General features: G+C 61.3%; 107 protein-coding genes, 6 tRNA genes and 1 pseudogene (2 of these 114 only partly in view). 56 read left to right on the top strand and 58 right to left on the bottom strand.

What is annotated here, in order from left to right:
* Window positions 1-553: the 3' portion of a creatininase family protein gene (locus HFX_RS02330; protein ID WP_004057866.1), read on the top strand. 170 nt of this gene lie to the left of the window's left edge; 553 of the gene's 723 nt are visible here — the last part of the coding sequence; its start codon lies beyond the left edge, outside the window; the stop codon is at window positions 551-553.
* Between the two features lie 10 nt (window positions 554-563).
* Here HFX_RS02330 and HFX_RS02335 read toward each other — a convergent pair whose 3' ends face one another.
* The 3 genes from HFX_RS02335 to HFX_RS02345 form a co-directional block, all read right to left on the bottom strand.
* Window positions 564-1,013 carry a DUF5790 family protein gene (locus HFX_RS02335; RefSeq protein WP_004057864.1) on the bottom strand — a complete coding sequence of 150 codons (450 nt, stop codon included), beginning with the start codon at window positions 1,011-1,013 and terminating at the stop codon, window positions 564-566.
* 88 nt (window positions 1,014-1,101) lie between these two features.
* Entirely contained in the window at window positions 1,102-1,572 is a 471-nt protein-coding gene (locus HFX_RS02340) for an NUDIX domain-containing protein (protein WP_179955371.1), read from the bottom strand.
* A complete protein-coding gene (locus HFX_RS02345; RefSeq protein ID WP_004057860.1) occupies window positions 1,569-1,910 on the bottom strand; it encodes a dihydroneopterin aldolase family protein in 342 nt (113 codons plus the stop codon). The genes HFX_RS02340 and HFX_RS02345 overlap by 4 nt, the downstream gene beginning before the upstream one ends.
* Before the next feature lie 102 nt (window positions 1,911-2,012).
* Here HFX_RS02345 and azf point away from each other — a divergent pair, with 102 nt between their 5' ends.
* Window positions 2,013-2,801, top strand: a complete 789-nt coding sequence (gene azf, locus HFX_RS02350) for an NAD-dependent glucose-6-phosphate dehydrogenase (protein ID WP_004057858.1) — start codon at window positions 2,013-2,015, stop codon at window positions 2,799-2,801.
* Between the two features lie 13 nt (window positions 2,802-2,814).
* Here the strand turns inward: azf and HFX_RS02355 are convergent, their stop codons facing one another.
* Window positions 2,815-3,471 carry a DUF309 domain-containing protein gene (locus HFX_RS02355; protein ID WP_004057856.1) on the bottom strand — a complete coding sequence of 219 codons (657 nt, stop codon included), beginning with the start codon at window positions 3,469-3,471 and terminating at the stop codon, window positions 2,815-2,817.
* 144 nt (window positions 3,472-3,615) lie between these two features.
* Here HFX_RS02355 and HFX_RS19055 point away from each other — a divergent pair, with 144 nt between their 5' ends.
* Entirely contained in the window at window positions 3,616-3,837 is a 222-nt protein-coding gene (locus HFX_RS19055) for a DUF7564 family protein (RefSeq protein WP_081603713.1), read from the top strand.
* Between the two features lie 94 nt (window positions 3,838-3,931).
* On the opposite strand, the gene HFX_RS02360 is transcribed toward HFX_RS19055, so the two are convergent.
* A complete protein-coding gene (locus HFX_RS02360; protein ID WP_004057855.1) occupies window positions 3,932-5,131 on the bottom strand; it encodes an outer membrane protein assembly factor BamB family protein in 1,200 nt (399 codons plus the stop codon).
* Window positions 5,132-5,473: 342 nt separating this feature from the next.
* Window positions 5,474-5,546: transfer RNA gene (locus HFX_RS02365), tRNA-Arg, on the bottom strand.
* Window positions 5,547-5,757: 211 nt separating this feature from the next.
* Here HFX_RS02365 and HFX_RS02370 point away from each other — a divergent pair.
* The 4 genes from HFX_RS02370 (at window position 5,758) to HFX_RS02385 (ending at window position 9,555) form a co-directional block, all read left to right on the top strand.
* Window positions 5,758-6,252, top strand: a complete 495-nt coding sequence (locus tag HFX_RS02370; RefSeq protein ID WP_004057854.1) for a hypothetical protein — start codon at window positions 5,758-5,760, stop codon at window positions 6,250-6,252.
* Between the two features lie 234 nt (window positions 6,253-6,486).
* On the top strand, window positions 6,487-7,950 hold the full coding sequence (locus HFX_RS02375) for a single-stranded DNA binding protein (protein ID WP_004057853.1): 1,464 nt from the start codon (window positions 6,487-6,489) through the stop codon (window positions 7,948-7,950).
* Window positions 7,951-8,110: 160 nt separating this feature from the next.
* Window positions 8,111-8,542: a histone gene (locus HFX_RS02380; RefSeq protein ID WP_004057852.1), complete on the top strand. Its 432-nt coding sequence runs from the start codon at window positions 8,111-8,113 to the stop codon at window positions 8,540-8,542.
* Window positions 8,542-9,555, top strand: coding sequence for a histone deacetylase family protein (locus HFX_RS02385; RefSeq protein ID WP_004057851.1), 1,014 nt, complete (start codon window positions 8,542-8,544; stop codon window positions 9,553-9,555). Before HFX_RS02380 ends, HFX_RS02385 begins: the two co-directional genes overlap by 1 nt.
* Here HFX_RS02385 and cca read toward each other — a convergent pair.
* Entirely contained in the window at window positions 9,534-10,898 is a 1,365-nt protein-coding gene (gene cca, locus HFX_RS02390) for a CCA tRNA nucleotidyltransferase (protein ID WP_004057850.1), read from the bottom strand. The two genes, HFX_RS02385 and cca, sit on opposite strands and share 22 nt — an antisense overlap.
* A 136-nt stretch (window positions 10,899-11,034) precedes the next feature.
* On the opposite strand from cca, the gene HFX_RS02395 reads away from it, so the two are divergent.
* The 3 genes from HFX_RS02395 to HFX_RS02405 all read left to right on the top strand — a co-directional run bounded on the left by HFX_RS02395 (window position 11,035) and on the right by HFX_RS02405 (window position 11,543).
* A tRNA-Asn gene (locus HFX_RS02395) sits at window positions 11,035-11,138 on the top strand.
* Between the two features lie 127 nt (window positions 11,139-11,265).
* Window positions 11,266-11,369: transfer RNA gene (locus HFX_RS02400), tRNA-Asn, on the top strand.
* Window positions 11,370-11,468: 99 nt separating this feature from the next.
* A tRNA-Ile gene (locus HFX_RS02405) sits at window positions 11,469-11,543 on the top strand.
* A 369-nt stretch (window positions 11,544-11,912) separates the two neighbouring features.
* Here the strand turns inward: HFX_RS02405 and HFX_RS02410 are convergent.
* The 7 genes from HFX_RS02410 to HFX_RS02440 form a co-directional block, all read right to left on the bottom strand.
* Window positions 11,913-13,679: a YndJ family protein gene (locus HFX_RS02410; protein WP_004057849.1), complete on the bottom strand. Its 1,767-nt coding sequence runs from the start codon at window positions 13,677-13,679 to the stop codon at window positions 11,913-11,915.
* Window positions 13,676-14,341, bottom strand: coding sequence for a DUF4166 domain-containing protein (locus HFX_RS02415; RefSeq protein ID WP_004057847.1), 666 nt, complete (start codon window positions 14,339-14,341; stop codon window positions 13,676-13,678). The genes HFX_RS02410 and HFX_RS02415 overlap by 4 nt, the downstream gene beginning before the upstream one ends.
* The gene (locus tag HFX_RS02420; protein WP_004057845.1) at window positions 14,338-15,240 is read right to left on the bottom strand and encodes a DoxX-like family protein; all 903 of its coding nucleotides are present in this window, start codon (window positions 15,238-15,240) and stop codon (window positions 14,338-14,340) included. Before HFX_RS02420 ends, HFX_RS02415 begins: the two co-directional genes overlap by 4 nt.
* Before the next feature lie 267 nt (window positions 15,241-15,507).
* Window positions 15,508-16,173, bottom strand: a complete 666-nt coding sequence (locus HFX_RS02425; protein ID WP_004057843.1) for a cytochrome c biogenesis protein CcdA — start codon at window positions 16,171-16,173, stop codon at window positions 15,508-15,510.
* Window positions 16,170-16,712 carry a TlpA family protein disulfide reductase gene (locus HFX_RS02430; RefSeq protein ID WP_004057841.1) on the bottom strand — a complete coding sequence of 181 codons (543 nt, stop codon included), beginning with the start codon at window positions 16,710-16,712 and terminating at the stop codon, window positions 16,170-16,172. The genes HFX_RS02425 and HFX_RS02430 overlap by 4 nt, the downstream gene beginning before the upstream one ends.
* Before the next feature lie 3 nt (window positions 16,713-16,715).
* Window positions 16,716-17,405 carry an SCO family protein gene (locus HFX_RS02435; RefSeq protein ID WP_231512926.1) on the bottom strand — a complete coding sequence of 230 codons (690 nt, stop codon included), beginning with the start codon at window positions 17,403-17,405 and terminating at the stop codon, window positions 16,716-16,718.
* Window positions 17,402-17,992 carry a plastocyanin/azurin family copper-binding protein gene (locus tag HFX_RS02440; RefSeq protein WP_004057838.1) on the bottom strand — a complete coding sequence of 197 codons (591 nt, stop codon included), beginning with the start codon at window positions 17,990-17,992 and terminating at the stop codon, window positions 17,402-17,404. The genes HFX_RS02435 and HFX_RS02440 overlap by 4 nt, the downstream gene beginning before the upstream one ends.
* Window positions 17,993-18,366: 374 nt before the next feature.
* Between HFX_RS02440 and HFX_RS02445 the strand changes: the two genes are divergently transcribed.
* The 3 genes from HFX_RS02445 to HFX_RS02455 are packed head-to-tail and all read left to right on the top strand — an operon-like array spanning window position 18,367 to window position 21,330.
* The gene (locus HFX_RS02445) at window positions 18,367-19,632 is read left to right on the top strand and encodes a multicopper oxidase domain-containing protein (protein WP_004057837.1); all 1,266 of its coding nucleotides are present in this window, start codon (window positions 18,367-18,369) and stop codon (window positions 19,630-19,632) included.
* A complete protein-coding gene (locus HFX_RS02450) occupies window positions 19,633-20,901 on the top strand; it encodes a ZIP family metal transporter (RefSeq protein WP_004057836.1) in 1,269 nt (422 codons plus the stop codon).
* 18 nt (window positions 20,902-20,919) lie between these two features.
* Window positions 20,920-21,330: a plastocyanin/azurin family copper-binding protein gene (locus HFX_RS02455; protein WP_004057835.1), complete on the top strand. Its 411-nt coding sequence runs from the start codon at window positions 20,920-20,922 to the stop codon at window positions 21,328-21,330.
* A gap of 56 nt (window positions 21,331-21,386) precedes the next feature.
* Here HFX_RS02455 and HFX_RS02460 read toward each other — a convergent pair whose 3' ends face one another.
* The 6 genes from HFX_RS02460 to HFX_RS02485 all read right to left on the bottom strand — a co-directional run bounded on the left by HFX_RS02460 (window position 21,387) and on the right by HFX_RS02485 (window position 27,917).
* The gene (locus HFX_RS02460) at window positions 21,387-22,088 is read right to left on the bottom strand and encodes a glycosyltransferase (protein ID WP_004057834.1); all 702 of its coding nucleotides are present in this window, start codon (window positions 22,086-22,088) and stop codon (window positions 21,387-21,389) included.
* Window positions 22,089-22,175: 87 nt separating this feature from the next.
* Window positions 22,176-24,956, bottom strand: a complete 2,781-nt coding sequence (gene acnA / locus HFX_RS02465) for an aconitate hydratase AcnA (protein WP_004057833.1) — start codon at window positions 24,954-24,956, stop codon at window positions 22,176-22,178.
* Window positions 24,957-25,123: 167 nt separating this feature from the next.
* Complete coding sequence (locus HFX_RS02470) at window positions 25,124-25,543, bottom strand: DUF7539 family protein (protein WP_004057830.1); 420 nt, start codon at window positions 25,541-25,543, stop codon at window positions 25,124-25,126.
* A gap of 79 nt (window positions 25,544-25,622) precedes the next feature.
* Window positions 25,623-27,059 (bottom strand): RtcB family protein, encoded by a 1,437-nt coding sequence (locus HFX_RS02475; protein ID WP_004057829.1) that lies wholly within the window; start codon window positions 27,057-27,059, stop codon window positions 25,623-25,625.
* Between the two features lie 133 nt (window positions 27,060-27,192).
* Complete coding sequence (locus HFX_RS02480; protein ID WP_004057827.1) at window positions 27,193-27,570, bottom strand: hypothetical protein; 378 nt, start codon at window positions 27,568-27,570, stop codon at window positions 27,193-27,195.
* An 86-nt stretch (window positions 27,571-27,656) separates the two neighbouring features.
* On the bottom strand, window positions 27,657-27,917 hold the full coding sequence (locus HFX_RS02485) for a glutaredoxin family protein (RefSeq protein WP_004057824.1): 261 nt from the start codon (window positions 27,915-27,917) through the stop codon (window positions 27,657-27,659).
* A 255-nt stretch (window positions 27,918-28,172) separates the two neighbouring features.
* Between HFX_RS02485 and HFX_RS02490 the strand changes: the two genes are divergently transcribed.
* Entirely contained in the window at window positions 28,173-29,594 is a 1,422-nt protein-coding gene (locus HFX_RS02490; RefSeq protein ID WP_004057822.1) for a sugar porter family MFS transporter, read from the top strand.
* A gap of 132 nt (window positions 29,595-29,726) precedes the next feature.
* Here HFX_RS02490 and HFX_RS02495 read toward each other — a convergent pair whose 3' ends face one another.
* A complete protein-coding gene (locus tag HFX_RS02495) occupies window positions 29,727-30,152 on the bottom strand; it encodes a CopG family ribbon-helix-helix protein (protein ID WP_004057819.1) in 426 nt (141 codons plus the stop codon).
* Window positions 30,153-30,410: 258 nt separating this feature from the next.
* Between HFX_RS02495 and HFX_RS02500 the strand changes: the two genes are divergently transcribed.
* A complete protein-coding gene (locus HFX_RS02500) occupies window positions 30,411-30,908 on the top strand; it encodes a winged helix-turn-helix domain-containing protein (protein ID WP_004057818.1) in 498 nt (165 codons plus the stop codon).
* Window positions 30,909-31,138: 230 nt separating this feature from the next.
* Window positions 31,139-32,107, top strand: a complete 969-nt coding sequence (locus HFX_RS02505) for a C-terminal binding protein (RefSeq protein WP_049917439.1) — start codon at window positions 31,139-31,141, stop codon at window positions 32,105-32,107.
* 24 nt (window positions 32,108-32,131) lie between these two features.
* On the opposite strand, the gene HFX_RS02510 is transcribed toward HFX_RS02505, so the two are convergent.
* The 7 genes from HFX_RS02510 to mutS all read right to left on the bottom strand — a co-directional run bounded on the left by HFX_RS02510 (window position 32,132) and on the right by mutS (window position 41,380).
* Complete coding sequence (locus HFX_RS02510; RefSeq protein WP_004057815.1) at window positions 32,132-32,815, bottom strand: DUF6663 family protein; 684 nt, start codon at window positions 32,813-32,815, stop codon at window positions 32,132-32,134.
* A 74-nt stretch (window positions 32,816-32,889) separates the two neighbouring features.
* Complete coding sequence (arcD, locus tag HFX_RS02515) at window positions 32,890-34,374, bottom strand: arginine/ornithine antiporter ArcD (protein ID WP_004057813.1); 1,485 nt, start codon at window positions 34,372-34,374, stop codon at window positions 32,890-32,892.
* Window positions 34,375-34,480: 106 nt separating this feature from the next.
* Window positions 34,481-35,437, bottom strand: a complete 957-nt coding sequence (gene kdgK1, locus HFX_RS02520) for a bifunctional 2-dehydro-3-deoxygluconokinase/2-dehydro-3-deoxygalactonokinase (RefSeq protein ID WP_004057811.1) — start codon at window positions 35,435-35,437, stop codon at window positions 34,481-34,483.
* 95 nt (window positions 35,438-35,532) lie between these two features.
* Window positions 35,533-35,892, bottom strand: a complete 360-nt coding sequence (locus HFX_RS02525; protein ID WP_231512924.1) for a hypothetical protein — start codon at window positions 35,890-35,892, stop codon at window positions 35,533-35,535.
* Between the two features lie 156 nt (window positions 35,893-36,048).
* Window positions 36,049-36,351 carry a hypothetical protein gene (locus HFX_RS02530; RefSeq protein ID WP_004057809.1) on the bottom strand — a complete coding sequence of 101 codons (303 nt, stop codon included), beginning with the start codon at window positions 36,349-36,351 and terminating at the stop codon, window positions 36,049-36,051.
* 95 nt (window positions 36,352-36,446) lie between these two features.
* The gene (gene mutL / locus HFX_RS02535; RefSeq protein WP_004057808.1) at window positions 36,447-38,654 is read right to left on the bottom strand and encodes a DNA mismatch repair endonuclease MutL; all 2,208 of its coding nucleotides are present in this window, start codon (window positions 38,652-38,654) and stop codon (window positions 36,447-36,449) included.
* Window positions 38,651-41,380 (bottom strand): DNA mismatch repair protein MutS, encoded by a 2,730-nt coding sequence (mutS, locus tag HFX_RS02540; protein ID WP_004057807.1) that lies wholly within the window; start codon window positions 41,378-41,380, stop codon window positions 38,651-38,653. Before mutS ends, mutL begins: the two co-directional genes overlap by 4 nt.
* Window positions 41,381-41,856: 476 nt before the next feature.
* On the opposite strand from mutS, the gene HFX_RS02545 reads away from it, so the two are divergent.
* From HFX_RS02545 to HFX_RS02555, 3 genes are all read left to right on the top strand, one after another.
* Complete coding sequence (locus HFX_RS02545; RefSeq protein ID WP_238547491.1) at window positions 41,857-42,975, top strand: ABC transporter substrate-binding protein; 1,119 nt, start codon at window positions 41,857-41,859, stop codon at window positions 42,973-42,975.
* Window positions 42,972-45,431, top strand: a complete 2,460-nt coding sequence (locus HFX_RS02550; protein ID WP_004057805.1) for a methyl-accepting chemotaxis protein — start codon at window positions 42,972-42,974, stop codon at window positions 45,429-45,431. The genes HFX_RS02545 and HFX_RS02550 overlap by 4 nt, the downstream gene beginning before the upstream one ends.
* A 203-nt stretch (window positions 45,432-45,634) precedes the next feature.
* Window positions 45,635-47,332: a methyl-accepting chemotaxis protein gene (locus HFX_RS02555; RefSeq protein ID WP_004057804.1), complete on the top strand. Its 1,698-nt coding sequence runs from the start codon at window positions 45,635-45,637 to the stop codon at window positions 47,330-47,332.
* 66 nt (window positions 47,333-47,398) lie between these two features.
* Here HFX_RS02555 and ubaA read toward each other — a convergent pair whose 3' ends face one another.
* Complete coding sequence (gene ubaA / locus HFX_RS02560) at window positions 47,399-48,211, bottom strand: SAMP-activating enzyme E1 (protein ID WP_004057803.1); 813 nt, start codon at window positions 48,209-48,211, stop codon at window positions 47,399-47,401.
* 127 nt (window positions 48,212-48,338) lie between these two features.
* On the opposite strand from ubaA, the gene HFX_RS02565 reads away from it, so the two are divergent.
* Both HFX_RS02565 and HFX_RS02570 read left to right on the top strand, forming a co-directional pair.
* Window positions 48,339-48,689: a rhodanese-like domain-containing protein gene (locus tag HFX_RS02565; RefSeq protein WP_004057802.1), complete on the top strand. Its 351-nt coding sequence runs from the start codon at window positions 48,339-48,341 to the stop codon at window positions 48,687-48,689.
* A gap of 40 nt (window positions 48,690-48,729) precedes the next feature.
* Complete coding sequence (locus tag HFX_RS02570) at window positions 48,730-49,305, top strand: hypothetical protein (RefSeq protein WP_004057801.1); 576 nt, start codon at window positions 48,730-48,732, stop codon at window positions 49,303-49,305.
* Between the two features lie 29 nt (window positions 49,306-49,334).
* Here HFX_RS02570 and HFX_RS02575 read toward each other — a convergent pair whose 3' ends face one another.
* On the bottom strand, window positions 49,335-49,925 hold the full coding sequence (locus tag HFX_RS02575; RefSeq protein WP_004057799.1) for a 50S ribosomal protein L15e: 591 nt from the start codon (window positions 49,923-49,925) through the stop codon (window positions 49,335-49,337).
* 285 nt (window positions 49,926-50,210) lie between these two features.
* Between HFX_RS02575 and HFX_RS02580 the strand changes: the two genes are divergently transcribed.
* Window positions 50,211-51,026, top strand: coding sequence for an alpha/beta hydrolase (locus HFX_RS02580; protein WP_004057798.1), 816 nt, complete (start codon window positions 50,211-50,213; stop codon window positions 51,024-51,026).
* 35 nt (window positions 51,027-51,061) lie between these two features.
* Here HFX_RS02580 and HFX_RS02585 read toward each other — a convergent pair whose 3' ends face one another.
* Window positions 51,062-53,167 (bottom strand): alpha-amylase family glycosyl hydrolase, encoded by a 2,106-nt coding sequence (locus HFX_RS02585; RefSeq protein ID WP_004057797.1) that lies wholly within the window; start codon window positions 53,165-53,167, stop codon window positions 51,062-51,064.
* Window positions 53,168-53,428: 261 nt separating this feature from the next.
* On the opposite strand from HFX_RS02585, the gene HFX_RS02590 reads away from it, so the two are divergent.
* Window positions 53,429-54,301, top strand: coding sequence for a DUF7351 domain-containing protein (locus HFX_RS02590; protein WP_004057796.1), 873 nt, complete (start codon window positions 53,429-53,431; stop codon window positions 54,299-54,301).
* Window positions 54,302-54,331: 30 nt separating this feature from the next.
* Here the strand turns inward: HFX_RS02590 and HFX_RS02595 are convergent, their stop codons facing one another.
* The 4 genes from HFX_RS02595 to HFX_RS02610 form a co-directional block, all read right to left on the bottom strand.
* Entirely contained in the window at window positions 54,332-56,473 is a 2,142-nt protein-coding gene (locus tag HFX_RS02595) for an alpha-amylase family glycosyl hydrolase (RefSeq protein ID WP_004057795.1), read from the bottom strand.
* Between the two features lie 130 nt (window positions 56,474-56,603).
* On the bottom strand, window positions 56,604-57,752 hold the full coding sequence (locus tag HFX_RS02600; protein ID WP_004057794.1) for a sugar ABC transporter permease: 1,149 nt from the start codon (window positions 57,750-57,752) through the stop codon (window positions 56,604-56,606).
* On the bottom strand, window positions 57,749-58,768 hold the full coding sequence (locus HFX_RS02605) for a carbohydrate ABC transporter permease (RefSeq protein ID WP_004057793.1): 1,020 nt from the start codon (window positions 58,766-58,768) through the stop codon (window positions 57,749-57,751). The genes HFX_RS02600 and HFX_RS02605 overlap by 4 nt, the downstream gene beginning before the upstream one ends.
* A gap of 12 nt (window positions 58,769-58,780) precedes the next feature.
* Complete coding sequence (locus tag HFX_RS02610; RefSeq protein ID WP_004057790.1) at window positions 58,781-60,073, bottom strand: substrate-binding domain-containing protein; 1,293 nt, start codon at window positions 60,071-60,073, stop codon at window positions 58,781-58,783.
* A gap of 292 nt (window positions 60,074-60,365) precedes the next feature.
* Between HFX_RS02610 and HFX_RS02615 the strand changes: the two genes are divergently transcribed.
* Window positions 60,366-61,502 (top strand): ABC transporter ATP-binding protein, encoded by a 1,137-nt coding sequence (locus tag HFX_RS02615; protein ID WP_004057788.1) that lies wholly within the window; start codon window positions 60,366-60,368, stop codon window positions 61,500-61,502.
* A gap of 182 nt (window positions 61,503-61,684) precedes the next feature.
* On the opposite strand, the gene HFX_RS02620 is transcribed toward HFX_RS02615, so the two are convergent.
* Window positions 61,685-63,706 (bottom strand): hypothetical protein, encoded by a 2,022-nt coding sequence (locus HFX_RS02620; protein ID WP_004057786.1) that lies wholly within the window; start codon window positions 63,704-63,706, stop codon window positions 61,685-61,687.
* A gap of 233 nt (window positions 63,707-63,939) precedes the next feature.
* Between HFX_RS02620 and HFX_RS02625 the strand changes: the two genes are divergently transcribed.
* Window positions 63,940-64,989, top strand: a complete 1,050-nt coding sequence (locus HFX_RS02625) for a TrmB family transcriptional regulator (protein ID WP_004057784.1) — start codon at window positions 63,940-63,942, stop codon at window positions 64,987-64,989.
* A gap of 37 nt (window positions 64,990-65,026) precedes the next feature.
* On the opposite strand, the gene HFX_RS02630 is transcribed toward HFX_RS02625, so the two are convergent.
* The 5 genes from HFX_RS02630 to HFX_RS02650 form a co-directional block, all read right to left on the bottom strand.
* Entirely contained in the window at window positions 65,027-65,788 is a 762-nt protein-coding gene (locus HFX_RS02630; protein WP_004057782.1) for a geranylgeranylglyceryl/heptaprenylglyceryl phosphate synthase, read from the bottom strand.
* A 118-nt stretch (window positions 65,789-65,906) separates the two neighbouring features.
* Window positions 65,907-66,848, bottom strand: coding sequence for an NADP-dependent oxidoreductase (locus tag HFX_RS02635; RefSeq protein WP_004057780.1), 942 nt, complete (start codon window positions 66,846-66,848; stop codon window positions 65,907-65,909).
* Between the two features lie 40 nt (window positions 66,849-66,888).
* Window positions 66,889-67,488: an NADPH-dependent FMN reductase gene (locus HFX_RS02640; RefSeq protein ID WP_004057778.1), complete on the bottom strand. Its 600-nt coding sequence runs from the start codon at window positions 67,486-67,488 to the stop codon at window positions 66,889-66,891.
* A 434-nt stretch (window positions 67,489-67,922) separates the two neighbouring features.
* Window positions 67,923-68,897, bottom strand: coding sequence for a hypothetical protein (locus tag HFX_RS02645; RefSeq protein ID WP_179955354.1), 975 nt, complete (start codon window positions 68,895-68,897; stop codon window positions 67,923-67,925).
* A 258-nt stretch (window positions 68,898-69,155) separates the two neighbouring features.
* Complete coding sequence (locus HFX_RS02650; RefSeq protein WP_004057774.1) at window positions 69,156-70,067, bottom strand: serine/threonine-protein kinase RIO2; 912 nt, start codon at window positions 70,065-70,067, stop codon at window positions 69,156-69,158.
* Between the two features lie 220 nt (window positions 70,068-70,287).
* Between HFX_RS02650 and HFX_RS02655 the strand changes: the two genes are divergently transcribed.
* Window positions 70,288-70,731, top strand: a complete 444-nt coding sequence (locus tag HFX_RS02655) for an NUDIX domain-containing protein (protein WP_004057772.1) — start codon at window positions 70,288-70,290, stop codon at window positions 70,729-70,731.
* Window positions 70,732-70,743: 12 nt separating this feature from the next.
* On the opposite strand, the gene HFX_RS02660 is transcribed toward HFX_RS02655, so the two are convergent.
* On the bottom strand, window positions 70,744-71,391 hold the full coding sequence (locus HFX_RS02660) for a VOC family protein (protein WP_004057770.1): 648 nt from the start codon (window positions 71,389-71,391) through the stop codon (window positions 70,744-70,746).
* A 135-nt stretch (window positions 71,392-71,526) separates the two neighbouring features.
* Between HFX_RS02660 and HFX_RS02665 the strand changes: the two genes are divergently transcribed.
* From HFX_RS02665 to HFX_RS02680, 4 genes are all read left to right on the top strand, one after another.
* Window positions 71,527-72,348, top strand: a complete 822-nt coding sequence (locus tag HFX_RS02665; RefSeq protein WP_004057769.1) for a lipoate--protein ligase family protein — start codon at window positions 71,527-71,529, stop codon at window positions 72,346-72,348.
* Between the two features lie 98 nt (window positions 72,349-72,446).
* The gene (locus tag HFX_RS02670; RefSeq protein ID WP_004057767.1) at window positions 72,447-73,289 is read left to right on the top strand and encodes a deoxyribonuclease IV; all 843 of its coding nucleotides are present in this window, start codon (window positions 72,447-72,449) and stop codon (window positions 73,287-73,289) included.
* Window positions 73,290-73,346: 57 nt separating this feature from the next.
* Window positions 73,347-74,561, top strand: a complete 1,215-nt coding sequence (locus HFX_RS02675; protein ID WP_004057765.1) for an endonuclease/exonuclease/phosphatase family protein — start codon at window positions 73,347-73,349, stop codon at window positions 74,559-74,561.
* 107 nt (window positions 74,562-74,668) lie between these two features.
* On the top strand, window positions 74,669-75,424 hold the full coding sequence (locus HFX_RS02680; protein ID WP_004057763.1) for a class I SAM-dependent methyltransferase: 756 nt from the start codon (window positions 74,669-74,671) through the stop codon (window positions 75,422-75,424).
* A gap of 151 nt (window positions 75,425-75,575) precedes the next feature.
* Here HFX_RS02680 and HFX_RS02685 read toward each other — a convergent pair whose 3' ends face one another.
* A complete protein-coding gene (locus HFX_RS02685; protein ID WP_004057761.1) occupies window positions 75,576-76,211 on the bottom strand; it encodes an NAD(P)-dependent oxidoreductase in 636 nt (211 codons plus the stop codon).
* 174 nt (window positions 76,212-76,385) lie between these two features.
* On the opposite strand from HFX_RS02685, the gene HFX_RS02690 reads away from it, so the two are divergent.
* Window positions 76,386-76,718 carry a winged helix-turn-helix transcriptional regulator gene (locus tag HFX_RS02690; protein WP_004057760.1) on the top strand — a complete coding sequence of 111 codons (333 nt, stop codon included), beginning with the start codon at window positions 76,386-76,388 and terminating at the stop codon, window positions 76,716-76,718.
* Between the two features lie 108 nt (window positions 76,719-76,826).
* On the opposite strand, the gene HFX_RS02695 is transcribed toward HFX_RS02690, so the two are convergent.
* Window positions 76,827-77,042 (bottom strand): zinc ribbon domain-containing protein, encoded by a 216-nt coding sequence (locus tag HFX_RS02695; RefSeq protein WP_049917438.1) that lies wholly within the window; start codon window positions 77,040-77,042, stop codon window positions 76,827-76,829.
* Between the two features lie 87 nt (window positions 77,043-77,129).
* On the opposite strand from HFX_RS02695, the gene HFX_RS19940 reads away from it, so the two are divergent.
* Window positions 77,130-77,294 (top strand): hypothetical protein, encoded by a 165-nt coding sequence (locus HFX_RS19940; protein WP_004057756.1) that lies wholly within the window; start codon window positions 77,130-77,132, stop codon window positions 77,292-77,294.
* Between the two features lie 38 nt (window positions 77,295-77,332).
* Window positions 77,333-77,407, top strand: a tRNA-Met gene (locus HFX_RS02700).
* A gap of 195 nt (window positions 77,408-77,602) precedes the next feature.
* Here the strand turns inward: HFX_RS02700 and HFX_RS02705 are convergent.
* Window positions 77,603-78,250 (bottom strand): DUF7095 family protein, encoded by a 648-nt coding sequence (locus HFX_RS02705; protein WP_004057754.1) that lies wholly within the window; start codon window positions 78,248-78,250, stop codon window positions 77,603-77,605.
* Between the two features lie 113 nt (window positions 78,251-78,363).
* Between HFX_RS02705 and ncsA the strand changes: the two genes are divergently transcribed.
* Together ncsA and HFX_RS02715 are read left to right on the top strand one after the other, a co-directional pair.
* Window positions 78,364-79,329, top strand: a complete 966-nt coding sequence (gene ncsA / locus HFX_RS02710) for a tRNA 2-thiolation protein NcsA (RefSeq protein ID WP_004057752.1) — start codon at window positions 78,364-78,366, stop codon at window positions 79,327-79,329.
* A 256-nt stretch (window positions 79,330-79,585) separates the two neighbouring features.
* The gene (locus HFX_RS02715) at window positions 79,586-81,709 is read left to right on the top strand and encodes a plastocyanin/azurin family copper-binding protein (RefSeq protein ID WP_004057746.1); all 2,124 of its coding nucleotides are present in this window, start codon (window positions 79,586-79,588) and stop codon (window positions 81,707-81,709) included.
* A gap of 76 nt (window positions 81,710-81,785) precedes the next feature.
* Here HFX_RS02715 and ftsZ read toward each other — a convergent pair whose 3' ends face one another.
* The 3 genes from ftsZ to HFX_RS02730 form a co-directional block, all read right to left on the bottom strand.
* The gene (ftsZ, locus tag HFX_RS02720; protein ID WP_004057744.1) at window positions 81,786-82,997 is read right to left on the bottom strand and encodes a cell division protein FtsZ; all 1,212 of its coding nucleotides are present in this window, start codon (window positions 82,995-82,997) and stop codon (window positions 81,786-81,788) included.
* Window positions 82,998-82,999: 2 nt separating this feature from the next.
* Window positions 83,000-83,185: a ribbon-helix-helix domain-containing protein gene (locus HFX_RS02725; protein ID WP_004057742.1), complete on the bottom strand. Its 186-nt coding sequence runs from the start codon at window positions 83,183-83,185 to the stop codon at window positions 83,000-83,002.
* A gap of 212 nt (window positions 83,186-83,397) precedes the next feature.
* On the bottom strand, window positions 83,398-84,003 hold the full coding sequence (locus HFX_RS02730; RefSeq protein ID WP_004057740.1) for a ribbon-helix-helix protein, CopG family: 606 nt from the start codon (window positions 84,001-84,003) through the stop codon (window positions 83,398-83,400).
* Window positions 84,004-84,116: 113 nt separating this feature from the next.
* Between HFX_RS02730 and HFX_RS02735 the strand changes: the two genes are divergently transcribed.
* Window positions 84,117-84,190 (top strand) — tRNA-Tyr (locus tag HFX_RS02735).
* Between the two features lie 288 nt (window positions 84,191-84,478).
* Here HFX_RS02735 and HFX_RS02740 read toward each other — a convergent pair.
* Window positions 84,479-85,225 carry a sugar phosphate isomerase/epimerase family protein gene (locus HFX_RS02740; protein ID WP_004057738.1) on the bottom strand — a complete coding sequence of 249 codons (747 nt, stop codon included), beginning with the start codon at window positions 85,223-85,225 and terminating at the stop codon, window positions 84,479-84,481.
* 20 nt (window positions 85,226-85,245) lie between these two features.
* The gene (locus HFX_RS02745; RefSeq protein ID WP_004057736.1) at window positions 85,246-85,971 is read right to left on the bottom strand and encodes a 2-phosphosulfolactate phosphatase; all 726 of its coding nucleotides are present in this window, start codon (window positions 85,969-85,971) and stop codon (window positions 85,246-85,248) included.
* 168 nt (window positions 85,972-86,139) lie between these two features.
* Between HFX_RS02745 and HFX_RS02750 the strand changes: the two genes are divergently transcribed.
* From HFX_RS02750 to HFX_RS02760, 3 genes are read left to right on the top strand one after another with little or no spacing between them, the layout of a single operon-like run.
* A complete protein-coding gene (locus tag HFX_RS02750) occupies window positions 86,140-87,048 on the top strand; it encodes a hypothetical protein (protein WP_137685657.1) in 909 nt (302 codons plus the stop codon).
* 12 nt (window positions 87,049-87,060) lie between these two features.
* Complete coding sequence (locus HFX_RS02755) at window positions 87,061-88,770, top strand: ABC transporter ATP-binding protein (RefSeq protein WP_004057731.1); 1,710 nt, start codon at window positions 87,061-87,063, stop codon at window positions 88,768-88,770.
* Complete coding sequence (locus HFX_RS02760) at window positions 88,767-89,597, top strand: energy-coupling factor transporter transmembrane component T family protein (RefSeq protein WP_004057729.1); 831 nt, start codon at window positions 88,767-88,769, stop codon at window positions 89,595-89,597. Before HFX_RS02755 ends, HFX_RS02760 begins: the two co-directional genes overlap by 4 nt.
* A 125-nt stretch (window positions 89,598-89,722) precedes the next feature.
* Here the strand turns inward: HFX_RS02760 and HFX_RS02765 are convergent, their stop codons facing one another.
* Together HFX_RS02765 and HFX_RS02770 are read right to left on the bottom strand one after the other, a co-directional pair.
* Entirely contained in the window at window positions 89,723-90,727 is a 1,005-nt protein-coding gene (locus HFX_RS02765; protein WP_004057727.1) for a hypothetical protein, read from the bottom strand.
* A gap of 77 nt (window positions 90,728-90,804) precedes the next feature.
* Window positions 90,805-91,284, bottom strand: a complete 480-nt coding sequence (locus HFX_RS02770; RefSeq protein WP_004057726.1) for a peroxiredoxin family protein — start codon at window positions 91,282-91,284, stop codon at window positions 90,805-90,807.
* A 119-nt stretch (window positions 91,285-91,403) separates the two neighbouring features.
* Here HFX_RS02770 and HFX_RS02775 point away from each other — a divergent pair, with 119 nt between their 5' ends.
* The 16 genes and pseudogenes from HFX_RS02775 (at window position 91,404) to HFX_RS19575 (ending at window position 106,086) form a co-directional block, all read left to right on the top strand.
* The gene (locus HFX_RS02775) at window positions 91,404-92,039 is read left to right on the top strand and encodes an HAD family hydrolase (RefSeq protein WP_004057724.1); all 636 of its coding nucleotides are present in this window, start codon (window positions 91,404-91,406) and stop codon (window positions 92,037-92,039) included.
* On the top strand, window positions 92,030-92,938 hold the full coding sequence (locus HFX_RS02780) for a CobD/CbiB family cobalamin biosynthesis protein (protein WP_004057722.1): 909 nt from the start codon (window positions 92,030-92,032) through the stop codon (window positions 92,936-92,938). The genes HFX_RS02775 and HFX_RS02780 overlap by 10 nt, the downstream gene beginning before the upstream one ends.
* On the top strand, window positions 92,929-93,693 hold the full coding sequence (cobS, locus tag HFX_RS02785; RefSeq protein WP_004057719.1) for an adenosylcobinamide-GDP ribazoletransferase: 765 nt from the start codon (window positions 92,929-92,931) through the stop codon (window positions 93,691-93,693). Before HFX_RS02780 ends, cobS begins: the two co-directional genes overlap by 10 nt.
* On the top strand, window positions 93,678-94,277 hold the full coding sequence (locus HFX_RS02790; protein WP_014732142.1) for an NTP transferase domain-containing protein: 600 nt from the start codon (window positions 93,678-93,680) through the stop codon (window positions 94,275-94,277). The genes cobS and HFX_RS02790 overlap by 16 nt, the downstream gene beginning before the upstream one ends.
* Window positions 94,268-95,278, top strand: a complete 1,011-nt coding sequence (locus HFX_RS02795; RefSeq protein ID WP_004057708.1) for a nicotinate-nucleotide--dimethylbenzimidazole phosphoribosyltransferase — start codon at window positions 94,268-94,270, stop codon at window positions 95,276-95,278. The genes HFX_RS02790 and HFX_RS02795 overlap by 10 nt, the downstream gene beginning before the upstream one ends.
* Window positions 95,268-96,278 carry a threonine-phosphate decarboxylase CobD gene (gene cobD / locus HFX_RS02800; protein WP_004057706.1) on the top strand — a complete coding sequence of 337 codons (1,011 nt, stop codon included), beginning with the start codon at window positions 95,268-95,270 and terminating at the stop codon, window positions 96,276-96,278. Before HFX_RS02795 ends, cobD begins: the two co-directional genes overlap by 11 nt.
* Window positions 96,271-96,993 carry an adenosylcobinamide amidohydrolase gene (locus tag HFX_RS02805; RefSeq protein ID WP_004057704.1) on the top strand — a complete coding sequence of 241 codons (723 nt, stop codon included), beginning with the start codon at window positions 96,271-96,273 and terminating at the stop codon, window positions 96,991-96,993. The genes cobD and HFX_RS02805 overlap by 8 nt, the downstream gene beginning before the upstream one ends.
* Window positions 96,994-97,092: 99 nt before the next feature.
* On the top strand, window positions 97,093-98,106 hold the full coding sequence (locus HFX_RS02810; protein ID WP_014732143.1) for an aminotransferase class I/II-fold pyridoxal phosphate-dependent enzyme: 1,014 nt from the start codon (window positions 97,093-97,095) through the stop codon (window positions 98,104-98,106).
* A 268-nt stretch (window positions 98,107-98,374) separates the two neighbouring features.
* Window positions 98,375-99,148: a nucleotide-binding protein gene (locus HFX_RS02815; protein WP_004057701.1), complete on the top strand. Its 774-nt coding sequence runs from the start codon at window positions 98,375-98,377 to the stop codon at window positions 99,146-99,148.
* Window positions 99,145-99,702, top strand: coding sequence for a hypothetical protein (locus tag HFX_RS02820; RefSeq protein ID WP_004057699.1), 558 nt, complete (start codon window positions 99,145-99,147; stop codon window positions 99,700-99,702). Before HFX_RS02815 ends, HFX_RS02820 begins: the two co-directional genes overlap by 4 nt.
* A gap of 283 nt (window positions 99,703-99,985) precedes the next feature.
* Window positions 99,986-100,452 (top strand): annotated as a pseudogene (locus HFX_RS20595) (transposase); the annotation flags it as partial.
* Window positions 100,453-100,578: 126 nt separating this feature from the next.
* Window positions 100,579-101,298 carry a hypothetical protein gene (locus HFX_RS02830; RefSeq protein ID WP_049917463.1) on the top strand — a complete coding sequence of 240 codons (720 nt, stop codon included), beginning with the start codon at window positions 100,579-100,581 and terminating at the stop codon, window positions 101,296-101,298.
* Between the two features lie 523 nt (window positions 101,299-101,821).
* On the top strand, window positions 101,822-102,601 hold the full coding sequence (locus HFX_RS02835; protein WP_231512922.1) for a UbiA family prenyltransferase: 780 nt from the start codon (window positions 101,822-101,824) through the stop codon (window positions 102,599-102,601).
* Window positions 102,602-102,684: 83 nt separating this feature from the next.
* The gene (locus HFX_RS02840; RefSeq protein WP_004057692.1) at window positions 102,685-104,370 is read left to right on the top strand and encodes a histidine kinase N-terminal 7TM domain-containing protein; all 1,686 of its coding nucleotides are present in this window, start codon (window positions 102,685-102,687) and stop codon (window positions 104,368-104,370) included.
* A 148-nt stretch (window positions 104,371-104,518) separates the two neighbouring features.
* Window positions 104,519-105,553 carry a DUF4352 domain-containing protein gene (locus HFX_RS02845; RefSeq protein ID WP_004057690.1) on the top strand — a complete coding sequence of 345 codons (1,035 nt, stop codon included), beginning with the start codon at window positions 104,519-104,521 and terminating at the stop codon, window positions 105,551-105,553.
* A gap of 113 nt (window positions 105,554-105,666) precedes the next feature.
* On the top strand, window positions 105,667-106,086 hold the full coding sequence (locus HFX_RS19575) for a hypothetical protein (protein WP_014732146.1): 420 nt from the start codon (window positions 105,667-105,669) through the stop codon (window positions 106,084-106,086).
* Window positions 106,087-106,114: 28 nt separating this feature from the next.
* Here the strand turns inward: HFX_RS19575 and HFX_RS02850 are convergent, their stop codons facing one another.
* Window positions 106,115-107,440 carry a deoxyguanosinetriphosphate triphosphohydrolase family protein gene (locus HFX_RS02850; RefSeq protein WP_014732147.1) on the bottom strand — a complete coding sequence of 442 codons (1,326 nt, stop codon included), beginning with the start codon at window positions 107,438-107,440 and terminating at the stop codon, window positions 106,115-106,117.
* 929 nt (window positions 107,441-108,369) lie between these two features.
* Here HFX_RS02850 and HFX_RS02855 point away from each other — a divergent pair.
* Window positions 108,370-109,614: a phage NrS-1 polymerase family protein gene (locus tag HFX_RS02855; protein ID WP_004057685.1), complete on the top strand. Its 1,245-nt coding sequence runs from the start codon at window positions 108,370-108,372 to the stop codon at window positions 109,612-109,614.
* Window positions 109,615-109,824: 210 nt separating this feature from the next.
* On the opposite strand, the gene HFX_RS02860 is transcribed toward HFX_RS02855, so the two are convergent.
* The 5 genes from HFX_RS02860 to HFX_RS02880 all read right to left on the bottom strand — a co-directional run.
* Window positions 109,825-110,046 carry a hypothetical protein gene (locus tag HFX_RS02860; protein ID WP_004057683.1) on the bottom strand — a complete coding sequence of 74 codons (222 nt, stop codon included), beginning with the start codon at window positions 110,044-110,046 and terminating at the stop codon, window positions 109,825-109,827.
* Between the two features lie 962 nt (window positions 110,047-111,008).
* A complete protein-coding gene (locus HFX_RS02865) occupies window positions 111,009-111,548 on the bottom strand; it encodes a DUF7261 family protein (RefSeq protein WP_004057681.1) in 540 nt (179 codons plus the stop codon).
* A complete protein-coding gene (locus tag HFX_RS02870) occupies window positions 111,545-112,003 on the bottom strand; it encodes a DUF7262 family protein (protein ID WP_004057679.1) in 459 nt (152 codons plus the stop codon). The genes HFX_RS02865 and HFX_RS02870 overlap by 4 nt, the downstream gene beginning before the upstream one ends.
* The gene (locus HFX_RS02875) at window positions 111,996-112,679 is read right to left on the bottom strand and encodes a DUF7263 family protein (RefSeq protein WP_004057677.1); all 684 of its coding nucleotides are present in this window, start codon (window positions 112,677-112,679) and stop codon (window positions 111,996-111,998) included. The genes HFX_RS02870 and HFX_RS02875 overlap by 8 nt, the downstream gene beginning before the upstream one ends.
* On the bottom strand, window positions 112,676-112,961 hold the 3' portion of the coding sequence (locus HFX_RS02880) for a DUF7266 family protein (RefSeq protein WP_004057675.1). It continues 242 nt past the right edge of the window; only the last 286 of its 528 coding nucleotides appear in the window; its start codon lies beyond the right edge, outside the window — the gene reads right to left on this strand; its stop codon occupies window positions 112,676-112,678. The genes HFX_RS02875 and HFX_RS02880 overlap by 4 nt, the downstream gene beginning before the upstream one ends.

Below are 112,961 nucleotides of genomic sequence, written 5' to 3' on the forward strand. Positions count from 1 at the left end.
GCTCGTCGGCCCGACGATTCCGGTCGGTGTCGCCGAAGAACACCGCGCCTTCGACGGGACGCTGTGGGTCTCACCTAATACCTTCCGCGCGTACGTCCGCGAGACCATCGAATCGCTCGCCCACCACGGATTCGACCGTGTCGTCGTCGTCAACGGCCACGGCGGCAACATCGAAGCCCTTGCAGAACTGTGTCGACGCGTCTCCCGCGCGGGCGATGCCTACACCGTCTCATTCACGTGGTTCAACGCCGTCGGCGAGCACTCGTCGGACATGGGCCACGGCGGCCCTCTCGAAACCGCACTGCTCCGACACACGCACCCCGAACTGGTTCGAGAAGACCGAATCGAGGAGGCGCAGAAAGGCGGCTCAGACCGCTGGGGAGAGTGGGTTTCCGGCGTCAACCTCGCTCACGACTCGGCTGAATTCACAGACAACGGCGTCGTCGGCGACCCCGCCGACGGTGATGCGGACCGCGGAGAAGAATTAGAATCGCTCGTGGCCGACGCGCTCGCGTCGCTGCTTGCCGCAGTCGAGAAACGAAATCTCAACTAAGGGCGGGTGGCTACTCTTCCTCTTCTTCCTCTTCTTCCTCCGCTTCCTCGTCGTCCTCACTTTCGGCGGCTTCCGCGGCCTCGGTGAGTGCGCCGCGCAGTTGCGGCATCGTGTTGGTGAGTTCGCCGACGAGTTCGTGGGCGTCTTCGACCATCTCGATGAGTTCTTCGAGTTCTTCGATGGCGTCTTCGAGGTCGTCGGGGTCGTCGAACGCTTCGGCGCGTTGGCCGATGACGAACCACTTCTTGGCCTGTCGGACGTGTTCGGCCGCGCCTTCGATGTCCAGCGAGGAGCGGAGTCCGTTGAGGACGCCGAGAACGTTGTTCGCGTCTGCGTCCCACACGTCGTCCGCGTCGGGCAGCGCCGACCGGGCCTCGTTGAGGTGTTCCTCAACGTCGGCGCGCATCTCTTCTGCTGCCTCTCCGAACAGGTCGTCGTCGCCGAGCGTGCTTTGACTCATGACAGCACATTCGGCACGTGGGGGTTTAAAAACGACCCCGAAAGTGAAAGTGAAATCGGGTGACTCGGTTGCGGTCGCGGCCGATTTCTCAGTCCACGTCGCCGAGGTAGCACGCACCGCGAGCGTCGTTTGTGCCCTCGCGAACGCCGTCCCGAAGGAGGTCACCGAGCGGGCCGGGGAAGAACCGAACGTCGCCGAGCGAATCGAGCGGGAGCCACGTCACGCCGACTTGGACCGAGTCTCGCTCCGTCGGGTCGTCCGGTTCGTCGGTCATCTGTTCGCACCAGAAGAAGTGCTCGACCTGGTGACCATCGTCGCTTCTGTCCTCGTAGTGCGTCGAGGGGACGAAGTCCCTGACGAACGCGAGTGACCCGACGGCGACCTCGTAGCCGGTCTCCTCGTAGACCTCGCGGCGGACTGTCTCCGCGAGCGATTCGCCGCGTTTCTGCCCGCCGCCAGGCGCGGCGTACCAGTCCTCGCCGTCGGTTCGGTACCGAATCACGAGGAGTTCGCCGTCGCGGACGAGAAGCCCGCGAGCGGCGATTCGCGGACTCATTATTCGACCGACACGAGTTTCATCAGCGGATAGCCGTCTTCCATCTCCATTCTCGTCTTGACGGTCACGCCTTCGTACCCGATACGCATCTCGACTTCCATGAACCGACCCGTAAGCTCGGTGTAATCGGCCGTCGAATCGGCGAGTTCGGCTTCGAGCGCGTCGCCGAGGATGTCGACCGAAACCGACTCGCAGTAGGGTTGGTTCTCGATAGATTCCTCCATTGCTCGTTCGAGACTCCGGGCGCTTTCAGGCGAAACCGGCGTCCCGGCGAACTGGTGATAGAGCGTCCCGAACTTGATGCCCGCCTCGAAGCAGGCCGTTTGCGGGTCTGTAACCATAGCGAGAGATGTGTCGCTCGGGGTTAAAGTTCGCCGGTCGTGAGGCTTCCAACGGGCACGAACCGGACCTTACTTAATCTCCCTTATCGGACCTAGAATCGAATGGACCAGCCGGTTTTGCTGACGGGGGCTGGCGGGCGCGTCGGCCAGGCGATATTAGGGCACATCGGCGAAGCCTACGACTGGCGGCTGCTGGACCGCGAGCCACTGTCTGACGAAAAGATTCCTGCGTCAGTTGACTCTACGGACGTGTACGTTGCAGATGTCACCGACGAAACTGCCGTGCGAAACGCGATGGACGGCGTACACGCGGTCATCCACCTTGCTGGTGACCCGCGTCCCGAGGCACCGTGGGATAGCGTTCTCCGAAACAACATCGACGGCACACAGAAGATGTTCGACGCGGCTGTCGACGCGGGCGTCGAGAAGTTCGTGTTCGCCTCTTCTAACCACGCCGTCGGCGCGTACGAAACCGACGAACGTACTCCGGAGATGTACCGTACTAACCACGAGTTCCGACTCGACGGGACCGAACTCCCGCGTCCGAGCAACCTCTACGGTGTGAGTAAGGCCACCGGCGAGACGCTCGGCCGATACTACCACGACCACCACGACCTCTCGGTCGTGAACGTCCGAATCGGAAACCTGACCCAACACCACCCGCCGAAAGAGTACGAACGCGGGCAGGCGATGTGGCTCTCGTACCGCGATTGTGGGCACCTCTTCGAGTGCTGCATCGAGGCCGACTACGACTACGAAATCGTCTACGGCATCTCCGACAACGACCGTAAATACTACTCCATCGACCGCGCCCGTGAAGTCCTCGGCTACGACCCCACCGACAACTCCGCCGAGTTCACCTTCGAGGGCGAACCGCTGGACGAAGCCTGATTCGGGCGTCAGGCTAGTCGAAGAGACCGGCCACGTCGTCTTTGCGTCGGCGTTTCCGTCTGACGTGTTCTTTCATCCGCTGAAAGACGAGTCCACGCTGTGTCTCGTTCTGTACGAAGTCGAACACCATCGCGGTGAACTGCGTCTGTGTCCCGTCTTCGACCTCCTTGCGGGCGTACTCGACTGCATCGGACACGACGGTCTCGTCGTACTCATCTAACTCTTCTGCGAGCGTTTCGGCGGCGACGACGACGGCCTCGAAATCGAGGTCATCGTAGGTGACGACTCGACCGTCGAACCGAAGTTCGGGTGGGTCCTCACGAATTGCGTCCCTGTCGCCGTCAGCACCTCCGTTGCTCTCAGCATCTGCACCCGAGTCGGCTTCGAGACGGGCGAGATACGACCGAACACCCCCGAGGCTCACGCTGCGGTAGTCGTCGTCGAGACCGTCGAGATACCGCTGTGCGCTCCGTGCGAGTCCCACCGCTCCGGAGTCGTTTCCGTCGTGGACGTGGTGGACCGCCGCGGTGAACTGGATGAGTCCGTGGAGAAACCGCTCGTCGTCGCTTCCGTTTTCGAGGGTCAACCACGTTGACTCCCACGCACCGTGTGCTGCTCGATACGCGCCCGCGTTGTAGATAGCGATGCCGGCGCGAAGCGAATCGTCCATGTTCGTGGTTTATCGTCGACGAGTAAAGATTCCGCGCACGACGGTTCTCCCCTGCGTAGAGCGGACATACTTATCCGTGTTCAGAACATATGTGGTATGATAGCACATGAACGACCTCGAATTCCTCGACCGAGGTGTCGAACAATGACCCAATCCCCAGTCTGTATTCGGTGCGGTGAACAGTATCTGTTCTCCGGGACGTACAAAGGCAACTACTGCCAGGACTGCCATGGTGATTGGTCTGCGGGACCACGGACCGAGGACGCTCCTCGTGTCCACTCTCAGAGCACCCGTACGTCGCCTGCCCGTCGACGTGATGCTGACGAGGGGACCGAAGAACCCGAACCGCCATACGACGAGGAGTGAGTTCCCTACTTTTGTGCGTGTGACTGTCCGGTAGTGGGTGCTCCGTCTTTTGCGCGAGAATCGGCGTTAGGATTGCACTAACTGGGGTCGTGAATCACTTCGGTTCGAGGCAGAGCAGCCCCGCCTGATTCTTTTCGTGCGCCTCACAGGCGACGAACAGCGCACCGTCAGCGACAGCGAGTCCCTGGATACCGCTGTTCTCGACGGGATACGACCACCGCTTCGCATCGAAGGTAAACCGCCCTCCGCCAGTCCCTCCCGAAAGATCGAACGCATGGACCTTGTCGTCCCCCGGTACGTAGAGTGTGTCTCCCGCGGCGACGGGCCCGACGTTCCCGAAGTTTCCGCCGACGCGCCAGTGGAGGTTTTTGTCGTACACGCGAAGTGAGGAAAGTGACTCCCACCCGGTGCTGTAGATCCACGACCCGGCATGCACCGGCGGTGAGCGGGCGTGTTCCCTTTCTGCGGTCCAGTCAGTGGTCCCGGCATGAGTTCCATCCCGGAGGTTTCTAAGCGGACCGTCAAACGTGCCGACGACGATGCCGTTGTCCGTCGGGACTATCGACTCAACTCGACTGCCTACCTTTCGACGCCAGAGCTCTTGCGGTGTGTCAGTTCCGCCTTGCGAGTAGTACGCGTAGAGTTCCCCGCCGCTGGTGCCGATAAGCAGCGTGTGAAAGCGGTACGCCATTGTTCTGATCGAACCAAAGAGATCTATTTGCCATCGCTCCTCGCCGTTCGCGGGGTCGAGCGCATGGGTGACTCCCCTCTCATCGCCGATGAGGACGAGCGGATTCTCTACGAGCCTACCAGCCAACAGATGTGGTCTACAGCGGCCAATATCCTCGGTGAGCGACCACTGTTCTTCCCCCGTCTTCGCGTCGATGGCGTAGAGACCGTCAGTAGGTATTGTGACGTAGACGGTGCCATCGTGGACGATGGGCGCTCTTGCCCACGGCAGTTCTGTTGGCGCGAATCGCCACAGTTCGTCTCCCGACGCTCCGTCGAGGGCGACCAGTCCTTCGGGAGCGGGGGCGAAGACTGTGCCGTCGACGACGGCGGGGGTTCGGACATCGGAGTCGGGCATGCCGGACCATCGTTCTTTTACACCCGTCCGCGGCGCTTCGGCATCGCGTGCGAACGCCGTGTTTTCGGGGTCGTGTCGGGGCATCGGCCAGTCGGTCGTCGCATCGGACCCGGGCGAGAACCGCGATTCGCCGAAATCGAGGCAGCCAGCGGTTCCGGTGAGTGCCACCCCGCCGAGGCCGCAGAGAAGTTCGCGTCTGGAGGGCATCGTTCGAGACTACACATCCGATGTCATGATTGTTTTGAAATCAAACACTTCAGCGGCTCTGTGTCTCGCCGGGTGGTGAATGTAAACGCCGATGTAGGGGTTTTCCACGACCCGTCGAGAGCTACAGCGGACTTCAGAAAGCAGATTTTAGAGAAGTAACGTCCCGACGGAGATTTGAACACCGTGAGACGCTTCGCGCCTCACGAGCCCCCGCTCGTGGTACTCGCGGGGACCCGGTCACTCACCGCGTTCGCTCCCTGTTTAAATCTCTTCAGTGCTGTTTAGTACCGAACAGACCGAGAGACGCAGAGGTCTCTCGGAGGTGTTGTTTCGGAAGGAAAACGTCCTGACGGAGATTTGAACTCCGGTCCCTGGCTCCGCAAGCCAGGAGGATAGTCCACTACCCTATCAGGACTGTCTTGCTGCATCCTTCGGTACTCGACGGTTACTTAAGACGGTTACGATGTGAACTGCCAGTGAACCGCGGGACCACGGCACGGGGCTGGTTCAAACGACGCAATGAAACAGCCTATTTTCACCGGCTCACCGGTACCTACCGGCCAACACGGCACCGAGTGAGCCAACGGTGCGCAAGCTCTTTTTTGTGAGATATCGTACTATTAATCGTGAAACGACGTACCCTCCTCGTCGGAACCGCCGGGTTGTGTGCCGCGCTCGCAGGGTGTACGGGCGACGGCAACGGGGGCGAGTCGCCGACAGAAACCGAGACGACTACCTCACCGACGGAGACGCCGAAGCATCCGCGACTCGTCGAGCGGTCGTTCTCCCCGCAGACGGCCGACGACTGCCCGGACGACGGAAAAGCACAGGTTACGTACACCAAAACGGGTGCCACGGTTTCGGGCTGCCTCTGGGGACGGAACGGGTGTGCGGTTGCTCGTCTCGCCCGCGCTGACTACGATGTGGAGTCGGATGTCGCGACTGTCGTGGTCAAGACGGTCGTAGACGCCGAACCGGACGAGGTGTGTACGCAGGCGCTCGTCACGCGCGGCTACGAGCTTACACTCAGCTTCGAGGCCGGACTGCCGGGACGTGTCGTCGTCATCCACGACGACGTGAACGGACGGCGGGAAGTTGCCCGCCGTGACCGGAGTGACTGAGATGGACTACTGTCGGCACCGACAGCCCCGACACTCCTCGCCCCGCAGTCACCGAAGGTTCATATCAGAAACCGGAGCCACCACCGCCATGTCGCTCGATTCACGCCATCTATCTCGGTCGTCAACCAGACGGAAAACAACGCTTAAGCGCGGGCCTTCCCTGTTCGTCCATAGTATGAGTACGACGTGTGGTCTGCCGCGACGTGCGCGCTTTGTGCAGGGAGGTGACGCCTGATGGGCGTCATCGAGGATGTCTACGACGACCTCGACACCGATGTCGAGTTCGAGAAGTTCGAAGCGGCGGTCAAAGATAAGGTCGAACAGATGGGAGGCCTCGCCGACGAGGAGACGGCGGCGATGCTCATCGCCCACGAGCTCCGCGACGAGGAGGTAAACGGTATCGCCGACATCGAACCCGGGATGGAGGACGTGAAGTTCCTCGCTAAGGTCGTAAGTATCGGCGAACTCCGTACCTTCGAACGCGACGACGAGGACGAAGACGGACAGGTCATCAACATCGAAGTCGCCGACGAGACCGGCCGAATCCGCGTCTCGCTGTGGGACGGAATGGCCGCCGGGGCCAAGGAGAATCTCGAAGTTGGAACCGTACTCCGCGTCGGCGGTCGGCCCAAAGAGGGCTACAACGGCGTCGAAGTGAGCGCGAGCAAGGTCGAAGAGGACATCGACGCCGAAGTCGACGTGCAGGTGCTCGACACCTACCGCGTCGAAGACCTCGCACTCGGTCTTTCGGACGTGAATCTCGAAGGCACGATTCTCGACACCGGAACCGTCCGAACCTTCGACCGCGACGACGGCACCGAAGGCCGTGTCTCGAACCTCTCCATCGGCGACCCGACCGGTCGCATCCGCGTCACGCTCTGGGACGAGCGTGCAGACCTCGTGGAAGAACTCGAAACCGGCGAGTCGGTCGAAGTCGTTGACGGCTACGTTCGCGAACGCGACGGCTCGCTCGAACTCCACGTCGGCTCGCGCGGTGCGGTCGAGGTCATCGACGAGGATATCGAGTACGTTCCCGAGACAACCGATATCGAAGCGCTCGAACTCGGCCAGACGGTCGATATCGCGGGCGGCGTCATCGAATCCGACGGCAAGCGCACCTTCGACCGCGACGATGGCTCGCAGGGACAGGTTCGAAACATCCGCGTGAAAGACGACACCGGCGACATCCGCGTCGCCCTCTGGGGCGAGAAAGCTGACACCGACGTCGACCTCGCCGACTACGTCGTCATCACGGACGTGCAAATCAAGGAGGGCTGGCAGGACGACCTCGAAGCCTCCGCCGGCTGGCGTTCTTCCGTCACGGTCATGGACGACGCCCCTGACGGCACGGGTGGAAGCAACGACGCCGACGCGACGGCGACGAGCGACCAAGGTCTCGGTGCTTTCTCCGACGACGGAAGCGCGTCGGGGTCGTCCGCGGGCGACAAATCAGAAAACGTCGCGTCGTCGGGCGCATCCGCGACCGGAACGTCTGATGAGTCCGGTGAACCAGTCGAGTTCACCGGCACAGTCGTCCAGGCGGGCAACCCCGTCATCCTCGACGATGGCTCGCAGACGAAGACCGTCGAGACCGACGCCGACCTCGGACTCGGCGACGAGGTGACGGTCAACGGGACGGAGACCGACGACCGCATCGACGCGGAGACGGTCGAAGTTCACACGGGCGCACAGCGGTAACGCGGGACACGCGCCGCTGACACGCGTCCAGGGCGCGTTTGACGCCTCCCTTACAGGTCGAAACCGCACCGTTACGCCGCCAGCGAGCGGTGCGTGAGCTAAAATCCAGAAGGCACCGCTACGGAAAGGATTATACGCCACACGAACCCGATATGTGGGTATGAGTGTCGAGCTACCGTTCGCCCCGGTAGACGCGATTATCCGGCAGAACGCAGGTGAGTTGCGAGTCAGCGCAGGCGCTGCGGAAGCACTCGCCCGCCGGATTCAGGACCACGGTGCTGAGTTGGCGATAGACGCCGCCGAACGGGCGACGGCGGACGGTCGTAAGACGTTGATGGCCGCGGACTTCGGCGTCCAGCAGGTCGTCGACCGCGACGACCTGTATCTCCCCATCGCGCCTATCGACCGCATCGCCCGCCTCCGAATCGACGACCGCTACCGCGTCGCGATGGACGCTCGAATCGCACTGGCCGATATCCTCGAAGACTACGCCAACAACGTGGCGGGTGCCGCCGTCAAACTCGCACACCACGCCGACCGGCGAACGGTCCAAGCCGAGGACATCGAGACCTACTTCTCCCTCTTCGAATAATGCGCTTCGGCTACAACGAAACGTGTCTCGAACACGATACCGGGGCGCGACACCCGGAGACCGCCGACCGACTCCGTGCGATTCGCCGTGGACTGGCGAAGCGCCACGGCGTCGAGTATATCGAAGCGGCACCAGCCGATAAATCGACCGTCGCGGCTGTCCACGAGGACGCGTACGTCGACGAATTCCACGACTTCTGTCAGCGCGGCGGTGGGAATTGGGACCCGGACACCGTTGCTGTCGAGGAGTCGTGGGTCGCCGCACTCGCCTCCGCGGGACTCGCCGAGTGGGCCGCACGGTCTGCTCTTGCGGGCGACGACGGGCGCGACACTCCGTTTTCAATCGGCCGTCCTCCGGGCCACCATGCCGTCGAAGACGACGCAATGGGATTTTGTTTCTTCAACAACGCCGCCGTCGCCGCGCAAGCCGTCATCGACGACGGTCTCGCCGAGCGCGTCGCCATCTTCGACTGGGACGTTCACCACGGAAACGGCACACAGGACATCTTCTACGACCGCGACGACGTGTTCTACGCCTCGATTCACGAAGAAGGACTCTACCCCGGCACTGGCGAAATCGAAGAGACCGGCGAGGACGGTGCCGAAGGGTCGACGCTCAACATTCCACTCCGCGCCGGTGCGGGCGACGCTGACTACGTCTACTCGTTCGAGGAGGCCATCGCACCCGCAGTTGAGCAGTTCGACCCCGACCTCTTTATCGTGAGTGCAGGCTTCGACGCACACCGGCACGACCCAATCTCGCGGATGCGCGTCTCAACTGAGGGCTACGCGATGCTCACAAAGCGCGTCCAGGAACTCTGTGACGATATCGACACCGCCATCGCGTTCGTCCTCGAAGGAGGATACGGGCTCGACACGCTCTCAGAAGGCGTCGCAATCGTCCACGAGACGTTCGACGGGCGACTCGCAATGGACCCCGACGAAGACCCGGCCGAGGAGAACGTCGACCTCATCGACGAGGTTCGAGACGCTCACGGTCTCGGGTCGAAGTAACGACCTAACTCCGCACCGAACGTCGCGGCGAGGGTGGCTACCTCGTCGCCGACGAGCACGTCGTATCCGTCCTCTCGAAGCGTCGATTCCACGTGTTTTCCGAGCGCAACGTCGAACAGCGCGTCGCTCGTAAGGAACTTCGTCGCGGAGGTGAACTCACGCTCTCGCTCGACGACGTAGCGGTCACCATCGAGGAACGGGCCGTAGTAGCCGTTGCCGTTTTCGTACGCTCCGTAGAAACCCTCTGCGTGCTGTCGGACGTGGACCGGTGGCCCGACGTGGCGTTCGACTGCGGGCCGCTCGGCGACCGACAGTTCGACAAATAGTACCGCGTCGTCGTCGGCGGCGAACAACTCGGTTCGGAACACGTCGAATCCTCGCCTATCGAGTTCGTCCGCGATGCCGTCGAGCGACTTCCGAAGTTGCGGGTAGAGTTGGTCGTCCACGAGGTCCGGTGCATCGAAGACGACCGCTGCTGGCGTCGTCCCGCGGCGGTCGAGATGCGAACGGATTGCTTCCGCATCGAGCGCCGGCGGGCCAGCTTGGAAGAATAGATCCTCGCGCGGGTCTGCCAGCAGGTCTCGGGCGTAGTGTTGAAGTCGCGCGACGTTTGCTGCCGAGCAGACGGCCGCGACGTTTCGCTCCGGGTCCGTCGGGTCGATAACGACGAGTGGGTCCGAAAACGTCCGCGTTCCGTGGTCTTCCGGGTCGAATTCGACCTGCGGGTGCCAATCGGTGGCTGCCTGTAGTAGGGGTTCGAAGCCGTCGTGTTCGAGCACGAGCAATTCGGCGAGGTAGCCCGAGAACCCTTCCGTTCGGAGGTCGCTCCCGTATGCGCCGATGCCCTTCAGGAAGCGCTTGAACACGCGTACGTCGGCCGCGAGGTCGTCGTCCAGTCGTTCCACGAGGTACTCGTTGTGGAACGGCGTGCGGTCGACGGCCGAGCGAATATCAGAGGCCGTGGGAACGTCGTAACAAGGAACGAGGTCGACGTCGAAGCCGTCGTAGTCGCCTTTCACGTACGGATGTTCGGCGTACTCCTCGTGGCCGTCGGGGAGGACGGCGTGGCCGACTTCGAGACCGTACTCCGCCAACTGCTCGCGGTCGAGGTCGTCAGGAAACCGAACGAAGAGGTCGATGTCGCGGTCACCCGAGAGCCACGTTCCGCGGGCGGTGCTGCCGACTTGGAGCACGTCAGCCTCCACCGGCAGCTCCGCCAGCGCGTCGTGGACGCGGGATTCGAGTTCCGCCGCCGCCTCGGCGAGCGCCCGACGTTCTTCCTCGTCGGGGTCGATGCGCTCGCGGACTGCGGCGACGACCGCGGCGAGGTCCGAGTTCGTCATGCCAGTTGCTTCCGCGTCGGTGGGCGAAAGCGTGACGGTGCTCCCGGAGCCTCGTCAGTCGGTGTCATCCGTCAGCCGTCGTGCGAAAACGAAAGCCCTATGAAGAAACGTCGAATACGAAGGAGTGCAGACGAAAGCCGCCGTAGCTCAGTTGGTAGAGCACCTCGCTGTTAGGGAATTCAGTTCCGGCTGTTTTCCGCAGCCACGAGGTGGTCCCAGGTTCGAGTCCTGGCGGCGGCGCTTCTCTCACTTTCAACGTTTTCGAGTGGCGACTGTCTCTGTTATTTCCGACGCTCGAATTTTGGGTTCCTGATACACTTCGAAAACGAAACCCACTTCAAACTGCTCCCGAGACATTGGAGTGCGAGCCGCCGTAGCTCAGTTGGTAGAGCACCTCGCTGTTATGGATTGCAGTTTCGGCTGCGGTCCGCAGACACGAGGTGGTCCCAGGTTCGAGTCCTGGCGGCGGCGCTTCTGTTGTGGTTTCTCGGTGAGCGGTTGGTCTTCGGTCGCCCGCCGACGGCGACTTCTGATAAGACATAAGAGGGACCACAGAAAAGAATCGACTGCGGGCCCCTAGCTCAGTCTGGTCAGAGCGCTCGGCTCATAACCGGGTGGTCATGGGTTCGAACCCCATGGGGCCCATGTTAGTGCCCGAGCGATAGCGAGGGACGAACATTCCTTCATGGGGTGCGAATCAGGGAGCAGCTCCGCTGCGACCGTGGTTCGAACCCCATGGGGCCCATCCAAATTCTACTGTTCGCCAATCTGTGTAGCTTCTACTGTTCGCCAATCTGTGTAGCGAAGGCGATGCCGGTGAATAGAATCACCAAAAGAGCGACCGCGTACCGTGCTTTTCGAAACCAATGTATCGGTCTGTTGTCGGGGAGCCGGTGATATTAGACTTCGGCCTCCAGTTGTCCGTACAATTGTGACACGCTCCCGTTACTATACCTGAGGCGTCGGCGATTCCGGATGCTAATCAAATACTGCTCCTCAAGCACTACTAGAAAATCACCTTCCAACGGCGAGACGAATATCGTACCGAAGCGTAAACACTCGCACTCCAAGCAACTCAACGCGGTGAACTGCGTGGACGCTCCCACTCTCATCATCAGGTTCGACGACGAGTGTCTCGTTCAGTGGCAGTCGCACGCTACCCCCGCCGACCAGTAGATAGAGCCCAGCATCGTCACCGTTGCCACCTTCGGGAAAGGAGGATAAAACGAGCGCTTCACCGTCAGCGCCGCCATTTTCGACACGCAGGATACCAGTCAGGTTGCTCCCCGAGAGCGGAAACGTGACCCGCAAGTACGACCGGCCGGTACTAACGTATCGGTCGTAGATGCCGACGTAGGTCATACTATCGGCGCCGGTGGCTCGACCGGCGTTCGATCGGACCCAAGCCCGATCACCGGTCTGGGCATCCACCCCGTTCACAGCAACGACACGGCCGGACAGCGCCAGTTCACCGGTGGCGGAAACGAGCGGCACCGACAGTTGTCCTATCCAGGTCGCGACCGGCCGATACAGGATTGCGAGCTGACGCCACGGCGTCTTCCAATCCGGTGAGACGGCCAGTTCGTAGTCGCCAGACCGCTCGAAGAATCGCCGGACTGAGGGGGCGACCGCGGACGGATCGAACCGATCGGACTGATACGCATCGACCTCGTCCATCATCCCCGAGACGGTGGCGTCGCCGGTCAGCTCCCGGCGCTCGAGGAAGTCCTCGCCGATCGACCAGCCACCAGTCAGGCGACTGATTGGGATTCCGGGCGATCGAGCCCGGGATTCCGGGATTGCGAGCCGCCATCCGACGAGCGCGGGCACGGCGAACCCGTACGCGTTAAGTTGTCCGTGGTAGGTGACCATCGTCCCGAATGACTGTGGGCCAATACCGAAGTACGTCCCGCCTGTCGCCCGTGCGAACCCGTATACGACGGCAAATCCCATCGAGACAGTTACCGCGAGGGATGCACCGCCGAGGAGTAGCCGCTGTGGCCAGCTCGAAAGCAGTGGAAGGACGCCAGCGATAACCGCCACCGAGAACAGCGCGACGGCCGTCGTGAAAAACGCGACCGCGATGAACTCGATCGTCGCGGCCAGCGGGAAATCCAAGGCGACGGCAGTGATACCGGTTCCGATGATCCCTGGCCCGACCACGATAATCGCTGTCGTCACCCGGAAGAGAGAATCAAACTGCCCGCCAGGGTCGTGTCGGCCGGCCATCCCCGCGAGGATGGGAAGGGCGGACCCAGCGTAGTGGAAATGGACGATGGTGAGCGTGACGATAATCGGCTCGAAGACGAGAGACACGCCAGCGCGGTCGAACAGCAACGCCGCGCCGCCGACCACGATGTAGAGCAGGCCAGCGTCTACCGACAGTTCTTCGATCGGCCACGGTCCTCGTTGCAGCAGTCGCCACGCCCCGAAGCCGGCGACGGCACCCGTCGTGGCCGCCCAGGGAAGCGCCGTCAGAACTGCCGCGGCCCCGGGCGGCATCGTCAGCGAGAACACGCCGAGAAGAGCCATCATCGGCTGTCCAACGACGGCGATCCGGTACCACCCCGACCGCGTTCCGTCTCGTCGAGGAGTGTCCGCGAGGCGCACCGCCAGCGGAACTAACACGAGCATCGCCAATGCGATGATGTCCTGAATCGGACCGAACACCCCCGAAACGACGAGGATGAGCCATCCCACGGCACCCAGCACGGCGCTCGCATCGGCGAACGTGGGGAGCAGCTCCGATGAGATGTGCCTGTCACGGGCATCAACGGTCACCGGAGATCACCCACGTTCGCGGGGGCGTCTTCGGAACGGAGCCCCGGAGACTCCTCATACTCGACGGTGAACCACCCGTCATACCCGAACACGAATCCGACGAGTGGGTTCGAAATCGCCACCGCGATCTCGAAACGGTCGCGGTCATCGTCGTAACGTTCAGTCACGTTCACGTCTGCACGGAGTGGTTTCGGGATTGCGATGGACCGGTGTCCGTAGACGAACCACTGGTCGCCCGTCTCGATGTGAAGCGCCCCTGTCGACGTCGCTGTCAGTCGGAGTTCCGTATGGAGTGTCCGGTAGGTTCCCAGTACGTCGACGATACAGTCGCGCTCCTCATCGTACTGCATATACGCGTCGAACCGACGGCCTGGCCCCACGTCGAACCACCTAATGTACGCGACCGATTCGACGCCATTCTCGTCGAACGGGACTGTCCGCACCTGGAAGGGAACGTCCGTGCCAGTCTCGGGGAACAGCAGGTTTCGATTAGTCCCGGCCCACAGCACCGGAAGCGCGAGTCGGTTCCGTTTGATCGAGCGCATCTGGCCATGGCCCACGCACCGTCGGTTATCGGTACTCGTCAGCGCGTACCGTTCCTGAATCGCCGGATGCAAGTCCGCGTACGCTGGCCCAAGCGCGCGCTCGAACACGCTGTTCATCCGTCTGGAGGAGTCCGCAGACAGTTCGCGGCCGTCGGGACCCGACCCGCCAGGCGGCCGGCGGCCACACCGAGCGCAACCATCCCGATGGTCGTGACGACCGGATTGTACGGTCCGAGCGCAAGCGAGGGGTCCGAGAGCACTGCCCCTGCGGTGAGCGCGACCGGTGCTAACCCCCCGAGATACGCAAGCCAGGCCGAACGCCACCGCCAAAGCAAGGTGATCCCGAATGCGACCTCAAGGAGACCGAGCACGACCACCGCTTCGGCCGCGATCGCCTCCAACCCGAGTCCGACGAAGGGCGCACGCTCTGCGGGGTGTAAGACGAGCAGCTTGGGAATCAATCCTTGATACATCCAGATGAGCGCCAGTCCAATCCTCGTGACAGCGTGGGTGAGCAGCATCCGATAACTCGTCTCCGGGGGTGTTCCCTCCTCGACCCAGCGGGCCAGCACGTCGAAGCTGACTGCGGTCGCCCAGCCGAGTAGCGGGCGAAAAGCAACTCGGTCGATCACCCGCCCCAGTCGTCCCCACCGCGTGTCGTAGTTGTACTCGGTGAGAAAGCGCAGGCCGTCATCCGTCTCGACGTATCGCCAGAACCCACGGCCCTCGCTGATGAGGGAGATCGGTTCACCGCTCTCGAAGGAGAGGACTGACGTCGTCTCCTCACCATCTTCGTTGGTAGCGACTGACGTACCTGTTCCCTCGATGTCAACGCCAAACCCAATTCGTGTCGCGTACGTGAACCGCTGCGGTTCATCCTCCTCACGAGGGAGATACTCGATGGTCGAGAAACGGAGGTCCCATCGTTCGTGTTCCGTTGGATCCTGGGTTCGGTCCCAGACGCTCTCGAGCGGGCCGTCGACAAGTCGCTCGACGTAGATTGCGTCGTCACTCATTTCTCAGCCCCGAACTTGCGGTGGGGCCATACAACATCGGGGACCATACGCTTTCTTAGTGTAACGCTTACATAATCCTGAGGAATTAGTGTACCGTATCTCAAAAGATGTCTCTACAGCAATCCAGTTCTTCAGACACGAAATGAGCTGAAACAGCTGGTCGCTGCAAAGTGTGGACTGAGCGCTGGGTTATATGCCAGGTATATTGAACTCCGAGACCAATCTGCTGAACAGAGCGCGCGAATGCAGTATGGGTTCCTAACCGAATCAGAGCGCTACCACCACCTGCCAGATTCCCGCGCTGACGAGAACCACACCGGCGACTGCATCGAGATACCGCTGTCGTCGCCCGAGCCAGTCCAGAAGCCCGCTGTGGCCTACCGCAATCGCGACAGTCGCACCGAGGAGGAGCACGCCGAAGCCGGCCGTGTACGCGCCGAGAACGACGAGCGCCGGGGCCGGGGGGAACGTCACTGCCCGGAGGACAATCGCCAAGAACACCGGAGCCACACAGCCAGCGGCGGCGATAGCATAGCCCCCGCCGAACAGCACGAACCCGAGTTTCGACGACCGACGCTCGGGCAACTGGACGTGGAGATTCGGGCTGTAGCCGACGAGGACTACGCTCCCGAGCACCAGCAACCCGACGCCAACGAGCGGTTCGAGCACACCGAGTACGGGTTCGATTGACTGCCCGACGAGGAGTATCCCCGCCGATAGCAGGGCGAAGACGACCACGACGCCGAGAAATGCCGCACTCCCACGGACGAGAGCGCCCATCACCGGAACATCCGCTTCGGTATCGTCGTCGACGCTCGACACGTAGTAGCCGACGTAGCCCGGTAGCAGCGCGTACGCGCACGGCGAGAAGAACGTCGCCACGGCCGCGCCGAGTGCGAGCGTGGCCGCACCTGCGGTCTCAGCACCAATCATCCGCCACCTTCCCCACCGGCCTCGGTGATGTGGTTGACGATGGTCTCCGCGGAGTGTTTGCCCTTCGCGGTCCACGTGACGACGTTGTCGGCATCGAGGATAGCCACCATCGGGACGGCGCTTGCACCGAGGGCTTCCGTGAGCGCGAGGTCCTCGTCGGGTGCGACGGGCCAGTTCCCGTCGTGTTCGACCCACCACTCGCGTATCTCCTCGCGGGTGACGGCGTGTCCGAGCGGCTCGTTGGTCACCGAAACGAACTGCACGTCGTCGCCGACCCGGTCGTACGCCTCTCCGAGCGGCGTCATAGACGCAGCACAGACGTCACACCACGTAGCGAAGAATTCGACGAGCGTCACGCGGCCCGGTTCGGGGACCGTCAACGTCTGTTCAGGACTCCCGGGAGCGTCGACTGCCGTCAGCTCGATGGGGTCGACGCAGTCCGTCCCGCTGCCGAGAATGTCGGTTCCACTAACGGCGTAGGCACCGGTACCTAACGTTGCTGCGCCCGCGAGTCCGGCGAGGAGGTCGCGACGGCGCATTGTTCACACCCCGACGAGCGCTTCGACATCCTCGATGACTGTCGTCGGCTTCGGTGGGTCTCCGGCGTACGCCCGCTCGACGACGCCCTCGTCGTTCACCAGAAAGATGAGTCCGGTGTGGAGAAACGGCATCTTGGCACCCTCTTCGTGTTTGTACGCCTCGCCGAAGGTGTCCTCGACGACGGCTCTGGCTCGACGTTCCGACTTCGGTCGCATGAGATAGCAGTTGCCGAGGTCGTAATCGAAGCCGCGTTCTGCGCCCCACGATTTGAGCCGTTCTGGTGTGTCGTGCTCCGGGTCGAAGGTTATCGCGCCGAGTGCGATGTCGTCTGTGAATCCGGCTTCCGCCGCTCGGGCTTGGACCTGCACCAAGTTCTGGCCTAAGTTGAGACAGATGCCTTCACAGCGCGTGTAGACGAACGTCAGCAGGAGATGTCGCTCGCCGACGAAGTCCGTGGTCGTGACCGGTCGGTCGGAGACGACTCCGGGGACCGTCACTTCCGGGAGTTTCTCGCCGTAGACTGGGTACGGGAGGTCGGCTTCTTTGAGGTTCTTGTAGTTGTCCGGCGGAGCCAACGTGACGCCCTTCGGTCGATTCTGTCCGGAGAGACACCCGGATACACCGGTAATTGCCGCTGCACCGGCCGTCTTCAGCACGGTTCGTCTACTGACGGGCGTTGTTGGAGTAGTCATGGTTCTTCCGTGGACGTGGTGGCCTCGTCCGAGAGCAACGAGTGCGTCTGTTCGTTCAGTTCCTCGAGTCTGGTTCTCGCGATGCGCGGGAGTTCCGACTGGGGCGGTCGGAGCGCCGGTTGTGCGTCCGGGTCGAGTTCGGGGTTCCCGACGACAATCCGCCCGACATTACCAATCTGTTCGTGCGCCGTACAGACCGCTTGGGTGTCGACGTAGTCGTACACACCGGGCGTGTCGAACGTCCACTCGAAGGTTTCACCGACGGCGCTCATCGTCTCGCTGGCCCACGGCTCGGCGTCGGGCGGAATTCGGTTCGGACCGTACGTGTCGGGATGGTACGCCGTCGAGTCGTGGTCGCCGGATTCCAGCGTCCAGACGACCGTTCCACCGACCGCGACGTGTGTCAGGCGGGGTTCGAACTTCGGTGTCGGCCGCGAGGTCATCGTGACCTCAACCTTAGAGGGGAGACCAGAGCGTCCCCCTTCGGACGGCGCCCCCCCGAGACAGCCCCCGAACGCTCCCGCGGCGAGTACGCTTCCGCTCGTCGCGAGTAACCGTCGCCGCGAGATGGATACTTCGTCGGTCATCTGTACACGTTGATATTGCCGCTCTCCCCCGAATAAGAGGCACAGCAATTCCGAGGTCGGGAGAACAGTATCGAATATGTTCGTCGGCATATGATAAGCGAGGTTGGCGATAGAATGGTGGTGAGAAACCGGATGCGAAGTCAGACAGCGACTCTTGCACCGGTCCACCACCTTGCGTGCCGAAGCGGAGCGTCTGAAACTCGAACCGGAACCCAAAACGACTCCAACTTGCAGTCTTCCGGTTTCGAACTACTATTTCGTTTGGGGTGTGCTAGCAAGCCTTTTGATTAGACGCGTCTAATCTAGGGTATGAATAGCCCAAACATGGCTGATGACCTGACGGGTTTCACCGACGTGAACGCGAGGCGACGAACATGCCTTCGCTAGATTATTCGAAAGCAGCAGACCTCACGGAGACGTTAGAGCGGCGATTAGCTGATTCCCTCGACCCCGATTTTACAGTCAGTCGGCGTGCTGTTCTCGGTGGGCTCGGTCTCGCTGGCGGTGCGGTACTGACGGGTCTCGGTCGAGCGGACGGCGACCCTCACGCAGGCAGCCACGAAGACAGTTCCCACGGAAAATTCGGCACCGTTGGGGAATACCGAAACCTCGACTTCGACCCGCACGACTTTCTCACGCAGTTCAACACGGGTCGTGGGGAACAGGCGAACGTCCCGCAGGACATCTACGAGGAGAACGGTCGAACTGTCCGCGAGTTCGAGTTTACGGCTGTCGATACGACAGTCACCGTCGCACCGGGTATCGAGTTCCCAGCGTGGGCGTACAACGGGCAGGTTCCCGGTCCGACGCTTCGGGTGGTCGAAGGCGACCTCATTCGACTGAAATTCTCCAACTTCGGGCGACACGCACACACCGTCCATCCGCACCTGCGGAACCTCAACCCGCGGATGGACGGCGTCCCAACGAACGGGCCGGGCGTCATCGACACGGACGAATCGTTCACCTACGAGTGGATTGCCCAACCAGCGGGGAGCCACTTCTACCACTGCCACTCGCTCCCGCTGAAAGAGCACATCCACCGAGGTCTCTACGGGTCGATTATCGTCGACCCCGACCCCGAGCGCGTCGCCGACCGTCCCGAGGAGTACTGCGAGTTCCACTCCTCACAAATCACCGATGAACTCCGTGAATCACTCGTCGCGGAGGCCAAGACCCGGAACCACGAGTACCCGGAAAACGACGCCGTCAACGAGATGGTGATGGTGATGAACGGGTTCGACACGAACTTCGACGGCGACAACGAGGTCTACGCCGTCAACACCCGCGCATTCGCCTACGGCGTCGGCCAAACCGACGGTAACGGTAACTGGCAGGCCGGCGAGACGAAACACCCGATTCAGATTGATAAGACGAAGCGCCAACGGGTGTATCTCCTCAACATCATCGAGTTCGACCCCATCAACTCGTTCCATACGCACTCGCAGTTCTTCGACTACTACGACCACGGAACGACGCTGACCCCGACGCTGAAGAACGTCGATACGGTCATGCAGTCTCAGGCGCAGCGGGGAATCATCGAACTGGACTACTCGACCCACGAGTCGGGACTGTACATGTTCCACGCCCACCAGTCGGAGTTCGCCGAACTCGGCTGGATGAGCTTCTTCGAGGTGGTCTAAATGGGGCGCAAAAACACCGACAGCGGAGCGAAAGCGAGCAACCCGAACACCGACGGCGGAACGGGCGTGACTCGAACCGAGCGTCCGCTGGGGCTTCCCCGATGGGTCGCGGCACTGCTTCCGCTTGTCCTCCTAGGTCTCATCGTGGGTGGATTCTTCGCAGCCACACCGTTCGCATCGCTCGATACCCGCGGCGAACCGCTCCCCGACGTGACGGTGACGCACACGACGCTCCCGAACGACGAGACGGTCGTCGTCCACGTCACGAACAACGGGCCGGACGCGGTGACCATCTCGCAGGTCCTCGTCGGCGAGGCGTACTGGAGTTTCGACGTTCAGGGCACGGATGGTGACAACACGCTCGCGCCCCGCGAGAGCGCACAAGTCGTCATTCCGTACCACTGGAACCCCGGTTGGGACCTCGAAGTCGCATTGCTGCTTTCGGACGGGAGCACGGTCCACCACACCATCGTCGCACCCAGCGAGTCGCCGGGGCTGACGACTGACCTTCTGCTGACGATGGCCGTCGTCGGCCTGTTCGTCGGTGTCATCCCCGTCGCGCTCGGAATGCTCTGGTTCCCGTTCTTGCAGTCGATGAGCGACCGGTGGCTCCATGCGATTCTCGCCTTCTCGGCGGGCATCCTCGCCTTCCTCGCCATCGACGCGGGGTTCGAGGCGTTCGAACTCGGAGAACAGGTACCCGGCGCGTTCGAGGGAACGGCTCTCGTCGCGCTCGGTATCATCGGCGCGCTGCTCGCAGTGCAGTCCGTCAGCGCGTGGCGGAAAGAGAGAGCGGACGCCGGTGATTCGCGCGCACAGAGCGGACTGTGGGTCGCCTACCTCGTCGCACTCGGTATCGGCCTGCACAACCTCGCCGAGGGGTTGGCAATCGGGAGTTCGTTCGCACTTGGTCGCGTCTCACTCGGCGCGTTCCTCGTCATCGGCTTCATGCTTCACAACGTGACCGAAGGCCCGGCCGTCGTCGCACCCATCGCGCGCGGCGAGCGCCCGCACATCGCGCACTTCCTCGCGCTCGGCGTCCTCGCGGGTGCACCCGTCATCGTCGGTGGGTGGCTCGGCAGCCTCGCCTTCTCGCCGACGCTCGGGGCGTTCTTCCTCGCCGTCGGCGTGGGCGCAATCCTGCAGGTCATCTGGGAACTTCGCGGGATGATTCGCCGCAGTGGACGGGTGTCGTCGGCGCTGAACCTCGTTACGTTCCTCGTGGGACTCGTCGTGATGTACGTGACCGACCTGTTCGTCGCACTCTAACCACTGGGGCCTCTCACCATGAACCGACGACGACTCCTCCGACTCGGCGGCGCGACGCTCGTCGCAATGATTTCCGCGGGCTGTTCGGCCACCGGCAGGTCTGGCGGGGTGAAGCGCGTTTCCATGACCGACGACTTCGGCTTCGACCCGGAGCGTCTCACTGTTAGCACCGGGACCACGATTCGGTGGGTAAACGACAGCGATATCGTTCACACGGTAACGGCCTACGAAGACGAGATTCCAGACGACGCCACCTACTTCGCCAGCGGTGGCTTCGAATCGGAGCGGGCCGCACGAAACGAGTTGACTGGCGGGCTGATTGGTCCGGGAGGTGCGTACGAACATACCTTCGACGTTCCCGGTACCTACGAGTACTACTGCATCCCGCACGAGAGTTCGGGGATGGTCGGGTCCATCGTCGTCAAATAATCCGGTTCTCAGGTAGTTCGTGACGGAATCTCGTCCGGGTGGTTCGTGACGGAATCTCACCTAGGTGGTCCGCGGTGATACCCAAGCACGTTCAGAACCCGGTGAACCGGCTGGATAACACCGACCGACCGACCCCACCGATACAGTCGCCGACGGAGCGACCCATCCATGACTGTCGCGTATCGCTTCGGATACTCCGTCTTGAGTCGGTGTTCGAGGGCCGGGTCGAACGCCGTCCGCGGGACTGACGGATGTCGCATCTGCATGGTCTCCTCGAATCGACAGCCGCCGTCGGCATCGCGTTCCATTCGCCAGCCGAACTCTACGTCTTCGCGCCACTCGGAGAATTCGCTTCGGAAGCCACCGACCGCAAGCGCCTCTTTTCGCCGCACTGCGAGATTACACCCGACGTAGTGCCGTGATTCGGTGTTCCGACAGCCGCCGTAGACCGGCCCTTCGAGACAAACGAGGTCCGGGTCGTTCGCAAATTCGCGGTGAATCGTCTCCAACCACTCCGGTGGGGGTGTGGTGTCGTCGTCGGTCAGCGCAACCACGTCTGCGTCCGCTGTCTCCAGCCCGATATTGCGGGCGACGGACCGGTCAACCGACGCGTCGTCGACGACGAGTATCTCGTAGGGTTCCGAAAGCGTCTGCTCGCGGAGGTGTGCGACCGTTTGGCTGTGGTCGTGCGTGGGGACCGACGGGATGACGACGGAGAGGGCTGGCTCAGCCGCGGATTTCGCATACCGGACCGGCATGTTCTATGGTACCACGCCATCGTAGAAGTAGTTACTCGACCAGCGCGGATTACGAAAAAAGGCCGACGACCGGGGGAAGGAAACGACTCAGTCCTGCGTCAGCAGGCGACGGAGGACGTAGTGGAGGATACCGCCGTTTTCGACGTATTTCACCGCGGCGGGCGTGCCGACCTGCGCGGTGACGGGGAACTCGACGGTCGAGCCGTCGTCTTTCTCGGCGACGACAGTGAGTTCGTCGTTGACTTCGAGTCCGTCGTCGAGACCGAGAATGTCGAAGTGTTCGGACCCGTCGAGTCCGAGCGATTCCCACGAGTCACCCTCGGCGAACTGGAGCGGCAGGACGCCCATGCCGACGAGGTTGTCGCGGTAGATGCGCTCGTAGCTCTCTGCGATGGTCGCTCGGACGCCGAGGAGGTCGGTACCCTTTGCCGCCCAGTCCCGACTCGACCCAGTCCCGAACTCGACGCCCGAGAGGACGACGAGCGGCGTTCCTTCTTCGCGGTAGCGCTCGCTCGCTTCGAAGACGGTCGTCTCTTCGTCAGTCGGGTGGTGGATGGTGTAACCGCCCTCGACGTCGTCGAGCATCTGGTTCTCGATACGGACGTTGGCGAACGTCCCGCGCATCATCACCTCGTGGTTCCCGCGGCGGGAGCCGTAGGTGTTGAAGTCGACGGGGTCGACGCCGTGGTCCATGAGCCACTGTCCGGCCGGGAGGTCGGGACCGAACGGTCCGGCGGGGCTGATGTGGTCGGTCGTGACGGTGTCGCCGAGCGTCAGGAGACAACGGGCGTCCTCGACGTTCGAGACGCCGGGTTCCTCGAGCGGGAAGTCCTTGAAGAACGGCGGTTCGCGGATGTAGGTGGATTCGTCGTCCCACTCGTACACGTCGCCGGTCGGGGCTTCGAGCGCCTCCCAGCGCTCGTCGCCTTCGAACACTTCGGCGTACTTCTCGCGGAACATCGACGGGTCGATGCTGTTGTGAATCGTCTCCTGGACTTCCGTCGTGTCCGGCCAGATGTCGGCGAGGTAGACCGGTTCGCCGTCCTCGTCGGTACCGAGCGGGTCCGTTTCGAGGTCGATGTCCATCCGTCCCGCGAGACCGTAGGCGACCACGAGCGGCGGGCTAGCGAGGTAGTTCGCACGAATCTTCGGGTGGATGCGCGCCTCGAAGTTTCGGTTGCCGCTGAGGACGCTCGTCGTCCACAGGTCGTGTTCGTCGATGGCGTTCTCGATGGGTTCGGGGAGTGGCCCGGCGTTTCCGATACAGGTCGTACAGCCGTAGCCGACGACGTCGTAGCCGAGTTCTTCGAGGTACGGCAGGAGTTCGGCTTCCTTCAGGTACTCCGTGACGACTTGGCTGCCGGGTGCGAGGCTCGTCTTGACGTAGTTCGGTACGTCGAGACCCTTCTCAAGTGCGTTGCGGGCGAGGATACCCGCAGCGACCATGACGGAAGGGTTCGAGGTGTTCGTACAACTCGTGATGGCGCTGACGACGACGCTCCCGTGGCCGATTTCCGCCTCCGTACCGTCGTCCATCTCCACGGTGACCTGTTTCGTCAGCGGGTCTAAGTCGGCTGCAACTTCGGTGGCCGCGGCACCGCCGTCGGTTCGGCCGCCGTCGCCAAGCCAGCGTTCAAGTTCGACTTCGTCGACATCGCCGAGGTCGTCTTCGAACTCGCGGTGGACGAGTCCGCGGAAGTGCGTCTTCATGTCTCCCATGGGGACGCGGTCCTGCGGGCGCTTCGGTCCGGCGAGGCTCGGTTCGACCACCGAGAGGTCGATATCGACCGTTTCCGTGTACTCGGGGTGTTGCTCGCCAAAGAGACCCTGTGCGTCGAGGTACTCGCGGACGAGTTCGATGTGTTCCGGGTCGCGGCCGGTGAGTTCGAGGTAGTCCAGCGTCGCCTCGTCGACCGGGAACACGCTGATGGTCGACCCCTGTTCGGGTGCCATGTTCGAGATGGTCGCCCGGTCGGGGACAGAGAGGTTCCCGACGCCGGGTCCGAAGAACTCGACGAAGCGGTCGACGACGCCGACTTCGCGGAGTTGCTCCGTGACGTGCAACACGAGGTCGGTCGCGGTCGCGCCTTCCGGTAACTCGCCTTCGAGTCGGACGCCGACGACCTCGGGGAGCTTCATCGTAATCGGTTGGCCGAGCATCGCGGCCTCGGCTTCGATGCCGCCGACACCCCAGCCGACGACGCCGATACCGCCAATCATGGGTGTGTGGCTGTCGGTGCCGACGAGGGTGTCGGGCAGAAGCCACTGCTCGTCGCGCCACTCGCGGTCGTGGACGACCTGTCCGAGGTGTTCGAGATTCACCTGGTGGACGATGCCCGTTCCCGGCGGGACGACGCTGAAGTTGTCGAAGGCGTTTTGCGCCCACTTGAGAGCCTTGTAGCGCTCGGCGTTGCGCTCGTACTCCAGTTCGACGTTCTTCTCGTAGGCGTCGGACGAGCCGAAAAAGTCGACCTGCACGCTGTGGTCGATAACGAGGTCACAGGGTACTTCGGGTTCGACGATACTGGGTGCCTCACCGGCGCGGTCCGCGGCGGAGCGGAGTGCCGCGAGGTCGACGACCGCGGGGACACCAGTCAGGTCCTGTAACACGACGCGAGACGGCGTGAACGGGACTTCGACGTTCGGCACGTCGGGTTCCCACGATGCCGCATTTCGGACATCCTCCTCGGTGACAATGTCACCGTCGACATTTCTGAGCACAGATTCCAGTAGAATTCGGATACTCACTGGGAGTTTGTCGAGGTCACAAAGACCCTGTTCTTCGAGAACAGTCAGGTCCGCCATCTTGTACGTGGTGCCATCGTGTTCGAACTCACGGATGGCTCCGAACGAATCTCCATCGGGCATTGTCCGCACGTACGCACCCCCACGGCTTGAAACAGTAACCCGTTCTCACGGCGTCAGAATCGTTTGTGAGAGCGTGTGAGACAATCGATATCAGTGCATCTGGGTTCCTGTCGAGAAGCAGGGCTCTCGAACCGGTGGCAGCGGCAGCACACAGACCTGCCTGTTCCTCACTCTTCGATCGACCCGCCGTTCACGACGAACTCGTCGACCTCTGTCTGGAGGTGTTTCCGGACGCGTTCGCTGTAGTCCCACAGGAGGTCGTTGAACTGTTCTCGTTCCGGTTCGGTGAGGCTGTCTCCGCCACGGGACCACTCCACTGGAATCTCCGGGTGTCTCGTACAGACGACCGAAAGTGGGTGGTTCTTGGGATGTCCAAGGACGATTTCGTACTCGTCGACGCCCCAGAGTCCGTTCCCGCCGTCGGCGACGAGTTCCGCGTCGATATCGTCCAGAAGCTGTCGCTCCTCGGCTGTGACCGCGGCGTCGTCACCGGCGAATAATTCTTGGTAGGCCCGGTCACGAGCCGTGTAAATCCACCCGTCGAGTTGGTCCCGGGCGTATTGGAGGAGTTGTCTGTCAGCTTCCATGGGTGTATAGAGGGACGCCGGGATGATAGGAGTACGCCCGCGACGACCGGTTTTCTGTTCGACTGTTCGCAAGTGAAATTCACCCTTTGATGTTCGCGAGCGGTGCCGTTCGGGCGACTCTGGTTCCAATACCGAGCGCGTCGCTCACACGAACGACCTCGTCGATGTCCTTGTACGCGCCGGGTGCTTCTTCCGCCAGCGTCCTGCCGGAGCGTGCTCGGACGAAGATACCGCGGGCGCGCAGCGCCTTCTTGAGTTCGCCAGCGGAGTACTCCGTTCGCGCCTCCGCCCGTGATAATTGGCGACCAGCACCGTGGGCCGTCGAACCGAAACTACGCGCGAGTGACTGTGGCCCGCCAACGAGGATGTACGAGTGTGACCCCATACTCCCCGGGATGAACACTGGCTGGCCGACGCTCCGGTATGCTTCAGGAATCTCGGGCCGACCGGCCGGGAATGCCCGTGTCGCGCCTTTTCGGTGGACGAGAAGCGTCTTCGTCTCTCCATCGACGGTGTGTCGCTCTTCTTTGGCCATGTTGTGACACACGTCGTAGACGAGTTCGACTTCCGTGGTGTCGAAGAGGTCGTCGAACACCTTTCGGACCGCCTGCGTCAGTGCCTGTCGGTTAGCCCATGCGAAGTTGGCGGCGGCGTTCATCGCGTTCCAGTACTCGTCGGCGAGGTCGTCACCGAGCGGGGCGTAGACGAGTTTCTTGTCCGGAAGCGACTCGGCGAGAGACCGATATTTGCGTTCGAACGCGCGGAGATAGTGCGAATACGTCTGGTGGCCAAGGCCGCGCGACCCCGTGTGAATCATCACGACCACGTCGTCGGTGTCGATACCGAACGCCGCGGCCGTCTCGGTGTCGTATACGTCGGTCACGCGCTGGACTTCGAGGAAGTGATTTCCCCTCCCGAGCGACCCGACCTGATTGACGCCGCGTTTGAGTGCCTCGGTTGGGACCGCGTTCGGGTCGCTGGGAAGGTGCCCGTTTTCCTCACAGTGGTCGAGGTCGGTTTTGGTGGCGTGTCCGTTCGCCAACATCCACTCCAGCCCGCCTTCGAGAATGCCGCGCACGTCGGAGATGTTGGTGTCGAGGGAGCCGCCTTCGGCAGCACCCGTGGGAATCGTCTGGTAGAGGCGGTCTGCGAGAATAGACTGCTCGCTCACGATGTCTTTGTACGTGAGACCGGTTCGAAGCAGTCGGACACCGCAGTTGATGTCGCCGCCGATACCCCCCGGACTAATGACGCCGTCGTCCGCGTCAACCGCGGCGACACCGCCGATAGGGAAGCCGTCGCCCTGATGCCCGTCGGGAAGGACGAGCGAGAACTTCTGGATACCCGGCAGCATCGCGACGTTTTGAATCTGTGTCAGCGTGCGGTCGCCCTCGGACTGCATCTCTTCGACGAGCGATTCCGATCCGTAGACACGCGCTGGGACGCGCATCTCCCCCGTTCGCCCGATTTCGTACACATTCGCTTCGATTTCGTTGAGTTCGACCACGAGACCCACCGAGACTACATATGGTAACGAGGCCCATAATCATTCGTGCGGACGCGTCGTTCACAGACGCTTACTGACACGATTTCTTCAGTCAGATACTTGCTGACACGACTATCTCAGTCAGGTGCTTGCTGACACGACCTCAATCGACGACGAGGAGTCGACCGCGGTAGGTGCAGTAGTACCCGGCGAACTGTTTGTAGAACTCCGGGAGAACCTCCGTTTCGAGGTCTGAGCCGGTATCAACGACCTGGAGCGTCGCGTATTGAGCGTCGTCGAGAGCGGCATCAACGACGGTCGGAACGGGGGTGGTTCCAGTGAGTTCGACGAATAGCGCACGGAACGTCGCCGCGACACGGTCGAAGTACGCCGCCGTCGGTTCGAACGCTCCGAACCCGTCCTCTTCGAGGTCGTCGTAGGTTCGCCGGACGAGTTCGTTTCCGTCGGAGAGACCGTACTCCGCGAGGGCCGTGATTGTCGTCGAACAGGGAACTGCGTCAGCTTGCAGCGGGTCAGTCATGTGGGGTGCCTCCACATTATGATAAGGCGTTGATGATTATGTAGGCAAGCCGGTCGTGCGGGCGGTCCGCATCGAACCGAAACGGACTACCCCTGCGCTGCGGCCAACTTCTCGCGGAGCCGGTCCGGGTCGACCTCGAATTTGAATGCCGGTCGACCGTCGATGTACACGTACGGGACTCTCTCGCCGTACTTCGCCCGTAGTTCTTCGTCGGTATCGACGTTTATAAACTCGATATCGACCGGAACGCCTTCCCCTGCGGCTACCTTGCGGATGGTCTCTTCTGCCTCGTCACAGAGCGGGCAGTGGGTTCGAGTGTAGACGATAATCGGGACGGCGTCGCTCATCAACAAGTCTCGCTACCGCGAGGCCATGAGCCTTCTTGTCGAACTGGACAGAATTAACTCACTTTGTAGTATAAATTGTAATCATCTTTGGAAAATTATATGTAAATATGATTTCTACTAGCACTAACGCCCAAACCCCCACTACGTACTGCGATTTTAGAATTTACTACAAAGATGATTATAATGTAAGTATGTTGATTATATGTCGGAGGTATTCTAAATGAGGAGTCTGAATGTCACGGTCGAGTACGATTTATGATAGACGATACTGACTCACCTGGTGGTGGTGGTAGTCGAAACCGGTTCGTCTACGTGACGGCCGCGCTTGCCGCCCTCAATGGACTCCTGTTCGGGTTCGACACGGGCATTATCTCCGGCGCGTTCCTGTACATCAAAGACACGTTCACGATGAGTCCATTGGTGCAGGGCATCGTCGTCAGTGGTGCGCTCGCAGGCGCTGCCCTCGGTGCCGCTCTCGGTGGGTATCTCGCCGACCGTTGGGGTCGAAAACGGCTCGTCCTCGTTAGCGCCATCGTCTTCTTCGTCGGGTCGTTGGTCATGGCCATCGCACCGACAGTCGAGATACTCGTCCTCGGACGACTCATCGACGGTGTCGCAATCGGGTTCGCGTCCATCGTTGGCCCGCTGTACCTCTCCGAAATCGCCCCGCCGAAGATTCGCGGATCGCTCGTTTCGCTGAACCAACTCGCGATTACCGTCGGCATCCTCTCGTCGTACTTCGTCAACTACGCCTTCGCCGACGCCGAGCAGTGGCGCTGGATGCTCGGTACCGGAATGGTTCCGGCGCTCGTGCTCGCCGTGGGGATGGTGTTCATGCCCGAGAGTCCGCGCTGGCTGGTCGAACACGGTCGCGTGTCGGAAGCGCGTGACGTGCTTTCCCAGACCCGAACTGACGAACAGATTCGCGAGGAACTCGGCGAAATCAAAGAAACCATCGAACAGGAAGACGGGAGTCTGCGCGACCTCCTCGAACCGTGGATGCGCCCGGCGCTCGTCGTCGGCGTCGGTCTCGCGGTGCTTCAGCAGGTCACCGGCATCAACACGGTCATCTACTACGCACCGACGATTCTCGAATCGACGGGCTTCGAGTCCTCTGCGTCCATCCTCGCGACGGTCGGCATCGGTGTCGTCAACGTCGTGATGACTATCGTCGCAGTCGTTCTCATCGACCGAACCGGTCGTCGCCCGCTGCTTTCGGTCGGTCTGGGTGGGATGACGCTCACACTCGTCGCGCTCGGCGCGGCCTTCTACCTCCCCGGCCTATCGGGTATGGTCGGTTGGGTTGCCACGGGAAGCCTCATGCTCTACGTGGCGTTCTTCGCTATCGGTCTCGGCCCGGTGTTCTGGCTCCTCATCTCCGAGGTGTATCCGCTGAAGGTCCGTGGGACGGCGATGGGTGTCGTGACCATCTTCAACTGGGTTGCGAACCTCGTGGTGTCGCTTACCTTCCCGGTCATGGTCGGTGCCATCACGAAAGCCGGAACGTTCTGGGTCTACGCGGTGCTCAGTGCCGTGGCACTGGCGTTCACCTACGTGTTCGTTCCCGAGACGAAAGGGCGGTCGCTGGAGGCTATCGAGGCGGACCTTCGCGAGAATATGCTCGGTCAGTCGGATGTGGGTGCACCGGAGGGCGTCATCTCCGGTGACGACGACTGATAGGAACTATCGTAGCCAACCGTCCGTTTCGCCTGTCGGGAACCGACACCGTGTTCTGGTTCCCGAACAGGAAATCGCCGCACCGCTCCGACAATTCCTCTGAATACCGGAGCCAACTAACCCGACCGAGGGTTACTCTTCGACGATACCCGTGAACTCGTCGACGGGCATCACGGAGTAATCGACGCTCAGGGTGTCTCGGGTCGCCCGAATTTTTCCGACGAACGTCGAGATATCCGAGAGCTGTCCTTCGAGGACGAACAGTTCCATGCAGTAGTGGTTGCCAACGTGGTTGTGGAAGTTCGATTTAACAAGTCCTTCGTACTCGTGTCGAAGACCCATCATTCGCTCCTCGACGGCCGTCGTCTCGTAGTCGAAGATGACCGTGACGACTGCCATCAGGTCGCGGTCTTCGAGTTTCTTGTCTTCGAACTCTCCAAGAAGATTTCGTGCTGCCTCTCTGACGACCTCACTTCGTCCGGTGTAGCCGTGTTCTCCGGCGAACGAATCGATGCGCTCCAGAAGTTCTTCCGGCATGGAGACGCTGACAACGGTCATATATTAAGACAGACGCATCAATATATTAAATATTGGTATCCGGCTGTGTCGGGTGTTTACCCCTTCGACACCCACCATGACAATTTAAAGTAAATTTATTGACATCTGTCGCTTCCGGAAAGTTCCCCCAAACACGGGGGTAAGGGCTGTCATGCGATTGATTCTCTTTCAATAACCTCCACAGTTTTCAGCAGAGATAACTAAGACGAACTGTTGATATAGGAGAAGCGACCAGTCACAAATCAGTCGAATCCTCGTATGGCGACAACATCCGAACCCGGACTCTCCGAAACTCGAATCCACGAGGTACTGAGTAACGACCGCCGTCGGATGGCAATCGAATTCCTCCAAGACGGAGACCTGACGCTTCGCGAACTCTCAGAACGGATTGCGGAGGCCGAAACAGGAGAGTCACCTCCGCCTCGAAACATCCGACAGAGTGCGTACGTTTCGCTCCAACAGACACACATCCCGAAGCTTGTCGAGTTGGGAATCGTCGACTACGACGACGAGTCGAAAATCGTTACGCTGGCTGAGGCTGGCGATGTGACGGTCTATATGGAGGTCGTCCCCGAAGGCGAACTGTCGTGGAGCGAGTACTACGCCGCGCTCGCCGCGCTTGGTCTCGTCCTTATGATTGCAGTCGTCGTCGAGGTCCCGATTATCTCGGCAGTCGGTGCACCGGTACTCGCCTCGCTGGTCTTTGCCGTTCTCGGTGGCTCTGCGGTCTACCAGCGGTGGTCACAGGAGAACTAACTACGTGATAATACCGCTCACCGCTGCGTTGCGGGAACACTGACGTTCGGGTTCGCCGCAGGAGAGACAGACTCGCGTGTCGCCGCTATTCGTTTCTACTTTCTGTACCTCGATTCGGTCCTCGTTGTTCTCACTTCTGCGAACTCGTCTATCATCATCGACTGTCGTACCTATCCCCTGAGAATCCCAGACACAATCAAGTAGTCCCGGATAAAATCATTTACTCGAATATGAGTTATCACGTCGTGCTCAGTGACTTTCATATGGTAGACCCAGCGCACCAGCGTCGGGTCCTCGGCGACGTTGCCGAGGTAACCGTCGCCGAGCTCGGGTCGGAAGCTGCACTGGTCGAAGCGTGCCGTGACGTCGATGCAGACGCCGTCGTCACTGACATCAACACGCCAGTCACCGCCGATTCGCTCGCCGAACTCGACCTGCAGGTCGTCGCTCGTGCGGCCGTCGGCTTCGACAACATCGACGTGGACGCGGCCGCAGAGCACGGCGTCGTCGTCACCAACGTCCCCGCCTACTGTACCGACGAGGTCGCAACCCACAGCGTCGCTCTTCTGTTGTCGTGCATTCGTGCGACGCCTTCGTACGACCGCGCGGTTCGCGCCGGCGACTGGCCCGCGACGCCCGGGCGCGACCTCCATCGCATGATGGGCCGGACGCTCGGATTTCTCTCGTTCGGAGCCATCGCCCAGCGAACCGCAGAACTGTGTTCGGGATTCGGCCTCGACTTCGTCGCCTACGACCCGTACGTCGGCGACGACGTTCTCGACGAGTACGGCGTCGAGCGCGTCTCGCTCGACGAACTCTACGACCGGGCCGACTATCTCTCGGTCAATGCTCCGGCGACACCGGAGACGCGCGGCATGGTCGATTCGGACGCCTTCGATGCGCTCTCCGACGACGCTATCGTCGTGAACACCGGACGCGGCGAGGTCATCGACGAGGACGCGCTCGTGGATGCCCTCCGCGAGGGTGACATTGCGGCGGCCGGACTCGATGTCTTCGAGAAAGAACCGCTCGCTGCGGACTCGCCACTACGCGAACTGGAAAACGCCGTTCTCTCGCCTCACGCCGCGTGGTGTTCGGTCGAAGCCAAAGCCGAGGTGAACGAACAGACCGCCTCGGACATCAAGCGCGTTTTCGCGGGCGAAGAACCGACTGCGAAGGTCGAACCGGAGTGGGACTGACCCTGCGCAGTGTTTGACTCGCTCTCAGCAGTAGGTCTCGCGCATCGTTTCGGCGAACAACCCGTTTCTGTCGAACGCGATGGCGACGAGGATGAACTCCGCATCCAGCGGGCGTAAGACGAACACCTCACGGGGTGCGTCGGGTATCTCGGGCGTTTCCGAGCCGTCGGCGTCCGGGGACTCGGTGCTAGCTTCACTGCCGAGTCGGTCGAGAAGCGGGTCGAGCGGGAGGACGCCATCGCTGAACTCGTCGAACAGGTCGCGAGCGCCCGGTTGTTTGGCAAAGGCGTAGAGGACTGCGTTCGGGTCGCCGTCGGTGCCGTACGTGACGCGAGAGCCAATCGCCTCACCGTCGGCGGTCGCTCGCCACGTCTCTCGGGCGGCCTCGAACAGGTCCGTTGCGGCCCCGATAAAGCGGAACCGCGTTCGGTCGACGAGCGACACATCGGCGAATCGCGGGTCGCCGTCTTCCCACATTACGGTCGCTTCGACCTCGTTTCCGGATTCGAGCGACGAGACGGTCTCTGCGAGGTCGCCGTCGTACCCGGTCCGTGGTACGTAGGTCGGAGAAAACGCATCGTCAACGTCGACTGCGACGGTCGGGTCGGCCCAGTCGACGGGTTCTCCGGGGAGTTCGAGCAAGAGGAGTTCATCTCGCTTGCGCGGGCTTCGGTAGACCCTGAATCGACCGACCGTCGTAACCTCCATACCTGCGGGTACTGGGCGAATCAAAATACGCCTGCCGGTCCAGAAAGAGCCAACGAGTGGCTCGACTTCGTCGGTCAGTCGTCGTCGTCAGCGAACGACGCAACCGCACCGCGAAGTCCGGCCTGTGTGTCGGAACCTTGTTCACTGATGCGCCACCCGGTGATTCCCATCAGCACGAGGATGAGCGGCGACAGGAACCCGAGGAAGTAGTAGGGGGCGTACTGGAGCGTCGGAACGCCGAGCACGTCGGCCATGTACGCGCCGCCGGTCCCCCACGGGATGAGGGCGCTCGTCGTCGTCCCGGCGGATTCGATGGCCCGAGAGAGGTTTCTGCTTTCGAGGTCGAACTCGTCGTACAGGCCGCGGAGGCTCATTCCGGGAACGACGAGGCTCATGTACTGGTCGGCCGCGATGGCGTTCATCGCCAGCGACGAGGTGGCCGTCCCGATGGTCAGAGACGTAACCGAGGTAAGAATCCGCCGCAGGTTGTGGGCGATGACGGCGATACAGCCGGTCCGTTCGAGGATGCCGCCGAGTGACAGCGACGCGAGGATGACGGTCATCGTCCACGACGACCCGAGCAACCCGCCGGATTCGAGCAACGAATCGACCGTTTCGACGCCTGTCGACGGCGACGTGCCCGCGAAGGCGACGTTCCACGTGTTGACGAAGGTATCGATGGTGACAGGACCCTGAACGAATAGTTGAGTGAGCGTCCCGACGACGACACCCGCGATGATGGACGGAAGCGCGGGGTAGCCACGGAGCGCGAGCACGAACGTGACGACGAGCGGAGCGAACACCAGCGGCGTCACGGTGTAGGTGCTGTCGATGGCCGTCTGAATCTGCGCGATACGTCCAACTGGGATGTTCCCGCTGGCCGTGAGTCCGAGTGCGGTGTACGCCACGAGCGAGATGACGAGCGCGATGCTCGTCCCGACGCGCATCGTCCGAACGTGGGTCATCAGGTCCGTGTTCGTGACGGCGGCGGCGAGGTTCGTCGTGTCCGAAAACGGCGAAACCTTGTCGCCGGTGTACGCACCCGTCAGGACGGCACCGGCGGTCATCGCATCGGGCATTCCGAGACCCGAACCGATACCGATGAAGGCCACACCGAGCGTCGCCGCGGTGGTCCACGACGACCCGATGGCGAAGGTGACGATTGCCGAAAGCAACGTCGCAACGGGCAAGAACACCTCCGGCGAGAGGAGGTCGAGCCCGTAGTAGATGAGCGCGGGAATCGTCCCCGCCGCGGTCCACGTCGAGATGAGCATGTAGACGACGAGGAGAATGAGCAGTGCAGACATCCCCATGTTGATGCCGTCACGGATTCCCTCCGAGAGCCGAGACCACGACAGTCCCAACCAGTACCGGCCCACCAGCCCGGTGAATATGATACCCCACAGAAGCGGCAGTTGCGGGTCAAGGCCAAGCCAAATGACCCCGACACTCAAGAAGACGAGCATCCCGAGAACGGGAACGACCGCCTGCTGAAGAGAGGGCCGTTCGTCCTCTGGTATGTCATCGAATGTCAGCGGTTCGAACGATAATGTCCCCATTACTGGGACAATTTATCACCGTTCCTAATTTCAATCTATCTGTTTGGCAAAAGGGAATAATAATTACTAATATATTTTGTTCAATTATGCTGACATAGCGTGGGACTCACCGCGAGATTCCCTCACCCTCCTCGCTGACGACTCGTTCGATGTCTTCGGGAGTGACGACGGCGATATCGCCTTCGAGGGTCCGTTTGAGCGACGCTGTCGCGGACGCCCACTGAAGCGATTCGGCGACGTCGCCTCCGGCGAGATACTTCGCGAGATAGCCGCCGACGAAGGCATCTCCGGTTCCGATAGCGTCGTGGGTTTCTGCCTCGTAGACGCCTTGTTCGTACACGTCGCCGTCCGAGAGAGCAAGCGACCCTGTCGCGCCGCGAGTGACGACGACCGTTTCGAAGTCGTAGTCCGCGGCGAGTCCGCGGGCGATAGATTCGGCGTCGCCGTCGCGTCCGAGGACGTTCTCGGCGTCTCGCTGTGCGGCGAAGAGCACGTCAATCGAGTCGAACAGGTCGCGGTACGCTTCTGCGGCCTCTTCGGGCGACCAGAGTTTTGCCCGATAGTTCAGGTCGAAGGCGGTCGTTGTGCCGGCCGATTGGGCCGCTGCGAGCACGTCTGCCGTGGTCGCCCGGAGCGTCTCGGAGAGTGCAGGCGTGATTCCGCTGGTGTAGCACACCGCTGCGTCGCGGACGGCGTCGAGGTCGACTTCGTTCGTCTCCAGCGTCGTCACGGCGGCGTCGGCGCGGTCGTAGATGACGTTGGTCGGGCGGGGCGCGACGCCGTGTTCGAGGTAGTAGAGGCCCTGCCGGTGGTCGTCATCCCAGACGACTCCCTCCGTATCGACGCCGTGACTTCGGAGTTCGCCGACGACGCGCCGACCGAGCGGCGAGTCGGGGAGCTTTGAGAACCATGCGGCATCGCGGCCGAGGCGGGCCGCGGCGACGGCGACATTGCTCTCCGCCCCGCCAGCCTGTACTTCGAATTCGCGGGCGGTTTCGAGTCGCTCGCCACGCGGCGGCGACAGGCGAAGCATCGTCTCGCCGAAGGTCACGAGTGCTGTCATGGACGGCCGTTCGCGGGCGCGATATAAACCTCCGGCGTTGCCGTCGAATGCAGCGACTGCTGGCGGTTCGGGACGTCAGGACTTCCCCGACAGTATCAGGCCGTCGTGAGTGGAGACTCGTTCCCCAGCACCCGACTGGCGGCCATCACTATCGCGGGGCCGGTCATTCCGATGGCGACCATCGTCAGGTCGCGGACCGGGCCAGTCATGATTTCCAAGACAAACGCGTTGTACAGGGAAATGCCGGCGAAGGCGGCGTAGGAAGCCGCCAAGACCGCGTTGGTCAGTCGGTCGTCCGAGTTGCGGTCAGAACGGATTCTCCGACCGGCGACGAAGATGACCGGACCGACTGCGGCGCCAGCCGTGATTAGGAGGGCATCCACCATCCAGCGCTCCCGGAACTCGATGGCGATTGTGGCGGCGAGCGCCACCACGAAAACTGCGAGGGAGACCACTATCAGGGAGGGATTCAGGGCATCGTTTCGCATTACCCATACTTGTTGATATTACTACATTATGGTTGTGGACTGATGTGCGTGTGTAGCTGTTTTATTGTCACTGAATCCTCCTTTTGTTGCCACTGAATTCTCCTCGTCTGTTCGGCGCCCGAATTAGGCCGACGTGAGCCGTCGAACGAGGTAGATAAACGAAATCGGGATACTCAGAAACGGGATAGCGATAAGATAGTACAGGGGAGACGGAATCCAGTTGGACCGCTTTGCGAGCGAGATTCGGTCGAGGTGGAGCGCAACGGGTCCGACGATAACGGCGAGTGCAGTCCCGTAGAAGCGAATCGCGACTCCGGCGGCGTCGGCCCACGTCGGGACGCTCGGTCCCGTGGCGGCGGTAAAGAGATACGACACCACGAGGACGAGCGGCCCGAAGAGAATCCCAAGAAAGACGAGCGCGTTCATCAGTTCGACCCACTCGGTGGCCGGACTTCAATCCTCGCCGAGAGTATCGCCAGCGAGAATTGGGTCGTTGGTTCAGTCGTAGCTTGCCTCTCGCATCACTCTTCGGCGCGCCGGCCTCCGTGACCGGGGTAGTCGCGCTCGAACCGTGATTCGATTTCGTCCCGGTCGAACTCGATGACGACCGGTCGCCCGTGCGGGCAGGCGTAGGGATTCTCGCAGTCGTCGAGCGCCGACAAGAGGTCGAGCACCGACCCCTCGCGGAGCGACGTGTTGCCCGTAATCGACGGGTAACACGCGAGGTCGGCGAGGAGTTCGTCGGCGACGGCGTCGACCGTCTTCTGGCCGCCGTCGGCCTCCTCGCGGACGAACGCCGTCAGCGCGTCGCGGAGGAGTCCGGGGTCGAGCGCCGCGTCGAACACAGCCGGAACGGTTCGAACCGAGACGGTTCGCTCGCCGGTCCGTCCGGCGTGGAAGCCGACCTGCGCCAGCGCCTCGCGGTACTCCTCGAACAGCGCCGCCTCACGGGCTGTCAGTTCCAGTTCGACCGGTTCGGCGAGTGCCTGTGTCGGCGTATCGCCTTCGACTTCGTTCTTCAGACGCTCGTAGTTCACCCGCTCGTCGGCGGCGTGCTGGTCCACGAGGACTAACCCCTCACTCGTCTCCGCGACGATGTAGGTGTCGAGCAGTTGGCCGAGGATGCGCATCGACGGCAGCGACTCGAATTCGGGTGTGAGGTTCGCTTCACCGCCCGAGAGGTCGCGCTGGGTTGTCGGGGCACTGATGCGCCCCGATGGCGACTGCGACGGAGTAGATTCGGTCGGCGGCGACGATTCGGATTCACCTGTCGACGGCGACGGTTCGGTTGCGGGTGTCGAATCGGTCGCGGAGGCCGACGACTCTGCGGGTCCGGTGTCGAGTGACGACTGCTCTGTCGCCTCCGGTCCCGGCGCAAGGTCGTACTTGCGGGGCGGTGTCGGCGGCGGTGACGTTTGGGAAGGCTGTGTTGCCGACGTGGTCGTCTCTCTAGTCGACGATTCCGGTTCAGGTGAATCGGTGGTGTCCGATTCCGACTGCTCGGAACTCGTCTTTCCTGCCTCTCGGGTCTTCCGTTCTTCCCGTCCCTCTCGCGCCGATTGTACATCTCTCGCGGTCGGGCGCTCCGTGTCACCTTGGTCGTCGGCCGGCCCGTGAACCTCGTGCGGGTCCGCGGATTCGACCACGGTGCCCGCGTCCGCTTCGTCTGGCTCGCCGGGTTCGATAGCCGCCTCGTCGGCCTTCGAGCGACCCCGCGGGGCCGACGAGCGGACGAGTCCGTGATTCAACAGGGCGTCTTCGACCGCGTCGGTCACTTCGCGTTTGACCTCTGGTTCTTCGTCCCACCGAACTTCCATCTTGCGCGGGTGGACGTTCACGTCCACGGCGTCGGGTGCGACCTCGACGAAGAGCACCGCAAACGGGTAGCGGTCGGCGTCGAGTTGCCCGCCGTAGGCGTCGAGGACGGCTTCCCGGAGCACTCGGTCCGTGACGTAGCGGTCGTTGACGAACGTCGAGAGGTAGTCGCGGGTACTGCGTGTCGTTTCGGGATGACTCACGAGACCGGAGACCGAGATACCGGGCGCGTCGTGCTCGACGGAAACCATCGACTCCGCGACTTCGCGGCCGTACACGGAGAGGACGGTCGATTGGAGGTCGTCTCGGCCCTCGGTGGCGAACACCTCTCGGTCGTCGTGTTCCAGCGAGACGGCCACGTCCGGGTTTGCGAGGGCGTAGTGGGTGACCACAGTATTCACGTGGTCGAATTCGGTCGCCGTCGTCTTGAGGAACTTCCGCCGCGCGGGGGTGTTGTAGAACAAGTCTTCGACCTCCACGACGGTTCCCTCTGGACAGCCAGCGGGCCGAACCTCCTCGACTTCGCCGCCTTCGTACCGGAGTTCGGTACCCACGTCGCCGCCGCGGGGCTTCGACCGAATAGTCATTCGCGAGACGGCACCGATAGTGTGGAGCGCCTCGCCGCGGAAACCAAGGGTTCCGATACCCGCTTCGAGGTCCTCGATGTCGCCGATTTTGCTCGTCGTGTGCTCGCGGACGGCGAGTTCGAGGTCCTCCTCGCTCATGCCGACGCCGTCGTCGCGGATGCGAACGCCCTCGACACCGCCGGAATCGACCGCGACGGAGACCCGCGTTGCATCCGCGTCGAGGCTGTTTTCGAACAGTTCTTTGACGACCGAAGCGGGACGTTCGACGACCTCACCGGCGGCAATTCGCTGGATGGTCTTCTCGTCGAGTTGGTAAATCTCCGTCATTCTTCATTCTCCAGTTTCGACTGCCACGCCTGCACCTTCGCCATCAAGTCGAGGGGTGATGTGGCATTCACGTCGGTCGATTGCAGTTCGTCGAGGACGGCTTCGGTCTCGGGGTCGAGTTCGGGGCCGGGTTCGGAACCGGGTTCGAATTCGAGGCCGGAGTTGGCACCAATCTGTCCGTTTCCGGGTGCGCCAGCCGCCGAATCGTCTCGTGTCGAGTGTTCCATGGACCCGTTTGCGGGACTGCCGTCGCTTTCGGCGACTTTCATCTGTCCGCTTCCCACGTCGAAGACGGCCTGTACGGGTTCGGCCGACCCGGAGCCTTTCGCCTCGATGGCCTTCTCGTCGCGGAGTCGGTCGAGTACGTCGCCAGCGCGGTCTACGACGGGGCGCGGAACCCCCGCGAGGTCGGCGACGTGAATCCCGTAACTCCGGTCTGTCGGGCCATCGACGACGGTTCGGAGGAACGTCACGTCACCATCTCGCTCGTCCGCGGCGACGTGGACGTTCGCCACGCGGTCGAGGTGGTCGGCGAGCGTCGTCAGTTCGTGGTAGTGAGTCGCAAAGAGCGTCTTCGCCTGCACCTCGTTGTGCAGATACTCTGTCGCGGCCCACGCGATAGAGATTCCGTCGTAGGTTGCAGTCCCGCGGCCGACTTCGTCGAGGATAACGAGCGAATCTTCGGTCGCCGAGTGGAGGATGTTCGAGAGTTCCTGCATCTCGACCATAAACGTGGACCGACCCTGTGCGAGTTCGTCCAGCGCACCCACGCGGGTGTAAATGCCGTCGACGACGCCGATGGTCGCAGACCGGGCGGGGACGAAACTGCCGACCTGCGCGAGAAGCGTAATGAGCGCCGCTTGTCGCATGTAGGTCGATTTCCCGGACATGTTCGGTCCGGTGACGATGAGAAAGCCGCGCTCGCGGTCCATGTGCAGGTCGTTCGGGACGAACTCGGTCGTCGTCTCTACGACGGGGTGGCGACCGGCCTCGATGCGGAGCGGTCCGGCATCGGTGAGTTCCGGGCGGGTCCAGCCGTTTCCGGCGGCGTGGGTAGCGAGAGACGCTAGCGCGTCGACTTCGGCGATGGTTCGGCCCACGTCCTGCAGCAGTTCGGCGTGTGCGGCGACTCGCTCGCGGAGGTCCTGAAAGAGTTCGTACTCCAAATCGCCGCGGGCTTCTTCGAGTCGAAGCACCTCGCGCTCTTTTTCCTCTAACTCCTCGGTGACGAATCGCTTCGAGTTCTTGAGCGTCTTTATCTGCCGGTAGTGCTCCGGTACCTGGTCGGCGACGGACTTCCCGACCTGAATGTAGTAGCCGTCCGTCTTGTTCCGGTCGACCGTGACGTGTGAAAGCCCGTGTTGGCGCTTTTCGCGGTCGGCGAGGGTGTCGAGCCACGACTTCGCGGATTCGTGTCGCTCGATGAGTCCGTCGAGTTCGTCGTCGTAGCCTTTCTGGAACAAGCCGCCTTGCGTGACCGTCTTCGGCGGGTCCTCGGCGAGCGCGTCGGCGAGTTCGGCTTGCAGTCCCGCCGCGGCATCCCCATCAGGCCGAGAAACGACTTCGGCAAGCGGTGAGTCGGCGAGTTCGGTTCCTTCGATGGCGTCGGTGAGCGCGGGGAGGACATCGAGCGTGTCGCGGACGGAAAGCAGGTCGTTCGCCCCTGCGCTTCCCGAGGCGGCGCGCGAGGCGAGTCGTTCGAGGTCGTAAGCCCCGTCAAGTACCTCTCGGACGCGCTCGCGGGCGAGAGCTGCGGACGCGAGCGACTGGACGGCGTCGAGTCGACGCGAAAGCTCATCTCGGTCGCGTCGCGGGCGGGTGAGCCACTCGCGGAGCAGGCGACCGCCCGGCGAGGTGACGGTGTGGTCGATGGTGTCGAAAAGCGACCCCGAGCGGTCGCCGTGCATCGTCTCTGTGAGTTCGAGGTTCCGCTGGGTGGTCGCGTCGAGTTCGAGCAGGTCGCTCGGGTGGTACACCTGCAACCGCGTCATCGACCGCAGGACGCCAGCGCCCGTCTCTTCGACGTAGGCGAGAATGCCGCCCGCCGCGCGGGTTGCCAGTTCCGAGTCGAGACCGACGCTCTCGACGGTGGATTCGCCGAACTGTTCGCGGACGGCGTGGCGGGCACGCCCCGGTGCGAACGCTTCGGTCGAAAAGAGCGAGAAGGAGGCGTCCGTGGCCTCGCGCAGGCGCGAGAGCGTCTCGTCGTCGGTTCGGAGGTCGGGGCCGGGAAGGACCTCCACGGGTGCAAAGCGGTAGAGTTCGGCCGCGGCGTCGTCGACGGTCTTGGCTTCGGTGACGAGGAACTGCCCGGTCGTGATGTCGGCGAATGCGAGTCCAACACCGTCGCTGCCGGTCACGACGGCGGCGAGGAACTGCGCGTCGGCGCGCGAGGTTTCGAGGAGCGTGCCGGGTGTGACGACGCGCGTAATCTGTCGGCGGAGGTCACCCGATTCTGTCTCGTACTGGTCGGCGACGGCGACCCGGTAGCCACGCTCGACCAGCGCCTTGAGGTAGGGCGTCAGGTCGTTCAGTGGCACGCCCGCCATCGGGTACGACGACCCGTGCGACGACTTCTGGGACACTTTGAGGTCGAGTTCGCGTCCGACCGTCTCGGCGTCGTCAGCGAAAAACTCGTAGAAGTCACCGCACTGCATGGCGAGCAGGTCGGCGTCGGTCTCCTCTTTCAACGAGAGGAACTGTCCGACGATTCCCTGAGTAGTCATGTCCGCACGTGCGTGGGCCGGCGGATAAAATACTACGATGACCGGTCCCGGATGAACGTGCGACGACCGGTCCTATAGTAGCGCTTGCAAGTCAGTGCACACTCGATTGACCGGTGTCGTGCGATCGGATATGTCACCAGTTGCAAACGCTACTGTAGATGAACTGAGACATCCCACCCCGATTCCGTTCCTGTCTATCAGTTCACGACCAGTATACATCTAGATGATTACACTTCAGGGTGGTTTGTCTCTGTTTATTTATAACCTGAACTACATACAATGTTTAGGTTTAGAATATTGGTCGTGATAATCGGCGGCCCAAAATTATATACAGGTGGATTCACCGACGAGGTGTGACTCCCAGGTACGATAGACGAACGTTTCTCAGCGCTGGTGGGGCAGCGATGCTCGGGTCGCTCTCCGGGTGCGTTGGGTCGTTCCAGGGCGATTCCGGAGAACCGGTCAGGTTCGGGGCGATGTTACCGTTAAGCGGTTCGCTGGAACAGGTCGGAACGCACGGAAAACGCGCCGTAGAGCAGGCAGTCGAGGATATCAATCAGGCAGGCGGAATCCTCGGTCGGCCCGTCGAACTGACGGCCGTGGATACGGAGGGTTCTGTAGAAGTCGCCGCCGAGGGGTACCAGTCGCTGGTCGACGCTGGTGTCGTTGGGTTCGTCGGTGGCCTCGTCAGTGACGTCTCGCTGGCGCTCGCCCCCAAGACGGCGAAGGACTCCATCATGGAGATTAGTCCAGCCAGTACGAACCCACGGCTCTCGGATGCCGGACGAGCAGATGGCCGGAAGTACTTCGGCCGAACCGTTCCGAGTGACAGCCTGCAGGCGACTGCGATGGCGAAAATTCTCGATTCGCCGCAGTACGTCGATGCCGAGACGGTTTCGATTCTCACCGTTACGGGTGCCTTCGGGTCGGACCTCGGAACTGCGCTTCAAGAGAGCCTCGACGCTGAGGTCGTCACGCAGGTCAGCTACGACCCCGAAGCAGGCGACTTCAGTGGCGTTCTCGATGAGGTCTTCGCCGACGAGCCGGACGCAGTCGGCTTCGTCAGCGTTCCCGGACAAGAAAAAGGAATTCTCGAAGCGTACGGGAACACCGACTACGACGCACCGTGGGTGTTCTCGGCGGGGATGTTCAGCGGCGACCTCCCGGCCTACTACGAGGGGTTCTACAGTGCCTCGCTCTCGTCGGTTCGGACGGACGGCTATTTCGACCTCACGCAGCGACTCTCCGATATTGCACCGCTCGCACCCTACGCTGCGAACGCCTACGACGCCCTTTTCCTCATGGCGGCGGCCGCAGAGTACGCTGGCGAAGTGAGCGGTCCAGCCATCGCGGACGCTGTTCAGACCATCTCCAGCGGAACGGGCCACACCGTCTCAGTCGGCGAGTTCGACCGGGTACGGACGCTCGTCGATGCGGGACGCGAACTGAACTATCAGGGCGCATCGAGTGGTGTCGACCTGACTGAATCGCTTGAACCGCTGAGTTCGTATCTCGTCGAGCGCGTCACCGACGGCGAGGTCACGCAGGTCGAACTGCTCCAACGGCGATTCTTCGAATCCGGAGGTTCCCAATGAAAAACCCATTCTCGCGGGTGACGTCCGCCATGGAGCGACTGCTCCCGAACGTGATTCGCCGCCGGTACGCGGCGAAGTTCGGTCTCGTCCTCCTCCTCATCGTGCTCATCATGGGTGCAGCGGGCGCGTTCATCCACTTCGACACTAAATCCGTCGTCGATTCACAGACCAAATCGCAAATTCGCGGTGCCGCGGAGACCGAAGCGCGGTCGGTCGCCGACTGGGTCGTTTCGAGGGAAGCGACGGTTTCCTTCCTCGCTGAATCGATTAACGAGAAACCGGACGGGACGAACGCGACCGAACATCAACGGTGGCTCGAACAGAAACTTATCGGGCTTCCCGGCGACGTTCGGTCGCTCCACTACGTCGATGCCGACTCCGGCACTATCGTCGCCAGTACGACTGACAGTCTGAACGGACAGTCGCTCAACGCAGTCGACACGCCGTGGACGGGCAAGGCGACAACATTCGCGTCGTCCCAGTCGGTGACGACTTCCGAACCGTACGACGCGAGCGGCGAACCCGTCGTCGCGTTCGTCGCACCCGTCTCCGGGAGTAACGAACTCATCGTCCTGACGGCCTCGCTCGAAGCACGGTCACACCACTTCGAGTCGTCCTTCGCAACCGGTGACGCGAAGGTCGTCTCCGAGTCGGGGACCATCCTCTTCGACAACCGAAAGTCGTCCCTGCTCGAACAGTACACGGCAGCCGATGGGTCGGAAATCAAGGCTATCGACGCGGCACTCACCGGGGAAACCGGCTACCAAGTCGTCTCCGCCCGGACGGGCATGGATGAAGGAGAGTACGCGATGGCCTACACGCCAATCACCGGTACCGATTGGGTACTCACGTACCACGTCCCCGCAGAACGGGCGTTCGCGCTCCAATCGCAGGTGACGAGAAACGTGATTCTCCTCATCGCGTTCGCCGTCGGGGCGTTGTTCCTCGTCGGTGTGACGATTGGGCGCGGGACCGCGAACTCCCTCGCCGTCGTCGCACGGAACGCGGACAACATCGCCAACGGAGAGGTCGACGGTGACCTCCCGAGCACGTCCCGAATCGACGAGATGGGCCGCCTGTACGACTCGTTCGAGTCGATGCAAGCGTACCTGACGACGGTCGCCGGACAGGCAGAGGCACTCGCCGAGAAACAGTTCGACGACCCCGTCCTCGACGAGGACATCCCCGGGTCGTTCGGTGAATCGATGGGCCAGACTCACACGGAACTCGAAGCGCTCATCACCGAACTCGAAGCGAAAGCCGCCGAGTTCAGCGAGACGATGTCCGATGCCGCCGCGGGCGACCTCACGCGACGGATGTCGGAAGACGCCGACAACGAGTCGATGAACGAGATGGCGCGGTCGTTCAACGACATGGCCGACGAACTCGAAGGAACCATCGCTGAAGTCGTCGAGTTCGCCGAAACAGTCGCGGCCGCCAGCGAGGAAGTCACTGCGAGTGCGCAGGAAATCGAGCGCGCCAGCCGACAGGTCAGCGAGTCCACGCAGGTCATGGCCGAAGGCGCACACGAGCAACGCGAGAACCTCCAGCAGACGACGAACGAGACGAGTAACCTCTCGGCGACCATCGAGGAGGTTGCCTCGTCGGCGACCGAACTCGAACAGACCGCACAACACACCCTCGGCGCAAGTGAAGACGGCCACGACGCGGCGAAAAACGCCATCGACACCATCAGACAGGTCGAGACGCAGACCCGCCGAACGGCCGACAGAATCGAAGACCTCGAAGCCGACATGGAGGAAATCGGCGACATCGTCGAACTCATCACCGACATCGCCGAGCAGACCAACATTCTCGCGCTCAACGCGAACATCGAGGCGGCCCGCGCTGGCGAGGCCGGCGAGGGCTTCTCGGTCGTCGCCAACGAGGTGAAGGACCTCGCGGGCGAGACGAAATCCTCCGCCGAAGAAATCGAAAAGACCATCGACGAAGTCCAGACGAAGTCCGCCGAATCGGTCGCCGAGATGCGCGAGACGAGAAACGCCGTCGAATCCGGCGTCGACGCGGTCGAGACCGCGCGCGACTCCCTCGACACCATCGTCGAGAACGTTCGCGAGACGACAAACGGCGTCGACGAAATCAGTCGCACGACCGACGAACAGGCCGCATCGACCGAAGAAGTCGCGTCTATGATGGACCGCGTCTCCGACATCAGCGACGAGACCGCAGAGCGGGCAGAGTCGGTGGCCGCGGCCGCCGAAGAACAGACTGCCTCGCTCGGCGAGGTTTCCAGTGGTGCGGACAGTCTTGCCTCGCAGTCCGAACGCCTGATGGCACTTGTCTCCGAGTTCACGGTTAATCACGACGCTGCCGAGAACATGACGGACGACACCTTCGAGTCAGATACCAACGAACAGTCCGACGAATCAAACACGCTATCGCCGGAGTCTCCAGTCACCGACGGCGGTGACGACTCCACGATGGATACCCAGTAGACGACGCGCTCTCACACCGCGTCGCTACCGGAACCAGTCCCCTACTTCGGCTCTCCACTCTTCGCTCTTTTTCTCTCTTCTTTTGCCACCTCAATCGACGTTCGACGGGTTCCCATGTCGACCCGTGTTGTTCGCTGCTAAGAATATCAAATTTGAAAATTCGGACAGTAGGGTTATGCCACCGATGGCCGTGTTCCGGACATATGGACCTGCTTTCGCGACTTGCGGCGCTGGTCCCGGGGGTCGGGGCTCGGGCGCGGACGGACGGCGGGGGACAGACAACTGAAACTAACACTGACCGTGCGACGATTGCGGCGGCGGCAGAGCAACTTCACGTCGGCGACTTACTCGACGGTGTGGGGATGCCCGTGTTCGTTCTCGACGCGGACCATCGCGTCATTTCGTGGAACGAACCCATCTCGAAGCTCACGGGGGTCTCCGCCGCGGACGCGCTCGGGTCGGAGCACGTGAGCGAGTTGTTCTACCCGGACGGTCGCCGGGCGAAGACGCTCGCCGACAAGGTACTCGAAAACCCGACGACCGCGGCTGACGTGCACGACCTCGAACTCGTCGACGAGGCGCAGTCACTCTACCGCGATACCAGTACCATGACCGACCGAAACGGCGTGGACCGACACATCGCCTTTACCGCCCAACCGCTGTTCGAGGGAGACGAACTCGTCGGCGTCGTCGAGGCGGTTCACGACCGAACCGACGTGGTCGAAAAACAACGGGCGTCCGAGGAACTCGTCGAAGAGGTGTCGGTCACTATCAGCAGTCTCACCGACGGTGACCTCTCCGCACGCGCGTCCTTTAGCGACGACCGGAACGTCCTCACAGACGAGACGCTGGCTGTCCTCTCGGACATCAACCAGATGGCGACGCGTTTCGAACGCCTTGCGAACGAGGTTGACGACACGACAGCAAACCTCGGCACGGCGATTCAGCGCGCGGCAACCGCCGCAACCGACATCGAAGAGCAGGTCACAGAACAGGCTGAACTCCTTGCGAAGGGGTCCGAGGAGATGCAGGACCTCTCTGCGAGCATGGAGGAAATCGCGGCGACGTCCGACGAAGTCGCGTCGGCGGCGAACCAGGCGCGTGCGGCCGCGGAAAACGGACAGGAGGCCGGACAAAGCATTCGAACCGCGACCGACCAGGTCATCGAGATATCCGACGAACTGCTCGACAGCGTGACCGAACTCCAACAGCGCATGGGCGCAATCGAGGAGGTCGTCGAGGTCATCGCGGAGGTCGCAGACCGGACGAACCTGCTCGCACTCAACGCGAACATCGAGGCGGCCCGCGCGGGCGAGGCTGGCGAGGGCTTCTCGGTTGTCGCAAACGAGGTCAAACAACTCGCTAACCAGACCCACGAGCACACAGAGGAGATTGCAAACAGCATCACCGAGATTCAAGAACAGGCCGACGAGACGGTGATGGCGTCCGAGCAGTCCCACGAGCAGATTCAGGTCGCCTCGGGCGAAATCGAGGACGTGCTCGCTTCGCTCTCCGAAATCGCCGACGCGGCCGACTCGGCCGCAAACGGCGTCACCGAGGTCGCCCGCGCCACCGACTCGCAGGCGACGAACATCGAAGAGGTCACGACGACGATTCAAATGGCACAGGACCACGCGAGCACCGCCGAAGCGGCGACGACCGATATTACCGACGCCACGGCCGACCAGACGGTCGCACTCGATGCGCTCGCCAATCGCGTGGCCGAACTCGTCGGCGGCGACGCGGCGGCCTTGGAAGAAGTCGAAGACCTCGACGTCGTTCAGGCGGCGACCGACGGCGGACGGGTGTCTACCCACGAACGAAACGAGTCGTACTCGGAGGCCGACGCGGATACTGATTCGACTGACGACACGGTCGGCGGCTTCCAGTTCGGCCGATAGCTGAACTGACACCACCCTCCCCACTCCACACTACTCCACTCAATCGGCTTTCTCGCTCTTACTGACTCAATCGAGATCGACCGCGCAACTCTCGACGTACTCAATATCTCCAATCGTGTCGATACCGTCTTCGCCGCAAACCGGACACTCGGGGTTCGTTCGGTACGGAACCGTCTCGAACGACATGTCCATCGCGTCGTAGAACAGCAATCGCCCATCGAGCACCTCGCCCGCTTCGAGGATGACTTTCACCGCTTCAGTCGCCTGAATACACCCGACCGTTCCGGGGAGGACGCCGAGGACGCCCGTCGTCGCGCAGTCGGGGACGGTCCCCGGTTCGGGCGCTTCGGGGAACAGACACCGATAACACGGCCCGTCGGGCAGGAGCGTCGTCGCCTGTCCCTCGAACTTGTATATCGCGCCGTGGACGAGCGGAATCTCCTCGAATCGGCAGGCGTCGTTGAGCAGATAGCGCGTCGGGAAGTTGTCGGAAGCGTCGACCACCACGTCCGCATCGGCGATGAGGTCGTAGACGTTCGATTTGTCCACCCGCGCTTCGATTGGTTCGACGCTCACGTCCGGGTTGAGGCCGCGGACGAACGCGGCGGCGCTCTGGGCTTTCGGTTCGCCCACGTCCTCGTCGTGGTGGATAATCTGCCGCTGGAGGTTGCTTCGCTCGACTACGTCGTCGTCGACAACGACGAGTTCGCCGACGCCGACCGCGGCGAGGTACTGGATAGCCGGCGCTCCAAGCCCTCCCGCACCGACGACGACGACCCGTGAGGTGAGCAGTCGCTCCTGTCCTTCCGGGCCAACCTCGTCCATGATGATATGTCGAGAGTAGCGGTCGAGTTGGGTGGCGTCGAGTGAGAGCGTCATATCCCGAGGTTGGAATCGCCACCGAATAAAGCCGCGGCACGGGCCGCGTGTCTGGGGACGGCTGGTCGCGTGCTGGCCGTATCGCCGGAAGCGACGCGCCTTTCCCGCCTCGCTCGTCACGTCGCGTATGGTCGTGGAGACGACACCCGACGAACTGCGCGAGAAACTGGACGCTGACGACACTGAGGTTTCCGTTGTCGACATTCGGGACCCATCGTCGTACACGTCCGGACACATCCCCGGGTCGGAGAACCTCCCGGCGGCAACGCTCGGTCCCGAGGTGTTCGAACGCGAGTGGCCCGACGAAGTCGTCGTCTCGTGCTACGTCGGCAAGAGTTCGAAACGGGTCGCCTCTATCTTGGACGAGAACGTCGACGCCGACGTGAGCAGTCTCCGCGGCGGCTTCGACGACTGGGACGGCGCGGTCGAACAAGGGTCGGAAGACGAAGCGGACCTCGGGCCGGCGTCGCCGTTCTGAGTCACCCCATATTTTCTGACAGTGCAGTGACGTTCTGGGTATGGCCCTCCCGACTGGACTGCTCCCGGTCTTCGTCTTCGTAGTAACCGCCGGCGTCGCGACGCTCGTGGCGCTCGGCGCGCACCTCTTGTGGCGTCGTGGGTCGCGGTCGTTCAGCGCCGAACTTCGACGCTCACTTCTCGGAGTGAGCCTGCTGTACCTCGTCGGGACGGCAGTCGCCTGGGCGGTCGCGGGCGGTGGCTCGTTGTGGGGTGTTGCGACCGCACTCGTCGTCTCAGGCGTCGCCGCGTTCGTTGTGCTGTGGACGGGTCCGCTCTTCCTTGGTCGCTCGCTCGTTCGTCGCCTGCGAGGTGTCGATTCGGAGACCGCACTGCGTCAGGTGACGTACGGGTGGCCGGTCGCGATGCTGGTCGTGTTCGGAATCTTTGTCGCACCCGGTGGGACGACGGGCGACCACCTGCTCCATCTCGACGGCGCAACGACCTGTCTTGCCGGATTCTGTGGGGTCAGCGTCCTCCTTCTCGTGGCCATCGCTCTCGAACTCGTCGTCGCTGTCGTCGGGCCGGGGCTCGTCGGCTTAGCGCTCACGAGTCAGCAGTCGCTCACCGGTCGATAAAGAGAGAAGGTTGTGCAGTTCGCGGGGCGTTACTTGCCGCGGCGGCGGCTGGAGCTGAGGGAGGGACGGATGTGTTCCGTACCCTTGCCGCGGTTCTGCAGACCGCGACCGCGCTTGCCCGCGTTGGTGAGACCACGGAAGGCGCGGCCGTCGTGGTCGTCGTTGCAAATCCAGTTGAGGTCGTCGTCGTTCTGGATGGCCGGGTGGTTGGGGTCGACGAGAATGACCTCTTGCCACTTCTGGGAGCCGTCCTGACCGACGCCGTAGGAGTTCAGCACACGCATGTTCGGGTACTTGCGCGAGGCGCGTTCCTCCGCGATGCGCGGGATGGACTTGCGGCGACCGATGCGGTTGACACCCTGGCGCTTCGTACGGCGGCCAGCCTTGTGTCGCTGCTTGCGCGCGCCACCCTTGCGGACGGAGACGCGGACCACAACGATACCCTGTTTGGCCTTGTAACCGAGTTCACGAGCCTTGTCGAGGCGCGTCGGGCGCTCGATGCGCTCGATTGCGCCTTGGTTGCGCCACTCCTGTTTTCGCTGCCACTGGAGTTCGGCCAGTTTGCCTTCCTTCGGGGTCTTCCACGCTTCCTTGATGTGGGAATAGAAGCTTCGTGCCATTGTATATCACCGCGGGCGCTTGCGATTCAGCCATTCTGGGGCGTCCGCCCCAGACGGGGAATTCCCCGTCGGCCACATTTCGTCCCGTACGTGACGGGTGCCCTCTGGCGTGCCCGCATGCCAGCGAGTTGCCGAACCTACCAATAGGGGAGGGTTAAGAACTTCGGATTCACAGCGACTGTGTCGTGAATTCCCACAGGCCGAAGGACTACTCAATCGCGGTGTAGCCCACCAATCCTGTCTATTTTACGAACTATTATCTCACCACTCGCCATTCGAACTGGCATGCCCACCGATATCGACTGGCGACCGTACGACCTCGACGACGAGTACAGCGTCGTCGGCGACGTACGCATCTCCGACGAACTCTCTTCGACGTATCTCGATTTCGAGCGTCACCTTCTCGTCTATCTACCTCCCGATTACGACGAATCCGACCGTTCCTACCCGGTGTGCTACATGCACGACGGACAGAACGTCTTCGACGAGGCGACCAGTTACTCCGGGTCGTGGGACATTCATCGAGCGATGGACGAACTGCACGACAAGGGCCTCGGCGCAATCGTCGTCGGCGTCCCGAACGCGGGCGACGACCGGACGGTCGAGTACACGCCCCACCCGCATCCGGAGTTCGGCGGCGGCGGTGCCGATAGCTATCTTTCGTTCCTCTTCGAGGAGGTAAAGCCGCTCGTCGACGAGACGTTTCGGACGCGACCCGAAAAGGAGTCGACTGGACTGCTCGGGTCCTCGCTCGGCGGCCTCATCAGCCTCTACGCGCTCTTCGAGTACCCCGAGAAAGTGGGCTTTCTCGGAGCCATGAGTCCCGCATTCTGGTGGTCGGGCGAGGATATCTTCGAGTACGTCGAAGCCCAACCGTTCACTCCCGCTCGCATCTACGTCGACGTGGGCGACACCGAGTCCATGGACGACCCCGAGCGCTGTGAGTTGTACATCGACGACGCAGCGCGCATGGTCGAGTTACTGCGCGAGAAGGGATACGACGACGTCGAATTCCTCGTCGACGAAGGCGGCGTCCACCGAGAACACGCGTGGGCGCGCCGGTTCCCCGATGCGATGCGGTTCCTCTTGGACGACGACTGACCCGCCTCTGTCTCGGTTAGCCTATCGCCTATTGTTTACTCCCGCAAGACGACCACGTCGGCGACTTCGACGCAGGTGTCCGCCGTCTCAGCAATAGAGTCGGCTGCCACGTCGACCTCGCTAAGGAGGTCTTCGGTCTCACAGTCCGCCTCCAGCGACACCGTCGCGGGCGACGAATCGAAGTTCAGCACGACAAGCAGCGACTCATCTTCCCCTACGCGGCGATAGGCGACGACCGAGTCGGCGTCGCCCGATTCGACTTCGACGCTCGCTTTCGACACGTCGTTCGAGCGTAGTGCGGGATGCTCGTTTCGGAGGGCGACGAGTCGCCGGTGGAAGTCGGTCAGGTCGGCGTCGCCGTCGTGCCAGCGCATCGTTCCGCGCTGTTCTGGAACGCCGCGTTCTTGGCCGTAGTAAATCATGGGCACGCCGGGCAGGGTGAACGTCGCCGCTGCGGCGGGACGGAGGGTCCCCTCCTCGCATTCGGTCGCATAGCGCGTCTCGTCGTGGTTTTCGACGTAGCGCATGTGGACCGCCTCTTCGGGGAAGCCGTGGCGTTCGGCCTCGACGAGCGCGTCAAAGAGCGCGGACGCCGGGGCGTCACCGGTCCCGATGTCGCGGAGCGTGTCGTACAGGTCTGTGTCGTAGTGGTAGTCGAACTCGTTTTCCCGGAATCGAACGTCCCGCGGGACCGTCTCGTCGAGGAGCAGGAACTCGTCGTTTTCGGCCTTCACACGCTCTTGAACCTCCTTCCAGAAGCCGTGGGGGACGCCCCACGCCACGTCGCATCGGAAGCCATCGACGACGTCGACCCACTCGTCGATTACGTCGAGCATCCACGCTCGCACGTCCAGCGAGTCGTAGTTGAGGTTCGGAATCCGCGCCCAGTTGAAGTACATGCCGGGTGCGTCGTCGCCCGCCCAGTCGATGCCCGACGCGTCCTGTTCGGCCGGGACGCGCTCGTAGTAATCCTCGTAGTCGGCGACGCCCGCCCGGTGGAGTTGGAACGCCGGATGGTCCCGTGAGGTGTGGTTGATGACGAGGTCGAAGATGACGGTGATGCCGGCGTCGTGAAGTGTATCGACGAGCGACTCGAACTCCTCGCGCGTACCGAGGTCTGTCGCGGTGTCGAACAGGTCAGTGATGTGGTAGCCGTGGCGGGTCGGACTCTCACAGACGGGCGTGAACCACACCACGTCGACGCCGAGCGACTCGATGTAGGGCACCCGGCGCTCGATTTCGGTGAACGTCGTCTCGACGGTTTCACCGGCGAACTCGCGGACGAATATCTGGTACATCGTCGCGTCGTCCAGCCACTCCGGTCCGTCAGCGGGGTTCGAGAAGTCGACCGCCTCCCCGTCGGCACGGATTTCGAGCGTGTCGGCGATACTCGCGCGTTCGATGGTCTCGCCATCCTCGTCGGGGTGCGGTTCCTCGCTCACGACGACAGCATGGACTCGCGAGAGGTTCGGAAGGTCCTCGTGGTCGACGACTACGCGGTCGCCATCGATTTCGACTGCCGATTCGGCGAGGTCGTCGCGGTCGTCGAAGTAGAACTCGACTGACGGTTCTCTCCCGTCGGGTGCCGGCCGAGCAATCGCCTCGACGACGACTTCGTCGCCCTCAGTGCGGCCAGTCAGCCGGATGTTCGGTCGGCCTGCACCCTCGATAGTCACCTCGGCCGTTGCGTACGGGTCGAACTCGTCGTCGAACGCGAAAATCGCGTCGTGGTCGCCCGGCGGGAGTCGAACGTCCACGCTCCACTCGTCGCCGTCGCGTTCGACGCGGTCTGCGCCCATCGTGAAGTCGTTGAACGGCCCGATGACGGACGCGGACTCGATTTCGTCGAGGTCTTCTTCAACCTCGCTGGACGTAATCGAAAAGCGCGCTGGCTGGCGCGGGTCGGCGAAGACCCGAACGGTCACGTGGTGGATTCCGTCGGGGGCGTCGAGTTCGGCGACGTAGACGCCCGGAACGTCCGCATCGAGGTGAACTACGGGTGCGTCCGAGAGCGTCGCAGCTGACTCATCCGGTGTTTCGACGAGTTGCCACCGGAAAGTCGAATCCGGGTCTGGATTTCGCGGTGCAAGTTCGACTGGGTCGCCGACGGTCGTAAACCGCGGCGGTCCGGGGTGATGCATTACCTATTCGGGCGGTATACTGCTCAATAAAGCTGTTCTGAAGGGTTCTTCTGTTTGTGAGACGGGGTTTTCAGCAATTCTCCGTGTGGCGGCCGCGATAGATTCGAAATCGGCAGCCGATGCGACGATTGTGTCCGTCGCGGTGCGAGCGTGTGAAGATTTCTTCAGTTCGGCCCGTTGTGGCCGACTTCCGGGCGAGGTGTCCGACGCGGCCGTCTCCCGAGCGGAAGATGTTTTCTCGGCCGCGCCCGCGTAAAGAGTATGAACGCTGACGAGGGAACAGTCTCCGTCGACGCCGAGCAGGCGGCCGACGCAATCGGCGCGCTCGCGGACGCCGACCGAATCGCTATCCTCGTCGCACTCCGAAACGGTGGGCGACAGTCCTTTGTCGACCTCCAGTCGGCGGCGGGATTCGAAGACAGCGGTCGGTTCAACTACCACCTCGACAAACTCGTCGGTCGGTTCGTCACCAAGCGCGAAGACGGCTACGAACTCCGCGGGGCGGGGTCGAAAGCGGTCGATATCGTGACCGACGAACGATTCGGCGAGTCGCCGCCGCCGGAAGAACGTGCCGTCGATGCGGCCTGTCCGACCTGCGGACACCAGCTTCACGCCCGGTATGCCGACGAGAACGTCGAACTCACCTGCCCCGACTGTTCGACGCTCGTCCACTACGGGTACTTCCCCCCGCGCGGGCGGACGAGCAGAGACGCCGACTCGCTCTTCGAAGCCTACGGGACCTGTCTCTGGCGGGATTTCACGCTGGCGTACCGAGGCGTCTGTCCGTACTGTCGCGGCCGAATGACCACGCGAGTCGAGGCCGAACCGCACCATCACCTCGACTATCCGGCGGTGAGCGACTGCCGCGATTGCGGCGCGTCCATCGCAACGACGATTGGCCTCCGACTCTTGACCGACCCGGCCGTCGTCTCCTTTCTCGCGGACCACGGAACGAGTCCCGACGACCGCCCGTTCTGGGAGTTTGACTTCTGCATCGACGACAGCGACGTGGCCGTCGTCTCGGAGGACCCGTTTTCAGTCTCGGTGCCGATTCAACAGGGCGACGAGACGCTTCGGGTCGTCGTGGATGAAAATGGGTCGGTCGTCGAGACGACGCGGTCGGTCCCGCGGTAGTCTCTTAGGCCGACCCAATCGTCCGACTTTTCACTTCCACGTCCCACTGTACTCGCCGGTCGAGTCCGTCGGCGTGGTGTACTGTCGGTTCGACCCCGACTCCCACGTGACGGTTCCGTCGCTGGCGATTTTGACGAATTTGAACTCGATGTCCGTCCCCGCGGGAAGGTTCACGTCGTAGTACCAGTTCGGGTACTCGTGGACGACCTGATTGAAGAACGGTCCCACGGCGCGGTCGGTGTCCCAGTCACCCAGTTCGTGGACGTTGCCGACGACGTAGACGTTCTCGCCCACGTCCGTCGTCGCGTCGTTGACGACGAACCGAGCCGAGATTTGGTCGCCCGAGAGCACCTCGTAGCCCGAGAACGGGTCGCTCTGGGCACCGTTTGCGTCCGTGACCGTCACGTCGTAGTAGCCGCCCGAGACGGCGGGAACGGTCGCTTCGATTTCCGTGTTCGACCACGAGGTGATGGATGCGCTGGTCGTGCCGAACTCGACCGACCCCTCGGTGCTGCCGAAGCCGTCGCCGCTGAGGACGACGGTGTGGCCGGGCTGTCCCATCGTCGGGCCGACGTGGCCGAGAGCAGGTTCGGCCGTGGTTCCGGTGTGCTCCCAGACGCAGACGGTCTGCGGACCGACCGAGAAGGTATCTATCGAGCCGTCGGTGTTGACGGTCGTAGAGAAGCCATCGAGCGTGCCGCCGAGGGCGTCGTCGTAGGTTCCCTCCGGAAGCGACGTTTGGAGACCGGAGACGTCGTACCAGTCGAGACTCCGGTTGATGGCGACGAGGACGACGTTGTCCCCGAATTCGCGCTCGTAGACGAAGACGTCCGAGTTTATCCACCGTTCTTCGGTGTCGCCGTAGGCGAGCGCCGGGTTCGACGACCGGAGGCTAGTGAGCGCCTGGATGACCTTGTACGCGGTCGTCGTCGTGTCGAACGACGGCATGGGCTTTCGGTTGTCGGGGTCGTTGCCGCCGGTGAGGTACTGCTCGGTTCCGTAGTACACCGCGGGCGTCCCGCGCGAGGTCAGAAGGACCGCGAGCGCCATGTCGGTGTTCCGCGTGTCGCCGTCGGCGACGGTGAACCGGGGCATATCGTGGTTGTCGATGAAGGGCACCTGGTCGATGACCTGGTCGTGTTCCGATTCGGTCTCTTGGAGCATATCCCTGAATCCGTACCAGTCGTCGGTGAAGTCGCGGAGGACCTGTCGAATCTCCTGTCCGAATCGAAAATCGAGGAGGCTCATGCCGCTGTCGTTCGAGAACTCGTAGTACCGCGGATTCGACTGGTCTGCGCCGAGGAACCACTCGCCGAAGGTGAACACCGGCCGGTGGTCGTAGATGGTATCGACGAGCGTCTTTTGCCACTTCGGCGGCATGTGCGCAACCGCGTCGACGCGGATACCGTCGATTCCCGCGTCCAACCACTGCTTGATGGCGTCTTTCAGGTACTGGTCGATGTACGCCTCGTGGTGGTCGAAGTCGGCGAGATTGTAGAGGTTGCGGTAAATCTGGTCCTCGTAGCTCGAATAGTCGGTGCCGCCGTTGTGGTGAAAATAGCTCTTGGGGTCGTCGTTGTAGGCGGCGACGTAGCTCCCGTTGTCGTAGAGGGCCCCGTCTTCGAGTTCACCGTCGGAAGTCGACGGCGAGGTGTGATTCGGAACGAAGTCGATGACGACCTTGATGCCGTTTTGGTGGGCCACGTCTACGAGTTGTTTGAACGTCTCCATGTCGCCGAAGAACTCGTTCGGGTCGGTGAAATCGCGCGCCCAGTAGCCGTGATAGGAGGTTCCGATGTCCGAGTCGACGGCGGTGATGTTCTCGAACGGCGGGGAAATCCAGACGGCAGAGACCCCGAGGTCGGTCAGATAGCCGCTTTGAATCTTGTCGATGATGCCCTGCCAGTCGCCGCCGCAGTACTTCCGGAGGTTCGAACAGTCGTCGCTCGCGAGTTCGCCCGTTGGATTGTTGTTCGGATTTCCGTCTCGGAACCGGTCCGAGATAAGCTGATAAATGACGTCGTCTGCGAAGTTCACCGTCTGTTCAGGTGGCGTCGCTGCGGCCGCCTGCGAGACGAATGCGAGGTCGTCGTTTCCGGCGCCGGTACCTCCGGCGAGACCGATTGCGCTCAATCCGAGTCCTTTCAGGAACGTTCGCCTGTCGAATGACATAGTGTGTGAATAAGTATCTCATCACAAATAATTATCTTCTAGTTCTAGATATATTGGTTTAAGCCAAATAAGAGATATTTCTATTAATCTTAATAAAAATATAAAAGAACACCACCGAGCGCGTTTCGGCTTAGCCTTCGACGCCGCCGAACGACAGCCCACCTTCGATGTACCGCTGTGCGAAGAGGTACACGAGCATGATGGGGGAGGCGAACGTGAGGGCGAACGCCGAGAAGCGCGCCCACGGAATCGAGTACTCGCTGATGAGCGAGTACAGCCCGACGGGGAGCGTGTAGTTGTCCGTCCCGAGGAGCGTTTGTGCGACGACGAACTCCGTCCACCCAGTGAGGAAGGTGAAGATAAACACCGTCGCGAGTCCCGCCGTCGAGAGCGGGAGAATGACCTCGACGACGACTCGCCACGGTGGCGCGCCGTCGACGACTGCGGCCTCCTCGTAGGAGACGGGAATTCCGTCCATGTAGGTCTTCAAGAGCCACGTGTTGAACGGAACCGCCGTCGCCGCGTAGTACACCGCCAGCGCGAGTTTGCTGTCGTTGATGCCGAGTTGGACGTACACGGTGTACAGTCCGATGAGGAGCGCGATTCCGAGTCCGCCGCCGACCTGCGTCAACAGGACGTAGACGAACAGAATCTTCCGACGGAAGATGAACTCGCGGCGCGACAGCGCGTACGCGGCCGGCACGATGAGCGACATCGCGATGATGACCGTCGGAATCGCCACTGTCAGACTGTTCCAGAAGAACGACTTGAACGCCGACGGATTCTCGATTGGTTCGACCGCGAACCCGGGGAACAACTCGAACGAGCCGAAGGCAACCCGGCCGACCGTTCCCGGTTGAATCGCGCTCACGTCGAGCAGCGTAATCTGCGGTGTGCTGAACACGAGGGCGACGTTCGTCACCGGGATATCGACGACGATGTCGTAGCCCTGCACGATGAGGTCGCCGATAACCCAGAGGAACGGCACTAACGACGGTGCCTCCGGGAAGAGCTTCAGCCCGCTCGAAGAGTATATCGAACCGCCGGTTCCCGACAGCGCTGCGATGAGAATCCAGTAAATCGGGAACAAGAGCAGACAGACCAGTATTAACGCTCCGAGCGTCGCACCGGCCGTCTTCAGCGGTTCCATCGGCGACACTTCGCCGCGCTGGATGGCCACAGCCGTATACCGGATGTCTCGAACTGCCTCCACCGGAGCCATCGCTACCGTTTGGGCGTCGTCTTTCAGCTTTTGCCCGATGGTATCGAGGAGGCTCACGCGTCGTTCACCCCGTCTGCGAGTCGGCCGCGCTTGACGTTCAGCCACATGAACGCGCCGATGAACAACAGCGCGATGATGCTAATCGCCGCCCCGCGCCCGTACTCGGCGAACGAGAGGGCTTCCCGGTAGCCGTAGACGACGATGAGTTCGTTTTGGCGCGCCGGTCCGCCCTCGTTGAACACGAACGGGATGAGGAACTGCTGGAACGACGCTGCCGCGGTCAGGATGGACGCGAAGAACACGGGCCGTTTGATGGACGGCAACGTGACGTGGAAGAACCGCGAGAAGTAACTCGCGCCGTCGACCATCGCCGCTTCGTGGAGTTCGTCAGGAACGTCCTGAAGCGCGCTCACGGTGATGATGACCATGAACGGGTACGCTAACCACATCTCGGTGACGTTGTAGGCGGCGAACGCCAGCCATCGCTCGCTGAGCCACGACACGGTTTCGAGTCCGAATATCGTCAGGATTTGATTCGCCAGTCCGAACTCCGCGGAGCTGAAGATGCCGCGCCAGACGGTGATGGTGAAGATAGACGGCAACCCCATCGGAAGGATGATGAGAGAACGCATGATGCGCTTTCCGCGGACGCGCTCGTTGGTCACGACGAGTGCGAGCGCCAAGCTAAACGCAATCTTCAGCGTAACGCTTGTTGCGACGAACAGCCACGTAACGCCGAACGAGTTCCAGAACTGGCCGTTAATCGGGAGCGTTGCGATGGTGTGGCCGAACAGGACGATGCTGAACGTGCCGCCGAACAGCACGTCCGCGTAGTTCTCGATGCCGATGAACGTCGCCTCGCCGAACGTCAGGACGGAAAACGCACCCTCTCCAGCGAACAGGTTCGCCGGTGCCGCATCGGTAAACGAGATACCGATGAGGTAGACGACCGGAAACAGCATGAACGCCGAAAAGACGAACAGCCCCGGCAGAACGAAGAGGAGCGAAACGTCTCGCTTGTCGAGAAACGGGACGTCCTCAACGCGGCGGGCGACACGTGATGCGGTGCTCATTGATGTAGCTCGTTATTCGAGGTTGCTGCGAATTTCTTCGTCGGCAGTCTTCATTGCCTTCTCGACGTCTTTGCCGTTGAACGCCTTCGTGAGCGCGGCCTTGACCGGGTCCCACACCTTCCCCATGTCCGGGTGGGTCGGCATCGGTTGCCCCTGCTGGACGGCCTCCGAGAAGCCCTGAACGTGCTCCGGGAGGTCGCCGCTCTCGACGAGGCTCTTGAGGACCGGGATGCTGCCCTGTTCCTGGGCCGCCTTCAGCGCGAGGTCCTCGCTGGTGGCGAACCACTCGATGAACGACCGACTGGCGGCGGCGTCGGCACCGCCTTCTTCCATCGCCTTGGCGAAGTACCACATCGTGATGCCCGTGAACGGCTTTGGCTCGCCGCCCTCGGGAGAGGGTAACTTGGCCACACCGTAGTCGATACCCTTCTCGTTGAGCGTTGAGAGGTACCACGGCCCGTTGATTGCGAACGCGGCGTTTCCTTCGGCGAAGGCGGCCGCCTGCGGTTCGTACGCCGGGTCGTTCGGCATGTACGGCACGAAGTTGTCGACAGTAAACTGGACGCCTTTAATCGTCTCGGGGAGCGCGACGCCAATTCGCTCGTCCGCCGAGTCGTCGAAGTAGTACCCGCCGAAGGCGTGGGCCCACGCGCTGAGGAAGTACCCGTCTGCGAAGGGCAGCCCCAGCCCGTAGTTGTTCGTTTCGGGGTCGTGGAACTCCTCCATCACGGAGACCATGTCGGCAACCGTTTCCGGCGGTTCGTCGACGATGTCCTTGTTGTAGACGAGAGCGACCGTCTCCGCGTCGTGCGGGAGGCCGACGAGGTTGCCGTCGAACTGGATTGCCTCGCGGGCGGCACCCGTGAACACGTCGAGGTCAACGTCGACCTGGTCGCTCTGGTCGACGACGAACCCGCGCTGGTAGTAGTCACCGGCCCAGTCGTGCGCCCACTCGAACGACTGCGGACCCTGCCCGGCGGGAATCGCGCTCGTCGTCTTCTTGCGCATGTCGGAGATGTCCGAGCCCTTCACCGTATGGTCCGACGCTTCGTTGAACTGTTCGAGGGCCGACTTCCGGCCGGGAATCTCTGGTTCGGGAAGCGAGTACCAGACCGAGGCTGTCCCAACGGGTTCGGATTCGGACGTCTCGCCGGTACTGCTGTCGGTGTTTTCGTCGCCCGAACCGTCGGAATCGCCGCCCGACTGGTTGGTGGAACTCTCTTGGACGCCAACGCAACCCGCGAGCGCGGCAACCGTGCCGGCCGCACCGAGGTTCTTCAGTAAGGTTCTGCGATTCAGTGGCATGGTGTGAATAGATGAGGAATAAGTTGTTCACATATTAAATCATTCGAATAAGACATAATCATTCATCCTCGATTGACGTCTTCGGTCGCGCTCGTGCGCTCGAAACGCGGTCGGCCAGTGTGCGAAAAATTGTGCCAGAAGTGCGTCTGGGTCCCCGGACAGGGACGTGCTCTCTCGTTCAGACGCGTCATTACGGTCTGTACCCACGATGCAAAACTACTACGAAATTGTGCTTCATACATTCGAAGGATAGGGGAAGAACTATACTGTGCCACACCGAGCCATGGATACAATGGCGACTATTACGCTCGATACACTCAGAAAGGAGTTCGACAACGGCCGAATCGTTGCCGTTGACGACCTCTCGGTTGCGGTCGAAGACGGTGAGTTCATCACCGTCGTCGGCCCGTCGGGGTGCGGGAAGTCGACGACGCTCCGCATGGTTTCGGGGTTGGAATCGCCCACGAGCGGTCGTATCCTCGTTGGCGACGAGGATGTGACGGACCAGCACGCCCGCACGCGAGACGTGGCGATGGTGTTCCAGAACTACGCGCTGTACCCGCACAAGACCGTCATGGAGAACATGGCGTTCGGGCTGCGGATGAGCACCGACCTCTCGAAAGCAGAGCGTCGCGAGCGCGTCCGCGAGACGGCACAGATGATGGGCATCGAAGAACTACTCGACGACAAACCCGACGAACTCTCCGGCGGGCAGAAACAGCGCGTCGCGCTCGGCCGCGCCATCGTCCGCGAACCCGACGTGTTCCTCTTCGACGAACCGCTTTCGAACCTCGACGCGAAGCTCCGGACGACGATGCGGACGGAGATTCAGCGCCTCCAGAACGACCTCGGTATCACCTCGCTGTACGTCACCCACGACCAGGAAGAGGCGATGACGATGGGCGACCGCATCGTCATCCTGAAAGACGGTAAACTCCAGCAGGTCGGCCGACCCAAGGACGTGTACGAAAACCCCGCAAACGAGTTCGTCGGCGGCTTCGTCGGCTCGCCGAGTATGAACTTCCTCGACGTGTCGGTCGAACGCGAGGGGAACCACGTGGTCCTCGTCAACGACGATAGCTCGTTTTCGTACCGGCTGTCCGAGTCGTTCTCCGCGGACCTCCGGGAGACCACACACGAGACCGAGGTTCGAATCGGTATACGCCCCGAAGACGTTACCCCGGCGTCGGACGGCTCGAATCTCATCGATTCGACGGTCGGCGTCGTCGAACCCATCGGCTCCGACAACTATCTGCACCTCGACATCGCCCCCGACTTCATCGCCCGCGTCGACTCGGACATCGAGCCTGAAACGGACGAGACAATCAGTATCACCTTCGACGAGTCCGACCTTCACGTGTTCCACCCCAAGACCGGCGAATCGCTCAAACACCGCGAGTCGAAGCAGCGCGCGACCCCAGTACAGTAAACTAACCTCGACGCAGTAACTGCCCCCAACGCAGTAACTGCCCCCAACGCAGTAACTGCCTCCGCTGTCGTATCCGCGTGAAGAAGTCGTTCGAAGTTTTTGTTCGCGCTTTCGGTTTCAGTTCTGGTTCGCCTTTTCGGCTGTCGTTCTCGGGGTCAGCCCGTTACTCCGGTGTGGTCCCGTTACTCTAGCACCGCCGAACCCGCGAGTGACTCGTCGGCCAGCGTCGCGAGCGTCGCCAACCGAAGCGCGTGCGGCCAGCCGAGCGGGGTCGCGCTGTCGGGCGTTCCGTCGTCGAAGAACTGCTCTGCGAGATAGCCATTCTCGGTGCTGAGCGGGCCGTCCGGTAGGACGAGGTCGAGAAGCGATTGTCCTTTCTCGACGAAGGCCGCGCTTCGGTCGTCGTCGTGGGCCGCGAGCAGTCCGGCGAGTTCGATGCCAGCGTTCGCGCCCCACGCGGTCGAGACGGTCCAAATCTTCTCCGAGGACTGTTCGCGCATCCGCCAGTCGTCACCTTCGAAGCGGACGAGTCCCTTTACGTCGCTCTCGTCGGGGTCGTGCCAGAGACCGTCGAAGACGGATTCGACGTGGGCGACGAGGCGGTCGAGGCGGTCGTCGCCGACAGGTTCGAGTTGGTCGTAGGTCCGATGGGCGGACACGAGCGCAAGGGCAGCAGAATCGTAGCGGTCGTCCAGTTCGCCGTCTTCGAGGCGGAGCGCGTAGCACTCGCGGTCGTCGCTCCACAGGCGGTCGACACCGTCGTGGACTTCGTGTGCGCGGTCGGCGGCGCGGTCCGTCAGGTCGTCGTCGAGGTCGGACAGGGCGAGCGCGGCGTACGCTTCGAGGAACGTCGCGGTGGTGTGGCTGAACCGACCGGTCATGTTCTCCCACGCGTTCTGGCAGTTGACCGGGAGACCGTCGTCGTCGAGGGTCTCGTCGAGGCTGTCGAGGGCGAGCGAGAGCGTCTCTTCGATGTCGGCGCGGAGGTCGGCGTCGTCGCAGTGGCCGTAGTAGGTCGCGAGGAAGGCGATGACGCTCCCCGTCTGGTCAGCCTGATAATCGGCGTCGTCGCCCGATTCGAGGCGGGCGTTAGCCCATCCGGGCGCGAGCGACCCGTCGAACGGCCAGACGCGGTGGGGCCACGAGCCATCCGCGCGCTGGGTACGGCAGTAGGCGCGCGCACTTCGCTCGTGCCACGCATCGAGGCCGAGACCGAGTTTCTCGTCGGACTCGAAGAGGAATTTCGAGATTTCGGCGTCGTCGCGGAACCACGTGTAGCCGTAACCGCCGGAGTAGGCGTAGTACGGGTCGAAATCGGGACCGGCGATGCGGAGGCCGAGCGACCCGGAAAGAAGCGAGAGCACGCGAATATCGTCGCGCATCGCGCCCGCCTCGTCGTGGTCGGGAACCGTCCCCTCAACCTGTTCGGCGGCGCGGGCGCGCAGGTCGTCGTGGCCGAGCGTTACGAGGTCGCGCACGGTATCGAGCGCGTCTTTTCGACTCGTCTCGGTGTCGTCAGTGAGGAGGTGGCCGACAGTGGCCGACCCGCCCGCAAAGGGGACGGTCCCGACGACTGCGCCGCTCAGTTGGCCCTCTTCGTATCGGTCGTCGGAGAGAGGCCGTGGAAGTTCGACCTCGCCCTCGGAGAGTAATTCGTCGAACTGCTCGGGAATGCGGCCTTCGACGTGCTCGAACGCTGGGTCCGACGCGAGGAAGTCGTGTTCTTCGGCGTGGTACGTCTCGACGGTATCACCATGGTATAGCTGGCCAACGAGCGTGTCGCGGCCGTCCGGTTGGAAGTGGACGAACGCGACGAGTTCGACGTCGGCATCGGTCTCGAATCGCGTCACGTGAGCGTCGTCGACGGTGAGGTCGTACTGGGTGACGTCGCCGTAGGTCGTCTCGTGTTCGGTGACGACGAGCGCGCCGTCGTCGGTGTAGGACTGCGTTGCGCTGTCGTCGAACCAAACGATATCGGCACCGTCGCCCTCGCCGGTCGGTCGAATTCCGAACCGCGAGCGTTCGATACCCCAGAGACCCGAAATCGGATAGCCGAAATCACGGAGCGACCCGTCGGTTTCGACGTGAACCAGTCGCTCGCCGAGTCCCGAAAACAGGCCGCTCGTCGTTCGTCTCTCGCCTGGAAAGCGAGTCGGGTGTTCTGCGTGCCGTTTGTAGTCGGCCAGTGCATCGCGTAATTGCATTGTTGAGTCGTGGGTTCCCCGCAGATAATAATCTTGGTGTAATGTTCCTTCACACTTTCAGAACGCGTCGGCGGATATCTATTGTCGTCCCCTGACGTGTGACATGAACTATCCCGACTCGCTCCGAGTCGCAGCAGTCGGACGAACCGTCGAAGCGCCATCTCCGCCGTGGGCGTGCTTCGAACCGCTTCCGAGTCGAGTGATTAAGTACCGTGGTCGATGACAATCTGACCATGGACGACCGGGAACTCGCCGACCTTCTCGAGCAGTTCGGACTCTCAGAGAAGGTCGTCGACACGTATCTGACGCTCCTCGAACTCGGGGAGGCGAAGGCGAGCCAAATCGCCGACGCGGCAGGTGTCTCCAAGCGCTACGTCTACAGTGTGAGCAACGAACTCGAAGAGCGAGGTTTCGTGGAGGTTAACGACCACGTCGTTCCGACGACGATTCGTCCTCTGCCGCCGCTCGAAGTCATCGAGTCGCTTTCCGAGAGCGTCGAGTCGATGCGGCCAGCGCTCGAAGAGCGATACACGGCCACCGCCCGTGACGAAGACCGATTCGAGGTCATCAAATCACGGGTGACGGTACTCAAGCGCATCGCCGAACTCATCGAACGGGCGGAGTCCGAAATCACGCTGTCGCTCCCCTACGACGTGCTCGACGAAGTCGCCGACGAGTTACGCACCGCCCGCGAGCGGGGCGTTCTCATTTCGCTCGTCGTCAGCGGTGTCGAACCGCACGACGACCTCGAGGTCGACGGGGTGGCGTCGCTCGTGCGCGTCTGGCACGAACCGATGCCGATGATGCTTACCGTCGACGCGCGGACCGGCCTCATCGCACCCGGCGAGATGGTCGCTCGGTCGAATTCCGAGTCGCAGGCAATCGTCTTTGCCCAACCCCACCTCGGCCCAGTCATCGTCGGTTCGTTCTTCGGTAACTACTGGCCGATGGCCGCCGAGGCCTACACGGTCGAACCGGACCCGCTTCCGACGACGTACCACAACTTCCGCCACGCCGTCTTGCAGGCCGCGCTCTGCCGCCGTGCCGGTATCGACCTGACTGTGACTGTCTCTGGGCGGATGGTCCACACCAGCGGTCCGACCGAACTCAACGGCCGCGTCGTGGACATCCGACAGGGACTGCTCGAACCCGCGAACAACTCGTTCCCGGTCGAAAACGCGCTCGTCGTCGAGACAGAAGACGGAACGTACAGCGTCGGCGGCCCCGGCGCGTTCGTCGAGGACTTCGAAGCCGATACGGTTCGGTTCGAGTCTGTAGAGTAATCTCGGCTCCCCCGCTGAGAGATGGCTACGACCAGAGTCAGGGAATCGTCTGCAGATACTGCTCGGGGTCGTCGTGGAAACAGTCGCCGACGACGATGGCGTCGGCACCGGCGTCGAGAATCTCTCTGGTCTGTCGATTGCTCCGGATGCCGCCACCGTAGAGTAACGCCGTCTCGTCGAGGTATTTTGCCGCCGCTTCCACGTCTTCGGGACCGCCGTAGACGCCGGAGTATTCGATATAAAAGATAGGGAAACCGTAGAAGGATTCGGTCGCCAGCGCTGCACCCGCAACTTCGTCGGGACTGTAGCGTTTGTCAACCCCGGAGACAGTGGCCGCCTTCGAATCGAGGTTCTGAATCACGTAACCCTCGCCTAGTATCTTCTCCGCGGCCGACGCGATGGCATCGCGCCCTCGTGAGGCGATGACGTCGCCGACGATTGGGAGTCCGGTTCCGACCACCTCTTCGGGCTTGCTCCCGACTTCGGTGAAGAAATCTACGTGCTTTGCGACGAAATTGTCGCGGTCGCCGTTGTAGACGGCAGGGACGGAGAGATAATCGACGGCATCCATCGTCTCCGACGAGACGTGGTCCGAGCCGTAGGGTTCCTGAAACACCGGGAGGTCCGGAAACTGATTTTGAACTCGTTCAATCGCGTCGAGTGAATTCTCCTGCGTTACGCCGTCAGAGCCCCCGACGATGACTAAGTCCGTCTGGGAAAGAATCTCCAGGTCCTGCGGTAACGGTTCCGCCGGATCGACTTTTGTGATGTGTGTGATATCGTTCCAATCAAGGGACATAATGTCGGGTTGGCAAACATGAGTCTTGATTCCTCCGGAGTTTCGAGGGTGGTACTCTCATTTTTAACGCAGTAATATTCTGCCCATCCGGGTCTCATCCGGAGATTCCTCGCAGACCTCAAATCTCCAAGACGAGTTTACCGCGGACGTGCCCGCGTTGGCTTTCCCTCTGGGCAGCGCGAGCCTCCGAAAGCGGCCACACGTCGCTGACTGTCACCTGAACTTGGCCGTCCTCAAGCAGGGTTCGTACCTCAGAAAGCGTCGTTGTGTCCGGTTCGACGCTGAACCAGTGAACTGTCGCGTCCCGGTCGGCACGAGTTTTCTCGATGATGTCTTCCGACGGTGGTTCCGGGAGCGTGACGAGGCGGCCACCGCGCTTCAGGACCGAAATCGACCGTTCGAGTGTGTCGCCGCCGACTGCGTCGAGGACGACGTCAACGTCGTGAACCTCATCTTCGAACTGCTGTTCCCGGTAGTCGACGAACTCGTCGACACCGAGACCCTTAAGAAACTCCTCGTTCCGTCCGGATGCGGTTCCGATGACGTGTGCTCCGACGTGGTTCGCGAATTGAACCGCCATGTGGCCGACGCCACCCGCAGCAGCGTGGATGAGCACCCGCTCGCCAGCCTGTAACTCACCTTCCTCGAAGAGTGCGTGCCAGGCTGTTAGTGCAACCATCGGGACCGCCGCAGCCTCTCGGTGGGAGAGCGTTTCCGGTTTCAGAATAACGTCCTCCACCGGGGCTGTCGCGTACTCGGCGTACGTGTTTCCGGGGTCGGGCATTCGAACGAGTCCGAACACCTCGTCGCCGACTTCGAACGCCGAACGCTCGGCCCCGACCGCCTCGACGACACCCGAGAAGTCCCAGCCGGGAATGTACGGAAGCGACGGGGCGAGCGCGTCGTCGACGTAGCCTTCTCGAACCATCCAGTCGATTGGGTTCACCCCGGCAGCGCGAACCCGGACGAGTAACTCGTCGTCGTCGGGTTCTGGTCGGGGAACCTGTTCGAGACGCAAGACATCCTCGTTACCGTACTCGTGGACGCGAATAGCGTCCATCTCACCCCCGGGTGACCGAGTACCGTCTGCGGTGGAATGGTTAGTCATTTTGCGCCCCCGCCACTGTCCGCTCGTTTCGTTGCTCGACTAGTTCCGGGTATCGAGGCATGCCCGCATACCGGGCAAGTTCACGCCCCAAACGGGCGGTTCGTTCCGACAACTCCTGATCTCGGATACCCGCTTCGGTAACCATCGTGTGCGAGTTGGGGATTGCAACCTCCGTCGGAAGCGTCCATGCGTTGAGTGTCCGACAGACCGTCCGGAGATGAACAAGTGCGGTCCCCGGGAACTGTCCCGCAGCCACTTCTAGCAATCCGACAACCGTCTCGGAAAACTCGTCGCGGCCACAGTAATCGAGTGCGTTCTTCAGCACGCCCGAATACGACCCGTGGTAGTTAGGCGTCCCGAGGACGATGCTGTCCGCGTTGCTGACGGTCTCTTGGAGTCGTTGCGAATCCGGCACGTCGGAATCGACAGCGTTCAGCGCCGGTAACTCGTAGTCGCGTAAATCAACGAGTTCTGTCGAGGCTCCTGCGTCGTTTGCGGCCGTGAGTACCTCTCTGAGGGCGATTCGTGTCTTGCTTTGGTCGCGAAGGCTTCCGCAGAGGGCGACAACGTGCGGTTCGCTCGGATGCTGCATTACGACTCATTACGATGCCTTGTCACTAAAGGAGTAGCTGAAATGATATTTTGTAAGCTGCGCTTCCAAACGCGATTTTTGGAAACTATATGATACTTGGGGCTACGTTGTGGCTCACTCCGGTACTATGGATGTCTGGGAGGCGAGCCCTCGTCTTCTCACCGGGGGAATACGGATGTTCGTTCGTCCACCGGTTGTGTCGTGACGTTGTCCAGTTGAACGTGCCACTAACCCTGTTCACAACCGGACTCAGTGTGCCGGAAAACACTAAGGCTCGTGCGACCGGTGTGGAAGGAAAGCGGCTACGGGTTCGACGTGGACAAACAAGTGGAGGTTACCGCTGGTCAATGACAACGTAACCGAAGAGAACATAGACCGACTCGATACGACGACCGCGACTGTGGACGAAACGACGACAGACGCCGTCAAGTGGTTCAGTTTTGTGAAGACGATTCGTTCGTTGTATTCGTATCTACCTCACACCCCATTTGGGTCGAGACTGTACTTGCTGAAAGTTCTCCTTCGGAGTCGATGACTGCCCGCGTCGAGGACTGGTTACAGTCGAAGTTTTCGGGAGTAATCTGTTCAGTCACAACCGTCTCTGTTTCGAAAACACCCATCGAGAGGGAATATGTCCCGCTCTCGCTGAGGGTGAGAAGCACCGTTCCGTTGGGTTCGACCGTGTAGATACCATCGAATTGCGTTGTTGAGTCTCTCTCGACAAGCAATTGGGTCGTCCACGTCTCGTCTGAAGGGTTCCGGAGGAGGAGACTGTGGATGCCCTTCCCCGTGTCTGCGGGAACTGGGTCGTCGCCGAGTGTGTGTGAGGCAGATTCATCGGTAGCAACGTGTTCGGTGACGACGCCCGGGCATGCCATACGCGTCGAGATTCCCACCGAGTCGAGCGTACCGTCACCCTGTATGCTAATTGTCGTTTTAGTCATATTACAGGTGAACTGGCCGGGGTCGATGGTGACCCCTTCAGTTGCATCCAGCGCAGGAACTGCCATGCGAGCGGTATACGTGTCGAGATCCGTGAGCGAAGCAGCGATAGTCGCATTCGGTTCGAGTTCCACCGATTCGTCGAGAACAGTCTCGCCGGACTGTAGAATCGTCACTGTTCCTTGATGCGTCTCGTCTGTCGGATTCGAAAATGCGACGTAGTGGGGTCTCCGAAGGTCACGCTCTTCGAGCGACCCAGTCCCGAGGGTTCGTTCAACGGTATTTCCGGTTTCGATGAGCGTACGTTCTGGCATTTGGTCTGTCCCCGTCTGCGGTTCGTCAGGCGTTGAGGTGGCTGTTTCAGTATCCGATTCGGACGACCCATTCGAAGTTGCTTGTGAGGTGCATCCTGCTGCTGCGGTTGTCAAGCTGAGGCCAGCCGTTGCCAGAAACGTTCTACGTTTCATACTCGATGATAGTGAGAGGGGATGTTTGCGATATCCCAGACTCAAAGACGTCTTTGAGCCCCGACTAGCTACTCACCTCGATTGAAACTGTGATTGCACCGATAGTGTGAAATAGATAACACATCAAGACCACCGTCGAACTTGGAACGTCTGTATCCCAATTCTATATCGTACTATCTGGTTTATCTCTGGAGGACTGTGATCCAGTAGCAACTACCGAGAACAAACCGAAGACTGCGAGAAGTGGGAAAGCCGGCGTCAGGCACTAAAATCGCCCACGTGTTCGAACTCGTTGTGGGCGATAGCGTCGGACAGCGCGTCGATATCCACGTCGTCGGGCATCTCTGCGGGGTACTTGCGTCGGAAGTAGCCAACGATGTTCTCCACGTCGCGCGCGAGGAGTTCACGAGCGTTGTCGTGGTCGGTCGGGACCGCCTGTGGCCAGTCGAAGATGGTGATTCCCTGCTCGCCGACGGCGACGTTGTACTCCGACATGTCCGCGTGGACGAGCCCGGCTTCGTACGCCGAGGCCATCTCGTCGAGAATCAACCCGAGAACGCCCGTCACCTGTTCGGATTCGAGTCGGGACTTCCCGAGTTCGACGCCGTCGAGTTTCGACATGACGATGGCGTGGCGGTTGTGGTCCACGGGTCTGGGGACCGACACCTTCGGGAAGAGGGTTTCCAGCGCTTCGTACTCGCGTTCGGCCGCCTTGCGGGCGGTGTAGAGCCACGAGACGTGGTGGTTGTCGGAGGTGTAGTCGCGCTCGCGGCGGACCTCGCGGAAGTTCGTGTAGCCCTCGCGGTGGAATTTCAGCGCAAGCGGCTTGAACGACTGAACTTCGAACACGTCGCTTTCCTTGCCGACGCCGAGGGGTGCGCCGAACCCCTGGATGGTGTCTCGCTGTGCGAACGTTCGGAGGGCGAGCGCGTCGTAGCCCTCGACCGTGAGTTTGTACCCCTCGTACTGGATGGTCTTGCGCTCGACGAGTTCGCGGGTCATACAGCGGTCGATGCGGTAGTCGACTTCTTCCGCGGTCAGCCCCGAGTTCTTCGGGAGTTTCTCGCGGTTGACCCACTCGCTGAAGCGCATGCCCTGCTCGACGCCCGAGAGGAGATAGAAGTCCTCGGGTTCGAGTTCGGCCATGACGCCGGCGACGTTCCGTACCATAGGGTCTCTCCGTGAGCGAGGCGTAAAAGAGCCGCGAGTCAGTGGATTGGCGCGCGATAAATCAAATACAGCGATACAGAATCGAGGTGCAGCAGGTAGTTGATCCAAACGAGACCCTACGCGACATGTTGCTGGAAGCCCCTGCGGCTGTTTCGACTCCAGACCACGCGAGTGTCTGCGATGGAAACCAATATCTCGGCGGGGGTCACCACTCGGCCGCATGGACCAGTACGCCTACGTCGTGAACGTCGAAGGGGCAGTCGCCCGAGACGGGAAGTACCTCCTCATCGAGCGCGCGCCAGAGGAAGAACACGCCGCCGGGGTGTTGGCGTTTCCCGGTGGGAAAGTCGAACAGTCACCGGGTCACACCGCACCAATCGAAGCGACCGCGCGCCGCGAACTGAACGAAGAGGTTGGCATCGAGGTTGGCGCGGTCGAGTACGTCCTCAGTCGGACCTTCGAGGCCGTCGGCACGCAGTGCATCAACGTCGTCACGCTGTGCGAGTACGAGGGCGGTGAGGCACACGCCCGCGCACCTGAGGAGGTGGCCGCTGCTCACTGGCTTTCGCCCGAGGAGATTCGCGACCACGACGACGCACCGGAGTATCTCAAAGAGGATATCGAAGATATCGAGGCATATAGACGCGAAACCACGAATCAGTAGCTCGAAGTCCCGTCAGTCGACGTTCACGCGATACGGCAACCCTTCCGGGTCAAACGCCCCGTCAGCGTCGCACTGCACGGACACCGGGCCGACGGTGGCCTCTCTATCGGTTGGATACCACGGCCGACCGGCAGGCGCGACGACGAATCGCCCCGCTTTGTCGCCGACGAACGCTACGGTGTCCTCACCAAACTCACCCCAGCGTTCGATGTCGAGGGCGGCGGTCAAGTCGTCGATAAACGAAGACACGTCTGGGACGGTCATCCCGACTTCCGTCGCGCCGCGGAGGTCCGTTCCCGGGTCGAACTCGCCGGACGATTGGCCGTCGTAGCAGACGTACTCGATGACGTTGCCTTCTGGGTCTTCGAAGTACACTGAATCCGCCTCTATGAAGTCGAAGCGGATGCTTTCGCCCTCGTCCGTTTCGAGGATGTCGATGTCGTGGTCGTTGAGCCACGAAACCACAGATTCGATAGCCGCATCGACGGTAAAGGCGAGGTGACCGGGGTTCGTATCGCCGAGTTCGAACCAGAGCGTGGTCTCGCCAGCGGTCACGGAGCGCTGTGACCCCGGAACGGGTGCGAATCCGAGTGTCTCGGCGTAGAACTTACACAGCGAGATCGGGTCTTTCGCGGCGATGGCAACGCGGTGAAATTTCATAGACGAATGTCACCGCGGCGTGGTATAATCGAATCGCTCGGTCGAGGTGGTTGCAGTTGCTGTTTTGCTATCGGTTGGGGAGTCCTCTCGGCGAGCGTCGAAATCGCTTTCTTCCCGCTTGTGTGTATCCAGCGTATGAACGACTCGGAGGGCGCACTCGCCGACCGCGAGTGGCGGTTGATTCGAGAGGACATCCGGCCCGGTCCAATGCAGATGGCACTCGACGAAATCGCGGGTGAGACGGCCGCCGCGGGCGGTCCCCGGACGGTTCGCGTCTACTCGTGGGAACCCAGTTGCCTCTCGCTCGGGTACGGACAGGACCCCGAGACGGTCGACTGGGAGTTCTGCGAGCGCGAGGGCATCGACGTGACTCGCCGACCGACCGGCGGCGGTGGCATCTACCACGACCGCTACGGCGACATTGCCTACTCCATCGTCGCCCCGAAGGACGAACTCCCCGGCGACCTCATGGACTGCTATCACCTCCTGTGCGAGCCGATTTTGGATGCGATTCGCTCGGTCGGCGTCGACGTGGATTTCGTCGACGACGACATGCCGGTCATCTGGCACCCCGCGTGCTACCTCCGAGCGCTCCACCCCGCCCACGACATGGTCGCCGAGGGTCGGAAAATCGCGGGGAACGCTCAGTATCGCCGTCGAGATGCCGTCGTCCAGCACGGGTCGCTCACGTACTCCGTCGATGCCGAGACGCATCTCGACGTGCACGACGGCCACGGCGTCTCCCCCGACGAGTTTCGCGAGCGCGTCGTCGGTATCGACGAACTCGCGGACGTGTCCCGTGAGACGTTCGTCGAGGCGGTAACCGACTCACTGGCCGAGTTCGCCGACGCCGAGGAGGGGTCGTGGACCGATGACGAACTGGAACGCGCGCGCGCTCGCGTCGAAGAGAAGTACCGCGCAGACGAGTGGGTCCGGCGAACCCCGAACTCGAAGTAGAAAACAGTTGTTCCGGTCGCTCTGCCAGTTCGAATGCCCACTCCGGCCGCCCCGCCAACTCCGAAGTCCCTTTGTTGGGGTACTGCGTGGAGTTCGGCATGCGAGTTGGAGCACACGTTTCTATCGCCGGTGGCGTCGACAATGCGGTCGGAAACCAAGTCGACGTCGGCGGGAACTGCGGTCAGATATTCACCCACTCTCCACAGGTGTGGCAGGACCCCAACATCGGCGACGAGGAGTCCGACGCCTTCCGCGAGGGAACAGTTGAGTCGCTTGCGGGTCCGTGGGTCATCCACACGTCGTACCTCGTCAACCTCTGTACGCCGAAAGACGGCCTGCGCGAGAAATCACTCGACTCCATGCAGAAGGAAGTCGACGCCGCGGCCAAACTCGACATTCCCTACGTGAACGTCCACCTCGGTGCCCACACCGGCGCGGGTGAACAGCAGGGCCTCGAAAACGCCGTCTCCGTTCTCGACGAAATCGACGTCCCTGACAGTGTCACCATCCTCATCGAGTCCGACGCCGGGTCGGGCACGAAGATGGGTGGCGACTTCGCCCACCTCGGATACGTCCTCGGAGAGTCCGAACAGGACCTGGATATTTGCCTCGACACTGCCCACGCATTTGCCGCGGGCTACGACCTTTCGACGGCCGAGGGTGTCGCCGAGACGTTCGAAGAACTCGACGCCGAAGTCGGACTGGAGCACCTCAAGTGCGTCCACCTGAACGACTCGAAACACGAGTGCGGCACCAACAAGGACGAACATGCCCATATCGGCAAGGGTCTCATCGGCGAGGAGGGAATGCGCGCGTTCATCAACCACGATGCCATCGTCGACAACGACGTCCCGCTCGTGCTGGAGACGCCGACGGAAAACGGCAAGAGCTACGAGTGGAACATCGAGCGCGTCCGCGAGTTCCGCGCCGACAAGAATTAATAGATAACTAATATATCGAACAACGGTTATCGGGGGCGCTTTCTAACTGTCATCTGAATGTCCCAAGTCCACGACACTCACTCTCGCTGGACTCGACGTACCGTCCTCCGTCGTGCTGCGGCAGTTCCCCTGACCGCCGCCGTCGCTGGTACAGCGCGTGCTGAGTCGTCGGTGAACGCGCGAGTTGCCACGCTGAACCTCGGTCTCGGCGTGAGTCTCGCGCCATTTCTATCTACGGACGACGAAACGGAGCGACGTCACGTCGTCGGCAATCTATACGAGTCCGTCGAAGCGAGCAACGTCTCCCGACGGATGGCTGTTCTGGCGGAGGAACTCGTCGCTGTCGAGGCTGACGTCATCGCACTCCAAGAGGCCGCGTTGGTCTCCGCCGCCGACGAGGGCACCGTCGATTTCCTCGACGAACTGACGGCAGCACTCAATGACGGTAATAGCGACTACCGCGTCGCCGCGGTATCCGAGACGACAGTTGTCTCACTCCCGGGAATCATCGACGAAGAGCAGACGACTGTCAGCCTCCACGACAGGGACGCCATCCTCGTTCGGGAGGGAATCGAAGCGACCGAGCTTCAAGGTGGTACCTTCGAATCCACACTCGAGGTGTCACTCGGCGACGAGGACGACGAGTCGATTCAAATCTCGCGTGGGTTCGCCGCCGTGACGGTTTCTATCTCTGACGGGTCAGCGTTCACCCTCGCTTCGACACACCTCGAACGAGCGAGCCAATCGGTTCGAACCGAACAGGCGACCGAACTCACCAACTGGGCCGAGGCGCGTGACGGCCCACTCGCCCTCGCTGGTGATATGAACGCGACCCCGGGCGACGAACCCTACGAAGGGATTGCAGCAGCTTTCGAACCAGTGACTTCGGACGTTGGACCGACATGCTGTTGGAGCGGTGACCTAACCAGTGGCGAACTGACTAGAACGGTCGACCACGTCTTCGTACGCGGACTCGAAGCGTCCGAACCCGCTCGCTTCGCCTACAGCGAGGACGTTCGAATAGAAACCTCGGGTGGCGACCGGTGGCCGTCGGACCACGCGGGTGTCGTCGTGGCTATCGAGGCTTCGACCAGCGAAACGGCATCCCCGAAAGCGACGTCCACGGAAACGACGACAGGACGGCCCTCACCCAAGCAATCGCAGACGAGTACTGTCACGGCTTCGACTTCGACGAGTGCTCCCGGATTCGGTCTCTTGGCAGCGATGTTTGCGCTGGCCGCTGCCGCTGTCCGTGCTCGACGAAGCGACTAACTGGTGCCCTTCTGCGTTCACCACACCGACTGATTTTTGCCTCACCATGCCCGAATCCGGGTGTGCGACGCTTTTCGGAATCGTACCTCCAACGGACGCGGGAGGGGATGTGGGACGACTCGCGCACCGCCCTCACCGATTTAGACCTCGACGGACGCGACCGCATTCTCGACGTTGGGTGTGGCACAGGCGAGTTTTCGCGTGTCCTCTCCGAGTCATCCACCGCCGAGGTCGTCGGCGTTGACGCCGACACTGACTTGCTCTCGGTTGCAGCCGAGCGTCCGAGAATCGAGGTCGTCACTGGCGATGCAACGCGCCTCCCGTTTGCCGAAGACAGTTTCGACCTCGTCGTCTGTCAGGCGCTTCTCGTGAACCTTCCCGACCCGGCGGCCGCACTGTCGGAGTTCGCCCGCGTGTCGTCCGACCTCGTCGCCACGGTCGAACCCGACAACGCCGCCGTCGGTGTCGACTCGACGGTCGATTCGGAAGTTCCGCTCGAACGCCGCGTCAGGGATGCTTTCCTCGACGGAGTCCGGACCGACGTGGCACTCGGCGAGCGCGTGACGGACCTGTTTTCCGACACCGGGCTGTCGGTCCTCGGAACCCGACGCTACCACCACCGAAAACTAGTCGAACCGCCGTACGACGAGTACGACGTTCGGAGCGCGGCACAGAAAGCGACCGGGGAAGGACTCGACCGTCACGAGGCGGACCTTCGACGGGGTCTCAGCGGTGACGATTCGTACGAGTCAGTTCGGCGCGAGTGGCGACAGATGGGCCGCGAAGTCGTCCAACAGATTCGCGACGGTGAGTACCGACGGGCCGAAGTCGTCCCGTTCGACGTGACGACCGGGCGAGTGTGAATCTGAGATATCTCTTCTGGGCGAGTACGTAGTTAGTAGGGCCGGCTAGGGAGTTACTGAGTTAGCAGAGCCGACTACGTGAGTTACTGAGTTAGTAGAGCCGACTACGTGAGTTACTGAGTTAGTAGAGCCGAGTGCGTAAGAGAGCGGGCTAGTATCCGACGCCGAGTTGCGTCCGAATCGCCGCGTCGTTCTCCAGTTCATCTACGAACACGACTGCGAAGTCCTCCATCGAGATGTGGCTTTCATCGTCTTCGTCGACGACGAGTTGCCCGTCAGAAGTCCGGTACTCGCCGGTTCGTTCGCCCGGTTCGATACTCGCTGCGGGCGCGATGTACGACCAGTCGAGGTCGTCTGCCGCACGGATGCGTTCGAGTGCGTCGATGTGTGCCTGTGCAATCGGGACCAACTCGTCCGGGAATCCATCGGTCTCGATGAGTCTCGTGTCCGGTCCGACGCGGAGTCCACCCGCGCCGCCCGTCCAGACGAGCCGCTCGACATCCGCCGCTCGAAGCCCCTCGATGACTGCGTCCGTCATCGTCAAGAGTGATTCAGCGTCTCCTTGGGCAGGGCCGAGCGCAGAGGCGACTGCGTCGTGGTCTGCTGCGAGTTCCGCCACCGCGTCTGTGTCAGTCGCATCTCCGGAAACAGCCTCGAAGTTGGTATCGTCGATTCCGTCTATCTCACCGCTGCGAGAGACGCCAGTCACCGTGTGGCCGCGGTCGAGTAGTTCTGCTGCGATTCGTCGTCCGATTCGGCCGCTTGCACCGAGTAGTAGTACGTTCATTGTTGGTTGGGGCTGTGTGGGTAGTGTGGCTGTGCGTTGGTTGGGACTGTGTACCGGCCGGGATTCGTCACTGTCGCCGAACCGCTTGCGAGTGAGTGGTCATATTTTCACACCAGGTGTTGGAGCGTGATTTTGATATAGGTTTGCGAACGTAGGGATGACCAAGTCACGCTGATGTCACCGCAACAGAACCTCGAAGAAAAATATTCGAACTGCCCGGTTATCAAGACGCTCGAAGAGGTCGGCTCACGGTGGCGGATGACGGTTATCCACGTCCTCCGCGAGGGAGACCTCCGGTTCAACGAACTCAAACGAGCGACGAACGCGAACTCACAGACGCTCTCGCGCGTGCTGGATGACCTTCAGGAGATGGGGTACGTCGAACGAGAAGTCGAGGAGGGGAGTCCCGTGGCGGTCTACTACTCACTCACACTGAAGGGTGAAGAGCTGCTTCCCGCATTCGATGATATCCGCGAGTGGGGAGAGAAGTGGATGAAGACCGAGTGACAGAGACGGAACGAGGGAGAGTCAGAGTATCCACTCGTGACTGGGGATGTCGGATGTCACTGGCTAGTCCCGTCTCAATAGGCCAGTTCGCGGCGGAAGCCGCGCTCTTTAGCCCAAAAAGAGGTCCACGAAGTTTCCGCTGGACCGACCGCTGTAGAGTTCCGAGTAGCCGCAGTTGGCACACGAGACGACGGTGAACTGGCGGTTCTGAATGTCGAAAAATTTCGAGAGACCGGACCCGGTGGTTGCGATGGAGTCCATCTCAGTCTCGGAGTGACCGCATTTTGGGCAGCCATCACGGTCGCTGTCTGGTGGAGGGCTCATGGTAGATTGTGGGTACCCACAGGATAAAAATCCACTCCAATTGTCATTTACGAAACGATTACCGCTCCCGAACCAGTAACTGACGATATGGCAATTGGTGTCGTATTTATCTTCGTTCTCTTGTTGAGCGTCGGCGGGATGTTCGTTCTCTATCACGCTATCCAACGCGAGACGCGCGACCTGCCTCGGATGAGTCGAGAGGAAGCGGAACGAAAAGCTCGCGACGAAGCGTACCGAAACGACGGGCCGTAATCAGAAGCCTTACCCGCGTCAGTCGATTCTGGTGTAGTAGCGGGATGGGATAGCCAGGAGATTCCGCCGGGCTCATAACCCGGAGATCGGTAGTTCAAATCTACCTCCCGCTATGATTTTGCCGACCTCAACTCCTGAGCGCCGAGGCTCGTCTCGGCGCGACCCATCGAGGTCGGTCACATAGCTCAGGAGATTTGAACCAGCGAGCGTTAGCGACCGAGGTTCAAATCTACCTCCCGCTATGCTCCTGAAAACGCCAGTAGACGGTTCCGACCGAGTCGCCGTCGCCGACAACGAGTTGATGACTACTAGACGACGTCGCCGCGGACCGACGTTCCGGTCTGTTCGGCCCGGTAGGCACGCATCGCATCGACGGCCGTGTCGGCCTCGTCGCCCTCCAATCCGAGCATCTCCAGCGCGCCGCTGAGCGTCGGGAAGGCGAACTCGCTCTGTCGGAGTTTCTCCATCGCGTCCGGCGAGCGCTGGCCGTCGGCGTAGAGACAGACGCCCCGCGGGTCGAGAATCTGCTCGTACGCCTCGCGGGTGACCGCGCCTTTCAGCCGCTGGGTGACGTTGTCCTCGAAGGAGGCGTTGCAGACTTCGAGGTGGACGGGTTCGTCGTCGTCCGGAAGCAGGTGGGCGGCGAGGCATTTCTCGGGAGCGGCGTAGCCGTTCGCGTTCGCGCGAAGCAAGTTGGGATGTTCGCGTGCCCACTCGGCGCGGACGCTCTTGCCGACGCCTTTCACACCGTGCGACTGCTCGAACTCCTCGGCTGCGTCCGGGTCGCCCCGAAGGAGGATGTCTTTCGTCACGTACACGTCGAGTCGGTCGAGCGGGTCGAGGCCGAGGGCGACGTCGCCGTAGACCCACACCTCCCGAATCGGGACGGGAAGCGTCTCGGATTCCACGGCATCGACAATTTCTTCGACGCGGTCGAGGGCGGCGTCTCGCTCCATCGCCTGTTTCTGAGGGGCGGAGAGGCAAACCGGTTTCGCGTCGGTCACGACACATTAGATACGTCCGCTCCGAGGCGAAACCCGTATCCCTCCTGCCAAGCAAGCGACCGGCAATGGAGTGCGACAAGTGCAGTCGCGACGCGGTCATGCACGCGGCCTATTCCGGGGCACATCTCTGCGAAGACCACTTCTGTGCCTCGGTCGAGAAACGCGTGCGACGCCGCATCCGCGAGGACAACATGCTTCCCCGAGACGCGACGCCAGACAATCCCCAGACGTGGGTCATCGGACTCTCCGGCGGGAAAGACAGCGTCGTTCTCACGCAGATTCTCGACGACACCTTCGGCCGCGACCCGCGAATCGAACTCGTCGCGTTGACCATCCACGAGGGAATCGAAGGCTACCGCGACAAGTCCGTCGACGCTTGCGTCGAACTCGCTGCGGACCTCGATATCCACCACGAACTGGTCACGTACGAAGACGAGTTCGGCGTCCAGATGGACGACGTGGTGGAGAAAGACCCCGAGAACATGGCCGCGTGTGCCTACTGTGGCGTCTTCCGGCGCGACCTCTTAGAGCGCTTTGCCGACGAACTCGGCGCGGACAAGCTCTTGACCGGGCATAACCTCGACGACGAGGCCCAGACGGCGCTCATGAACTTCTTCGAAGGTGACCTCAAACAGGTCGCAAAGCATTACGACGCCAGTATCGGCGACTTCGAGAAGCGCCGCGACGCAGGCGAGTTCATCCCGCGAGCAAAGCCGCTCCGCGACGTTCCCGAAAAAGAAATCGCACTCTACGCACACCTGAAGGACCTCCCCGCGCACATCACCGAGTGCCCGCACTCCTCGGAGGCGTACCGCGGCGAGATTCAGCAACTCCTGTTGAAACTCGAAGAGAACCACCCCGGAACGCGGCACTCCATCATGGCGGGCTACGAGGAGTTGGCCGAGATGACCGCCCGAGAGTACCGCGGGGAAGGCCGAGTCGACCTCAACGACTGCGAACGCTGCGGGTCGAAGACCGCCGGCGACGTGTGCCGGAAGTGCCGTCTCATCGAGTCGATAGAGGCCGTCTGACGACCGCCGACAGGCGGAACAGACCGGCTGTCTCGGAGTCATACGGAACGCAGCGATTTTCCGAATGACGAGACGCCTCTACCGTCTCGAACCGCTCGACTCGATGCGGTTCTCGTGCTTTTCCCTTCGTTTTCGCTCTGGTGACTGTAAGCAACGGTTAGGTATCTATCGGGGTCGTGTGGTCGCGCTACCCGTGCGGGTACCACGCATCGCCGCCGCGGGGTTATGATTCCCATCGCACATCCATAGAACGACAATGCAACAGCGACGGAGACAGTTTCTCAGACTCGCCGGAGTCGGTCTCACGGCATCATTTGCTGGCTGTGCGGCCAGCGAAGGTGAGGGCGCGGAAACGACGACAGAAGAGACGGCAACGGCTACACCGACACCATCGACGGATGGCGACCAACCACCGGGCGCGGACGTACTCGGCGGTCCAAACAATTTGCAGTCGGAAGTGTCAGTTCGGGCGGCAACGCTCGACGCCGACCAAGGGGCGGGCCAGTTCGTCTTCACGCCCGCCGTCGTCTGGGTGGAGTCAGGGACCACCGTCTCGTGGAGCATCGAAGGGATGGCCCACTCGGTGACGGCCTACCACGAGGACAACGACAAGCCGCACCGCGTTCCCGAGGGTGCGGCGGCGTTCGACTCGGGGACGCTCGAAGCGGGAAAGACGTTCGAACACACCTTCGAGACGCCGGGCGTCCACAACTATTACTGCACGCCACACGTGGGACTGGGGATGGTTGGTCTGGTCGTTGTCGATGCACCACAGGGTGGTCCGGGGACGACAGACCCCGCTTCGGACCTCTCGGGCGCGGCGGCCGAACACCTCTCGATGCAATTGAACGCGGCGGGTATCGACGGAGGTAGCGGCGAGGCGGCCGCGGGCTATTCGTGGACCGACGCGACGTGGGACTCGTACTGGTACTCGCTGTACAACATGAGCACCAACATCGCCATGAGCGGCAACGGGGTGTTGTTCCCGCACAACGAGGAGCAACAGCAGGCGTTCGACAAGCGAGTCCCGGCGATGCTGAAACACGCCGACGCGGACAAACCGCCGGTGAAAAAGCCGAATCTGAACATGGCTCCGTTCACGACGGGCGACCCACACTTCACGCAGAAGCCCGTCTTACAGGGTGAAGACGGACGACCCGACGCCTCGACGCTCACGTGGGACCTCTCGAAGTCTTCGAAGGTCGTCAGCCCAGCGTCGGTGGCGTGGACCCATCTGAAGGGCGTCACGTGGGCGAAGAACTTCGAGACGCACTTCGAGACGCTCCCGCCGAAGATTGCGGCGAAGTTCCGCGCGCAGATGCTCACGACACTGGCACAAATCGGCGTCAAGGCGACGCTCATCGCGGGTGGGCCGAAAGGGAACGGCGCGTTGACCCAGGACGACGGGAGCTTCCCGCTCGTCTCGGGGTTTAGTCCGGGGACCGGCGAAGTCGTCGATGCTGAGTCGCGTCCGAACCAACACGCGGCAATGTTGTGGTATCTCTCGAACCTCAACAGTCTCGCACAGAACGGTTGGTTCGGGTACGTGAATCCCGAACCACTCATCCCCGCGAAGAAGATTCAGGCGCTCACCGACGGGATGGCGAAAGCGACGATGCAGGCGTTCGACTCCGAGACGATTCTTTCGGCGGGGACGACACGTGACATCGGCGTGATGCTCGGCGGCGTCGGCTGGTACGGGACGCAGGCAGGGTCAGACGAAATGCAGCAGTCTGCCGTCGAGTACGCAAACTCGCTTGTATCGGCCATCGAAGACAACCACGCCGGGAACGGCCGCATCGAGAACGGGGCCGAGAACGACGCCGCCACACAGGGTGTCGTCGCACAGGGTCTCCTCTGGGCCGACCAGCTTTCGGGAGTTAACACTCGGGAACTCGCCACTCCGGTTGTCGGGTATCTTCTCGACGAACTGTGGGACGATGACGCCGGAACGTTCGCCAGTTCGCCGGACGCGACGACGTATCACATCACCTCCCGTGACGCGGGTGACACGACCGGCGGGCTAAACGCCGCTGACGTGCTCCTCGACGTGGACGTACAGGAAACGTACGCGCGCTACTTCAACCAGACGTTCAACCGGGGCCGCCTCCAGCGTGCGGAGCGACCGCAGTCACGCGATACGAATGCCGAACATACCCTTCCACTCCCACCGGCCGCCGGTGACGAGTTCGGGCAGGCAGCCGTCTATAACGACGCCGTCGAGTACGACACCGAGTCGGACGCGTGGTCTGTCGTCGATGACGGATTCACCACGGCCGACGCACTCTATCTATCGAATCAGGAGATCTGGATTAGCCATTGGGGTGGTGATTTCTACCACGGCCGCGGTGTGCCGGGGCGGTCGGAGACGCCGCCGTAGTCGCGTCTGCGCTGCTCCCACGTTGCGTCTCTAAGAAATAAGAGAAAATCGGTGCCGTAGTTTCGCCGAGGACCAGTTACCGGATAACGTCGAGACCGTTGTTCTTCTCGACTTCGTCGCGGCCACCGTCGGACCAGGTACCGCTCTGCGGCGTCTCGACACGGTTCGAGCTATCGAATTCCGAGTCTTGGTATTGTTGCTGCTGTTGTGTCTCGTGGGACTGAGACTGGATACTCTGACGAGACTTGTCGGCCTGTTTCTGCGTCGTCGGGCCGAGAACCTGCGCCGACTGGACGCCAGTCATGATGGCCATGACGCGGACTTTCCCTTTGTACTCGTCCTGAATGCGAGCGCCCCAGATGACGTTCGCGGCGGCTTCCAGCCGTTCGGTGATGTTGCTCGCGATTCCCTCGGCCTCCTTCAAGGTGAGGTCGGGGCCGCCCGTAATGTGGACGAGACCACCGGATGCACCACGGTAGTCAACGTCGAGAAGTGGGTGGTTCATCGCGTCGTTGACCACTTCTTGGGTCTTGTTTTTGTCTTGTGTCTCTCCGACGAGCATCACCGCGACGCCGCCCTGATTCATAATCGTCGACATGTCAGCGTAGTCGAGGTTGATGAGCGACGGTTGGGTAATCGTCTCCGAGATGCCCTTGACGGTTTCGGCGATAATCTGGTCCATGACCGAGAACGCCTTGCCGATAGGCAGGTTCGGGACGTAGTCGAGGAGGCGGTTGTTGTCCAGGACGATGATGGAGTCGGCCTCGTTACGGAGGTTCTCGAGTCCTTCTTCGGCCTTGACCGTTCGGGCGCGCTCGACGTTGAACGGGGTCGAAACCATACCGACGACGATTGCGCCTTGCTCTTTGGCGATCTTGGCAACGACAGGTGCTGCACCAGTACCGGTGCCACCACCCATCCCTGCGGTGACGAACACGAGGTCGGCGTCGCCAAGGACGTCCTTGATAGTTCCCTGTGCCATCTCAGTGGCACGCTCACCCATCGAGGGGTCGCCACCGGCACCGAGACCCTGCGTCAGGGACTTCCCAACGAGGATTTTGGTGTCCGCTTCGATCATCTTCAGGTGTTGCTTGTCGGTGTTGATGGCGACCGTATCGGCACCTTCGACACCGATGTTGTACAGGCGGTTGATAGTGTTGTTCCCGGCACCACCACAGCCAACGATGACGATACGTGGGTCGCCGAACTGGTCGTCGCTGTCGTCGAGCGACTGCGTCTTACGTTCGGCTTCGTCACGTTCCATCGCCTCGCGAACGATATCCTGCATTGTTACACCTTTGCCCAGCCGCGCTTGCTGGTAGATTCGTGTTGTCGCTTGTCGCTTGTCTGTTCATTGAGCATATCGCGAACGGCGGACCGAATGGCTTCTGACCGGTTCGGGAATTCTCCCGTTTCGACCATTCGCTCGACCTCCTCGATTTGCTGCTTCGGAATTCGTAGTGTCACACGCTCCATATTTTACATTCCCCCGGTAAGACGGTGCGCCGCACGCGAGTGCGAGTGTCTTACGCCCCGAAACCAACGGACAGCACCGTGTTCCGGGCCACCGTTGGGTGGCTGTAAGACAACCGTCTTACGCGATAATCACCACAGAGGGATAGGATATAAATGTAACGGCAATTGTAAGACAGAGGCCGAATGTCACGTATAGCGGACTTTAATCGGTGTTATCCCTGTTCGAGAACATCGGCTGCAGGTGTCCGACGGCCGCAGTCGGGGCAAAATCCCCAGTCCGAGCGTAATTCGTCACCGCATTCACAGAACACTCGGTGGGAGGTCTTCTCGCCACAGTTCGGGCAGTAGACGTGGTCGTTGCCTACTAGTTCACCACATTGACTACAGTTCGAGGATTGCTCGCTCGGGTCAGTAGCTTCAACGTTATCGGATGTCTTACGTTTTGTATTCGCTGCCGTTTCTTGGTCGAGTGACGTGTTTACGCCGGATTCGCCGTTTGCGCCGTCGACGTTGATGTTGACGTTTAGTTCGGACGGGTTCTGACGGTCTGGTGCGCGGGCGGAGATGGCATCGTCAACGAGCGTCGGGAGTCGCTCGTTCAATCGAGCGTCGACAAGCTCCTCGACGCAAGTGGAGAGTGCGCCATCGAGTCCGCTATCACTGTCTTTGTCCGTCGGTTCGTCAGACGCTGCGTCGTCACGTTCCAACTCGTCGAGATACTGACGGAGTGCCTCGCGCATCACCTCGCTTTTGGACGTATCGAGGTGGTCCAGTCGCTCGACGAGGGCATCGTCGGCGCGGAACGTGATTTTACTCATCTATGCGGGAATGATTTTGCCAGTATATTAATGTTCGCACGTGTCTGACACGGAGCAGACAGGGCGCGGAGAATGATAATGGTTAAAACCGTCGACCGGATAGAAATCAGTGACCGCTCTTAGCTCAGCCTGGCAGAGCAGCCGACTGTAGATCGGCTTGTCCCCCGTTCAAATCGGGGAGAGCGGATTTGTTTTTCAAGCCCGGTCGAGCCGTTTGAGCAGCGAGCAACGCGAAGCGTTGCGGTGGGTTCCCGCGAGTATCACGAGCGGAAGTTCGTGAGTCGAGAGACATCGTGGTCGTTGTCGGGAACGTCACCCGATTGCGCGAGCGACGTAAGCAAACTTCATCCGAGGCGTTCCCAGATGATTCGCTGAAGGTGATTCAGTCGGCTGTCAAAACCGTCTCGAAGAGTGTCTTCGAGGATACCATACCGTCTCGACGTCGGGGTTGTCGTCTGGTCTGCTGGCCGATAGATTACTGGGGAGAGACACACCGCTCGATATCGCGTAGCGACTTCATCTCTAGGACGTGGTACTCGGCGCCGAGGCCGTCAGCGACCTCTCGATACGCCGGCAGTGGGTCGTGACTGTCGTCGGTGCCATCGTTGTCGTGGAGGTGTGCGACGACGACGTCGTCACCGAGCACCTCAAGAAACGCGCTGACATCGACTCCGGTCGCCTTTGCGTGCCCAACGTCCAGCGTGACCGACGGCCGCGGTGCCGCTTCCGCGATATCCTCGATGAGGGACGCAAATCGGTCGGGGTACGCGGTCAATCGGTGTTTTTCCGGTTTTTCCCGCTGGTTCTCCACGCAGAGCGGAACGCCGACATCGGCAGCGACCTGGGTGCACTCGCGGAGCGACCGAACCGCAGCATCCCGACTGACCTCACGGACGCGCTCCGGATAGTAGGGGCGGAGCGTCCCGCCGTGAACGACAACCGCGCCTGCGTCGGCCGCCGCTGCTGCGGAGAGCGATTTTTTGACGGCCGTTACCGCAGCTTTTCGCAGCGTCTCGTTCGGATTCGCGAGATTGCACTCTCGATGTGGTGCGTGGTAAGAGACCGTGACGTCGTGGTCCGCTGCGACCTTCCGAACACGTGCGGGCGACGGCGGGTCTGGGTGGGTGTCGAGATAGCCCTGTCGTAGCTCCACGTGTGACAGCCCCCGTTCCGTGAGGAATTCGACGAACGTTTCGAACGACTGTTCGAACCGGAGGTCCATCGAGGCGCCAAACCGCTTAGTCATCGGTCTTGAGCTCGCACGAGCTTGTCCCCCTCAAGCCACGGCACGACATCACGGGAGTTAATCGCCGTGGCGTATTCGTGCAGATCCGCTTGGCGAATCTCGTGTTTCTCCTCGTATCTTGGTCCCTTCGCGGCTTGAAGAAGTACGTCGAAATGTGCGCGTTCCGCGTGGCTGAGCGGCTGGTCTCTGAGGTGTCGGTCGATGAGAACCGCCCCCAGCATGTCGTCAGTTGTCATCTCCCCACCCGAGCCCGCTGCGACGATGAACGTGGGCCTGTCGCGGTCTTGGAGGTATTCGGCGATGGCCTCCGCGTTCGTGTAGCCACCGACGAACACCTCGACATCGTCGCCACCACGGTTCTTGAGCGTCGTCACCGCTCGTCCCCCGTTCTTCGACGTCATCGCAGTCGGTTGGCTGGCGACGTCGAGCCGCTGTACGTAGCTCGGTGAGTTGAAGAAATCGTACCCCGGGTCCGGGTCGTACTCTTCGGTCTTGCTGCCACCGATGAGCGTATCCGGAACTCTCTCCTGAAACTCGAACTCGTCGCCGCGTTCGTCCGTGATATGTACGTAGGCGGCACCGTTTCCGAGGAGCTCTGACACCGTTGTCGAGAAGTGCGTCACGTCGACGACGACGTAGTCACCGGCTGGGGGGTGTTCGCTGATTTCGCTGCGACTCCGCAGAATGCGGTCACTGACTGATTGCTCGCTGGTAGCGTGCATAGAACTGTGCCACCGTTTGCTAAAGTAATCTGTTACTATTGGTCTAATATAGTATTCAATATTTTTATAATATCTCTGTGCCGCTCAGGAACAGTGTAGTCCGCTCTGTTATCCAATTATAAGTCGCTATTATAGTTGTCTGGAAACTCGCGGCTGCCGACATAGCCCATGAGCATTATGAACGCACTAAGACCAAACGTGACTGCATCGTCGAACAAGCGGATGATGGTGTTCATCCTCGTTCTCACTCTCTCTGGACTCGAGAACACCATCGCGGAGCTCATCCCAGAACCGACTCTCGGACCCATCGAACTCGGAATTTCGAGTTTCATCTTCCTACCTCTCGCGTTAGTCTTCCTGTTTCCCTACATCGAAGCTGCGATAGCCGTCCCGCTCGGTGAAATAGTCTTCACCGAATTCCTCCTCGGCGAGTTCGGTGGCCTCGGCGAATTCAGCGAGGTCGTACTCGTCACCACCTTCGTGTACGTCGCCGCACAGATGGTGCACGACTTGACGAATCCCCGACAAGTGTTCTTGGCCGCCGCCTTCGCGAAGATCGGGTCCCAGATTCCAGCGACACTCCTCGACATGGGAGTCATCTGGGTGGGGGCAGAAGAGTTCGAAGCCGTTGCTGGACTCCCACAGAGCGTCTTTGTCATCGAAGTCCTCGACATGATCCCCGAGGCCATCATTACCGGTCTCGTGTTCGGAGCCATTCCGACGATGTATCTCGTGCCCTCGTTATACGGGAAAGTCGAGCCGCTGCTCGGTATCAATCCGCGACCCCAGTCCGACGCGAGCATGCTCTCCGAAATCGGAATTATGCACGTTGCGGCCCTCATCGGTGCGTCAATACTGGCGTTCTTCTTCGCCACCGCGGGCTTCTTCCTCGGTCTCCCCATGATGGAGACGGAGTCGCTCTTGAACATCGGCGCACTCGTGGGATTGACCGTCGAGGACGGCGGTGCCGGTATCTTCATCTCGCTGATTCTCGCGTTCATTCTCTTTCTCCTGGTCGTCGCGTGGGGACGCAATAGCACCGCACCGACGAGACAGCAGTCGCAGACACGAAAGTAGCCGAGGATACACATGACCGACACACCACTTATTCGCGTCGAGGACTACTCGTTTCGCTATCCCGGCAGCGACGAGTTCGTTCTCGACGGCGCGAACCTCTCGGTTGCGTCAGGAGAGTTTCTCGCCGTTCTCGGTGGGAATGGAAGCGGCAAGACGACCCTCTGTAAGACGTTCAACGGGGTGATTCCCCACTTCTTCGAGGGCGAGCGCGACGGACGCGTCGTCGTCGACGGAATCGACACGGAGTCCGCCGACGTCGGCACGCTCTCGGAGCGAGTCGGCTACGTCTATCAGGATTTCGAGAACCAACTCGTCCAGCCGACCGTTCGGCGCGACGTCGAGTTCGGCCTGCTGAACTACGGTTTTCCCGACTATCACGAGCGCGCCCAACACGCCCTCGATCTGCTGGATATCCCCCACCTCGCGGAGCAGTTCATCTGGGAGTTGAGCGGCGGCCAGAAGCACCTCGCGGCAATCGCTGGCGTTCTGGCGCTCGACCCGGAGGTACTTGTCGTCGACGAACCGGCGGCACAGCTCGACCCGCAGCACGCAGCAGATGTCTACGACCGTCTCAAACGCCTCAACGAGGACGGCCGCACGGTTGTCGTCATCGAACACGACACCGAGTTCGTCGCCGAGCACGCCGACCGAGTCGCCCTCGTCGACGACGGCCGCCTCCGTTGGTCCAAACCGACGTTGGAGGCGTTGAACTGCCTCGATGACCTTCGCGAGCGTGACATCCATCCGCCACAAGTGACTGAACTCGCCAGCCGCCTCGACGTTCGAACCAGCGCGACCGACCGACGTGAATATCCGATTACGGTCGATGAGTTCGTCAACGCGCTCGGCTCCCGCCAGCCGATAGCGCCGGACGGGGGGGCTGCTGGCGAGTGCCCGTCTCGTTCGGGCAGTCCGATTCTCGAACTCGACGACGTGACCTACCGGTATCAGACGATGAACCCCGGCAGCGCTACACCCGTTCTCGATGAGCTCTGCCTGTCGGTTCATCGCGGGGAGAACGTCGCATTGGTCGGAGCCAACGGCTCCGGTAAGTCGACACTGATGAAACTGATCACGGGTCTCATCCGCCCAGACGACGGGCGTGTCGACGTTCTCGGTAAGGACACGCGCGAAACGTCTCCCGAAACACTAGCGGACGACGTCGTATACATCCACCAGCAGCCAGAAGAGATGTTCATCGAGGATTCAATCGAGGCGGATATTAGCTACTATCTCCGTCAGCGCGACCACCAAGACCTCGACATCGTCGAGGAGGTTCTCGACTACCTCGACCTCCGTCACCTTCGCGACCAGGACGGCCGACTGCTGTCGGTCGGCCAGCAACGGCGGGCATCGCTCGCAATCGGGTTGGCGATGCAACCCACGCTCGTCATGCTCGATGAGCCGACTGGGTGTCTCGACATGGAGAGCCGAAGAGAAGTCACGCGCATGCTCGGGCGGGTCGACGACCGCGTGGAGTCCGTCGTCGTCGCGACACACGACCTCCAGTTCGTCGCGTCGTGGGCGGACCGCGTGATTGTCCTCGACCGCGGGTCCGTCGTCGCTGATGCACCCCCAGATACGGTACTGACTGACTCGTCACTTGAGCGGTCGACATCGCTTCGGCCGCCGCAACCCGTCGAAGTCAGTCGGCGGGTCGGCATCGACCCGCCCGCGACGACGATCACAGAACTCGCCACGCGCCTTGGGGGAGACTCATGAGCACCAGCAGCCGCTGGTTATCGATCGACCGTGTTCGCGTAGAGCTCATGCGTATCGCCCACAGCGACGACGACGCGTTTCTCAACACTCTCGACCCACGGGTGCTCCTCGGCTGGTATGTCGTGTTCGTGTCGGTCCCGTGGATGTTCTACGATACGCTCGTCCTCGGGACGCTTCTTGCGTTTATGGGTGCGCTAGTCGTCATCTCACGCGTGAATCGGGTTTTGCTCGCCGTGCTCACGTTTGGAATGGTCTCGAACCTCGTGTTTTTCGGGGTGGTCGTCTGGCTTACCGGTGGAGACGCAATCGGGGCCGTCTCGGCGCTCGTCCCCTATAATCTGAAGATGGCGAGCATCTCCCTCGCGAGCGTCGCTGTCTTCACCACGATGAGTCCCTCGCGATTGAGCAAAGCGTTACTGAGCTTCGGGATTCCTCGCCGATTCACGTTCTCACTCGCGTACGGATACCGGATGTTACCGGTTCTACTCGAAGAATACCGGGATATCGTCCACGCGATTCGGCTCCGAAGCAGCGGTCCCGAGACGGATGGCCTTCTTCGCTGGCGTCATTGGTTCCACCTGCTGAAGATCGGGGTTCGCGCGTTCTACCCGCTGATATTCGACGTCGCCAAACGGAGTCGCGTGACAGTCGAGGCGATGGAAACGCGCGGTTTTTCGCAGTCACTCGGCAACCCCGACAGTCGTCGCCTTCGTCTCGCGACGCTCAACACATCAGTACGTGACTGGTCGTTCATCGGCCTCTCTGTCGTCTTCCTCGTGTTTCTGTTTTGGCTCCGGACGACGACGTTCTTCCCGGCCGTACGATGAACGACATCCTGCAGGCTAGAATCACGTGGTTCGCGCTTTCACCACGAGCGCTCACTCGTTTCACTCACGAGTGCGGGGAGAGAAATGACATCTCAGACACCACCGACGAGTAAGGTGTGACAGCGCTACTGCATCGATTCGAGAGTAAACTCAACCTCGAACGAGAGCGTCGATTCTGGCCCACCACGGGTCTCATAGTAGTCTAAGGAGTCGGTAAGACGGTATCTCCCCGGGTGAGGCGGCACCGTGTACTCGGGGTGACGAGTTGTTTCACTCGGGAGCACTTCGTAGCGACGAGTAATGCGCTCACATGGCTGCAATTTCGTAATCTTACCAATGCTACACACGGCGAGTCCTCGTTCAGAGAAGTTGACACAGCCTTCCTCCTCGTACTCTCGCCAGAGGAGGAATCGACCTTCGTCTTCGGTGGCGTCCCCGTATACCATCCCAAACGGTGGCACAGTCCCCGAGAACACGCGTTGCGTCGTTTGACTCGTGTTGGTCAGCGTGAGTGCAATCGCTCCGGGGCTGTCTTTCGAGACGGTGTCGTCTACAATCGCGGCGTTGAACTCTAAGGCGGGCGGTCGGTCTGGATGGGTTCGATGCAGGGTTAGCCCGACATGCGTGTACGTCTCGTCCTCCGAGACACCGGTAAAGAAGTCCACGCGTCCGACCGTATCGGCCAGCCCATCGGGAAGCGTGTTCGAGCGCCACTCACCCGTCCGAATGGCGGTCTCGATTGCACTCCGAACCTTTTCATCGTCAATCTCGGAGATATCCTTCACTACTTGTTCTTCGCCCGTACGCTCTTCTTCTTCCGTAACCGCATCGCTGGAGTAGAACGCCGACGGTTCGAGGATATACTTGGCAGACGGCCGGTCGATGTCTGTCGACTCCGTGAGGTCAGTCAGTGTGTATTCCGCATCTGTTTCAGTCTCGCCTGTTGATTCTGTGGAAGGTGTTTCAGTCTCCTTGTCACACGTCGCTGTTGGGTGCGCCGTAGTGGTTGTCGAGTTTGGCGTCTCGGTGGCCGCTGAAGAGGCTGTTGTGCTATTCGCTCGCGGAGGCGACACTCCGAGACATCCTGCTGAGAGGGCACCAATACCGGCGAGGAGGGCGCGACGGTGCATATGCACTCACTGTCATCTGCTACCAAGTGTTTTCTGCTATCTGAATACATACACGTTTTGTGGAGCCTCTTGCGCGCCTACGCGAAGACATCCTCGAAGTCGTTGCGAATGAAGTACCGAACCCAGTTGCCGTAGGTCCGGTCGGCCGGGTGGTCGGCGACCTGTTCGTACTGGACGATGCCGTCTTCGTCGACGACGTAGGTGCCGGAAATACCTGTCACGCCGTGGCTGGTCTCTTCGATGCCACTGTACTGTGCTGCGACCTCGCCATCGGGGTCCGCAGCGAGCTGGAAATCGAAGTCGAAGCGGTCCCGCATCTCCCTCACATCGCCGAGGTCACTCGTGATGACCGGAAGTATGTCGACACCGTCGTTGAACCAGAGGTCGTAGGAAACTTGGCTGAACGTCTGGAGTTGTTCGGTGCAGAACGAACACCAGTAACCACGGTTAATGAGGACGACTGTCGGTCCACTTTCCAGCGTCTCGGAGAGGGTAATTTCGTCGCCAGCGGTGCGTTCGAGCGTGAAGTCTGGGGCGTCGCTTCCTTGGAGACTCATTACCCGATTCGACGACCTGCCCGAACCTATAGGCATGGCGGTCGGACAGTCCGGGCGCAAAATCACTTGTACGCACCCGCTTCGCTGCATTCAAGTAGAATTTCACCAATACAAACCTAGTGGCAGTTACGTTCGACCTCTTCGGCACGCTCGTCGACGCCGAATATCCAGTAGACCCGGGGACTGCCGTCGCTGACGCTCTTCGCGAGTACGGTGTTGCGGTTCCCGATGACTGGGACGACGCCTACCGTGAGGTCCACATCGACGCCCCCGAGGGTGCAGAGGTCCCGCTTCCGGCCCACGTCGCGGCAGCACTCCGTTCGCGGGGTGTCGAGTCGCCGGACAACGCCGCCCGCCGCGCAGTTATCACTGCGTTCGACCCCGAGGTGACGACACGCCCCGGTGCGGTTGAGGCGGTTTCGGCTGCCCGCGAGGCCGGTCCCGTCGGCCTCCTCTCGAACTGTTCGGTTCCCGAACTCGTCGCACGGACGCTCATCCGGTCTGACCTCGACCGACGCGGGTTCGACAGCATCACCACGAGTGTCGCCTGCGGCTGGCGAAAACCGAACGAGCAGGCGTTCGAGGCGGCCGCTCGCGGTCTCGACGTCGACGCATCCGAGTTGGTTCACGTCGGCGACGACCCCGACGCCGACGGCGGTGTCGAAGCAGTCGGCGGTCGGTTCGTGAACCTCGAAGCGACGACGCTCGATGCGCTCGCAACACGGTTACGTGCCGGGGAGGACCCGTGCCCGTGACAGCCACGGTCGCCGTCGCTATCGCTGCTGGGCTGGACCGACTCCTCGCCGAACCACCGGCCCGGATTCATCCCGTCGCGCTGTTCGGAAACGTCGTTGCACCCCTCGACCGCGAGTGGGAACATCCCACCAGAGTCGGCGCGCTCGCTGCGCTCGTTCTCCCAGCACTCGCTGCGGGAGTGGTCTCGGGCGCGACGTGGGGTGCATCGCTCGCATCGCCGTGGGCCGGCGCAGTCGTCGCCGCGCTCGCCCTCTTTTCGACGACCAGTCTTCGGATGCTGCTCGACGCAGCGGAGACCGTCGTGTCGGCGACGGCGACCGCAACCGACCTCGATACCGCCCGCGGTGAGCTTCGTGCCCTCGCCGGACGCGACCCGGCATCGCTCTCTGCTGGCGAGATTCGAAGCGCCGCCGTCGAGAGCGCGGCCGAAAACCTCGCTGACGGACTGGTCGCCCCGCTGCTCGCGTTTACGCTCGTCGTCCCGTTTTCGCTCCCGCTCGCGGTTGGGGCGGCAGCGTGGGTGAAGGGCGTCAACACGCTTGATTCGATGCTCGGGTACCGACACAAGCCGGTCGGTCGCGTTCCGGCGCGTCTCGATGACGCGGTAATGTGGCTTCCGGCGCGTCTCTCGGCCGTCTTACTCGCCATCGGCGCTGGTTCGCCCGGCGCGCTTTCGCGGGTCAGCCCGCTCGCTCGTCGTCCGGCCTCGCCCAACTCGGGTTGGCCCATGGCGACGCTCGCAGTCCTCCTCGAAACGCGATTAGAAAAGCCCGGACACTACCTGCTCGACGCTGGCGCTGACTTCCCGGACACGGCGACTGCGGCACGAGGGATTCGCCTCGTCGCCCGTGCCGGACTCATCGCGTTCGTTCTCGCGGGGGTGGTTGCGTGGTTCTGACCGCAGTCCGCGGCGGGCTTGGCTTCCTCACGCGACTTCCCGGCGGTGATGGCGAAGCCGAGTGGGACTCCTTCAGGCGGTCTCCGGTCGCGTTCCCGCTTGTCGGCTACATCGTCGGCGGACTCGCCGCAGTTCCGTTCGTGCTTCCGGTTCCGGTTCCGACGGCGGCCGCGCTGTACCTCGTCACACTGTATCTCGTGACCGGCGTCACCCACGCCGATGGGCTCGCAGACCTCGGCGATGCCGCCGTGGTTCACGGAGATGCTGAGCGCCGTCTTTCGGTCCTGAAAGACTCGCAAACGGGTGTCGGCGGCCTGCTCGCGCTCGGATTGACGCTCGTCGTCCTCGGTCTCGGCGCGCTCGGACTCGCCGGTTTGGGTGGACGTCTCGCATTCACCCCAGCCGTCGCAATCGCCGTCGCCGCCGAAGTCGGCGCGAAGACCGGAATGGCGACCTTGGTCTGTCTCGGCGAACCTGCGCACGAGGGCTTGGGATCCGCACTCGTCGGTGAGAACGGACAATCTGGCCTTTTTGCCGTCGCTGTTGCGTGTCTTCCGGTGGCCGCGCTGGCACTGTTAGCGGGTGGGCTGGGAGTTATCGCAGCCCTCGTCTGCGGCCCTGTGGTCGCACTCGCCCTTCGCTCGTGGGGCCGCACAAAACTCGGCGGCGTCTCGGGCGACCTGCTTGGCGCGACGAACGAACTCGCTCGCGCCGCGGCGATTCACGTAGGGGTGGTGGCATGGACGCTCTTTTGATGTGCGGTGGCCGCGGTACGCGCCTCGACGCAGCGGTCGAAAAGCCCCTCGTCGATATCTGCGGCCGGCCCATGCTCGACCGCATCGCCGAGGCGCTCCACCGCTCCCGCGTCGAGACCGTCCACGCGGTCACATCGCCGCACACGCCGAACACCCGCACGCGAGCGAGCGACCTCGGACTGCACTGTATCGATGCTCCTGGCGACGGTTACGTCTCCGACCTCGGATTCGCGCTTGAGCGCGTCTCGCGGCCGGTCGTGACCGTCGTTGCCGACCTCCCGCTGTTGCTTCCCGACCACGTCGACGCGGTCATGGAGGCCGCAGCGGGCGGGTCGTTGACAGCGTGCGTCCCCGTCGAACTGAAACAGACGCTCGGGGCCAGTCTCGACGACTCCCTCGTCTTCGACTACCAGGGAACCGCCGTCTGCCCGACTGGATTGGGCGTTATTGGGACGAAAACTGACACCACACAATCCGATTCCACAGACACTGATTCAACCATGTACCTCACATCCGACACCAAACTTGCACTCAACGTGAATCGTCCGACAGATATCGCGCTCGCGGAGGAACGATGCGAGTAATCCTCGTCGCCGGAACGACCCAGACGGCCACGATTCCCGGCATCAGCGCCGCGGGTGCGGACCCGTCGCTCGTCGGTCACACCCCGAGCGCCGACGCGGAAATCATCGAATACGGAGAGACCGTCCGCTCGCCGGTGACGCCGGTCAGTCCGACGGGCTGTCCGACACCCGCGGCTATCACTCGCGCCGTCCGCGAACTCACCGGATTCGACGTACTCACCGTCGACGCCGGTCTCGTGGAACCGACCGCCACACCGACCATCGACGTGGGTGCGCGGCCGGGCCGCGACATCCGCGAAAGCGAGCCGGTTCCGACTGCTCCCGGTGCGTTCGAGGCCGCTCGGCGGATGGGCAAGGCGCTCCCGGAAGACGAACTCGTCATCGGCGAGACCGTCCCCGGCGGGACGACGACCGCACTCGCCGTGCTCCGCGCGCTCGGCGAGACGTTCCCTGTCTCGTCGTCGCTCCCGGAGAACCCGACGAGCCTCAAGGAAGAAGTCGTCGCAGAGGCGCTCGAATCGAGCGGTATGGAACCCGGCTCAGCGGCCCACAAACCCGAACTCGCCGCGCGGTACCTCGGTGACCCCGTCCTCCCGGTCGTTGCCGGACTCACCGTCGGGGCACTCGAAGCCGACATCGACGTAACCCTCGGCGGAGGGACGCAACTCCTCTCGGCGGCCGCGCTCGTCCGACACGCCGGTGCCGACGGCGACCTGTCGCTTGCGACGACTTCCTACCTCGCAGAAGACGTACCGGAACTCGAAGCCGCGGCCGAAGCGCTCGACCTCGACGTGACCGTCACCGACCCCGGATTCGAGGCGCACCCGCTCGACCGCTACGCGGCCGGTGAGGCCAAAGAAGGAGCGGGCATGGGCGGTGCGCTCATGCTCGCCGACCGGATGGGCGTCCTCGACGATGTGGAGGCGGCGACGCTGGACGTGCTCTCGCGGTTGGACCCCGAAGCCGTCGACGCTGTCGACGGAGTCGAAGATGGAGCCTGAAGCCGTTCGAACTGCCAGTCGGGTCCCTCACGGGGGAACAACCGACTCGACCGTCTTGGACTTCAGCGCGAACACGAACCCCGAGCGACCCGACGGCGTCGATGACGTGTACGCCGACGCGCTCGATGCTTCGACCCGCTACCCCGACGACGACTACGCCGAGTTCCGAGCGGCCGCCGCCGACTACGTCGACTGTGACCCCGAGTCCGTCGTCCCGACAGCGGGTGGTCTCGAAGCGCTTCGACTCGCCTTCGAAGTCACGCTCGCAGCCGGTGATTCGGCGCTCGTCCCCGAACCGAGTTTCGGCGAGTACGACCACGAAATTCACCTGCAGGGTGCCGACCCTGTCCACGTCGCACACGACGAAATCCTCGACGCCGACCCGGGGGAACACGAGGTTGCGGTCGTCTGCACGCCGAACAACCCGACCGGTGAACTCGCCGATTCGGGTCGGCTCCGCGACTTTGCGGCCCGCTGTCGTGACGCCGGGACAGTCCTCGTCGTGGACGAAGCGTTTCTCGACTTCACCGACGCGCCGAGTCTCGCGGGCGAATCCGGCGTCATCGTCGCTCGGTCGCTGACCAAGATGTTCGGCCTGCCGGGTATCCGCGCCGGGTTCGCGGTCGCTACCGGTGACCTCGGCGAACGACTCGCCGTTGCTCGTCGGTCGTGGTCGCTGTCGACGCCTGCGGCCGCCGTCGGCGCACACTGCATGCGCGACACAGAGTTCGTCTCGCGAACCCGCGAGCGCGTCGCGACCGAGCGCGAGCGACTTCGCGAGTCGCTGTCGGAACGGTTTGCAGTGTCCCCCTCTGACGCGCCGTTTCTCCTGTTGGACGTTGGCGACCGTGATGTCGATTCGGTCGTCGAAACCGCCCGCCAGCGTGGTGTCGCCATCCGCGACGCGACCACCTTCCCGACGCTCGACTCGCACGTTCGCGTCGCGGTGAAGCGTCCGGACGAAAACGACGAACTGCTCCGCGCGCTCGCCGATGTTTGACACGACTCGCCGCGACGGCGTCTGCCGACTCTTCCGTCACGGGACGCGCTGGCTCTCGACGGGCTACGCCGGCGGCGAGTCTCGCGGTCCGGCCGCGTACAACATCACCGTTCCCGACGGCTGGCCGGAGACCGACCTCGACGCCTACATCCAGCGCCGGGTCTCGGATGCGGGGTTCGAAGAACCCGGCCCGACGCTTCTCACTGGCGTCGACCAACGACACGCTCGGCGTGCCCGGTTCGGGCCGGTCGAGGTCGTCGCCACCGCGGGCGTGTCGAACCCGGCGGAGTTGCCGACCGAGGTTGCGGGAGACGACGGCGACTATGGGTGGAACTCGCCTTCATCTCCTCCGATGTCGGGTGACTCGGTCGGCACGGTGAACGTCTTCGTCGGAACGACCCGCTCGCTGGAACCGGGCGCACTCTCGAATCTCGTTGCCGTCGCTGCCGAGGCGAAGGCGGCGACGCTACTCGCGCGGTGTAGCGCACCCGGAACGACGTCGGACGCGGTCATCGCCGCGTGCGACCCCGAAGGCGAGCCAGCGACGTTCTCGGGGAGCGCAACCGAAGTCGGTCACGCGGCGCGAGTCTGTGTCCGCGACGCGGTTCTGGCGAGTCTCGATTCACGATACGCGTCGAATTCGATGCCCCAGAGTGTCGATTCGGCAACCTATGGTGTCGTAGCCGACGACAGCGCGACGGTCTCTACTATCTGAGAACAGACGGAAAACGGCCATGCTGTCCGACAAATCGTTAGTGGTAACTAAATGAACTACTAGGAAGGCTTGAATATCGTTGGCATCTAGCAGGTAGACATGGACCCTGGTTCGATACCTGACGTGGACCCTGTGAGTCACGGTGGGACCGCAGACCACTCGCTCGTGGATTTCAGTCTCGGTTCGAACCCGGAGCGCCCGACAGGTCTGGCGAGCATCTACGAAGCGACCCTCTCCACCTCGCGACGATATTCGATGGACGACTACTCGGAGTTTTGCGTCGCCGCGGCAGACTACGTGGGCTGTGAACCCGACCAGGTCGTTCCCGCAGCGGGCGTCATCGAGGCGCTCCGACTCGCACTCGGCGTGACAGTTTCGCCCGGTGACAGCGTCGCGATTCCAGCACCGTGTTGTGGGGAGTACGGGCGCGAAATCAAATTACAGGGAGGAAAGCCGGTTCACGTACCATACGACGAATTTCTGGACGCGGTCGACCCAGAAGAGCACGCGACGGTGATTCTCAGCCATCCCAACAACCCGATGGGGTCGGCATATCCAACTGACGAACTTCGGGCATTTATCCGCGAGTGCCAGTGGGCGAATACACCGCTTATCGTCGACGAGTCGTACCTCGGATTCACTCGTCTCCCGAGCACTGCCGGTCTCGACGGCGTCATCGCGCTCCACTCGGTGACGAACGTCTTCGGCGTGCCGTCGCTCCGTGCCGGATTCGCCGCTGCGACGGGCGAACTGCGCGACAAACTCTCTTGCGCGCGGTGTACGTGGGTACTCTCGTCGCCCGCGGTCGAAGTCGCGACGTACTGCCTCAAACAGGACGACTTTCTCGAAGTGACGCGCAACCGAGTCGAGCGGGAACGGTCCCGAATCGTCGCTGAGCTGAAGGTGCTCGGCTACGAGCCGTATCCGGCGGATAGTTCACTCATTTTGTTCCGGGCCGATGACGTAGACCATGTTCTTCACGAAACTCGAAGCCGCGGGATTGCCGTTCGAGACGCACGCTGCTACCGAACCCTCGACTCCCACGTGCGGATAACCGTCCGTCGACCCCACGAAAACGACAGTCTCCTCGATGCGCTCGCCGAGGCGGTATGAGACACGCCGTTTGCGGAACGACGTTCGGGACGCCGGTCACCAGTTTATATACACGATGGCGGCAATCGCGAGAAGCGTCACAAACACTGCGACCGTAGACCCATCGACGACAAAAGTGTACGATTGAATGACGATTCTGACCATCGGTGATGGTATGGCAGTAGTACGCCCACCACATTAACGATTGTTACCATGTAACATGTGAGTCATCGGATGTCGTTCACTCTCGTTCCGAACACTTATGCGAAGTCACTCGGCACGTGGGTGCATGGTTGAGGCGTTCGCCGTCGCCAGTGGAAAAGGCGGCACGGGGAAGACGACGAGTACACTCGCGCTCGGGATGGCGCTCGCCGAGGACTACGACGTGACCGTCATCGATGCCGACACGGGGATGGCGAATCTCCTGTTTCACGCCGGACTCAACGATGCCGACGTGACGCTCCACGACCTCCTTATCGCCGAACGAGATGTCGCCGTCGAAGATGCTGTTTACGACCGGTTCGGGATGTCGGTTGTCCCCTGTGGAACGAGTCTTGCGGCGTTCGAAGCGGCGGACCCCGGCAGGCTTCGCGACGTGGTCGCCGAACTCGCAAGCAACACCGACGTGCTTCTTCTCGACTCGCCCGCTGCACTCGGGTCGAAGAGCGCGGTCTTGCCTATCGTCCTCGCCGACAGAATCGTCGTCGTACTCCAACCGACTGTCCCCTCACTTTCTGACGGTCTGAAGGTTCAGGAGTACGCTCACTCCTACGGGACCGACACCGCAGGTGTGGTGTTCAACCGCGTTCGACCCGACGAAAACGTCGACCGAATCGCCGAACAAGCGGGCCGGTATTTCGGCGGCCAGACGCTCGCGTCGATTCCCGAGAGTGACGCAGTTCGCGCCGCCCGGCGGGAGGGAAAACCCCTTTTGGCACACGCACCCGCCGACCCGGCGGCCGACGCCTTCCGCGAGGCTGCCGCCCGATTAGATGTCCGCGACGGCGATGGAAGCGACGTGGCTGAGCGATTCAAAAACGCCGTCGTTCCCGAGCGTATATGAGAATCCCCCAAGGTGCACTTCTCCGGTCACGGGTAGTCGACGACGCGGCGGACGTGCTTCGGTCGGTCCTCGAAGAAGGACTGACCGGATACGTCGTTTTCGAGCCACAGGACGCGCTGCTCCTCGGAGAGACCACGCGAGGCGTCGTTACGTTCGAAGACGGGATTCCCGTCCTCGCGTACGACACCGAAAATGAACGGGGCGGCCGAGACGGGTTGGAGGGGTTCGCCGTCACCGGCCCGAACCGGGTTGCAATCCACGCTGTCGACCTCGACGACCTCGCGGATGCACACGATGTAGACGAGTTTCGCGTCCCGCCGGGCGCTCCCGCGCGCATCCTCGCGGGTGACGAGCGACTGGCCGAACGGACAACCGAGGCCGCGCCCGCGTCTCGACGCGAGGAGGGCCGCGACCAGAGTTCGGTCGAAGCGTTCCTCTCGGACGCCGATGCAATCGAGGCGATTCGCTCCGAAGCGCGGGAGGAAGCACGCGCTCGCGCCTCGGAGTGGGGACTCGACGACGTATTGGTTGACGACGACACCGACAGCACGTAACACGCTTCTCGGCGGCTGAGAACTGCTCTCTGTGGTTATACCGATTTTCATTCGTCTACGAGCATCCAACAGTGAGCGAAGACCGGGTATCCGTCACACTATCTTTAAACAGCGAGAGAATCCCGGCCTTTAGGGCGGGTGTGAATCGCGTCACTCGACTCCGTAATCCACGTGTTTCAACGACGAGTGCGACACGATGACTGCTGTGAACGAGGTCGTCAGCGGTGAAGACCTCAACTGGCACTCGAAGAACGCGCTCAAACAATACGTGCCGAACCTCCTTGACGAGGACATCGGAAAGTACTGGAACCGGCGGGTCGACAAGTGGTTGTTCTCTCGATTGCAGTCGCGCATCGAGGATAAGGCAGCGGAACACGGTATTTCTGTGGAATACGTGCATCCGCATTACACGTCGAAAACGTGCCACGCCTGTCAGCATATCGGGTACAGGCCACATCAGGGTCGTTCAAGTGTACGAACGAGGCGTGTTGGGTGTCGGAGTATCAGGCGGATTTGAACGCAGCGACGAACATAGCTAATCGGCATAATCCGTGGGGAGAGAGCCTGCCTTGGAAATCGGCAGGCGATGTCTCGCCTCGGAGCGGGAGCCAGTGGCAGGCCCACGAAGACACGTCACCGAGCGAGGGACTCCCGTCCGAGAGGCGGGCTTCCGATGACAAGGTTTCGTCTAGCTCACCAGCAGTGGGAGCGGGGACGGTACCGGAGACCGGTGACACGCACACGTCTTGAAACCTCGATCCAGCACGTTGCTAGTATGCCTCCCGTGGGGGAAGCCCCGCCGTTCACGGCGGGCGAGGATGTCACTCTGCACCGATTTGGGGACAGATACTAAGCACCATGACCCATAATTCGGCCGTGACTGTCCTGCGTTTGCTTCGACTTCACCGTCCCGCCGACTTCGCCGATTGGTATCGTATCGGCGCTGAGTACGTCCACGACGTCGCTGCGGGGCTGGGCCTTCGCGTCGGGGACTTCGAATCGCGGGTCGTCCGCGCGACCGATGCGATGCGTGCTGGACGGACGGACCTGCCGCCGGACCTCGCCCGCTCTGTTGCTGCCGACCTTCTGGCCGACGCCACGTTTTGTGACCCGTTTTGCCAGTGGATGCCACTGTGGTACGAACTCGGACTTGCCGCACCGTGTTCCTACACCGATTTTCAACTCCGTCGAGTCGCAAAGCAGTACGCGACTGACCTCCCGCACTTGTCGGTACCGCGGTTCTCCCGTCCCGAAGACGTGTACATCGACGGTCGTCCAGCGACCGCGTACGTCGACGGCTTTGCCGACCAATTCACTCTTGCCGCCGCCGTACTCCACCTCGAATGGTTCGTCTACGTCGCACGCGAATCGGGAATCTTCGTGCCGCCACTATTTGTCGAGCGAACCCGCGAGCAGACGGTTGCGTACTACACCGGTCGCCGGTCGGACCTCGACCCAGACGTTCGAACCTTCCAGCGGCTCCTGTTTTCTGACGACGAGTGGGTCCGCCGCATTGCAGACGTGTACGACCTCGACAGCGCGTTGTTTGACCTCTGGGCCCGGATTCTCGAACGCGAACGGCGTGCCCTCTCCTGAGGCGTGTATCCGACGCTAAACGCCGTGATATGCATCCATACGAGACACATGACAATTGAAAAATGTTTTAACGATGGGGGATAAACGCAGGTACTGCAGGTACATACCTGCACTTGGGTTGCGTATACAGGGGAGTGTTCCCCAGTGTCCGTGGAGTGTAGGCGGGTGCCCGGCCGTCTGCACTCTTCCTTCTCATAGTCGCGGATTCTGTCACCGTGAGCGTCTGCCCCCGTCTATTCTGTCCCTGTAGCCGTACTAGATATTCTGACAAATTGGGGCTGTTCCCATACACTTGAATGTGTGGATAACTGACCTGTCATCGACGGCGGGTGTGGGATTACAACGTTCATGGCCCCGCCGTAGTGATAAAATGTCAAATAAACAAAATCATGTCACGGGTGGCGTACTAAATCCAGAACTCATACACGAAATCTCGAAATGGGTTGTCGGGGTCGTTGGACAGACGGTCAATGTATTTCGGTACAGTTCGGCGTATCTTGCAGTGATTGCGGTCGTTCAGGTGATGCTCGTCACAAGGGCGTTGTCGTTGGACGTCACGCTTGCTCCGGTGGTTGTTGGGTTGGTGACGTTCGCAGTCTATCTCGGAGACCGAATCGCTGATGCCGACACCGACGCGGAAACGACGCCCGACCGGGCGGCGTTTATCCAACGACACGAACGCACGCTGAACCACGTGGTTTCGCTGTCGTACGGTGTTGCTGTCGCGCTCTCTGTCCTCGGTGGACCACTTGCGTTGGTACTGACGCTCCTTCCCGGCGTGTTTTGGGTTCTCTACGCGTCCGACTGGCTCCCGAGCCTCACCGCGCAGTTTCGCCGTCTCAAGGATGTTTTGCTCGTGAACTCGCTCGTCGTCGCGTTCGTGTGGGCCGTGACGCTGACTGCTCTTCCGCTCACATTCGCTGGCGCGCCAGTCACACCGGCCGCCGTCGTCGTGTTCGCGTATTATCTCCTCGGTATCTTCGTCAACGTCGAGATTCCCAACGTCCGCGATACTGCTGGTGACCGCGCTATCGGCGTCGAGACACTTCCCGTCGTACTCGGTGTTACCCGAACTCGTCGCGTCCTGTACGGGATTGATATCGTGACAGCACTCATGCTCGTCGGTGCTGCATTGTGGGGACTTCTTGCCCCGCTGTTCGTCGCGGCACTCCTCGTCGGTCTCGCGTTTTCCGTCTGTGTTACGTCCTTGGTGGGTCGGACCGCTCACGGCGATGCACTCACGCTCGCGGCCGAATCTGAATACGTGGTCGTTGCTGCCGTCTTAGCTCTAGTCATCCTCTAATTGGTACAAAAATATAGATACATTACATTTTTTGGTGAATCTACTGGTGTTTATTATACTTCGAATGGGTCGTACTGCCCACGATGGTCCCTATTACCCCACTCACCCTGGTGTTACTCGCCACAATCGTTATCGGGGTCGCAGCGACGCTCACCGCGTGGCGGGCCCGACCGGAGCCGGGGTCGTTCCCGCTTGTCGCCATGCTTGCGGGACAAAGTTGGTGGTCAATTTGCCTCGTGTTGCAGATTCAAGCGACGACGCTCCACGAAAAACTATTCTGGGTTGCTGTTTCGTGGCTCGGTGTTGTCGTTATTCCTGTGGGGTGGCTCGCATTCGCGCTTGATTACACTGGTCGCGACAAGTACCTTCAGCCCCAATACCTCGTGCTCGCCAGCCTTATTCCCGCTATCACGGTTATTCTGACACTGACCGGCGAGTACCACGACTTGCTCTATCGTGAGTCTACCCTCATCGTCCAAAACGGGGCCTTCCGTCTCGACCAGTCTGTTGGCCCGTGGTTTTGGGTTATTACGGGCTACACCTATCTGCTTGGCTTGCTCGGGAGTATCCCGATTTTCGGTATGTTGACGAGTGAGATGCGCCCGTTCCGTGGGCAGAGCGTCGCGCTTCTCCTCGGGACGCTCGCACCGTGGGCGAGTAACGTGTTCTACCTGCTCGGTATTTTCGACACGTCCGGTCTCGACCCGACTCCAGTTGCGTTTTCGGTATCCGGTGTCGCCTACCTCGCCGCAGTCACTCGGTTTCGGCTCTTCGGGGCGAGTCCGTCACCGACACATCGGGCTCGCAGACTCGTCTTCACACAGATGCACGACGGTGCCGTCGTCGTCGACCGACACGACACGATTGTCGATATGAACGAACCGGCGGAAGACATCCTTGGAACCAACGCCACGACCGTTCTCGGGATGCCCTCGGACAGTATCATCCCGTCGTACGATGAGTTACCGGTAGACGGGGAGGTTTCCGAGCCGATTTCGATTGAGACATCTTACGGAACGGACCGCTACGACGTTTCTGTCACGCGCATCGACGACGTTCACGGTCGGTTCCTCGGGTGTCTGATTTCGTTTCACGATGTCAGTGAGATTCTACGCGAGCGGCAGCGACTCAAAGTACTCAATCGAGTACTCCGGCACAACCTCCGGACGGAAGCGAATCTCATCTCGGGATATGCCGATCTGGTCGCCGATACCGAAGGAACTTCAGAAAGCCAGCTTATAAAGAAACACACCCAGCGTATCATCGATGTCGGTGACAAAGGTCGAGCGATTGTCGACCTGTTCGAGACCAACTGGATGGCGAAGCAACCCCGTTCCGTTCCGGAACTGCTCGATGCGTGTGTGACGGAGGTCGCCAAAACGTATCCTGACGCGCGTATCAGCACAGGAAACGTATCGCCCGACATCGTCGTTTCGCCCGTCCTCAAGCCCGTTCTCGTGAACCTCATCGAAAACGGTGTCGAGCACAATGCTAACGACGAGCCGTGGGTTCAGATTTCCACTCGAATCGACGATACCACGGTCGAGTTCCAGGTCATCGATGACGGCGACGGAATCGGTGAGTACGAACGTGAAGTGCTCGAACACGGCGACGAGACGCCACTCGAACATGGAAGCGGACTGGGTCTGTGGCTCGTTCGGTGGGGCGTCGATATCGCCGACGGTGAATTGCGTTTCGAGAACCGACAGACAGGTGGGTCAGTGGTGACGGTTCGGGTGCCGCGGTTGTCGGTAGCCGAACGAAACTGACCACACCTTGCGGTACTCCGACTTGGCAACAAACGTCGGACCCACTTCGGACTGTGTCGTCCCGAGACGTACTCGGTGAAGATGACAAAATTATAAACTCTATTATTGTTCTAGAATACGTTATCAATACTCCAACAGGACCTGTTTCATGAACCGGCGAACATACCTCGGTCTGGTGGGTACCACTGTAGGACTGTCCGGATGTACGGGCGGTGGCGACCAGCCCCGAACCGACACGGACACAACCGAACCCCGAACTCAGGGTCCGACTCCACAAACGGCGGTCGAAACGACGGTCGATAACGTCTCGGAGGGGTCCGGCGAATACGGACTGGACGTTGCCGAAGCGACGGTCGGAGAGGTGTTCGGAGACGAGACGCTTGCAATGGTCATTCGCTCCATCGAGCGGGTGAGTCAAATCGGGGCCTTCAAGCGGGCCGACGATGGCAAGGTCTTCTTGAAAGTTCGACTCGCGGTGAAGAACGTCACCTCGGACGAGTACCTCGCCTTCTCGGGGAAGAGCCAAACCCGCGTCGTCGACGCCGAGAAACAGGCCTATCAACAGACCCAGACGTTCGACCAATCCGGGAAACAGTTCACTGCCGGACAACTCGTTCCCGGAGAGGTTTCGCGAGGGGATTTGGCCTACGAGATTCCGGAGGATGCGTCCGACCTCAAACTCCGATTCGACTTCTTAGCGTCCGACCCCTTCTCGTACGACCGGGTTGTTGTTCCTCTCGGTGACTCACCGAACTCACCCGAGGACGTTATACAGGATTTTCAGGTCGATGTCGCCTCCCCCGGAGAAGCAATCGAATTCAACGGCATCAGCGTCACCGTCAATTCGGTGGATATCGCCGGAAACGTCGGGAGTTCGAACGCCGGTGATGGCAAGGAGTACGCGATTGTCGATTTCTCGGTGGAAAACAAGACTGACGAACAACAGCAACTCTCGTCGCTCCTCCAGATGTGCTTGAAAGACGGCGCGGGATTCCCCTACTCCCAAGATATCGTCGCAACGTCGCAGCTTTCGGAACCGTACGAGGATAACTACATCGACAGCGGAGACACTCAGCGCGGCAAATTGGCGTATAATGTGGCCGAGGGTGCTGCGCCGCTCTACTGGACGCTCGATTTTGACCTGATGGCGGATGCGGATAAGGGCATCTGGAACGTTCGGTAGGCGTTGGGCGCTTGGTTAGCTCTCTTTTTTGTAGCGAGTTACGGTCTAGGTGTTTAGTTGTGGTTTGATTGTTCGGTGTGAGAATCATGTACTCTCGCCACCATCATTTATTAATGATTTATGAGGATGATAATAGATACGCAGTTCAGAGAGCGCGCTACCTTGCAAGGAAAACAGACTTGAGACAGGTCGAGGGCGAAACTGTTGCGTATTGTGAAAGAGGATACTCAACGCTGGGGATTGCAAAGAGAACGGATACAACGCAGTCTACAGTTCAGGATTATCTTGAACTCGCAGAGGCACTCTACGGTTGGGAAGCTACGACCACCAAAGTACTCCCCGGCGAACAGCCACCTGATTTAGAACAGGTGTCACCAGGATACCATAGGACACTGAAGACTAGACAGTCAAAGCTTGATTGGCTTGAAACGGTGAGAAAGCACGAGTCTCGTCTTCCTCAGGAATGGGTTGCAAAAGTCTTAGCAGAAGCAAGAGAGGATGGGTTTACTCACAAAGATACAAGATCTAAGTAAGTGCGGGGGAGATCCGGAAAACAGAACTTCAACGGACAATTTCGTCAACTAATGAGCCAGGTGAATGGCCTTGGAGCCGCTTGTACATGGCACTGACCTGTTTTTCAGTCATCGATGTGATCATATCTGCGACAACCCGTGCATTCTGAGTTTCAGTAGCGACTTTGAGATTCTCTTGTAATCGGTCCCGGTATGGCTCTGGAATCGCGCTTATACCTGGTTTTCCAGACTCTTCGTACAACGCGTTGAATACGACCCGGATGATCCGACGTTGCCCATGTCGTTGAGCATTCAATGACGGGTTTGAGAGCACGTAGTAGCGCGTGATGTGCTTCAATACCTGAATTGTTTCTTCGACGTTATCGTCTCGTTCTAGGTCGAACTCGTCATCAGTTAGGTCAATTATGATTGGGGGTTCCGTCCCTTCAGAACCATTAATAAAATCAGAAATCAGATTGGAGTCAAACTGAGCAATTGCGATTCGTTGTTCTTCACTATTCGTATATGGACATTTAAGCGGATCTCTTGCATAGTTGCTATTGATATCGTTTAGGACTCTCCTGACATTATCTGCGATTTCTTCTTTCCCCTCCTCTCTGAGATATTGCTCAATATTGCTTGTCTCTTCATCAACCCTGTAATTCTGTTCTGCCTCAACCAAGAGGCGGTCTAATGGAATGAGACCACTCCGATAGAAATCATCGATATCGTGGACTGCGTACGTGACATCGTCTGCATATTCCATGATCTGTGCTTCGAGCGATTGCTTTTCTGTACGGTTCGATCCTTCCCGAGCGAACTCGAATGCCTCTTTTTCGCTTTTATAATAACCCCACTTGTCCTTGTTTGGCTTTTCCGAGCGCGCCCAGGGATACTTAATCGTCGCGTTGAGCGTTGCTCGCGTTAAGTTGAGGCCGAATCCTTCCTCTCTGTGGTTTGCGAGTCGGGTGAGGATACGGAATGTCTGTGCGTTCCCTTCGAATCCCAATTCATTCGGTGTGTGTTCTTCTTGCAGGAGTCGATTCAGTTCACGTTCAGCAACATGGCCGAATGGTGGATGGCCAATATCGTGGGCGTAGCAGGCGGCGATGACTACCTGTGTATCTAATTCCCTCTCAATTTGTTGATGAGCGTATTCCTGTCTTAGCAGCTCAGCGATTGACTCACCGACTTGTGCAACCTTGAGTGAGTGAGTTAACCGGTCATGATACAGGTACGATTCCCCAACGTGTGCGATCTGGGTGACGTCTTTTAACCGACGGAATTCTGGTGCGTACGTGATCCGATCTCGGTCTCGACGGAATGCACTTCGATATTCTTCCTCTGTTTCGGTGTATTGACGATCTGTTCGCATGGCTCATACGAGATCATCCTGAATGGATGAATCTCTAGATATGTAGTATGTTCCCAATGCACATACAAATGTCTATGTACGAATAGTTGGAGTATGTTGTCTGAAATATTCGCAGATACTATCAACTAGATCTGTGCGGAGGCAGAATCTAACCGGATTCGCAGCGAAGTTCCTAAAGTTAGAACTAGGTTATCAATCATCGTTCTTCAGTGGCAACAACGAAAACCCGAAGCCGAGCGACCCTACATCATTCCGGCTTGACGACAATCGTCAAGTCCGTTTTGGATGCAAAGCAGTTACTTCGAATACCAACCCCTGTTTCAGGCGGAATACACCCCTCACATCTCCCGCAACAAGACCTCCTAAGCAACCATCGCCAGCCGACACCCAGCGGCCATCGAACAGGGGGAGTAGAGCGTCGCCGAAAGCCCCCACCACTTCCGGTCGAATCGGAGGTAAAAATAGGGCGTCACAGCCATCGTACGTGGGGGAGAGGGCAGTCATCGACAGTGTGATTTACGGTGGCAATCGTGAGGAGTGGGCGGCAAATACGTGCGAAAATCGGGGAGAGACGCCGAATCGAAATCGGTCGATACACCCCCAGTACAAGCGGATGTAACGGGTATTCGGAAATATAGGGATTGGGTGTGGGCGAAGACGCAGGTCGATACAACGGCATCGAATCGAGCGGTGGGCATCCGGAAATCACAGGTGAGGCGAGCCAGGAAGCTGCAACGTGAGGAGAGAAGAACAGGGCACTGACTGTACCGGCGTGCATCGAGGCGTCTGTGTACACCCTCGAAACGAACGGGTGTGAGAAGCGACTCACGAGACACCCCACAGAATGGGTGTACAAACGACGGTGAATACGACGAGCGTGTCGCGGCACGAAACACCTTACTAACCCCCCACGAGACCACGCAGTAGCGATGACGCCACCACTCCCGACGCGGGCTGCGATGCCGGACGAACTTCTCGACCGAGCCCAGTGGGTGGGGTGGCAAAAACAGACGCGCGGTGGAGATGAGACGAAGGTTCCGCTGGACGTAACCGGTGGGTATGCATCGGCGACAGACGCCGCGACGTGGACGACATTTGACGAGGCGCTGGCGTACGCAACAGACGGGCCTGCGGATGGCGTGGGATACGTGTTCAGCGACGACGACCCCATCGTTGGTGTCGACCTCGACAAGTGTCGCAACAGCGAGACGGGAGCGACCGAAGCGTGGGCACAAGAGATAATCGACCGCCTGGATTCCTACACAGAAGTCAGTCCATCAGGCACCGGCTATCACATTCTCGTTCAGGGCTCGCTTCTACCCGACGGCAATCGCACAGGCAACCTCGAACTGTACGAACACGCGCGATTCTTCACGATGACAGGCGACCGCGTCGACGACACACCACCCAAGGTGGCCGAGCGGACCGCAGCGCTCGCGGAGATACACAGCGCGTACTTCGAGACGCCAACAGACGCCGAGCCACCACGCGCCACACAGAGCCACACAGAGAGAACGCAAGCGGAACCACCGAACGAGACATCCGAGCGTGGAAACGACCTCACAGACGACGACGTGATTAGACGCGCATCGAACGCTGCAAACAGCGTGAAATTCCGCCGCCTGTGGGGTGGCGATACGAGCGCGTACGACAGTCGCTCAGACGCCGACATGGCACTGTGTTCGTTGCTGGCGTTCTGGACGGCAGGGGACGCTACCCAGATGGACCGCCTGTTTCGCGACTCCGGACTGTATCGCGAGAGATGGGACGAGGTGCACTTTGCGGATGGGTCGACCTACGGCGAGAAGACAATCGAGCGGGCGGTATCGGGGACGAGCGAGTTTTACGACCCGACAGGATTTTCGAGTGCAGTTCGACGTTCGACAACGCGGACGGACCTGTCTCGACGGGCAGAGCGTGACCGACGTGAGAAAACCGATTCGGGGACAGCGCCACGAGAGACAACGACGCCTCAGGACGGGCCTACTGACGACCATCTCGACCGGCTCGACGAGCTGCAAGAACACCTCGAATCAGTGCTCGAAGAAAACGAGCGTCTCGAAGCCGAACTCGAACGCGAACGCGAGCGACGACGTGAACTAGAAGCGCAGTTGGAGGACGTGGCTGACGATGCAGACGATGGCGGGTGGTCGCTGTTTGGGTGGTTTCGATAGGGCGGTGGGTTGCGTCGGTAGGTGATCAACGGAGAGTCATCCGAGAATGATTCAGAAGAGCGTTACTGCGTGAACTCAGATGGCTACCGAGCCGATCTCAGTAGAGCAATTAATGAAGCTCAATATCTACTTACTTGTTTACTATAGACGTCACGTACTCTTTCCTGTCGCCGGCGTTCGCAGCGCTACTCAGTAAAGGGGCGTGCAACATCACTCTGCATCTGGTGTGGGCTTGAACAACGCTATTATGTCAATAAGGTCGAATGCGATGACGCCGAGTCCACTCAAAACCCAGATGAATGTGACAACAACTGTAGAGAGGGTGTATTCACCAGCGATGACACGCTGTAGAACGCCGAAATACACCATCCCAGCAGTGAACAGTGCGTAGTAGAGGTTATTGAGTAGAAGTCTTGTAGCCGTTCGATTCATTTGGGTTGCACATCCTAACCAACTATGCATCTAGTAATAATGTTTTTGACACAATATGAAATGGTTAAAATTTTATAAAATGTATACATTTGTCATACTTAGTAGGGTACGAATATATTTCTGACACTAAACACGAAATCGACATTTTCCAGACACCGGCCCCACGTGGCAACAACAAAAAGCCGTCCATCACGACACAGAATATAGAAGGTGGCGACACTATCGGCCATATCAGTATAAATGCAAAGAATGGCGAAGTGAACAAACAGTCAACACAGATCTCTTCGGCGAATGAGAAGAGTAGTGACGTAAGTATCGAAAAAAGTGGAGGTTGCAACAGCGGATTTTCAGCAACTATCGCAACTATTGTCGCTTGTTCTGGTGGTTGTGGTGCTTGCTGGTACAGTCTTTTGACGAAAAACATCCAGGCCTTCTTTGCTACTTGCGGCGCTTGTGGAGGGTGTAGCATTAAATTGTATTGCTGTGCTGGAGCTGCAGCGCCCGATAGCATCTGCAGTGCTGTCCTAGATTACATTGCAACGCATCCGCCGAGCCCAATGAACCCAGGGGTGGCAGGGTTCACAGCTGGAGTCGGTGTTTTCTTCCTTGACGGGTGCCGGAGTGGTGGTCAGAGCTGCCTTTAAGAATATTTAGCAGAAAACTGCTCTAAGTCAATACAACTGAATGCTTGGTTGTGTCCTGTATATATAGAATAGAATGCTCTGCTTACCAGTATCAACAATGTCTGTTTTACAGATCTCCTGCAATCAACGTGTTATGACCGCTAGTGAATAGTTATCTTCGAACGCCCCCGCGTTGACGAGTCGAGGGCCTCCGTGCGCGCCTCGGCCATCGGCCTGCGGTGCTACTGTCGGCCGTCTTCCTCGTCGACGCGGCCCGTTCAGTCCACCCGGTTACGAAGCATTCGACAGGTGGCTCTATTGTCGTCGGAAAAATCCCCGTCACTCCGGCCTAAAGACGAACGTCAAGTCCGTCTCGGACTGCGGCGTCCCGATTCGCACGTCGACGAGGGCGGCGACGATAGCGGTCTCTCCGGCGCGCTCCTGAACGACCACGCCGTCGTCTGCGACGCACTGGCCGAAGTCGCGGTACGTGCTCTCGGGGCAGTTTCTGAGCGCCCATCCCGCGGCGACCGAGTTGTTAGTCGAGAGTGACACACCACCGGAACCGGTGTGTGCGTGTTCGATTCGCGTGAGCGACGGGTCGAGTTGCGACCTGAAGTCTGCGACCGCCGACTCCCTCGCGGCCCAACTGTACCGGCCTGCGACATCCGCGGTCGCGGCCTCGACAGCGTCGTCTGTCGCTGCGGCCACGTCATCAACCGGCGGGGCGGCGTCCGTGACGGCGTAGCCGAGTTGCGCGTGTACGAGCACGATGGTAAGTAACGCGACTACGACGACTGCGCCGGAGACGAGGACGAGTTGCCCGCGGTCGGTGCTCGTCCTGTCCGTCTCGTCGCTCCCGCTGAACAGTCGGCTCACGGGTACCACACCTCCAGCGTCGCGGTACAGCGAGGCACCGCAACCGACGCGGTTCCGACCCGCGCCGTCTCCGGTGGTTGGGTACCGACCGTTCCAACGTCGGTTCGGAGCGAGACGAACGCGCCGGTCGGAAGCCCCGCTGTTGCGACCTCGTGTAAGCGCGCCGCTCGGGCGTCGAAGTCACCCGGCGAAGCGCAGGCCGCTCCGAGGAACGTTCCCGGTCCGTCGGCAGGCACGTCCGCGACGAGCGCCGCAGCGTCTGTCGCCCGCTGATCGAGAGCCGTTTCGGTCCCTACGGGTGCAGTCGGCGTCAATGAGAAACTCGCCGCGACGGCGAGGATAAACAGCGTCGCCACCGCCGCCTCGACCATCGTAAGCGAGAGTTGACCGCGAGACTCGTTCGACAGTACGTCGGAACCGCCACGACCGCGGTCGAATCCGAGCGGGTCACGCATCGACGGTCACCTCGATTCGGGCCGCTTCCGTCTCGAATAGCGTCGCGGTTGCAGTGACGCTGCCCGTTGGAGCGGGACCGACTCGCTCGACGCGAATCACCGGGTCGGCGTAGTCTGTGACGTTCACGGTGTGCGTGCCCTCGATTCCGGTCGGTCGGTGCAGGACGACCCTGTCGCCGACGCGAATCGTTCGGACGGTCGTATCCGGGTCGGGGTTCACGTCGAACTGAATTCGGTTCGTTCGACCATTGAGGGTCGCCGCATCGCTGTCGTTGAGGTCGATTGTCTCGCTGGCAGTGCGCGTCTCGATGGCGACCGCACCCCGTGAGACGGTGGTCCCGCCCTGCGGGTCACCTTGGGCGGCTATCGTCTCTCCGTCGACTCGGACGCGGAAGTCGACGCTTCGAAGCGTGGGCACGGCCGTCGCGAGTTCGCTGGCATTCGTCTTGTTTACGAGCGACTTATCGATGCGTCCCTGCGCCGTCGTTAGCGGCGAGTCGGTGACGAGCGCGTCCGCTGCACGTTCGGCTTGGTGCTGTTCGAGCGGGTCGTTCGTTGCGTCTGCGAGTGTTCGGTCGGCGACGACGATACTCCCCGCAGTGACGGTCGTCACGAGGACGAGCGCTACTGCGAGACCGGCGAGCGTCGTCTGTGCGCGGGCCGTCGCGGTCGTCACTGCCCGCCTCCGTTCGAGAGTTCAACTGCCGTTTCGTCGTCATCAACGACGACGCGGACGACACAGTCGGTACCGCTGTCCCACGTGCCAGAGACGCTTACTGATTCAGGGAGCGTGACCGGTAGTTGTCGGTCGAACGCGTCGTTCGGATGGTCGAGAACGAGCGCGGGAGCCGTCACGTTGGCGTCGGTGGCGAGCGTGGCATTCTGCACGAACTCGATTCGGTAGGTGCTCCCGCGAATCGACCGCGGAATATCGACGGTCGCTTGGTGAGTTCCGCGA

This window comes from Haloferax mediterranei ATCC 33500, assembly GCF_000306765.2.
Lineage (GTDB): Archaea > Halobacteriota > Halobacteria > Halobacteriales > Haloferacaceae > Haloferax > Haloferax mediterranei.

What these genes read in the sequence shown, in the direction of transcription:
- HFX_RS02335 (WP_004057864.1), bottom strand. Translation starts at nt 1,013, where the DNA reads ATGAGTCAAAGCACGCTCGGCGACGACGACCTGTTCGGAGAGGCAGCA.
- HFX_RS02345 (WP_004057860.1), bottom strand. Translation starts at nt 1,910, where the DNA reads ATGGTTACAGACCCGCAAACGGCCTGCTTCGAGGCGGGCATCAAGTTC.
- azf (WP_004057858.1), top strand. Translation starts at nt 2,013, where the DNA reads ATGGACCAGCCGGTTTTGCTGACGGGGGCTGGCGGGCGCGTCGGCCAG.
- HFX_RS02355 (WP_004057856.1), bottom strand. Translation starts at nt 3,471, where the DNA reads ATGGACGATTCGCTTCGCGCCGGCATCGCTATCTACAACGCGGGCGCG.
- HFX_RS19055 (WP_081603713.1), top strand. Translation starts at nt 3,616, where the DNA reads ATGACCCAATCCCCAGTCTGTATTCGGTGCGGTGAACAGTATCTGTTC.
- HFX_RS02360 (WP_004057855.1), bottom strand. Translation starts at nt 5,131, where the DNA reads ATGCCCTCCAGACGCGAACTTCTCTGCGGCCTCGGCGGGGTGGCACTC.
- HFX_RS02375 (WP_004057853.1), top strand. Translation starts at nt 6,487, where the DNA reads ATGGGCGTCATCGAGGATGTCTACGACGACCTCGACACCGATGTCGAG.
- HFX_RS02380 (WP_004057852.1), top strand. Translation starts at nt 8,111, where the DNA reads ATGAGTGTCGAGCTACCGTTCGCCCCGGTAGACGCGATTATCCGGCAG.
- HFX_RS02385 (WP_004057851.1), top strand. Translation starts at nt 8,542, where the DNA reads ATGCGCTTCGGCTACAACGAAACGTGTCTCGAACACGATACCGGGGCG.
- cca (WP_004057850.1), bottom strand. Translation starts at nt 10,898, where the DNA reads ATGACGAACTCGGACCTCGCCGCGGTCGTCGCCGCAGTCCGCGAGCGC.
- HFX_RS02415 (WP_004057847.1), bottom strand. Translation starts at nt 14,341, where the DNA reads ATGAACAGCGTGTTCGAGCGCGCGCTTGGGCCAGCGTACGCGGACTTG.
- HFX_RS02420 (WP_004057845.1), bottom strand. Translation starts at nt 15,240, where the DNA reads ATGAGTGACGACGCAATCTACGTCGAGCGACTTGTCGACGGCCCGCTC.
- HFX_RS02425 (WP_004057843.1), bottom strand. Translation starts at nt 16,173, where the DNA reads ATGATTGGTGCTGAGACCGCAGGTGCGGCCACGCTCGCACTCGGCGCG.
- HFX_RS02430 (WP_004057841.1), bottom strand. Translation starts at nt 16,712, where the DNA reads ATGCGCCGTCGCGACCTCCTCGCCGGACTCGCGGGCGCAGCAACGTTA.
- HFX_RS02435 (WP_231512926.1), bottom strand. Translation starts at nt 17,405, where the DNA reads ATGACTACTCCAACAACGCCCGTCAGTAGACGAACCGTGCTGAAGACG.
- HFX_RS02440 (WP_004057838.1), bottom strand. Translation starts at nt 17,992, where the DNA reads ATGACCGACGAAGTATCCATCTCGCGGCGACGGTTACTCGCGACGAGC.
- HFX_RS02445 (WP_004057837.1), top strand. Translation starts at nt 18,367, where the DNA reads ATGCCTTCGCTAGATTATTCGAAAGCAGCAGACCTCACGGAGACGTTA.
- HFX_RS02450 (WP_004057836.1), top strand. Translation starts at nt 19,633, where the DNA reads ATGGGGCGCAAAAACACCGACAGCGGAGCGAAAGCGAGCAACCCGAAC.
- HFX_RS02455 (WP_004057835.1), top strand. Translation starts at nt 20,920, where the DNA reads ATGAACCGACGACGACTCCTCCGACTCGGCGGCGCGACGCTCGTCGCA.
- HFX_RS02460 (WP_004057834.1), bottom strand. Translation starts at nt 22,088, where the DNA reads ATGCCGGTCCGGTATGCGAAATCCGCGGCTGAGCCAGCCCTCTCCGTC.
- acnA (WP_004057833.1), bottom strand. Translation starts at nt 24,956, where the DNA reads ATGCCCGATGGAGATTCGTTCGGAGCCATCCGTGAGTTCGAACACGAT.
- HFX_RS02470 (WP_004057830.1), bottom strand. Translation starts at nt 25,543, where the DNA reads ATGGAAGCTGACAGACAACTCCTCCAATACGCCCGGGACCAACTCGAC.
- HFX_RS02480 (WP_004057827.1), bottom strand. Translation starts at nt 27,570, where the DNA reads ATGACTGACCCGCTGCAAGCTGACGCAGTTCCCTGTTCGACGACAATC.
- HFX_RS02485 (WP_004057824.1), bottom strand. Translation starts at nt 27,917, where the DNA reads ATGAGCGACGCCGTCCCGATTATCGTCTACACTCGAACCCACTGCCCG.
- HFX_RS02490 (WP_004057822.1), top strand. Translation starts at nt 28,173, where the DNA reads ATGATAGACGATACTGACTCACCTGGTGGTGGTGGTAGTCGAAACCGG.
- HFX_RS02495 (WP_004057819.1), bottom strand. Translation starts at nt 30,152, where the DNA reads ATGACCGTTGTCAGCGTCTCCATGCCGGAAGAACTTCTGGAGCGCATC.
- HFX_RS02500 (WP_004057818.1), top strand. Translation starts at nt 30,411, where the DNA reads ATGGCGACAACATCCGAACCCGGACTCTCCGAAACTCGAATCCACGAG.
- HFX_RS02505 (WP_049917439.1), top strand. Translation starts at nt 31,139, where the DNA reads ATGAGTTATCACGTCGTGCTCAGTGACTTTCATATGGTAGACCCAGCG.
- HFX_RS02510 (WP_004057815.1), bottom strand. Translation starts at nt 32,815, where the DNA reads ATGGAGGTTACGACGGTCGGTCGATTCAGGGTCTACCGAAGCCCGCGC.
- arcD (WP_004057813.1), bottom strand. Translation starts at nt 34,374, where the DNA reads ATGGGGACATTATCGTTCGAACCGCTGACATTCGATGACATACCAGAG.
- kdgK1 (WP_004057811.1), bottom strand. Translation starts at nt 35,437, where the DNA reads ATGACAGCACTCGTGACCTTCGGCGAGACGATGCTTCGCCTGTCGCCG.
- HFX_RS02530 (WP_004057809.1), bottom strand. Translation starts at nt 36,351, where the DNA reads ATGAACGCGCTCGTCTTTCTTGGGATTCTCTTCGGGCCGCTCGTCCTC.
- mutL (WP_004057808.1), bottom strand. Translation starts at nt 38,654, where the DNA reads ATGACGGAGATTTACCAACTCGACGAGAAGACCATCCAGCGAATTGCC.
- mutS (WP_004057807.1), bottom strand. Translation starts at nt 41,380, where the DNA reads ATGACTACTCAGGGAATCGTCGGACAGTTCCTCTCGTTGAAAGAGGAG.
- HFX_RS02545 (WP_238547491.1), top strand. Translation starts at nt 41,857, where the DNA reads ATGTTACCGTTAAGCGGTTCGCTGGAACAGGTCGGAACGCACGGAAAA.
- HFX_RS02550 (WP_004057805.1), top strand. Translation starts at nt 42,972, where the DNA reads ATGAAAAACCCATTCTCGCGGGTGACGTCCGCCATGGAGCGACTGCTC.
- HFX_RS02555 (WP_004057804.1), top strand. Translation starts at nt 45,635, where the DNA reads ATGGACCTGCTTTCGCGACTTGCGGCGCTGGTCCCGGGGGTCGGGGCT.
- ubaA (WP_004057803.1), bottom strand. Translation starts at nt 48,211, where the DNA reads ATGACGCTCTCACTCGACGCCACCCAACTCGACCGCTACTCTCGACAT.
- HFX_RS02565 (WP_004057802.1), top strand. Translation starts at nt 48,339, where the DNA reads ATGGTCGTGGAGACGACACCCGACGAACTGCGCGAGAAACTGGACGCT.
- HFX_RS02570 (WP_004057801.1), top strand. Translation starts at nt 48,730, where the DNA reads ATGGCCCTCCCGACTGGACTGCTCCCGGTCTTCGTCTTCGTAGTAACC.
- HFX_RS02575 (WP_004057799.1), bottom strand. Translation starts at nt 49,925, where the DNA reads ATGGCACGAAGCTTCTATTCCCACATCAAGGAAGCGTGGAAGACCCCG.
- HFX_RS02580 (WP_004057798.1), top strand. Translation starts at nt 50,211, where the DNA reads ATGCCCACCGATATCGACTGGCGACCGTACGACCTCGACGACGAGTAC.
- HFX_RS02585 (WP_004057797.1), bottom strand. Translation starts at nt 53,167, where the DNA reads ATGCATCACCCCGGACCGCCGCGGTTTACGACCGTCGGCGACCCAGTC.
- HFX_RS02590 (WP_004057796.1), top strand. Translation starts at nt 53,429, where the DNA reads ATGAACGCTGACGAGGGAACAGTCTCCGTCGACGCCGAGCAGGCGGCC.
- HFX_RS02595 (WP_004057795.1), bottom strand. Translation starts at nt 56,473, where the DNA reads ATGTCATTCGACAGGCGAACGTTCCTGAAAGGACTCGGATTGAGCGCA.
- HFX_RS02605 (WP_004057793.1), bottom strand. Translation starts at nt 58,768, where the DNA reads ATGAGCACCGCATCACGTGTCGCCCGCCGCGTTGAGGACGTCCCGTTT.
- HFX_RS02610 (WP_004057790.1), bottom strand. Translation starts at nt 60,073, where the DNA reads ATGCCACTGAATCGCAGAACCTTACTGAAGAACCTCGGTGCGGCCGGC.
- HFX_RS02615 (WP_004057788.1), top strand. Translation starts at nt 60,366, where the DNA reads ATGGCGACTATTACGCTCGATACACTCAGAAAGGAGTTCGACAACGGC.
- HFX_RS02620 (WP_004057786.1), bottom strand. Translation starts at nt 63,706, where the DNA reads ATGCAATTACGCGATGCACTGGCCGACTACAAACGGCACGCAGAACAC.
- HFX_RS02625 (WP_004057784.1), top strand. Translation starts at nt 63,940, where the DNA reads ATGGACGACCGGGAACTCGCCGACCTTCTCGAGCAGTTCGGACTCTCA.
- HFX_RS02630 (WP_004057782.1), bottom strand. Translation starts at nt 65,788, where the DNA reads ATGTCCCTTGATTGGAACGATATCACACACATCACAAAAGTCGATCCG.
- HFX_RS02635 (WP_004057780.1), bottom strand. Translation starts at nt 66,848, where the DNA reads ATGGACGCTATTCGCGTCCACGAGTACGGTAACGAGGATGTCTTGCGT.
- HFX_RS02640 (WP_004057778.1), bottom strand. Translation starts at nt 67,488, where the DNA reads ATGCAGCATCCGAGCGAACCGCACGTTGTCGCCCTCTGCGGAAGCCTT.
- HFX_RS02645 (WP_179955354.1), bottom strand. Translation starts at nt 68,897, where the DNA reads ATGAAACGTAGAACGTTTCTGGCAACGGCTGGCCTCAGCTTGACAACC.
- HFX_RS02650 (WP_004057774.1), bottom strand. Translation starts at nt 70,067, where the DNA reads ATGGTACGGAACGTCGCCGGCGTCATGGCCGAACTCGAACCCGAGGAC.
- HFX_RS02655 (WP_004057772.1), top strand. Translation starts at nt 70,288, where the DNA reads ATGGACCAGTACGCCTACGTCGTGAACGTCGAAGGGGCAGTCGCCCGA.
- HFX_RS02660 (WP_004057770.1), bottom strand. Translation starts at nt 71,391, where the DNA reads ATGAAATTTCACCGCGTTGCCATCGCCGCGAAAGACCCGATCTCGCTG.
- HFX_RS02665 (WP_004057769.1), top strand. Translation starts at nt 71,527, where the DNA reads ATGAACGACTCGGAGGGCGCACTCGCCGACCGCGAGTGGCGGTTGATT.
- HFX_RS02670 (WP_004057767.1), top strand. Translation starts at nt 72,447, where the DNA reads ATGCGAGTTGGAGCACACGTTTCTATCGCCGGTGGCGTCGACAATGCG.
- HFX_RS02675 (WP_004057765.1), top strand. Translation starts at nt 73,347, where the DNA reads ATGTCCCAAGTCCACGACACTCACTCTCGCTGGACTCGACGTACCGTC.
- HFX_RS02680 (WP_004057763.1), top strand. Translation starts at nt 74,669, where the DNA reads ATGTGGGACGACTCGCGCACCGCCCTCACCGATTTAGACCTCGACGGA.
- HFX_RS02685 (WP_004057761.1), bottom strand. Translation starts at nt 76,211, where the DNA reads ATGAACGTACTACTACTCGGTGCAAGCGGCCGAATCGGACGACGAATC.
- HFX_RS02690 (WP_004057760.1), top strand. Translation starts at nt 76,386, where the DNA reads ATGTCACCGCAACAGAACCTCGAAGAAAAATATTCGAACTGCCCGGTT.
- HFX_RS02695 (WP_049917438.1), bottom strand. Translation starts at nt 77,042, where the DNA reads ATGAGCCCTCCACCAGACAGCGACCGTGATGGCTGCCCAAAATGCGGT.
- HFX_RS19940 (WP_004057756.1), top strand. Translation starts at nt 77,130, where the DNA reads ATGGCAATTGGTGTCGTATTTATCTTCGTTCTCTTGTTGAGCGTCGGC.
- HFX_RS02705 (WP_004057754.1), bottom strand. Translation starts at nt 78,250, where the DNA reads ATGGAGCGAGACGCCGCCCTCGACCGCGTCGAAGAAATTGTCGATGCC.
- ncsA (WP_004057752.1), top strand. Translation starts at nt 78,364, where the DNA reads ATGGAGTGCGACAAGTGCAGTCGCGACGCGGTCATGCACGCGGCCTAT.
- HFX_RS02715 (WP_004057746.1), top strand. Translation starts at nt 79,586, where the DNA reads ATGCAACAGCGACGGAGACAGTTTCTCAGACTCGCCGGAGTCGGTCTC.
- ftsZ (WP_004057744.1), bottom strand. Translation starts at nt 82,997, where the DNA reads ATGCAGGATATCGTTCGCGAGGCGATGGAACGTGACGAAGCCGAACGT.
- HFX_RS02725 (WP_004057742.1), bottom strand. Translation starts at nt 83,185, where the DNA reads ATGGAGCGTGTGACACTACGAATTCCGAAGCAGCAAATCGAGGAGGTC.
- HFX_RS02730 (WP_004057740.1), bottom strand. Translation starts at nt 84,003, where the DNA reads ATGAGTAAAATCACGTTCCGCGCCGACGATGCCCTCGTCGAGCGACTG.
- HFX_RS02740 (WP_004057738.1), bottom strand. Translation starts at nt 85,225, where the DNA reads ATGGACCTCCGGTTCGAACAGTCGTTCGAAACGTTCGTCGAATTCCTC.
- HFX_RS02745 (WP_004057736.1), bottom strand. Translation starts at nt 85,971, where the DNA reads ATGCACGCTACCAGCGAGCAATCAGTCAGTGACCGCATTCTGCGGAGT.
- HFX_RS02750 (WP_137685657.1), top strand. Translation starts at nt 86,140, where the DNA reads ATGAGCATTATGAACGCACTAAGACCAAACGTGACTGCATCGTCGAAC.
- HFX_RS02755 (WP_004057731.1), top strand. Translation starts at nt 87,061, where the DNA reads ATGACCGACACACCACTTATTCGCGTCGAGGACTACTCGTTTCGCTAT.
- HFX_RS02760 (WP_004057729.1), top strand. Translation starts at nt 88,767, where the DNA reads ATGAGCACCAGCAGCCGCTGGTTATCGATCGACCGTGTTCGCGTAGAG.
- HFX_RS02765 (WP_004057727.1), bottom strand. Translation starts at nt 90,727, where the DNA reads ATGCACCGTCGCGCCCTCCTCGCCGGTATTGGTGCCCTCTCAGCAGGA.
- HFX_RS02770 (WP_004057726.1), bottom strand. Translation starts at nt 91,284, where the DNA reads ATGAGTCTCCAAGGAAGCGACGCCCCAGACTTCACGCTCGAACGCACC.
- HFX_RS02790 (WP_014732142.1), top strand. Translation starts at nt 93,678, where the DNA reads ATGGACGCTCTTTTGATGTGCGGTGGCCGCGGTACGCGCCTCGACGCA.
- HFX_RS02795 (WP_004057708.1), top strand. Translation starts at nt 94,268, where the DNA reads ATGCGAGTAATCCTCGTCGCCGGAACGACCCAGACGGCCACGATTCCC.
- cobD (WP_004057706.1), top strand. Translation starts at nt 95,268, where the DNA reads ATGGAGCCTGAAGCCGTTCGAACTGCCAGTCGGGTCCCTCACGGGGGA.
- HFX_RS02805 (WP_004057704.1), top strand. Translation starts at nt 96,271, where the DNA reads ATGTTTGACACGACTCGCCGCGACGGCGTCTGCCGACTCTTCCGTCAC.
- HFX_RS02810 (WP_014732143.1), top strand. Translation starts at nt 97,093, where the DNA reads ATGGACCCTGGTTCGATACCTGACGTGGACCCTGTGAGTCACGGTGGG.
- HFX_RS02815 (WP_004057701.1), top strand. Translation starts at nt 98,375, where the DNA reads ATGGTTGAGGCGTTCGCCGTCGCCAGTGGAAAAGGCGGCACGGGGAAG.
- HFX_RS02820 (WP_004057699.1), top strand. Translation starts at nt 99,145, where the DNA reads ATGAGAATCCCCCAAGGTGCACTTCTCCGGTCACGGGTAGTCGACGAC.
- HFX_RS02835 (WP_231512922.1), top strand. Translation starts at nt 101,822, where the DNA reads ATGCTCGTCACAAGGGCGTTGTCGTTGGACGTCACGCTTGCTCCGGTG.
- HFX_RS02840 (WP_004057692.1), top strand. Translation starts at nt 102,685, where the DNA reads ATGGTCCCTATTACCCCACTCACCCTGGTGTTACTCGCCACAATCGTT.
- HFX_RS02845 (WP_004057690.1), top strand. Translation starts at nt 104,519, where the DNA reads ATGAACCGGCGAACATACCTCGGTCTGGTGGGTACCACTGTAGGACTG.
- HFX_RS19575 (WP_014732146.1), top strand. Translation starts at nt 105,667, where the DNA reads ATGATTTATGAGGATGATAATAGATACGCAGTTCAGAGAGCGCGCTAC.
- HFX_RS02850 (WP_014732147.1), bottom strand. Translation starts at nt 107,440, where the DNA reads ATGCGAACAGATCGTCAATACACCGAAACAGAGGAAGAATATCGAAGT.
- HFX_RS02855 (WP_004057685.1), top strand. Translation starts at nt 108,370, where the DNA reads ATGACGCCACCACTCCCGACGCGGGCTGCGATGCCGGACGAACTTCTC.
- HFX_RS02860 (WP_004057683.1), bottom strand. Translation starts at nt 110,046, where the DNA reads ATGAATCGAACGGCTACAAGACTTCTACTCAATAACCTCTACTACGCA.
- HFX_RS02870 (WP_004057679.1), bottom strand. Translation starts at nt 112,003, where the DNA reads ATGCGTGACCCGCTCGGATTCGACCGCGGTCGTGGCGGTTCCGACGTA.